Genomic DNA, 115,343 nt, shown 5'->3' on the forward strand with positions numbered 1-115,343 from the left:
CACAAGAATTTTCCGATAGTTCCGGTAGATGAGAAACTCATCAGATTCTACAAAGTTATGCTTGCCAACGGTTCTGCTGCTGTCGATCCTGACTTTTTTTAACTCTGCCAGCGGTTAGACTGCATGCAGCCTTTATAGTTTCAAATAAAACGGGGAAAACTTATGGTAAAGCCAGTGAGTTTTCCCCGTTTTATTTGGACTATTCAGTTTATATTTAAGAAAATTGGTCATAAAGTAATATGGAAATGTGTAAACGAAAAAGTACCAAGTTTTTTAAGTCTCTTTTGGGTAAATTTCTAATCCTGCGAGGTTATTATGTCTCATAAAGACGCAATTGTTTTTCACCCGATTGGGTTTATTCGGTCTCCATTTAAAACTCCTGAGGGGATGCCTATTCAACCCACAGGAGCTAAAGATGTTGAAGGTTACATCGAGTTGTATGGAGCTCTTGAAGAAGGACTTCAGGATTTAGAGGGCTTTTCACATATCATTTTACTTTATCAATTTCATCTGAACAAAGATTTTGAGCTTAAGGTCAAGCCGTTTATGGACACAGAGGAGAGAGGCCTTTTTTCTACACGAGCTCCGTGCAGACCTAATATGATCGGTATGTCTACTGTTGAACTACTTGGAGTTGAGGGTAATATTTTACGGATTAAGGGTGTTGATGTTTTGGATAAAACACCTTTGATTGATATTAAACCTTATGTTGCTATGTTTGATGCCGCTCCTGCAAGCAGATTCGGATGGCTGGAGGAAAATGCACAAAAGTCAGATCTATTAAAATCTGATCAACGCTTTGTAACCAAGAGTTAATTTTTTTTCATTAAATTAAAGGAGGTATCATGTGCTATAATACCTCCTTTTTCTTTTGTTTTGAAATTGACATGTTATTATGGAGCGAATATTCAAGTGAGGGGTGTTTAGATAATGATTATAAAATATGTGGAAATTGATTATGAATAAGAGACTTTACTTTCTTGATAACCTTAGAGGTATCGTAATTTTTATGGTTGTGGTTTTGCATGTTTTTCTTTGCTACATGAAATATGCTCCAAGTTGGTGGTATGTTATTGATCCACGGCAAAGCATGTTTTTTACTTATGGTGTTATTTTGATAGATGTGCCGATCATGCCGATCATGTTTTTTATTGCTGGCTATTTTTCTCTTTCATCTTTGCAAAAACATGGCGTGTATGAATTTTGGGCAGCAAAATTTAGAAGAATTATTATACCATGGGTGCTTGGAGTATTCTTTCTGGCTCCTCCTTCTATGTATATGATCCTTCTTTCAAGAGGAAAGGCTCCTGCCAGCTATATCGAATTTTGGTTTGGTCAGTTCTGGAAGACTATGTTTAGTCAATCTGTTTTTTGGTTTCTGGGGCTTCTTACTCTATGCTATCTGATTTTGACTGTTTCTTATAAATTCATTGGAAGTTTGCAAAATATAAAGAGAGAGGCAAAGAAACCAAGTGTGATGCTTTCTGTTTTATTCATTGCAGTTACTTCCGGTATCTTTTTAGGCATGAATCAGTTTTTTGCCGTCGATAAGTGGGTAACTGATTATTATATTATTATTTTTCAACCTGTGCGAGTTTTTCTTTATTTTCTTTATTTTGGTTTGGGTGTCCTTGCGTGGAAACGTAGATGGTTTGAGACTTCGGGATTTATGCCAAAGATTATTCCGTGGTCAGTTTTATTTTTCGTTTCCGCCATATTCTATCTTAATTTTAAGCTGATGATGGCAGGTAGAGGAGGGGAGTTAGCTATTCAGACTGGAAACGCATTTGGTTTTAATCTTTTTGCTTATTCAGCAATGATGGCTGGCTTGGCTCTGTTTCAGAGACTTCTTAATAGTGATGGATCTTTGTGGAAATCATTTTCGGCAAGTTCTTACGGAATATATATTTTCCACTCAATTGCAGTATATTACGGGGCGTATTATTTGTTAAGAATGGATGCTTCTCCATTTGTAAAAGTTCCGATTCTGTTGTCTGCTTCAATCATAATTTGTTGGGCTTTGACCGTATTACTAAAGAAAAGCAGGATCATATCTAGAATCATTTAAATAAGAAAATCCCCTTGCATAAAATTATTTGTGCAAGGGGATAAAATATAACGTCAGCTAATTTTTTGTATAATATTTTCAAAACGGAATAAATTTCAGACAAAACCAGAAAAGCTTATTTCAAAAAGAATCTATAAATCATGAAAATAATCAAATTAAAAAAGTCCCCGTTTTGGATTTTCAAAACGGGGACTTTTTGTATCTATCTGTAATATAAATTACGTCCGCCTACTGTGAGGAAGGCTTGATGTAGATTTCTACGGATATCGCGTCTATCCCAGATATCTTGGATATGACCTCTGGATAGTGCTTTATTTGCAGAATGGTAATCAGGAGCAATGTCCATTCCTGTGGTTTCTTTGATTACACCCGGACCGGCAAATCCAATCCGTGATGACCGTACAGCATACTGGTAAGGTGAGCAGCCGAGGAAACTTGCAACAGGACCGGCGTACGAGTTGGTATCATAAAGAACGATGTAAAGTCCTCCTGACTCGATGTACCGACGTACTGCGAGAGTTACGCGTGGCATCTGAATCAGTCCATTAACACCTTCCTGAATGCGGATACCGGCCGTACCGTGAACGTATGCAAGAAAAGGATAGCGTTTTTTGCCTGCAAGTTCGAGAGCGCGGACAAATTTTTCGCCTTCGGCAGCACCAACTGATCCTCCGCGAAAGGGAGCAACCAGAGTGGAGCAGATTACTTTGGTATGCTTGATTGAACCTTCATAGGTTATACAGCCACTCTGAAGTCCTGTTTTTGCTTTTGCGGCGTCAAGTCTTTCCTGAAAATTAGGAAAGTTTGTCGGGTTGGCTGCGCAGATTGACTTGTTAAATTCACGCACAGTTCCCCAATCAAATATATTCGCCATATACCAGCGGTAGCCCATTGGAAAATGGTGGCCACATGTAGGACATACTCCGGCAAATTCATCAAAAAGATCACGAGACCATATTTCTAAACAACCGTTTTTATCTGCATTAGGACAGGTAATTTCCCGGTCTTCACTGGCTCTTGGACTTACGTAATGTCTATAGTCAGACGGTGGAATGTCCGGTTCATGATCTTCTGAGAGTTTGGTCAGGGCAAGCTCTACTTCTGACGTACTTTTTGATGCAAGACCGACTTTTCCAATGACCAGATGCTTAAGTTTATCTACTTTGCTGGTAACAACATGCATCTCGTCCTTTGCTTCTTCTGCAAAACTCTGAATTTTACTCTGATACTTCTTGATCAGGTCATAGCGTATTGTGGAGTAGGCAGCTGCCATGGCATCCACTTTAGCCGAGTTAAGTTTTTCAAGGAAAGAACGTTTATCTTCATATGCATGCTGAGCCATGCGGCGATATTTTTTATAGCGTTTCCAAAGGAGTCTGTCCTTAGCATTGGAACTTATAGACCAGCGCACGAAGACGGATTCGTTGGTAATTTCTTTTTTATTACGATTTTTAATAGCTGCGCGGCTAAAAAGACGAAGTCCCTTAACGCTTAATACAACTTCATCTGTGGCACGGATGACTTCTGAACGTACCATTTTGTAAAAATCGAAATGTTCAGGACGTGCTCCAAGAGCCGGTTCATAGATGATACCGTCGATATATCCTGAGCGCAGATTGTCTTCAGCAGTTATCTGCTGTGCTTTTGCACATGTTTCGATAAGTTTACTGGGGGCACGTTCTCCGCCCTTGATACGCCCTTCAATTGCAGCAGCTCCTTCTGGAGATATAACAGAGTAATAACCGTGAGAGAGCATTAGACGCTTATCAGCCATGGCGATTGCTTCTGCACCGCCAGACCCACCTTCAGATATAACAGAGATGATGGGTACATCAAGGCCGCACATTTCGTAGATATTTTCTGCAATCTGCTGTGCTGCTCCGGGATAGTCTTCAACAGGAAATGAACCAGGAGTGAAAACATATGTATGGATGGGGATATTCTCACGGGCGGCAACTTTCATATAGCGCAGGGCATTTGCATTACCCCAGGGCTTAATACATCCGCCGTTACGAAATTCCTGACCATGTCCCTTTTCCTGACCGACAACCATTACAGGCTGATTATGCACTTTTTTGCCAATTCTGCGGGAGATGTAAGCTCGTGCTATAACCATTCCGGGATCTATACTCATGTCATCCTTACCGCCGACAACTGTGTAGTTATCGTATACGTTTTCAAGAATATCTTCGAGACATATTCTTTCGGAATGACGGACTATGCGAACTTTATCCATAGCGGATAAGCCTGCATCAATGTCTTTTTCAAGAACAGCGAGACTCTCTTCGTAGGTGCTGAGTTTATCCCACAGTTCTGCCTGAGTCATATTAATATTACGATCGAGACAGGTATCAAGTTTATGGGCAAATGCAGTAAGGCGTTTATCTTCGGTTTCGCCGAGAACGTCGCGTGCATACTGGACCCGCTTAATCAACCCATCCAGTTTTTTTTCTATATCCATAATATATACTTAGAATTCCAGTAGGTTTGAAGTTTTCTTGTTAAGAAACTTGATGTTTGACTTTAAGGAAATTTCCTTTCTGTCTTTACCTTCCAGAATGAATTCGTCGAGAAATTTTAATCCCCGATCTTTACATTCTTTAAGGTCTTTACCCCAGATGATAGCTAATGCCAGATTGGGGTCAAACTCTGTGGGAATCTGGTAGGGCAGATTTTCAGGGATGTGAGTATGCAATTTTAGCCACTCATGGTTATCCCAATGAAGATTTTCAATTTTTCCAGCCCATGGAGCGAATTTTTCATCGGTGTCTTCTGCAATGATTCGATATTCGATTCCCACACCTTCAAAGGTGATATCATTCTGATTATATCCAAGATCATCACCAAGAGCGAGTCTGATCTGTTCTTTAATCAGGTTTACATTGGAATTACCCTTAATACGGGAGATAGCAGCTGATACGCCGTTCTCAACCTGAATACGGGTGTTAACTTCCATAAGGAAAGGAGCCCCCTTAGGAGTTACAATCCATTCCCAGGTTCCAACGTTATCATAGTTTATTTCACGAGCCATGCTCAGTGAATGTTCAACGATATCATCAAGAACTTTCTTTGCATCAAATGAATATGCAATGCCCTCAGGGAAGAAACCAGGAGCAACTTCGATTCTTTTCTGTCTTCCGGGACTTTGCACAGAGCAGTTACGAGTACCGAAGTGGACGTGTTTTTTACCTGAACGTTCTGAAACGATCTGAACTTCAAGATGATTGAAGTTAAAAATGCGTTGTTCAATCAGAACACCTTCATCGTTGAAGGTTCGCATGGAATAGTTTCTGATTCTGCGGTAAACCTGACGAAATTCCTCAATAGAGTAGACTTCGTCAATGCCCATACCTCCGCCGCCAGCGGAAGCTTTTACAAGAACAACAGGGTTTTTAACGCCTTGTTTTTCTTGAAATTCAAATAGGTTTGCAGCAATTTCTTCTGCTTCCAGCTCATCATATATAGCTCTGTCTGAGCCTGGAATTGTAGGAACATTCAGCTTTCTAGCTAAACGCTTCGTGTTAATTTTGTCACCAAGGTCTTGAATTACCCGCCAGGACGGCCCGATAAAAGTCATGGGCCTGTCTCTTTCTGTTACACGTCTGGCAAAACGAAAATTTTCAGAGAAAAAGCCGTAGCCAGGATGAACTGCTGTACACAATGTTTCATCCGCAACAGAAAGGATATCACCAGCATCAATATAAGATCTGATTTTATAAATTGCTTCCTTGCCGCCAAGCTCTTCTGCAAGAGTGACATGTCCGGAATCTTTGTCCTCAGCCGTGTATACACTGACAAAATCAAGGCCGAGATCTTTACATGCATGCATGATGCGCACAGCTATCTCGCCTCTGTTGGCAATAAGTACTTTATCTGTTTTTGGATTCAAAATGACTCTCCTGAGTCTTTCAAGTTTGGTTCATATATTATATAATTTTACAAAACTGGAATTTTAAAAATACGCAATCTTTTTAAGCCAAATAAGGAGCCTGTCAAGCTAAATAAAATTAACGTTTACGAAGGTATAATTAAATTTAATGTGGATTGAAGCCAGAAAGTCAATCCTAACAGGTCCTTGTACTGTATATTATGTTTAGAGATTACCCCGATACAGATTTTTATTCCGCCAGAATGCATTTCAGTCTGCTCTGATAAAACAAACACGGGTATTTCGTCAAATTTTTGTAGGTCTCAACCCTGTATTTATTTATCAAAAAAAACAAAAAAAACCGCACCTTATATAAGGTGCGGGATTAGCAGCATAAACATTAAAATTTAAATTAGACCAAAACTGATCATGTCTATAAAATCTTCATCGTCCTGTGAAGTCCCGTTTGTGCTTGCACGGGCTTTCTTGGTCTGGTCAACTATTTGTTCAACCGAAACAACATGCTGGCCTTCAGGAAGTCGCAGAGTTGCCATAAAATCTTCGGTTTCAAGCATTTTTTCTGGAGTCAGCTTATCTTGATATACGGACATGCGCGTATAGATTGTTATCTGCTCCAAAGCTTGTTGGGATTTACCCATTTCCTTATACGCTCGTGCTAATTTGCGGTGAGCCAAGCGCTTATGGCCTTCCTCAAGCTTGAGCCTTAGCCCTTGATTAATAACATCAACAGCTTTTTGATACTTTCCTTCGCGCAAGTAACAATCACCAAGCATTATATAGCTGGGGCCATATTCAGGATTGGCATCGATTGCTTTTTCAAAATAAACAGATGCCGCCTGATCACAGTTGAGCATGAAAGCAACTGTACCTGTCTGATGGAGGCCTGCTGCCTCATCTTTTGTTCCGCATCCGGTAAGTAGACCAGCTAATAACAGGGTTGTCCCAAATAGAGCTGTTTTTTTACTGAAACGGGCAAATGAACGGTTCTTCATAATATAAAGAGTTGTTCCTATTCTCCTGATAAAGGAGGTTTGAGTTATGCTTTACATCGTTTCATGCCTTAAAGTTTCGAATTGGGCAAGTCTCCGTTGAATGATAATTCAATTTATACTTCTTCCCTATTTAGCATTACTAATAAATACGATATTTTAAAAATTAAGTTCAAATCTACTTAATTTGAGGCAGGTCATCCCAGCAGGTGGTATAGTCTGGAGATCTATATTTGCTGTTCATTTGCCAAGGTTGCTTTATGCCTTCTGATGCATAGCTCAAAGTTTTTTTTCCAAATCGTGCGTTTGCTGTATCTAAGAGCTTCATAAGTATATCTTTTTTTTTATTTTCAGCTTCACTATTCATTTCAAGCAGATTGACCTGTCTGTTAAATTTGTTGCTGAGTTCCAGCAGGACCACTCCTGTTTTTTTAAATCTATACTCTTTTTTATAAATAGAGCGAATTCCTTTTAAGGCTGCCGCGATTAAATCAGGGGTATAGTCTGTCGCTACCGTAAACATGTTTGTCGCTGAATTTGAATATTGTGGAAGATTATTATGACGGTTGGTGGTTAAATAGACCATCACACCCGAAGTCAATGAGTTTTGCGCACGCAATTTTTCTCCTGCGCGTGTAACATAAGCTGCAACAGATTCCTCAAGATCTGCCAGACTGGAGACTGGGTGACCAAATGACCGTGAACACGATATTGTTTTTTTGTCTGGCGGGGTGCTTTCAAGGTTGAAGCATGGAATTCCTCGCAGTTCTAACGCTGTATGCAGTCCGGTTATTGACATATTTTTTTTAATCCACAGGTCGGGAAGATCTTTAAAAATATGGGCGTTGGTGACGCCTCTGGCTATCAGTCTTTTCCCATGCCTGCGGCCTATTCCCCAAACATCCGTGATTGCAATTCTGTCCAGTAAACGGTCTACATTGATCCCTTTGCATAAGCTGAACACTCCGTTGGTTCGAGGTTCTTTTTTAGCAAAACGATTAGCGGCTTTAGCCAATGTTTTTGTCGGCCCGAATCCAACTGAAACAGGAATTCCTGTCCATTTGAATACTGTATTTCGGATAGTATGTCCGATTATTTGCAGTTCGCTTATCTGGTGTGGTGGTAATTCTAAAAAAGATTCATCAATAGAATAGATCTCCATTTCCGGGGTCATGGTACATAAAGTATTGGCTACCCGCTGAGACATATCTCCATATAATGAATAATTTGACGAGAAAACTGTAACATTGTGATTTTCGAAAAATGTTTTGTATTTAAAAGCTGGAGCCCCCATAGGAACTCCGACTTTTTTTGCTTCTTGAGAACGGGAAATGACGCAACCATCATTGTTAGAAAGTACAACGACTGGACAACGGCGTAGAGAGGGACGAAAAAGGCGTTCACAGGACACATAGAAATTATTGCAGTCCACTAGGGCAAAAATTCTCATGTTCAAGCCTTATGAATGATATAGGTTACTACTCCCCAAACTTCAAAAGAAGTTTCTTCTGTTATTTCAAGTAAAGGGTAATCTGGATTCTCCGGTGCAAGGTAGATACCTCTATCTTTCAGCTTCAGGCGTTTAACTGTTAATTCTCCGTCTAGCACGGCTATAACAATTGAATTGTGAAGAGCATCAAGCGAACGGTCTACGATAAGTATATCACCGGATGTAATGTTTGCATCGCGCATAGAATCTCCATATGCACGGACAAAGAAAGTCGCAGCGGGATGTTTTATAAGGTGATCATTTAGATCCATTTTTTTATCAATATAGTCGTCGGCCGGTGAGGGGAATCCTGCCGAGACTCCTGATAAAAAAAATGGAATTTCAGTAATGTTAATTATTTCCGGTTGAAAAATGTCTACGCAATCGTGGGTCATAAATTCTTCTTTTTAGTCGGTTAATACGTATATCAATTATTAACTAAAAAACAGAAAAGTCAATCTTAGATAAACATTAACTCTAAAAAAGAATAAATGTGTAGTCTTATACTGGGGATATTTTACGAAAAGAGATTAGTGAGAAAATGAAAATAAAAAATTTCCAGTGTGATCAGAATGTTTACAAACAGCATGATCACACTGGAAATTCAGCAGAAAGTATAATTTATAAGCCTAGTGATGCAAGAAGGTCATCGACATCGCCCTGATCAGATTTTTCAGTAGGGCCTTTCAATTCACTCATTTTGTATTCTGTTTCCTGGTCGAGCTGCTCAAGTGATTTTTCAGGAGCTTCTTTGCGAGCTTTAATTTTCAGGCCGGTCGACATATAGAGGTCAAGAACGATTTTCTCAACACTTTTGATTGTATCAATAATTATTTTGATACGTTGTCCGGTTAAGTCTTGAAAAGATAGCGTGGTCATGATGGTCATGAGGTCTTCACCTAGGGTGCTGTTTATCTCACTCAATTTTTCACGCTGCTCTTTTTTAACACCACCTGATTCAAAGGCTTTGATAATGTTGACAAGTGCGAATTGAGTTTCCTGCAACTTCTCAACAATATCCATGATATCCTGAGTTGCTTTTTCAGTTGTCCGCATTATCGCATCAAGTTGGTCTGAAGCTTCGTTGAATAATTCGTCTGGGTTGGCATCCACAGGAATCTCAACAGGAGCGCCTGAAGGGCCTTTTTTAGCTTTAGAAACTTGTTGATATATGTCGCGAAGTCCATTTTGCAGATCTATATTGATACGGCGGTAAAATTCACCTTCCAAAAGTGTTTGAGACATGCTTTTGGATATTTCCTTCTGGACAGCATCTGCGATGCTTTCTTTAAGGCTCGTGGCTAAGTCTTCAGAAACTTTTTCCATCATTTCCCGCACTATCTGATCATCATGAATCACTGCGCACTCCTTCGCGTTAACTTTCTATCTTTAGTTTTAAAAAGCTAACTCAGCTTGTCAGCTCTAATACGTTCACGTTGTTCACTGAATACAAATTGAATTATAGATTCAAGGTCATTTTCTCTGATATTCTCAAATTTCATGACCCATGTTCCTTCTTTTTTTCCCGGTTTAACTGTTCCTTTGGCGCCAGCAAGGCGCAGGGGAATTTGTTCTATTTCCATAACAGACTCCATAATACATGGACAGTCTATTCTAGTTTCGGTTTTAAAAACCATCCCATTTCCTGAAATTTCTAGTATTTCAAGATTAATAGGGAAGTCGTCTGTTAGACTGCTTTTGCTCTGCAGTCCGAGCAGCTGATCCAGTTTTCGGTCCAGCTCAATCATATAAACCTTAAGCCATTCGGGTACTTTTGAATCGTCGAGGTCATCAGCAGGGTGTTTGTGCATGCCACTGAAGCCGCGAAAAAGAGGCTGGTCATTAATAGCTTTGCAAAATCGACCATGCCCTTTTATGCGTGTATGCACACTGGCATAATGTTCCTTGCTTCGTTCCACTGTAATTCCTTAGTATTTAATCCTGAGGGTCGACTTCCATTGCCCGCACAGGACAGACTTTAGTACACATACCGCAAGCTGTACATTTTTCTAAATCAAAAATAACCAGACGGTTATTCTGATCAATAGAAAGTGCACCAGTTGGACACATTGAAAGACACATACCGCAATGCATACAGGAATTTTCATCCCGAGCAATTTTTTGGGCAACAGGAATCAGTCGGATTCCATTTTCTTTGAGGTAGTTGATTCCTTTGTGGTAATCTTCCTCAAACCCATTTATCTCCAGGGTCATGCTGCCTTCTAAGCGCGGATTTATATCAGCTTTGAGAATGTTGAAGCTGAGATTGTAAAGCTTCCCTAAATTGCAGATTACCGGGCGACCGGATACTGTTGAAGGAAAGGACAAGTGAATAATTTTGTTAAAGTTTTTGCTATCTGTCATCGTATTTATCCGGTTATAAATTATTTAAGATTCTTAAGGATTGTTTTTGCTCGTTTAGCTTCGGCTGAATCAGGAGCTTTCTTGATAAGGTCTTCAAGAATGTATTTACCTGATTTAGATTTACCAAGTTTTGTAAGACATATTCCTTGCTTTAACATGGCGGATCTATATTTGTTGCTTTTGGAGTGCTTGGCAATGACAACCTGATACTTAAGTGCTGCATTGGCATAGTCTCCTAACTGATAGTAGCATTCACCTTCCCAGAAAATGGCATTGGGTACAAGCTTATGTTTTGGAAAAGTTTTACTGAATTCATTCCAGTCACGAATGGCATTTTTATACTCTTTCGTATTAAATTCTCCTAACGCCTTGTCATACAAAGCCTTAGCTGAATCAGCAGGCTTGGATTTTTGGGGTTCAGGGGCTACGACAGCCGCTATACCACCGGCAGCGACAGTTGAACTTGTTGCAGGTACAACTTCTTGGGGCGGGGTTGGAGTCAGCTTAATCTGACCTAAATCGATAGCAAGTTGGCTTTCAATCGCCAGTCGCATTGTTTGAAGTTTCTGAGAAATATCTTCAATAGACATAGTGCTGTTACCACTAAGCATGGAGACTTGTTCTGTCATGGAGTTGAAAGCTCCCTGCAATTTAGCAACCTGCATTTTCAGGGCACTTACTTCAGCATACATATTTGCCTGCTGAGTTTGCATGGGAGAGCTTGAAGTTTTTATTTCATTATGCAGTGCGGTATCTTCGGCACTTAACTGTGTTTGAAGGTTATCAATTTTTTTATTTAACTGGCCCCTGCTTTGACGCACTTCCATACGCAGAGAATCCATATCAGATGTAGTGACACAACCGTTCAAACCTGTTGCTAAAGGAAAAGCAATGAGGGTGGCAATAATTGTTTTTTTTAGATTATTCGACATCGTATTTTTTTCCTCTCTTTCTACCGAGAATAAAATAAGCCAGGCAGCCTAAAAATGGTATAAAAATTGTCAGCTGAATCCAGCCCACTTTTTCCATATTTGATGGGAATTCCCTATTAAAAGCATCCCATATTGCGAAAAGGGTCAGAGCTGCAAAAAGGCCAACACTGCCCAGAATGATCATCCATGTTTCCATGGGCAGAGTGGGAATATTTCCGAAGATCATTAAGTGCTCCTTTTTTTATTTACGGATAACAGGTAAATACCAATTGAAAAAAAGACAAGTGTTATAAATTGAGTAGTACTTATCGGACCAAATGAGCCTCGGTAATCCGCTCTGAAAAATTCAATAATAAATCTGAAAAGAGAAAACAATACCAGAAATAATCCTGTTATTTTACCGTCATTTTTTAAGTACTTTTTGGCTTGGAGTAAAATAACAAATGTAATAATTCCTGCCAGACTATGATATATTTGTGTTGGATGCAGAGGATAGAATAAAGGGGCTACTGAATCTGTGTTTCTGAAAGTGACCGCCCAAGGAAGGTCAGTATGTTTGCCATAGCAGCACCCTGCAGAAAAACAGCCGATTCTTCCAATGGCCTGACCAAGAGCAATTGCCGGAGCAAAGCAGTCAAGCCATGGCATAATATCTTGCTTTTTGGACTTTAAAAATAAAAGCCCTCCAAGTGAACCGAAAATAAATGCTCCTGAAAAAACAAAACCGCCTTGCCAAATATAAAATATTTCAATGATATTATTGACAAATTGTTGCGGATATAAACCGACATAAAGAGCTCTGGCTCCTAATATTCCGCAAATAATGGCAATTATTCCGGTTATTGGGGCCAAAGAGTACGGTAGATCTTTATATCTGGCCTCACGCATAGCCCATCCCATTGCCAGCAGACATCCAGCAGTGAGGTAAACGCTATAGCTATAAATATTTATGGAGCCGAGAGTAAATAGGACAGGATTCATTTATTTATTCCTGTACATTGAAATGATCATAAAAAATGCACCAACGCAAATTGCTATATCAGCCACGTTAAATGCCGGCCAGTGATAAGAGCCAAAATAAAAATCTAGAAAATCAGTTACTTCACCATAAACTATTCTATCAATTAAGTTTCCTAATGCACCGCCTAAGATACAGCCTAGGCCTATAACTTGGAACCTGTCATTATCTTTTACTGATTTTAACAGGAAGGATATGGCACCAAGCGCAACAATGGTGACTGCAATAAAAAATGAGCGTTGCCATGAAATATCACCGCGGTTAAGAAAACCGAAGGCAGCTCCTTTATTGATCACATGAACAAGATTAAAGAATCCGGGAATGATCGTATCAGAAGCCCACAAAACCATTTTTTCACGTATTGCTATTTTTGTGAGCTGGTCTAGTATCAGCGTTACAACAGTGATTAATCCGGCGATAGTATATCTCTTCATTACAGACCTTTTTGCAAATATGCCCCCGTCCTCATGAGTGAAGGCGGGGGCATTTAATTTCATTGATAGATTAATAAGCTGGACTTACTAAGCGGACAGAACCGCTGCACAACGTGGGCAGAGTTCAGGATGATCAGTATTCGTCCCCAGAGTGTCATATCTCCAGCAACGGCTGCATTTTTCACCTTCAGATTTTTCAACCTTAATACAAAGCCCTTCAAGCTCTTCAGGTTTGACTGCATCGTCTCCTGCTTCTGCAAGAGGTTTGACTTCAACACCTGAAACAATGAAGTACTCGCGCATTTCAACTGGTTCAAGAGCTTTGAGGATCTCATCGTTAGCAAAAAGAGTTATTTTGGTATCAAGAGAGTGACCAATAACCTTTTCACGGCGTAGAGGTTCAATTGCTTTTGTAACTTCGTTACGTACGTCTACGAGAAGTTCCCATGTTTTGCGCTCTTCATTACTGATGGCAGGATCAAGAAGATGAGGGCGAATAGCAAATACAGTATCTACACCACCTTTCATTTCTTCCGGTAAATGCGAAAATGCTTCTTCGGCAGTGAAAGAAAGGATAGGCGCCATATCTTTAAGCAACATCAGCATAGTCTGCCACAGAACTGTCTGTGCTGAACGGCGTTCAAGGCTTTTTTCACCCGAAACATACAGTCTGTCTTTGATTATATCAAGATAGAATGAGGATAGTTCAGTAGTACAGAGGTTATGCAAGGTGTGGTAAACTTTATGGAATTCAAAGTTTGTGTATGCCTTCTGAATAACTTCATGCTGTCTTTTGACCAGGTCCAGTGCAAAATGATCGATAGGGAGCATTTCACTTACTGCTACGGCATCAGTTTCTGGGTTAAAACCGTTAAGGTTGCCGAGAATATAACGGCAGGTGTTGCGTACTCTGCGATAAGTATCAACCATACGATTCAGAATTTCATCAGAGATGCGCACATCTTCCTGATAGTTAACTGCCGAAACCCACATGCGTAAAATTTCAGCACCGTGCTGGTCGATGATTTCCTGCGGAGCTAAAACATTACCGATAGATTTGGACATCTTGCGTCCGTTTTTATCAACTACGTACCCATGAGTAAGAACAGTCTTGTAAGGAGGTACATCACGATTACCTACCGATACAAGTAAAGAACTGTGAAACCAGCCTCTATGCTGATCAGAACCTTCAAGATAAAGATCAGCTGGGAATCTATGTTCTGGGCGTTTTTCCACAACGGCAGCAAAGCTGGTGCCGGAGTCAAACCAGACATCAAGAATGTCATCTTCTTTAGCCCAGTGATTGCCTCCGCATTTGGGGCATTTAAGTCCTTCAGGAGCAAGCTCTTCAACTGATTTTTCAAACCAGTAGTCACAACCTGTTTCGTGTTTTTCAAATTCGTCTACAACTGAGAAAACCCAGTCAGAGTCATTAAAAACTTCATCACAATCCTGACATATCAGGGCAATGATGGGTACTCCCCAGTTACGCTGACGGGAAATACACCAGTCCGGTCTATTTTCCACCATGCTGTAAATACGGTTTTCACCCCATGCCGGCAGCCATTCTACATCATCGCGGATGGCTTTAAGTGCTTTTTTGCGAAGATCGTTTTCTTCCATGGAGATAAACCACTGTGTGGTTGCACGGAAGATCACGGGTTTTTTACAACGCCAGCAATGCGGGTAGGAATGGGAGATTTTTTCCTGACCAAGCAAATTTCCTATTTCTTCCAGTTTTTCAATAACCTTGGGATTAGCTTCCCAGACGTTCAGCCCTGCGAAAAATTCTACATCTTTCAAGAAAACGCCATCGTTATTCATTGGAGAGTAAACTTCAAGGCCGTAGCGGAGGCCTGTTTCAAAGTCTTCACGCCCATGACCTGGGGCAGTATGGACGCAGCCAGTACCACTGTCGAGAGTTACGTAATCTGCCAGAACAATGGGAGATTCTCTGTCATATATTGGATGTTTGGCTTTTGCACCTTCAAGCTTTGCGCCTTCAACCGTTGCAAGAACATTCCACTTATCCCAGCCGAAACTTTCAGCACAGACAGGCAGCAGTCTTTCAGCCAGAATGTAGAAGTCACCGTTAACTTCAGTGATGCAATATTCAAATTCAGGATGAACAGCTACGGCCATATTGTCAGGAATGGTCCATGGTGTGGTAGTCCAGATGCATACGAAAGTGCGGGACAGGTCCACTTTTGAAGCTGCTTCAGCAGGAAGTGCTTTCAGAAGTTTTTCATCATTAAGTGGGAAGCGCACATAAATAGAAGGAGAAGTATGATCTTCGTATTCAACTTCTGCTTCAGCAAGAGCTGTACGGCAGTCACAGCACCAGTGAATCGGTTTTTTACCACGTACGACAGAACCATTTTCCATGAAACGTCCAAGCTCACGAGCTGTGGCTGCTTCATATTCAGGCTTCATGGTCAGATATGGGTCTTCCCAGTTACCCATGACACCGAGTCTTTTAAATTCTTTACGCTGAATATTAACAAATTTTGCAGCATACTCACGGCACAGTCTACGGATAACTGTCGTAGGGACTTCTTTTTTCTTCTTTTTAAGTTCCTGTGCAACCTTATGCTCAATAGGGAGGCCGTGACAGTCCCATCCGGGAACATATTCGGCTTTCTGCCCTTGCAGGTTACGTGACTTAACGATGATATCTTTGAGCACCTTATTCATGGCGGTACCCATGTGAATGTGTCCGTTTGCATATGGAGGGCCGTCATGCAGAACATATTGCTCGGCTTCAGCATTTGCTTCGACCATCTTGCCGTAAGCGTCGATTTCCTCCCAGCGTTTGAGCATTTCAGGCTCGCGCTGTTTGAGGTTTGCCTTCATGGGAAATTTTGTTTTTGGCAGACAAAGAGTCTCTTTATAATCGCTCATCGCTCGAAAAGTCCTCCGGAACTCTCTAGGGTACTTTTTATGATTATTGATAGTGGATGTTTAGAGCAGAATTTTCTGAAAATATTTTTCCAAACATAACAGGGATATAAAAGAGTTGTTTATCCCTGCAACAATTCAGGTGAAATTCTAAAACAGTCCGTATGGCGTATTGGTGAAAAATAAAAACGCTCAAAAATGAGCGGGATCATATTTAAACAAGGATCGATGGAAGTCAACCCGAAGTATTCTTGTATCTTATAAGGAGATGAGTCCTTCAATGGTTGCAGCTTTTTCGTATATGGTCACAATTTCATCTGAAGATTCCGCCATGATGTTGACTGTTACGCTGGTATATTTGCCTGTTTTTGAGTCTTTTTCAGAATGAGGTATACCATCAAGCATTGATTTGAGCTCGGTAAGAGCTGTGCCGGGAACAATAAATTTAAAGGTATATTCACATGGCCACTCATGATGTTCATCCAGTGTGGTTTTGAAGCTTTCCATTGATTTTGACATACTTAACTCCATATATAAAAATATTTCTACTTAGATCTCTCGTGAGAGCATAGTTAATACTTAATGTGCAAAAAGCAAAGTTTTCTATATTGAGAGCAAAACTGTCTGTCAATGGTGTGAAAAAAAGATTGATTCTCAACCTAAAGGATTATTAAGGGTGGCCGATATGGAACATAGGTAGCCTCACTATTGTAGGAATTGTTAAAAGGACTTATAGAATGAAAAAAAGAACTATACATGCCACAAATTTTAGGAAAGTCTTAGAATTATTCCGTAACAATCGTGAACAGGATGCTGAAAAACTGTTAAAGATTATACAGGAAGAGTATTTGGAACTGTATAATGAGAACAAGGAACTTCGTTCTCAGATAAAAGAGGTTGCAGATATACTTGACCTTGCATCATGTATGGAGTTTGACGGGCAGAAGTATTGGATTGATGAGGATACAGAAAAGTCAGGTCCGTATTGTCAGGTTTGTTATGATAGAGATGGCGTTCTAATCAGGTTGCAGGAAAAGGAAAAGCATTGGGAATGTTATTCGTGTCAGAATTTGTTTGTTAAGATGCCTACTGGTAATGTTATTCATAAGAGCAGTCTTAAAAAAGAACCCAAACCACCTTTGCAGCTGTTTAAATAAATTATTTAAAAATTTCTTTCAGTCCTTAATCACCGAAGGGACCTTGATCTTTTTTAGATCAAGGTCCCTTCACCCTTTTCAGTACTTTTTCATTTAGTTAACTTTAAAGTTTTACAAAATGTAACAGTAATGTGGTAGAAGACCTTGCGGCTTTTAAGTATGGCTCCCCAATGTCTTTTAAGTTTGTTTTCCGTTCTTAAATCAATGGAGTAGTGTCAATGCTATTAAATGAACGCCACATGCAGTTTTTAAAACATGTGAAAAGTTATGGTGGAATAAAAAGATTTCATGGCCTGCTTCCCAAGCGTGAAGCTATATTTTACGAAACGGAACTGGTAAATGAATTAATTGACATGGGATTGGTAGAAGAAGGCAGCATCTGTACCTCATGTGGAAATAACATGGAAGGCTATAGGATTTCCCGTCGGGCTGAAAAGGAGTTTGAGCGAAAAGGGATTGATATCAAGGATAATGATTGGGATAAATTTTGCTGTGTTGATGTTGAGATGAATGAATATCTTGATAAAGAGCATATCAGGGCTTTAATGGATATTTATTATTTATCAAGAGTTTCTGTTTTTGGTGGAATAGCTCCTAAAAATATTCTTTATGATTGTTATACGGTAGATGTTTTAGGAGTGCTTCTGGATGTAGGGTTTATTTATAAAATTTCCTTGAAAGGTCCGACCATCCGGTACGAAAGTGGATTTGTTTTATCAGATAAAGCCTCGCTCATGCTTCAACAGGTCGGCTATGTAAAATAGCTTGCTTAACAATAATCATCAGTTAGACTACTTTTTTTTAAAGTGGTCTTTTTTTTGTGTTTATTTTATATAATTATAAATCTCTCTAACAATATAAGAGGCATCTTTTACAATTAATTTATAATATTTCCTTTCTGTTGGATTTAGGAATCGCTTTGAGTTAGTCTACAAGAAAAAACTATTTAATATTGTGAGGTCTTGATAATGGCAGATAAATTTTTATGTATACATGGTCATTTTTACCAACCTCCTCGTGAAGATCCATGGCTGGATATGATCTTTCCTGAAGGCAGTGCTGCTCCCGCAAGACATTGGAATGAAAGAATCTGTAAAGAGAGTTACGGACCTTTGGCATGGGCTCGGCGTATGGGAAGTGATGGCGTTTTTGACATAATTAATTGCTATGAGTGGATGAGTTTTAATGTAGGCCCAACTTTATTTCGTTGGATAGAACGCTCGGAGCCTGAACTCTATGCCAGATTATTGGAGGCCGATTCCCGAAGTTTGAAACGTTTAGGGCATGGTAATGCCATTGCTCAGATTTATCATCATGTGATTATGCCTCTTGCATCAGAGCTTGATAAACAGATTGAGGTGGCATGGGCTGTTGCTGATTTTGAGTCAAGGTTTATGCGTAAACCTGAAGGAATGTGGCTTTCAGAAACAGCCTGTGACACTGCTTCACTGGAAGCTCTTGCAGCTGAAGGAATTCTTTACACTTTGCTTGCTCCCAGACAGGCAGAGGCTGTTGCTGATATTGGTTCCGATAATTGGAATAATGTTGATGAATATTCTATCAATATTAAAGAGCCTTATCTTGTCGAACTTCCTTCGGGTAAAAGTATTTCAGTCTTTTTCTATGATGGCGGATTATCACAGTCTGTCGCTTTTGAAGGGTTACTGCGTAACGGTGGCGATTTCTGGAATAAACTATCGAGTGCTTCTGCAGAAGGACTGCTTTCTATTGGTACAGATGGCGAAACTTATGGACATCACTTTAAATTTGGAGAGATGGCTTTGGCCTATGTCCTTGAGCAGGGTATAGCTGCAAGGGATGGGGTAACCCTGACAAATTATGGCGCATATCTGAAGCAGAATCCACCAATGCGTAAAGTCAAGATACATGAAAATTCATCTTGGAGCTGCTGTCATGGCATTGAGCGATGGAGGAGTGATTGTGGCTGCTGCACTGGCGATCACCCTGATTGGAATCAGCAGTGGAGAAAGCCTTTGCGTGAAGGATTAGACAACGTAAAAGGCCTGATGGATAGACATTATTTTAATCTTGGTTCCAATATTTTTAAAGATGCACAAAAAACATTGCTTGATTATGGTTCTGTACTTAGCGGGCAAGTCTCCGAAATTGATTTCTTCAAGAAACACTTTAAGGTTTCAGGAGAGTCGATGGAGGCTGATTTAGGATGGAAGCTCCTTTCCATGCAGAAGTGGGCGCTATCTTCCTTTGCCAGCTGTGGATGGTTTTTCGATGATCTAGCACGGCTTGAGCCTTTAAATGATATGTCGTTTGCTCTTCGTGCTATGGAAATTGCGAAAGACACTGGTCTAATTGGGCTTGAAGAGAAGTTTATATCAATTATTTCTGAAGCTTATTCTAATGAAGAACGTTATGGATCTGGTTCTGATCTTTGGAATAGTTCAGTAAAACCACAGAGTGAAACTCCGGGTAGCTTGATAGCGCAGGCTATTGTCAGGCTTTATGTTGAGGGAGCATTTCCAGTATCTGGAGAATTCGGAAAAGTAGAATGGCCCGGGGCATCAGTTACACTCGAAGCAGGGGACACTTCAGTAATCATGGCTAAAGGTTCGGCTGAAATTAAATGGACCCTTGAGTCAGAGATTAAAAAATTTGATTGGAAGTGGAAGAAAGGTGATCGGGTTATTTCTGGAGAATTGGAAGTTTTTGACACTTCTTCTGATTATCGGGAGTCCGTCGATTTTGTAGATATTTCATGGAAGAAAAAACAATCATTATCTCTTGCTTGGGTGGATAGGATTGCCAGAGAATCATGGGATATAAAAATTAAATCATCTGGATGTGGTCCATCTCTTTTTGGTAAATATGAAGATTATCAGACATCTCAGACATGGGCAGGAAAGTGGAAAGAGTTGTGGGATGGCATGGTATGGAATTATTTATTTTCTGAAGATGATGTCAGTGATGATTTTATTGATTTCCTTAAAGAAACGGGAAGTGAACACCCTGACATAAGTTTTTTTATTGAACAGATATCAAATACTCTTAGTGATATGCTGCAAAATAAAACTTCATCATGGGGTAAAATTTGTTTTATAATTAAAAAAGCAGAAATTATAAATCTACCTATAGATATCTGGAAGCTTCAGAATGTCTATTGGGCTAAGGTTCAGGAAGGATATAGTGATCTGGAATTAAGTCGCGTGCTCGGGTTTGACTTGTAAATATAAAGCTAAGCCAAAAAGGAGCGGCCCGCTGAATTAATATTCAACGGGCCGTATTTATATTACGAACTCAGCTGTTGATGAGTGATCAGAATTGGTAGACAGCTCCTGATCCCATAGGTAGAACTTCGCATGATAAACGATTTTTGAGGAACTCATATCCATCATCCCCGGTACAATGTCCCGGAGAAACCATCTCAGGGCTGAATTCTTCGATTATTTTAGCTGTATTTTCAAATTCCTTCCCATCTGAATGAAAAAGATGCAGACCACCAATGATTGCATGAACAGAGTCAAGACCTGTCAAATCTCTCAAGTGATATAAGGAGTTACCCAAACCACTGTGACAGCAACCTAAAATAACAATTGGTCCTGCTTTGCTCATGAGCAGTAGAAAAGCATCATCAGGAACATGGTCTGTTTTCGTAAGATCTTGATCAGTGTAAAGTCCTTCGGTTGCTTCAAAAAAGCCTTCACGCCTAGGAATTTCGGTGATCATATAAAGTCCATCATCAAGCTCAACATAGTCACGGACTATGATCGTTCCGGGATATTCACATGGAAATGATATATCTTGTGCTGAACCGTCATCCTCTTTTGCATATCTTTTAGTTGCAAAATCAGGATGAGCATAGACAGGCCCCATGAAACCGGCTTTCATAAGATCGTCCATACCACCTGTATGATCCCAATGTCCGTGACTTAGAGCCATAGCCTTAGCTTTTTCAGGCTGTATCCCCATCTCTTTTGCATTTTTTAGAAAAAGTGATGTGTCAGCACAGTCCAGCAGCCAAAGCTTGTCCTGAGGCAATTCAATACTAATTGAGAGCCCCCATTCTTTGCCTAAAGTTTCTCGTTGTGAATGGTTATCGCAAAGAACTGAAACTTTACAGACATCGGTCAATGGCTGATTTAGCGTGAGATTGGCCATTTTTGTGGGTCATCCTTGAATAATTTGTAATTAATTGAGTCAACCAGGGCCTGCCAACTTGCTTCGATAATATTATTACTTACTCCCATGGTCGTCCACTGATTTTTACCGTCAGTTGATTCGATGAGAAGGCGTACATTAGAACTGGTTCCGGCTGCCTGACGAACGGCTCCAGATAAAACCCTTACTTTAAAGTCCTGAAGACGTACATTGCGTAAAGAAGGGTAAAAAGGTTCGAGTGCCTTACGTAAAGCCTTATCAAGAGCGTTAACAGGACCGTCACCTGAAGCGGCGGTGTGGTTTTCCTCCCCATGAACTTTTACGATCACAGTTGCCTCGGAAAATGGCTCTTTATCTTCTTTGCGTTTAGCATCAACTACAAAAAAGTTAATAAATTCAAAATAACGTTTAGACCAGCCCATGGCTTTGAAAAAAAGCAACTCAAAAGAGGCTTCTGCCGCTGAATATTCAAATCCGATGGTTTCACGTTCCTTAATGGTCGCAAGTATGGTCTGAACGGCAGGATCATTTTTATCTAGATCATAGCCGTACTGCTTAGCCTTGTAGAGTACATTGCTTTTTCCTGAGAGATCAGAAAGCAGAACACGGCGGTCATTACCAACAAGTAAGGGGTCAACATGTTCGTAGCTGGTAGAATCTTTGAGCACTGCACTAACATGTATTCCACCTTTATGGGCAAACGCTGCCTGCCCGACAAAAGGTTGTCTCAGGAACGGCCGTAGATTGGCAATCTCTGTAATATAGGTTGATGTGCTTTTCAGTTTTATCAGTTTTTTCTTGCCTATAGTTTCGTAACCGAGCTTTAGCTCAAGATTGGGAATGATGGAGCAAAGGTTCGCGTTGCCGCATCTTTCGCCATAACCATTCATTGTTCCTTGAATCTGGACTGCACCGTTTGCTACAGCTGCAAGTGAGTTTGCAACAGCAAGTTCACAGTCATTATGAGCGTGTATCCCTATCTGACAACCTGGAATTCGGTCCAGAACGGTCTTACAGGCTTCAGCAACAAAATCCGGCATGGAACCGCCGTTTGTATCACATAAGACCAGAACATCTGCTCCAGCTTCGTGGGCGGCTTTAAGGCAGGAAATAGAGAACTCCGGATTTGCTTTAAATCCGTCGAAAAAGTGTTCCGCATCAAAAAACAGTTCTTCTACATGAGAACGCAAGTAGCTTATACTGTTACTTATGAGTTCAATATTTCTTTCAAGCGTTACGCCTAGAGCATTGGTAGCGTGGAAATCCCATGTTTTGCCGAAAATAGAAATGACTTTAGCTCCGGATTCTATCAGAGCAGCCAAATTAGGATCTTCTTCGGCTTTAAGGCGATTCATATGTGTTGAGCCAAATGCCGAAATTTTACAGTTTTGCAGCTGATAATTGCTGATTTCCTGAAAAAATTCTTTATCAGTGGCATTTGATCCTGGCCATCCTCCTTCCACGTAATGAACACCTAGTTCATCAAGCTTGCAGGTGATGCGAATTTTATCCTGTACGCTTAAGTTTATTTCTTCAGATTGGGTCCCATCGCGCAGTGTGGTATCATATATTTTAATTTTTTTCATTGTTACAGCATGTTTTCTTCGGACCTGTTTTTATCAAGCCCGAACGTGTTATGGAGCGTTCTTATGGCAAGTTCAGTATATTTTTCTTCAATCAGACAGGTAATTTTAATTTCAGAAGTGCTGATCATCAGGATGTTGATATTTTCATCACGCAGGGCTTGAAAAGCACGGGAAGCAACACCTGAGTGATTGCGCATTCCGACACCGATTACGGAAACTTTGCATACATTCTGATCGTAGAGCACTTCTTGAGCACCAAGTGATTCTTTAATGCTGTCAAGGATTTTCAAAGTTTGATTAAGATCTGCACGGGGAATTGTGAAAGTCATATCAGTTCGTCCGTCACGACTGGGGTTCTGGACAATCATATCTACCAGAACTCCTGCTTCCGCAAGCGGGGTGAAAAGAGTCGCAGATACACCCGGTACGTCCTGCACTTTTGCAAGGGTTACGCGTGCCTGATCTTTATCATATGCAATACCGGAAACAAGTACTGATTCCATGTTTTTATCCTCCTGTGTGACATATGTTCCTATCTCGTCGCTAAAAGTAGAGCGGACATGAACTTTTACATTGTATTTTTTAGCAAACTCAACTGAACGAATCTGAAGTACTTTTGCGCCCATGCTGGCCATTTCAAGCATCTCATCATAGGAGACAGTATCAAGCTTGCGGGCTTGTGAGCAGATATTGGGGTCAGTTGTGAATACACCCGGAACATCAGTGAAAATTTCACAAACATCGGCGCTAATAGCTGCAGCAATAGCAACTGCAGAAGTATCTGAACCTCCACGGCCAAGCGTGGTGATTCGTTTTCCTGCATCACATCCTTGAAAACCGGCAACGACCAGAATGTCATTTTCTTCCAGCAGTTCCATCATTTTTTCATTGTCTATATCAAGAATTCGCGCACGTGAATGAGCTGAGTTTGTTTTAATTGGAATTTGGAAGCCAAGCAATGACCGGGCTTTTATTCCACGATCTTTGAGCAGCATGGAAAAAAGAGCTATTGATACTTGTTCGCCAGTTGAAACCAGAGAGTCCATTTCTGCAAGATCCGGAGTGTCAGACCACTCATTTGCAAGATCAATCAGGCGGTTTGTTTCGCCGGACATAGCTGAAAGGACTACAATAACTTTGTTGCCTTTTGAATAAGGCACCATGACTTTTTCCAGTACTTGCTTCATGCATTCGAGGTTCCGGACCGAGGTTCCACCGAATTTCTGTACTACGATGTTCATTTGAACATTATCTCCTTACCACAATAGTTCAACGGATGTTATTGGAATGACTTGAGAAGTGAGGCAAGCTCTTCATAGAGGGAGGTCGTTGAACCATGCAGGGTCAATTCTATTGTTCTGCCGGATGCGGCAGGTTTCCAAGTGAAGAGCAGTGCATTATCAGGCCAGAATTCAGGTCTGAGATACTGAATCCACTCGACAACTGTCAAAGTTTTTTTATTGTTTAGCTGATCAAAAAAATCGTCATCTGGTGTTTGCCCTTCTAATCTGTACAGGTCAAAATGATTAACCTGAGGTTTTGTTGGGTAAATATTAAGAATATTGAAACTTGGACTGCTTACTTCTGCGTTTTGCGCACCAGGAAGAGATTCTACCAATGCTCGAACAAAAGTTGTTTTTCCTGCTCCAAGGTCTCCATTCATAAAAATCGGAGGTAAATCTTTACGATTTAAAAAAAACAAAGCCAAAGTGGAGCCGAGTTTTAATGTCGCCTCCACATTTGGCAGATTAATCATCAATCTTTTGGTGGTCATTTTGTCTTCGTTAATATCTTTAATACATCTTCTTTACCGACAACTCCGATGAGTTTTCCATTCTCAACAACAGGCAGAGTATAAAGCTTGCGCTCTACCATTAAGTCGGCAATTTTCTCGATGCTTGTTTCAGGAGTTATAGTAACCGGATTTTTTGTCATTGCCTGCGCTACTTTTGTTGCAGCAATTTTATTAACTTCTTTTTCAAGATCATCGCTTGATGAAAAAGAAATAAAGCCATCCAGAATTGTGAAAAAAGAAGGCATGGAAATAGATTTTTGCTGCGCTACCAGATCGCTCTGACAGATAACTCCAACAAGTTTAGAGTTCTTGTCAACTACGGGAACTCCGTTCAGGTGTTTATCAAGCAGGAGTTTGGCAGCAGTTGTCACATCGCTCTCGGGTTCAAGTGTAAGAGCACCGGATGTCATGATGTCTTTGGCTTTAAGCATAATTCCTCCTTGAGTACTAGTGGTAATATGTCAGCAATTTCAGTTGCAATATTTCCGCGATAGGGAAATTTTTTACTCAGATACAGTCCAGCCAGTGCATGCCAGTATACTCCCATACACGCACTTTGCATAGGAGGAATTCTTTTTGCAAGTAAAGCTCCTATAACTCCTGCAAGGATATCTCCGGACCCTGCTGCAGCAAGGTTCGGGGCAGAAATAGGAGAGATTGCAGTGCTTCCGTCCGGACAGCCTATAACAGTTCCTGCTCCTTTGAGAATGAGAAAAATATTTTTTGAAACGGAATATCTTCTTGCTATTTCAACCCTATCTGATTCTACTTCCTGAATTGATTTCTTTATCAACCTGCTCATTTCTCCAGGATGCGGGGTGAAAATGGAATTCTGAGCGATCGACTGCATAAGGTGTGATCGGGAAGCCAGCGCATAAAGAGCATCAGCATCATACACAGCTGGGGGATGACCATTTTTTACGACTGCTTCTACCAGATCAAGAGCTCCTTGATCTCGTCCCAGTCCAGGACCTATGACTAAAGAATCGTATTCCTTAATTTTGGAAAGCAACTCTATAATCATCTGATCATTCCAATGATCACCGGAGCCAAGCCCCATAGTCATTAGTTCTGGCTTTCCTGATTTTACTTCCGAAGCTAAACCGTCCGGGCAGGCCATGGTAACCAAACCAGCTCCGGATCGCAGTGCAGATATACCTGCAAGGTGGAGAGCTCCGGTAAGTCCCTTAGATGCCCCCACCAGCAAAACATGACCGGAAGTTCCTTTGTGCATTACAGGATTTAGTCTCGAAAGCGGTGTCAGAACATTTTTTTTGATAATATGATTAGTTGCAGGGTAGGCATGTTTTACAACTCCCGGTATTCCAATAGGAGTGACGATAAGATTTCCTGTGTATTTGGCAGCCGACGGTACGGCCAGACCTAGTTTTGCTTCTTCAAAAGTTACGGTCGTGTCTGCTTCTACAGCTATAGGTTGTGGTTTACCTGTGAGTCCATTTAATCCTGAAGGAATATCAACTGAAAAAACATAACCTACAGCAGAGTTAATTTTTTCAACAATTGCTTTAGCAAAAGGTCTCAATTCTCCCTCAAATCCAGTCCCAAGAAGAGCATCGACAATAATATCACTAGGTGGCAGTGCAATATTTTCTGTTGCCTTGAAATACTTAAGCTCAATACCAAGTTTTGATGCAATCTTAAGGTGGTACGCAGCATCTCCCTTATATTTATTTTTGGGAACAGTATGAAGCACCATCACTTCGGCAGCTAAGTCAGCTAACAGTCTAGCCATTACAAAGCCGTCTCCTCCGTTATTACCAGAGCCTGCAATGATCAGAATTTTTTTACCTGAGACCGCTCCATATTCTGAGACTAGTGACTTTACGGCCTCGTGACCTGCGTTCTCCATAAGAATTTCGCCTCGAATACCTATTTCATTAATGGTGATACGATCCCATTCAGACATTTCCAGCGGAGTGGGTAATGGAGAAAACATAAGATGCTCCTTGTAGGAGTTAGTGTGTTAAACACATTTTAACTAAGTTGTAGATACAATTGGTTATTTTTCTAAAATAACAACAGCTGCTGCGGTGTCACGGCCATGAGTTATGGAAAGATGAATGCTTTGCACACCCATTTCACTACTGCGCGCTAAAGCCTTACCTCGAAAAATAAGCTCGGGGGCACCTGAATTTAATCTGGAAATCTGGATACATTGGAAAGTTATTCCTTCAGCAAAACCTGTTCCCAGTGCTTTTACAGCAGCTTCTTTTGCTGCAAAGCGTGCAGAAACGTAAGGTACAGGATTTTTATCTGGAACAAGTTGCATCTCTTCTTCTGTAAGAATTTTTTTTATAAAGCGCTCACCAAATTTTTCCAGCGAGCGCTTTATGCGGTCGAGTTCAGTAATATCAATTCCAAGACCAATAATCATAATTTAGTTCACAAAAGTTCTGATGAGTTTAAGCATGTCACGTACAGCACGGTCAATCCCGAGATAGATAGCGCGAGCCATAATGGAATGACCAATAGAGTATTCACAAATACCGGGAACCTCAGCAAAATCAAGAATATTGGTGTAATTCAAGCCGTGTCCGAGATTCACTTTAAGTCCAAGGTCCTGACACAATTTAATGCCGTCAATTATTCTAGATAACTCATTTTTTTGATCAATGCGTGTCTTTGCATCTGCAAAATGCCCAGTATGAATTTCAACATATTCAGCACCGATAGCTTTAGAAGCTTTAATCTGGTCTGGGTCTGCATCTATAAAAAATGAAGATCCAATGCCTTGCTCGTGAAGAGGGGCCAGATATTCAATAAGTCTTTTTTCCTGACCGATACAGTTTAAACCGCCTTCAGTGGTGAGTTCTTCACGTTTTTCTGGTACGAGGCATACTGTGGCAGGTTTTATACGCAGCGCAATCTGTTGCATTTCTTCTGTTGCCGCCATTTCAAAATGAAAATCAGTTTGAATAGTCTGGCTGATGAGATTTATATCTCGGTCTTGTACATGTCTGCGGTCTTCGCGTAGATGCATTATGATTCCTGCTGCGCCAGCAAGTTCACACATAGCTGCGGCAGTTACTGGATCTGGTTCAATGCCAAGGCGTGCTTGGCGGATAGTGGCAACGTGGTCTACATTGACGCATAAGACTGGCATATTTATATCCTCCGATAACTTATGTCATGATTTTTTGCCGTTTTTTGAATAAAATATTAGTGGTGTATTTACTTGTTACGGCTTGGTAGACTTACAATATAATTAATGTTCATGGTTGGCAACCGTCATCTCTTTGTAACCCCTGAATAGTTGACAATAAAATAGTATTGGAGTTATCGGCTCAGTAACTAAGCAAATGAGATTGGCAAATAGAAATTGCCGTCAAATTATAAATGAAATTAATCATCGAGAGAATTACTAATGAATATTTGTATAGTAGGGACCGGCTATGTAGGCTTGGTCAGTGCAGCTTGTTTTGCTGAGATGGGTAACCATGTCTGGTGTGTGGATAATAATCCTAATGTAGTAGAGACCCTTAAACAGGGTAAAATTCATATTTTTGAGCCAGGGCTTGAAGATTTAGTTAAACGTAATTTTGAGGATGAAAGACTCTTTTTTACCACTGATCTTAAAGAAGGACTTGATAAGGCAAAATTTGTTTTTATTACTGTTGGAACTCCTTGTAGTTCTGACGGTAGTTGTGATTTGCGCTATGTTGAAACTGTTGCCCGTGAAATAGGTCAGGGAATGACTACCCCCAAGATTGTTGTTGATAAATCTACGGTTCCTGTTGGAACTGCGGATAAAGTTCGTGCAATAATTAATCAGGAACTGGATAAAAGAGGCCTCAAAATTGAATTTGATGTCGCATCTAATCCTGAGTTTTTGAAAGAAGGTGATGCCGTCAGTGATTTTATGAAACCTGACCGTGTTGTTGTCGGAACTGAAAGCGAGGGCACACGTAAAGCTTTTGAAACTTTGTACGCTCCTTATGCGCGCAGCAGAGAAAAACTTATTTTTATGGGTACCCGCAGTGCTGAAATGACCAAGTATGCGGCAAATTGTATGCTTGCTACCAAAATTTCGTTTATCAATGAAATCTCCGGTATTTGTGAAAAAGTAGGCGCTAACGTTAGGGAAGTAAGAATGGGTATCGGTTCTGATCATAGAATCGGATATTATTTTATCTATCCCGGCGTAGGTTACGGGGGATCATGTTTTCCTAAGGATGTGAAAGCCTTGATCAATACGGCGAAAGAAGTTGGTGCTAATCCTGAACTGGTGAAAGCTGTAGACTCGGTAAACAATCGTCAGAAAAAAGTTTTGGCTAGCAAAGTACTCGATTACTTTGACCCTCAGGGAGGAGTTAAAGGTAAAACTCTTGCTTTGTGGGGACTTGCATTTAAAGCTAATACTGATGATATGCGTGAATCGTCAGCTCTTTCAATTATTTCAGAACTGACTGCTGCTGGTATGAAAATTAGAGCTTTTGATCCTGTTGCTCATGAAAAAGCAGCTGAAATTCTACGTGATAATGATCTGGTGGAGATTGTTCATAATCAATATGATGTTCTGGAAGGAGCTGATGCGCTAGCTGTTGTTACTGATTGGAATCAGTTCAGAAACCCTGATTTTGAAACAATAAAAAAATCTTTGGTAGCGCCGCTTATTTTTGATGGCAGAAATCTCTATGACCCGATATCAATGGGAGAGAATGGTTTTGCATACTTCTGCATAGGCCGCAGACCTGTAGGTAAATAATAAAAAAATAAGGCCCGCTTAAAGCGGGCCTTATTTTTAGGGGTCTAAAGTTTTCATAGATGATCGAAGTTGCAGTTCCTGCAAAATCAATCTTTCATATTCTGGACTGTACTGAATATTTTCCTGAATATCTTGATCTAACATTTTGGCAAGAAATTGAGTTTCTTCCCAAAAATCTAGAAGTTCTTCGTTTGCTAGAGATTTAATCTGGTCTTCTAATGTTACATTTTCTGTAGGGGAAAACTGAGCCATGCGAGTTCATACCCTCCTGAATCTTCGCCTTTCATTAAGCACGTATTTGCTATACAATATTTCTAATAGTCATTTCCTGTCTAGTAGTCAATTTTTCAAAAAATAAAATAATTGAAGATTTGTCTTATAATTTGATGATTATCTTGCAAATATTTCAGATCAATAATAATATACTTTTTAATACAAATATATTTCTTTATTATTAATTAAATACTGGGTAAATACGGCTTGATATATTATAAAAGCAACCAATAGGGGGCAATTTATGGAAGAAGGTAAGAAAATAACACTAGATGCTGAACTTATTCAGCTAGTTACCTTCAGTATCGGGGAGGAGGAGTTTGGTGTAGATATCCTTAAGGTACAGGAAATCATAAGAACTATGGAAATCACCAAAGTTCCTAGAGCTCCTATATTTGTTGAGGGTGTCATCAACCTTCGCGGTAAGGTTATCCCCATTATCGATCTTAGAAGTAAATTTGGTCTGCAGACTATAGAACACGATCAGAATACACGTATCATTGTTATTGAAATTAATGATATGATTGTCGGATTTGTTGTTGACTCTGTTTCTGAGGTATTAAGAATACCAGCTTCTACAGTAGAACCACCGCCGGCTGTTGTATCAGGGCTTGAATCTGAATATATAAGTGGAGTTGGCAAGCTTGAAGATAGGTTGCTTATTCTGCTTGATCTTAACAGACTTCTGTCTAGTGATGAACAGGAACAACTGGCTCAAGTATAGTTAGAAGTTTTATCTTTTTATAAAGTATTTATCAAACTCTAGCTTTTTGAATGTCTTAAATTCAAACTCTTTTTTGTACTTTGGGCAGTATATGTTGGTTGAAGCCGATATTTGCTGGACATCAGTGTACATTATCTGCAAGAAAAAGTCGTTCTCTGGTTTTCATCAGGGGACGACTTTACTTTTTATCTATTTTCGGAGTTAAATTGTCTTTACCTTCCCAATTTACTGCTTTTGCCAATGGCAGCGGTGAAAATATACGTGTTTTCAAAAGTGGTCATGGCACTCAAGCGTTTTCTGCACATAATCTTCACTCTCGTGGACAATCTGTTATTATGGTTGCTCCGGGAGCCCGTGAATACTCAGAACTGAAATCTTTACTTACTCTTTTCAGTCGTAATAACGGGCAGGAAAAGGGTAAAATTATTCCAGCATGGGAGCGAGACTGGGTCTTTTTACCTCCTTACCTGTGTAAAACTCCAAGTGCATCAGAATGGGCTGAACGGTGGACTGCGCTTCACGCATTAACCAGGGGAAGCAAACAGTCTGTTTTAATGACCGCAGACAACCTGCTTCCTAAATGGCCTTCACCCACGGTACTAGAGAACAATTATATTGTTCTTTCTAAAGGTGAAGAAATGGACCCAGAACTGCTTATGGAGCAGGTCGTTACATGGGGATATTCCAGAACGAAACTGGTTTCCGGTTATGGCGAAATGGCCATGCGTGGTGATATTTTGGATATTTATGCTCCGGGATATGATTTACCTGTCAGACTAGAATTTTTTGGAGATATCATTGAGGAAATTAGGGTTTTTGACCCAGCTTCACAACGATCCAAAGCTGATCTTGATGAGGTGACTCTTCTTCCTGTTGCTCCTGCAATGCTCAATGAAGGATATCTTGAAAGCGCAGCACTGTTGTGGGAGCAGCTGAAGAAAACCGGAGAAATATCAATAGAAGGTTATAGGCAACTAATTGAACGAACAGAGAATATCGACGGTATGATCTGGCCTGGTCTTTTTTATCCTGAAGCTGTCGATCTAAAATCTTTTTTTCCTCTAAAATCAATTTACATACTTTCATCTGCGTCGAATTTACGTTCAAAATTACAGGATCAGGGGTATGGGTGGAAAAAATTTCTCCATGATCAATCTGCTCATAATGGATGTAAGTGGCCTGTTAATACTGTGTGCTGGAACGAAGAAAAAGCACGCTCTACGTGGCGTGATGAGCGCCAAATTGTTTTTGAAGATCTAGTTATAGGTAGAGAAAAAGATGGAATAGATCTTTCGGAGAGGGCCATTTCTTCATTCTCAGATATCTTTTGGAAACCTGAACAGATGAAGCGTCCGTGGGCAGCACTTGTTGCAGCGCTTAAAGAATGGAGTTCAGAGCGGTTTCAGACTGTTTTAAGCTTTCGAACAGAGAGGTCCCGCAAAAAATTTCTATCTCTTCTTGAACAAGAACAACTTACTATTTCAACTGAATATTCTCCTTTAAATAGAGGAATATATGCTCTTGTTTCTCCCCTTAAGCTAGGGATGGAACTTGAGTGGAATCAGACTATGATTCTTGGTGAAGAAGTTCTTCAGCCTGAAACAACCCGTGGCACACGCAGTCGGGACAAAGCTTTTGAAGGAATGACCAGTTACGAAGATCTTTTGCTTGAAGATCTACTGGTACATCGCGATTACGGACTTTCCCGTTTCGGTGGGTTGCATCATATGAATGTAGGAGATGTGTCAAATGATTATCTCCTTTTATATTTTGACAAAGAAGATAAGTTATATGTCCCTGTTGACCGCTTAAATCTTGTTCAGAAATATAAAGGCCCTGAAGGAACTTGTCCTTTATTAGATAAACTTGGTGGATCGCGTTGGTCTAAGACTCGGGAAAAGGCCCGTAAGGCCATTGAGAAAATTGCCGGAGAGCTTGTGGAAATGTATGCCTATCGCAAAATTGCGAAAGGATATGCATACGGGCCTCTCGATGAAATGTATTGGGAGTTTGAAAGTACTTTCGGTTTTGAGGAAACTCCTGATCAGGAAAAAGCCATTCAAGATGTTTTCAGAGATATGGAAAGTTCTGAGCCTATGGACAGGCTTGTATGCGGAGATGTTGGCTTCGGTAAAACCGAAGTGGCTCTACGAGCTGCTTTCAGAGCAGTTCTGGACGGTAAACAGGTTATTTTACTTTGTCCCACAACTGTTCTTGCAGAACAGCATTATCAGACATTTGTACAGCGTATGGAAGGGTTCGCTGTCTCGGTTGGAATGCTTAGCAGGTTTGTGCCTAAAACCAGACAGAAAAGAGTTGCAGAGCAACTTGCTGCAGGTGAACTTGACATCTTGATAGGGACACATCGGGTTCTTTCAAAAGACATTGAAGCACCGAATCTCGGTCTGCTTATTCTCGATGAAGAGCAACGCTTTGGAGTGCGTCATAAAGAACGTATCAAAGAGATGCGTAAAAACATTGATGCCCTTACTTTAACAGCTACTCCTATCCCAAGAACTTTACAGTTGTCACTTTCCGGAGTGCGCAGCCTCAGTACAATTGAAACTCCTCCAGTAGATCGCAAACCTGTTGAAACAGCCATCATCGAGCGTGATGAAGGTATGCTGGCTTCAGTGGTCAAAAGAGAGCTTGAACGAGGCGGACAGATTTTCTGGGTGCATAACCGAGTGCAAGGGCTTGAAAGAGTAGTAGATTTTGTTAAAAAGCTTGCTCCTGATGCGCAAATTGGAATGGCGCACGGGCAGATGTCTGAGAAAAGTCTGGAAGAGACTATACATAAATTCTGGCACAAAGAACTCGATATACTCGTTGCTACAGCTATTATTGAATCTGGACTTGATTTTCCTAATGCGAATACATTGATTGTTGATCAGGCTCAGATGTTTGGACTTGGGCAGCTATATCAGTTGCGGGGAAGAGTCGGACGCAGTACCCGGCAGGCCTATGCATATTTTGTTGTTTCTTCGCTTGATTCACTTTCAGAGAAAGCAAAGAGAAGAATGCAGATTATTTTGCAGCTTGATTATCTTGGTGCCGGCTTTAAGGTCGCTATGGAAGATTTACGATTGCGTGGAGCTGGTAATATTCTGGGCGAAGTACAGTCAGGACAGATGGCCAAAGTAGGACTTGATCTGTTTCTTGAAATGCTTGATGAAGAAGTTCGCCGTATCAAAGGCGACGAATCAAGTGCTGTAACTGATCCAGAAATGAATTTTGTGTTTAAAGCTCATTTGCCGGAAGATTTCGTTCCTGATGCCCGTGAAAGACTCCGTTATTACCGGGCATTGTCCTCTGCAGATACTGAAGCTAAAATTGAAGAGCTTGGAGCAGAAATTAAAGATCGTTTTGGACATTTTCCAGAGGAAGTTGAGAATTTTATATCAGTCCTTTATCTGAAAAGAACCTTAGCGCGTCTGGGCGTAAATCGTGCAGACCTTTTTCCGACGAGAGTTATTTTGACGTGGGCAGAAAAAAATAATCCGGTTGATCCTGCAAAGCTTATTGGTTTTGTTGCTGAGCAGGGTGATAAGGCTAAACTAAAACCGCCGGCGAGTTTGGAAGTTCGTTTTGATCAGGAAAAGGGTATTTCCAAAGGTTTGGATGAAATTTGCAAGAAACTTGAACCATTAGTTTAAGTTTTACTATTCATGCAATAACATGTGGAATTTATATGAAAAAATTATTATTAGCGCTTTTACTAGGTTCATTGATACTGACTGGTTGCAAGAATGAAAGTGAAGACCCTGGAGTTATTGCACGAGTTAATGGAAAGCCAATATATTTGAGCCAACTTGATTACAAATATGACCTTATGCATGAGGGAAACATCGGATTTGTTCCGTCCGTCAATCAGGTTAGAGAAGAATATGGGCAGATTCTTGGTGATATCATAGTGCAGGAGCTGGTTTCACAAGAACTCAAAAATAGAGGTATTCCCGTTACCGACGAAGAAATGAAAAAAGCTGAAGATGATGTCAGGGCAGATTATCCTGATGATGCTTTTGAACAGATTTTAATAGAAGAATATATTGATATCAACGCATGGCGCTCACAACTTAAATATCAGCTGGCCATGGATAAGTTTTATCAGCAAATTCTACGTCCTGAGATTAAAATTGATTATAAGAAAGCTGAGGATTATTACAGAACTCATCTTTCAGATTTTTATATGCCAGCAGGATATAAATTTATTATGGTTAAAGGGCTCAGTAAAGATTTGGTACTGAAAGGGGTTGAATTATACAGGGCCGGTTTAAAGCCTGCGGATATTGCTCAGAAGCTCCGCAAAGTTTCTGTAAGAGATGTCTGGATAAGAAATGGACAGATTCCTACTACGTGGGAACCTTTTGTTAAAGATCTTCAAATAGGTGAATCTACTTCTGTTATCAATCAGGGAAAAGAAGTCCTCTGCCTAATTCTTAAAGAAAAAAAAGCAGCAACACTACTTACTCCTTTACAGGCTTATCCTGCCGTTGAAAAAGTTCTACTCGAGAAAATGCTTAAGAACCAATTTGAGCTTTGGCTGACGAATAAAATGAAAATGTCGAAAATTAAAATTAGTAAAGAATTACTTCCTGCATCAAATAAAGAGACGGATGTTTCTGAGCAGGAAACTAATGAAAAGTAGTCAGGTGAACTTCATTATTAGCTGTCTTGCATAGTTGAGGGAAAGAGTTTAGTTAGGCAGAGGAATTATTAAAGCTTTGAGCTTTTTAGTTTATATATTGTTTAGATTAAGTTCCATTTTATCGGAATTTTATTTTAGGGAGATTTTCAATTGAAGCGTATTTTTGCAGGAATTTTGGTCGCTTTGGCCTGTTTTTCAACAACTTTAGCCTCCGCAGAGGAAAAAGTTGTTGATGGCATTGTTGCCGTTGTTAACGGTGACATTGTGACTATGTATGAATTAAACGCCAAAATGGCTCCGATCATGCAAAGATTTAAAGGGAAAGAACTTTCTGCTGCAGAAGCTGAACAGATTAATAAAATTCGTTCTCAAATTTTAAACCGCCTTATTGATGAAATGATCATTGATCAGGAAGCTAAAAGACTTAAGATTAATATTTCTGATCAGGATATAGATAATGAAGTTAAGCGTATCAAAGAGGTTAGTAAGCTCAATGACGAAGAATTTGAGCGTCAGCTTGCTCTACAAAAAACAACTTTGAAACAGTTCAAAGAGAATTTAGGAAAGGATATCCGTAAGCATAGACTGCTTTCATATAAAGTTCAGAATAAGGTAGTTGTTACTGATGAAGAGATTCAAACTGCCTGGAACAGCACTCGTACTGCTGAAGATGAAACAGCAAAAAGTGTTCATCTAAAATTGATACTTTTTGCTGAAAATGTGTCTGCTGAAAATATACGGGAACAGATCGTATCCGGTAAAACAACTTTTGAAGAAGCTGCTGATAAATATACTATCGGTCCCGGAGGGGGGAGCGGTGGTGATCTTGGTGTTCTTGAATGGGATGATCTTGCTAAAACCTGGCATGATGCGCTTGATGGGCTTAAGCCCGGTGAAATAAGTACTCCTTTTGACGTACAGACCTCAAAAGCGTTGCTCAAGCTCGATTCATATGCCAATGCAGAAAAGGGTTCATTCGAAGACAGCAAGGATGAAATTTATGAAAAGCTTTACCGCCAAAAGCAAGATAGTGTTTTTGAAGATTATATGAAAAAGCTTAAAGAAAAAGCTGTTATTGAGATTAAATAATTCGGGGAGAACTGTAGCGGAGCATCAGGCTGGGATTATTTCTGCCTGTTTTTCATCGACATCTCCGGGAGTATATTTCCGGACTTTACATCATGATCTATTAAAGAGGGTCGTATGGATTTGAAAGAGCTTGGTTCCCGACTGAGGGCGGAAAGAGAACGGCAGGGGTTTACTATAGAGCAAATTATGGAACTCACTAAAGTTAGCCGTGTGAATATTACTGCTATTGAAAGTGGTAACCATAAAGAATTCCCTCATCAGGTATATGCGAAAGGTTTTATTAAAAATTATGCTAAAAATCTTGGACTTGATGCCGAAGAAATTGGTGAAGAATTTACAAAAATTATAACTGAGTCTCCATATGATGAAGATGTACTTGCATCCGAGAGGGCAACGCACAGTGAATACTCTGCGCCCAGAAAAGGAGGATCATTAGGAACTATTGTTTTAGTTTTTGTTTTGGCAGTTCTTGTTGGTGGTTTAGTCTATTATCTCCATGATAATTCAAAGACTGAACTTGGGCAAAATGGACAGACTGGAGCTGCTTCAGTAGAAGACGTTGTCAAGGATACTTCAGTTGTTGCACAGTCTGAAAAGTCTGAGGTCAAAGAAGATACTGCTCAGAAAAGTCAGCCGGCATTGGAGGTTGATAAAGGTGGAAAGGTTATAGAAACTTCAATTGAAGAAGACAAAACCGCAGAAGTGGCAGAGCAAAATGCTAAGGTTGCTGCCTCTGATTTAGAAACTGCCCCTGTTGCTCCTGCTTTGAAAAATGTTGTAGTGATTACTGCAAAGCCCGGTGAAACCTGCTGGCTGGAAGCCATTACTGATGGTAACAATAAAGAGTATATAGTTCAGGAAGGAGAGTCCTTGTCTTTACCATACAAAAATAATTTAAAAATAAAGCTGGGTAATTCCGGCGGTGTTAAAATTCTTTCTGATGGTAAACCTGTTGAATTCAGTTCATCTAAGGGTAAAGTTAAAAACTTGGAATTTCCTGCTTCAAGTTAAGCATCTCATGTTCAGCTAATGGAACTTAATGAACGGGTTGTAATACTTAAGACAGGAAGATTTAAGGAGAATGATCTCTGGGTAAAATTTCTTTCAAGCTCCAGAGGTGTTCAGAATGCCTTTGCTTTTGGCGGCAGCAGAAGTCGGCGAAGATTTGGTGGATGCTTAGAGCCGTTTTCACAGGTCCTTTTTAAAACAGGAACAAATAAAACAGGAACCTATCAGGTCTTGCAAGAGGGGAGTCTTGTTAAAGCATACCCCGGTATACGTTCTGATTTACGCAAGATCGGATTGGCTGCAAATTGTTTGAAATTTGTTGAATCTGCAATAATAGGCAGTGAAAATAGCCGTAGAGTTTTTGAGTTGCTCATTGAAACACTTGATGTGATTGAAGACTTTGATCCTGATGATTTTTTTCCATTATTCTTTAGAGCTAAGGTCGCATTTGAGCAAGGATACAGTCCGGACTTTACAATTTGCTCACAATGCGGCAAACCTCTGTTCAGTTCACGTCCTGTTGTATTTGATATAGAAAAAGGTCGTATCAGCTGTGTTGACTGTGCTGATGTTAGAAAGGGGGAGTCTGTGAGTGTCGGAACTATTCGAACTCTTGCCTGGATTCAGGATACAGGGCCTTCAAATTGGGCATCGCTTACAGTTCCTGTTGAAATTCGTCAGGAATGTTTTTCCATCATGGACAGGTTTATGGCCTATCATTTGGGGCTGGTCTGGGAAGGAAACAGTTACAGGAAAGTATAAATTTTGCTCTGCCTGCTGCAGGCAGAGGTTGTTACGCAGATTTATTTCACGCTGAAGTCAGTTTTTTTATCTGAATGTAGTCTGGACTTTTTCTGCATTAATTTGTTTATAAGTTAGGCGTTTATTGTTTTTCTCGCGGTGAGCGAAAACGATAAGCGAATCGATAGAAAATTTCGATTTTTTCTAGACACGAGGAATTTTAATGAATTTTCAAGATGTTATTCTCAAACTACAAGACTTCTGGTCTGATTATGGATGTTGTATTGTCCAGCCTCTTGATATTGAAGTAGGTGCTGGAACATTCAATCCTTCAACCTTTTTTCGTGTAATCGGTCCTGAGCCGTGGAAAACTGCTTATGTTGAACCTTCCCGCCGTCCTACGGATGGACGTTACGGTGAAAATCCCAACCGTTTGCAGCACTATTTTCAGTTTCAGGTTATCCTGAAACCATCTCCTGATGATGTTCAGGACATATATCTTAAAAGCCTTGAAGCGCTCGGCCTGAATGCGGCTGAACATGATATCCGCTTTGTGGAAGATGACTGGGAATCTCCGACCCTCGGTGCGTGGGGACTTGGCTGGGAAGTATGGCTTAATGGAATGGAAGTCACTCAGTTTACATATTTTCAACAGGTTGGTGGTATTGATCTTAAGCCCGTTTCCGTTGAAATAACTTACGGTCTTGAACGCATCAGTATGTATTTGCAGGGTGTTGAGTCTGTTTACGATCTTAAATGGAATGACAAGGTTACTTACGGTCAGATATACCACCAGAATGAAGTAGAGCAGTCCAAATATAATTTTGAGCTCAGTGATGCCAATATGCTTTTAGACCTGTTTGACAAGTATGAAGCAGAGAGCAAAAGGTTGTGCGAAGAAGGACTTCCCCGTCCCGCATATGATTATTGTCTTAAATGTTCTCATACATTTAATTTGCTCGATGCCCGTGGAGCAATATCCATTACTGAGCGCGCATCATACATCGGCAGAGTTCGTAATCTCGCTTCCAGTGCTGCTAAATTGTATGCACAAGAACGTGTGGATATGAATTACCCCATGCTTGAAAACGATTAAAAAAACGGAAACTAAAATGGCCGATTTTATTCTCGAAATTGGAATTGAAGAGATGCCCGCTCGCTTTGTTCCGCGTCTTGGCATCGACATTAAAGATATATTCAGCGAATTGCTTGAAGAAAACATGATTGATTGTGAAAGTGTTGAAGCTTTTGCAACACCGCGTAGACTAACTCTTTTTGTTAAAGAAATGTCAGCTATGCAGCGTCAGATTGTGGAGGAAGTCTCCGGACCTCCTGCCAGAATTGCATACGATGCAGATGGTAATCCTACGAAAGCTCTTGAAGGTTTTGCTAAATCTCAAGGTATTGCGATCGAAGATATTTACACTCTTGAAACAGACAAAGGTGATTACCTGGCAGCAAAGAAAACAGTTGGCGGTGGTAAAACTATTGCTATTCTACCTGAGCTTTGCACAACTGCTATAAAAAAACTTTCTTTTCCCAAGAGAATGAAGTGGGGTAATCTTGACTTCGCTTTTGGACGTCCTCTGCGCTGGATGCTTTGTCTTTTCGGGGCAGATGTTGTTGATTTTGAATTAGCAGGACTTACTTCTGGACGTAAGACTTTTGGTCATCGTGTAATGGGAGCCGGTCCATGGGATGTTGCAACAGCTGCTGATTACTTTTCTGTGATCAAAGAAAAATGTTCAGTTGTCATTTCTCCTGATGAACGCGGTGAATTTGTTCGCAGCGAAGGCGACAAACTTGCTTCTGAACTGAACGGTTCAGTTGTCTGGAAAGAGTCATTGCTCCAAGAAGTAAGCAATCTGGTTGAATTACCGATGCCTATTATTGGAAATTTTGACGAATCTTTTCTAGAACTCCCCAAAGAAGTTCTGCTTACAAGCATGGAAAGCCATCAAAAATGTTTTGGTATTCAGAAGGATGATGGAGAACTTCTTCCTCATTTTCTCTGTACACTGAACCTTATTCCCAAAGACATGGATCTGGTCCGTAAGGGATGGGAAAAAGTTCTTAAAGCAAGGCTTGAAGACGGTCGTTTCTTTTGGAAAAAAGATCTCGATACAGATTTCAGCGTATGGCTTGAAAAACTTGAACATGTAGTGTTCCTTGGACCTCTTGGTTCCATGGGTGATAAATCTCGCAGACTTGAAAGACTTGCAGCTCTTATTGCAGGTAAAATAGATGCGTCATTACAGACTGAAATGGCTCGAGCAGGCCGCATTGCTAAAGCTGATCTAGTTTCTGAAATGGTTAATGAATTTGACAAACTTCAGGGCATGATGGGCGGAATATATGCTTCCAAACGCGGTGAAGATGAAGTAGTCTGTAAGGCTCTCTACGAACAGTACCTGCCTGCCGGAGCGGAAAGCCCGGTTCCGTCCACTATCGGTGGAGCAATTATTTCTATGACTGATAAAGCTGACACACTGGTCGGCTGTTTCGGTCTTAACAAAATCCCCACTGGCGCAAACGATACCTACGCGCTTAGGCGCGCCGCTCTAGGTATCGTGCGCATGATTATAGAATTCGGTTTTAGAGTTGATATAGTTGAAATCATGGACATGGCTTACGATGGCTATGCCAAAAACATCAAATGGAAACTTGAAAAAACTGAAGTGATTGAGAAGCTTGGTGATTTTATCTCCAGCAGACTCCGTGCTTATTTTACCGGTCAAGGCTATGAAACAAGAGTTGTTGATGCTGCTTTAGGTGCCGGTTTCAGAGATGTAACAGCTCTCAAAGCTCGGGTTGAAGCTCTGGCTAAATTTGCCGAGACTGACGGTTTTGAACAGTCTGTGCTGACTTTTAAACGCGCAGCTAACATTATTAAAAAGCAAGATAGTGAAAGAGAAGCGACACTTACTGGCGGGTTTGAAATAGATCGGCTGGTTGAGAAGCAGGAAATTGAGCTTGCAACTAAGCTTGACGAAACTGCTGACCGTTTTGAAGAACTGTGGGAAAATGACGAGTTTGGTAAACTGTTCGCAATCCTCGGCGAACTCAGACCCGTTGTTGATGCTTTCTTTGATAATGTTATGGTTAATTGCGAAGATAAAGGCCTTCGTTTTAACCGTCTTAACCTGCTGCAGGCGCTTGTTGACCGTCTCAGTAGACTGGCTGATTTTGGCGCTCTCCAAGTCTAGGTCAGAAGCCTTTTTTTGGCAGATTAAGTTAATGCTGTCTTTTTGTGTTTTTATCATGAAAAAAATGGTATTTAACTTGACAGTTGCAGGTGTTTTTAGTTAAAGACACTCTTCGTTTGCACGTAATCCTGTGTAAGCAGGTTAAAAAATAGAAATTTAATTTAAGGAGAAATACCTTGGCGAATCATAAATCCGCACTCAAAAGACACCGTCAGAGCCTTGCTCGTAATGAGCGTAACAACATGGTACGTACCCGTATCAAAAACGTTGTAAAAGAAGTTCGTTCTGCTGTTGAAGCTAACGATACTGAACTTGCATCATCTGCTCTCCGTAAGGCAACTGCTGTTCTTGATAAGGCAGCTACTAAAAAGGTAATCCACGCTCGCACAGCAGCTCGCAGGATTTCCCGCCTTCACGCAGCCGTTAATAAAATGGCTTAGTGTCTTAGATTTATTTTACAAGACATTTCAGCCCGTTGCATTTTTTGCAGCGGGCTTTTCGTGTTTATTTTTTTTCTTTATTTTTTGAATGTGATTATAGTTGTTCATTCTTCAATGTTTTTTTATTTATGGATGGTGATGTTTGAGAGCAACATTGTGCTTTATGATTCTTCATTTACAAACTTTTCTAGTTAGTTGATATATTTTATTAACAGAGTATAGAGCTATTTGATGAATATTATCATCAGACAGTGGTAATGTTGCTGTAATTCAGCTATCAGGTTATAAGCAAATACTGATTTCAACTGTATTTTTTATACTTTAAATATTGGGTGTAATTCTTACAAGGAGTAGTTTTTGAGAGTTATAATAGTAGGAGCCGGAGAGGTTGGGTTTAATGTAGCCAGACGTCTTTCCGGAGAAAATAAAGATGTTGTTGTGATCGACAAGGATCCGAAAGCTCTTAGTAAGGTCTCAGATTCACTTGATGTTCAGACTATTCAGGGGTCAGGTTCAAGTCCGGAAATATTGGAGAAAGCAGGGGTAGAAGAAGCTGATATTTTTCTTGCAGTTACAGATAAGGATGAGATCAATCTTTTAGCAACTTTTTTTGCTAACCGTATGGCTCCGAAAGTTATTAAACTCGCTCGTATTAGAAATGAAGATTATACTAAATATTCAGAGATGTTCACTAAGGGTGATCTACGGATAGATACTGTAATTAACCCTGACGAAGAGGTTGTTGAGTCTATTTTGCGGGTTATGAGTATTCCAGGTGCGGTTGAAATTAATGATTTTGTAGGTGGTAAAGTTCGTTTGATCGGTGTTAAATTGCCAGATCAAAGTCCTTTGGTCGGGGTAGCTCTAATGAATGTCAGAGAACACTTAGGTGATGTTGATGTTGTTATTGCTGCTTTAGTGCGCGATGACAGGCTGATTATTCCCGGAGGTCTGGATACAATCGAGCAAGGGGATATCGTTTATTTTACCTGCATCCGTGACCATCAGGATATGTTGTTGCAGCGAGCAGGTATTCTTTCTGATCCAATACGTAAGGTTATGATTGTTGGTGGTGGTAATGTAGGCTTTTTATTAGCCCAGGCATTGGATAATAAAAACTATCACACCCGCTTGCTCGATCATGATGCCGAAAGGTGTAGTGTGCTTTCTGAGTTACTGGACAGAGTGATCGTTCTCCATGGTGATGGTACAGATCAAGATCTGCTTAGAGAGGAGAATGTCGGTGATCTAGATATGGTTATTGCTGTTACCGGTGAGGAGGAGATGAATATCCTTTCCTGTCTACTGGCAAAGAATCTTGGAACTCGTAAAACTATTACCCGGATTAATAACTTTGCATATATTCCACTCATTCAGCCTATAGGTATTGATCATCTGGTATGTCCAAGACTCTCTGCTATTAATTCTATTTTGCATTTTGTCAGGCAGGGGAAGGTTATTTCTGCTGTTTCAATTAAGGGAGAAGAAGCAGAAGCTCTTGAAGCCATTGCTCAGGAAAAATCAGGTATTGTAGGTAAGCCTATTATGGATCTGGATCTGCCTAAAGGGACTTTGATACTATGCTTTCAGCGCGGCGAAGAAGTTATTATTCCTACCGGGTTGACTATTATTGAACCAAACGATCGTTTACTGATTATTTCTACTCATAAGAATATCCCTAAGATTGAAAAGGCCCTTACCACCAAGTTGGAGTTGTATTAATGCGTTGGCAAGTTGTTCTGAATATTATTGGAGCACTGACTCTGTGTGTAGGGCTGACAATGTTTTTTCCTCTAGCATTCTCACTTTATTATCAGGATGCAGGGATATTACCTCTTGTAAAATCACTGATAGTTACGTCAATTTGCGGGCTGGTTCTGTTTTTTGTTTTCAAAGGAAAAGATGAAAATAGGGGACTCAGTCACCGTGAAGGTATGGCTATTGTTGCTCTGGGCTGGGTCTCTGCCGGATTTTTTGGAAGCCTGCCATTTTATTTCGGGGATGTTTTTGTAAATTTTGTGGATTGTTTTTTTGAATCTCTTTCAGGTTTCACCACCACTGGCGCATCGGTGATGATGGATATTGAAAAAAATGCCAAAGGTATTCTTTTCTGGCGTAGCCTTACTCACTGGCTGGGGGGGATGGGAATTATTGTTTTGTCTCTTGCAATCCTTCCTTTTCTTGGAGTGGGGGGAATGCAGTTGTATAAAGCTGAAGTTCCAGGTCCTGTTCCAGATAAGCTTAAACCTCGCATTAAAGATACAGCACTGGTTCTCTGGAAAGTTTACCTGCTTTTTTCTGCCATTGAAGCAGTTTTGTTGATGTTTGGCGGAATGGATTTTTTTGATTCACTTTGTCATACTTTCGGAACACTTGCTACGGGTGGATTTTCTACCAAAAATACATCTGTAGCATATTTTCAGAGTGCGTATATTGATTACGTCATTACAGCATTTATGATTGTTGCAGCGATTAATTTCAGCCTGCATTATCAAATGATTAAAGGTCGTCCGCTTCTTTTATGGCGAGATCCTGAGTTCAGATTTTTCGGTATAATTACGCTGGTAGTTACTGCGATAATAACTGCCTCTGTTTATTCGGCTACTAATTATGATTCTTTTGCTGACTCTTTCCGGTATACATCATTTCAGGTTGCATCCATTATGAGTACTACTGGTTTTGCTACCGCAGATTATGAAATATGGCCTGCTGTTGCGCAAGGTCTGCTTTTGCTCTGTATGTTTCTTGGCGGCTGCGCTGGATCAACAAGCGGAGGGATGAAACATCTACGTATTATGCTCCTGCTGAAACAGGCTTATCAGGAAGTTTTTAGAATTATTCATCCGAGGTCTGTAAATAGGGTTAAACTAGGCAAGACAGTCGTTAAGGCTGAGACAATGAACGATATCCTGGGATTTTGTGTTCTTTGGCTGGTACTTTTTGTTGTTTGCGGACTGATTGTAGCCGCGACCGGTGTTGATGTTGTTTCTTCTTTTGCCGCTTCACTTGCATGTATAGGGAATATAGGCCCTGGTATAGGAAGCGTCGGACCAACTGAAAATTATGCTCATATACCTGAACTTGGGAAGTGGGCTTTAATATTTGCAATGTTGTTGGGAAGGCTTGAAATTTATACTGTGGTAGTGCTTTGTGTGCCTGAATTCTGGCGCAAATAAGAATAATATAAATAGTTACTTAACAGTCCGTTCAAAATATTTTGAGCGGACTTTTTTATATAGTAAAGCCTTTTTCTTTCATTGCATTAGCATTAATGAAGGCCGCCATTCCTGTTTTCATTTTACGGAATTTCTGTTTGGCATAAAAATTTTCTTTTCCGGGAGCTGCGTATAATATTACGTTACAACCGGATAGCTTTTCCATTAGGGCATCCATGAGTGTCTTTCCAAGGCCCATTCCTTGATATTCAGGGATTACAGCCACGTCATAGATGGCCGCTTGATATGCTCCGTCACTGAGTGCTCTGCCAAATCCGATCAGCTGGTTGTCAGTGTATATGAATACCGTAACATAACTGTTTTCAAATGCTTTTTGATGAGTATCATTATCGAAATATGCCATTCCTACATCTTTCAAAGTTTTTGTTACAACCTGCCAGTTAATATCTGTGCAATCGTATTTGATCTGAATATCCATAAATCAGTACTCCATAGATAATTTTAAAATAAATGGGGAGGCTTTAAAAAGCCTCCCCATAAAGAGTCTTTTGTAAATGGTTTAATCTATACGATAATGACATCCGATGCTTTTTTTATTTCGCAGGGCTGCAATAGTTACTATCATAGCTGATTGGCAACCATGGAATAAATCAATAATTGGTCTGCTTATAGGAGTTTCTTTGTAAAATGATCTTAGATTCCTGTTAAGGTTTTGAAGATCATTAATTGCTCTATTCAGTCGTGCCGTTGATCTGGTTATACCAACGTAGTTCCACATTACACTGCGGATAAATGTCCAGTCCTGTGCAATCAGAGCTGGGTCTTCATTGGCATTTGTTCCGGGGCTTTCCCAATCTGGGATAGCATTCAATACTTTTTTGCTGATAGCTGATTTTTTGGATGCTCTTAAGCCGATATCTTCACCGGCTGTGTATCCCCATAGCATACCTTCAAGCAAAGAAGTACTTGCAAGACGGTTTCCACCATGAACTCCTGTACATGAACATTCTCCGACAGCATATAGTCCATCAAGAGTTGTTTTACCCTTTTCATCCACAAGAATACCGCCGCAAAAATAATGAGCAGCCGGTACAACCGGAATCGGTTGTTTGGTTATATCCAATCCGGTTTCAAGACACCTTCCGTAAATAGTAGGAAATCTAGTAGTTAGATTGTGTTTAACATGATTAGCTGCATCAAGATACACGCACTCTTCTTCTGTTTTAAGCATTTCTTCAAGTATGGAGCGGGTCACAATATCACGCGGTGCTAGATCTGCACGAGGATCGTAACGATGCATGAATGCTTCACCTGAAGAATTTATCAATTTTGCTCCTTCGCCGCGGACTGCTTCTGAAATCAGAAATCTACGCGTAGCGCGGGAGCGAGTCCCCTGATAGAAAGCTGTCGGATGGAACTGAACCATTTCAGCATTAATCACTCTTGCTTTAGCGCGGTTAGCCATTGCAACACCTGACCCTATTGATCCGGTAGTATTGGTGGTATGCAGGTAAACCTGACCAAGCCCTCCAGTTGCAAGGACAGTGTGATCAGCCAGAAGAGTTTCAACAACATCTTTGGATTCATTATAAACATATGCACCAAGACATCTATTGCTCAAAGTATACATAAACTCTGTACCCATGGCATGGTGATGATTGGTGAGTAAATCAATTGCTGTACGGCTGCTGCAGACGTTTATGTATGGATGCTCAGCAACGCTCTTGCTAAGAATTTCCATAATTGACTGTCCTGTGTGGTCTGCACAGTAAAGAATACGCGGGACAGCGTGTCCTCCTTCACGGGTCAGACTGTATTCTCCGTCATCTTCTTTATGAAAAGGGACCGGATATTTTTCAAGCAGTAACTTTTTTAAAATATCCGGACCGTTTTTAGATATAGCACGCACAGCTCTTTTGTTGTTGTAATTCCAACCTGCTGTGTAGATGTCCTTTTCCAGTAATTTAGGAGAATCACCTGTCCCGGTATACACAATCCCGCCTTGAGCGAGTCGTGTGTTTCCTGTAAAAAGATCTTCTCCCTGTGTTAACAGCGTAACTTCTATACCTTTTTCTGCTATCGTCAGAGCTGATATACATCCGGCGATTCCTGATCCGATTACTAAAACTTCTGTTTTCATTCGGTTTTCTTGCATGCCAATATATCTCATAACTTACGGCAGCCTTTTCAGGTTCCGGCTAAAGATTTAACTAAACTTAAGCACAGACTTGGAGCATTCTTTCGAGAGCTGTTTTTGCATGCGCTCTAATTTCATCGGAGACATCTTCATACTCAGAGGTGTCTAGATTTATCAGGAGATCTGCAAGATTTTTTTCATTAATTTTAGCCATATTACTACAGATACTGATTCCAAGAGGGATAATATTTTTTTCAGGGAACATATTTTTCAATCTGTTAACCAGATTGGTTTCAGTTCCGATAACAATAGTAGCTCCCTCAGGAGATTCATTAACGTACTTGATCAGATATGACGTAGACCCGTCACCGTCAGCAGCATGTACTAATTCCGGCGGGCATTCTGGGTGAACAATGATTTTACAGCCGGGATATTCTTTGCGAAATTTTTCAATCTGAGAAAGTTTAAATCTCTGATGAATAGCGCACAGTCCGGGCCAGATGAGTAAATCTTTATCCACTGTTTTCTGAGTATCAATCTTTTCACCTTTACCACGGATATCAAGGAGTATTCGTTTTTCATCAGGAATACCAATTTTGTCCGCAGTGTTTAGAGCAAGATTTTTATCAGGCAGAAAGAGTACTCCGTCGCCTTGCTTTAATGCCCATTTGAGCATCTTTTCAGCATTGGCTGATGTGCAGACAGAGCCTCCATGTTTACCGCATACAGTTTTCACTGCAGCAGGGGTATTTACATAAGCTAGCGGAATTATTTTTCTTCCGGTCTCATTAAGTATTTTGGTTAGGACTTTATCAACCAGCCATGCCGGTGCCATATTTGCCATTACGCAACCTGCGCTGGCATCCGGGATATATACTTTTTGATTATCCCTGCGCACGATAGCTGCTGATTCGGCCATGAAATGAACACCGCAGAATACAATATATTCTGCTTCAAGTTTCTCAATCTGACGGGCAAGTTCAAGTGAATCGCCTTTAAGATCAGTATGCCTGATGATTTCATCAGACTGGTAATGGTGTCCTAAAATTGCCAGCCTCTTACCGTATTTTCTTTTTTGCTCAGCAATAATATCTGAATACATCTATTGTATTACCTACATTGATATAATCTTCATGCTCATATCAGAGTATTTAGCAGAATGAGTGATTCTTCCCACTGAAATGTAGTCCGGACCAGCTTCTGCAAGTCCAGCAATTGTTTCAAGGGTCACATTTCCACTGATTTCTGTTTCAATTTCATCAGGAATGGTTGCAATTGCAGCTTTAGCTTCTTCAAAAGTCATATTGTCGAGCATAATGCGCTCAACTTTACAAGCAATAGCTTCGTTGACTTCTTCCTGGTTACGGCATTCAACTTCAATAGGAGGGCATTCTTCGTATTTTGCACGAAGTTTGTCGACCGCTGAAGTAATAGAGCCTGCACGATCGATGTGATTGTCCTTAAGCATAAGCATTTCCACAAGATTGAGTCTGTGGTTTTGCGCTCCGCCTACAAGTACAGCATATTTTTCAGGATAACGCAGTCCGGGAAGGGTTTTACGAGTATCCAGAAGAATGGTTTCGCTGTGATCAAGAGCATCAACGTACTTACGTGTTTCTGTAGCAATACCGGACATGTGAGCAATGAAGTTGAGGATTACCCGTTCCGCTTTAAGGAGCAGGGCTGCAGGCCCTTGAATAGCGGCAATGAGCGTTCCAGTGGAGATTTTTTCACCTTCATCTACATTTAAATGCACCTGACACTTATTTTCCTGATCTGCAAATTCAAGAATCAAGTTAATTAACGGCAAACCGGCTACAACAGTATCTTCTTTAGCAATGATTTGAGCTGTAGCAATATCTTCAGGTTCAAACAGGCCCAGAGAGGTCAAATCAGGACCGTCTTCGCTTAAAGCTATTCTTATAGTGGCTAGAAGGAACATTTTCGCTTCTGCCTGAAAAAAATCATTAAATGTGTTTTTAGTCATATTAATCCTGTTAAGATTTTGTAACATTAAGTTTGAGGTCATGTTACGAATTTCCGTATCCCGTTTTATCAAGTAATACAAGGACTGAGAAGGATTTCACAAAATGTTTTTTACAATATATCCTAGTCATAAATTTTGACCTTTCGGGCTATTTAAGATAGTTGGTTCGCCATGAGTAAGGCAAAAGGAATACCCGAACCACTTAGAGAGTGGCAAGAGAGTGGACAAGGACTACCTGGTGAAGTTGACCAACTAGTCCTTGAGGCCTTGCACCCTGCGGATACTGCTGACCATATTGAAGAACTCGGCCTTGAAGAGCAGGTTAAGTTTATCAAACAGCTACCAATCCGTGATGCAGCTGACTCCATTGCAGAAATGGCGAAATACGACCAGCGAGATCTTATTGAGCGACTCAATGTGGGAATTGCTGCAAGAATTCTTGAATATATGTCGCCGGATGATGCGACTGATATTCTTGAAGATCTTGATGACGATTTAAGGGAAACTCTTCTTAGGCAGATCAAAGCGGAAGACCGAGAAGAAATTTCTACACTTCTGACCTTTGATCCTGAAACAGCCGGTGGTGTTATGACCACTGAAGTTGCCATTGTACGTGACAATATGACTGTTGATCAGGCCATAGCCACGATTCGTAAGGAAGTGGAAGATAAAAGTATTCCATACTATGCCTATGTTGTGAATCGTCGCAATCACCTGGTTGGTGCGGTTTCAATGCGAGATCTACTAATTTCACGTCCTGGAAAGACTCTGTCCGAGCTGACAGATAACCAGCATCTTATCTCTGTTACATATAATGTGGATAAAGAAGAAGTTGCCCGTCTTATTGCACACTATAATTTTCTTGCCATGCCTGTTACTGATTTTGATCATCGTTTTATCGGTGTAGTCACTGTTGATGACGTTATTGATATTATGAATGAAGAAGCCAGTGAAGATATGCAGTCTATGGTTGGTGCGGGTACTGATGAAACAGTTGATTCCCCATGGAAATATTCTGTAAGAAAAAGACTTCCATGGCTGGTCATAAATGTTGCTAACTCGGCTATTTCAGCATGGGTTGTTCATCTTTTTGAAGGTAATATCGCTAAAATGGCCATACTCGCTGTTTTAATGCCTATTGTTGCTAATCAGGCCGGTAATACAGGTCAGCAGGCGCTTGCGGTTATGATTCGTCAGTTCGCAACTGAAAAATTTGATCGTAAAAAATCTTGGGAAGCGGTTTTACGTGAATTTAAAATAGGTCTTGCAAATGGAATATGCATAGCACTTCTCGTTCTGCTTTCAGTTTTTATGCTGACGAATAATTCTGTCCTCGCCATTGTTATGTCTGGAGCTCTTTTTATTGATATGGTGCTGGGAGCCGTAGTAGGGGGAGCAATTCCTATTATTTTGAAAGAATTTGGACGAGATCCGGCACAGGCATCATCTATTTTTCTGACAACTATAACTGATAGTTTCGGTTTCTTGTCACTGCTTGGGCTTGCCGGTATATTTTTGTTGTAGTTTATAGTCAAAACTGGCGTGAATTTTTACGGCGCATAGTGATAGGACTGATCGAAAATAAAAATATTATCCTTAAAAATATTCAGTTATTGTTTTGAATAATTTAAAAACTTAAATTTTGGTAAAATATAAACGGATAGCCACTGCAAAACATTTTCCAGTGGCTATCCGTTTATTTTGTAAAGAGTTTAAACTTTGTAATGTTTAAGAATTAATTTCAGTAGGATTTCCTATCTCAAGTTCTATGACTTTACAATCCGGAGCAAGATCAGCGCAGTTTTTAATAAATGATTCCGCGTTCTGCTCAAGTATTGGAAAGGTTCCATAGTGCATGGGGATCACTTTTTTGCATTGCAGCATTTTGCAGGCATAGGCTGCATCTTTTGAATCCATAGTAAACCATCCACCGGTTGGCAGCACGGCTACATCGATGTCATGAAGTTTACCGAAAAGTTCCATGCTGGAAAAAAGTCCGGTATCACCTGCGAAATAGACGCAAAAATCATCCGGATAGGTTATTATGAATCCTGCGGGTGCTCCTGATGCAGAGGAATGCATTGCTTGCACCATTTTTACTTTAATACCGGACACTTCTATTGTTCCACCGATGTTCATACCTATGATTTTATCACCGCTGACACCTTGAGAAATCATGTCATTTATAAAATCAAAGATACAGACCAGTTCCGCTCCTGTGGCATTGCATATTTCCGCAGCCTGACCAACGTGATCGCCATGATCGTGAGTGACTAACACTGCGTCCGCTTTCTTAACAGTATCCCATGAGGCACATGCTTTGGGGTTTCCTTCGAAGAAGGGGTCAAGAAGAATAGTTTTATCATCGGACTGAATAGTGAAATTAGAATGTCCATTCCACGTAAATAGGTGTTTCATAATTTACCTCTGTGAATCTTCGCACCAGCGTTTATAAAGGTTATGAGTAATATTAAGTTGTTCCAGAATTCTTCCGGCCATGTGAGATGCAAGTTCGTCAATACTTTTGGGAGCGTGGTAGTAACCCGGTGAAGCGGGCATTACTGTTGCTCCGGCAAGAGTGACAGTTTCCATATTTCTTATATGAATCAGGTTAAATGGTGTTTCTCGGATAACGAGTATTAATTTTCGACGTTCCTTGAGACAGACATCTGCTGCCCGATGAATAAGATTTGAACCTAATCCTTGTGAAATTGCCGCAAGTGATGCCATAGAACACGGGCAGACAATCATGCCGTCATGCTTCCATGATCCGCTTGCGGGTGGCGCAGCAATATTATCTTGTTCATAAATAAAATCTGCATGTTCAGTCAGATCTTCAACTTTGAACTGTGTTTCAAGTTTCATGACTTTCAAAGCTGCACTTGAAAGGATAAGATGAAGTTCAATATCATCCATTTTACCCAAATAATGAGCTAATTTTTGTGCGTAGATAGTGCCGCTAGCTCCTGTTACAGCTAGAACAATTCTTTTTTTATTCATAAAATAGTAAACTTCCAATTAAAATTCTGATTCTAAAACATTTAAATAAGTACAACAGCATCGAAATGTTGACAATAGTTGCTGCAATACTTGGAAAAATTATCATAAATATAATGTTGTGCTTTAAATTTCTTGAGTTTTAAGGCTTGTTATGAGAGTAGAAGCACAACTTTATCTTCATTCCTTGAATATTTCCTATCATAAAAAAAAATCACGGAGAAAACTATGGTCACTTTAGGTACTGCAGGTACTTCTTCTGCTCGCAAGATGATGCTTCTTGGCGGCGGTGAACTTGGCAAAGAAGTTGTAATTGAAGCTCAGCGCCTTGGTGTTGAGGTCATTGTTGTAGACAGATATGAGAATACCCCAGCCATGCAGGTGGCTCATCGTAGTTATGTCATTTCCATGCTGGATGCGAACGCTCTTCGAAGCGTGGTTGAAGCTGAGAAGCCAGATTTTATAGTACCTGAAATTGAAGCGATTGCTACAGAAACTCTTCTTGATCTCGAAAAGGAAGGTTTTACCGTCATTCCTACAGCTCGAGCCACTCGTTTAACTATGGACCGTGAAGGTATCCGTAGACTTGCCGCAGAGGAAGTTGGTTTGAAAACTTCTCCTTATAAATTTGCCGACACTAAGGAAGAGTATCTTGCAGCTGTTAAAGAAATAGGTATCCCCTGTGTGATCAAGCCTGTTATGAGTTCCTCAGGCAAAGGGCAGAGCACTGTTAAGAGCGAAGCTGACATTGATTATGCCTGGGAGTATTCTCAGTCCGGCGGTAGAACAGGTGAAGGTCGCATCATCGTAGAAAAATTTGTAAAATTTGACTATGAAATCACATTGCTTACAGTTCGCCATATTGGAGGAACATCCTATTGTGCCCCAATCGGCCATAGGCAGGAGGATGGTGATTACCGTGAATCATGGCAGCCACAACCTATGACCGCACCAGCGCTGGCTAAAGCTCAGGATTATGCGTTGCGCATAACTGATGCTCTTGGAGGAAGAGGACTTTTTGGAGTTGAGCTTTTTATCAAAGGTGAAGAAATATTTTTCAGTGAAGTCTCACCTCGTCCTCATGATACGGGACTGGTTACCGTTATTTCTCAGGATCTCAGCGAATTTGCATTACATGTAAGAGCTATTCTAGGTCTTCCTGTTCCGGCAATTCGTCAGTATGGGCCTGCTGCATCCAGTGTTATTCTTTCAAGTGGAAAATCAACATCTCCTGCTTTTGTTAATGTAGACAAAGCCCTTGAAGAAAATGACACTAAAGTTCTTATCTTTGGTAAAGGGGAGTGTGATGGTGTGCGTCGACTTGGTGTTGCTCTGGCTCTTGGCTCTGATGTAGAAAATGCTAAATCTCGTGCTATCAGAGTTTCATCTGCTGTAAAAATTGAATATTAGTAATTAGTTTATAGATTTTAATTCTTAGCCTCCTCTTGGACTTATCCAGTTCAAGAGGAGGCTTTTTTGTTAAAGTAGTTCTTTAAGTAATTGATTGCGCTTTTCGTTGACATAATGGTTAAAGATGAGCATTTATATTGTTCTTACAACGGAATGAGGAAATTTAGCCATATAATTGGTTGGTTTTAGGGAAATGGTGCTTCTTTTTTAAATTTTAAAGAATAATTTATTGAGGGCATTCACCTAAATCTATCTCAAACTATATGCATAACTTCTTATATAAGGATATATACCTATGAAACAGGAAGAGAATGGTCTTGCATTGGCTCCATTGGGGTTGTTTTTAGTTATTTTTATCGGAACGGGAACCTTCCTTACAATGGATGGAACCAGTATGGCTTTTTATCAACTATCTGCAACTGTTGCCATTTTACCTGCAATCGCATGGGCTGTATGGATGGGTCGCGGTAAGATTGCTGATAAAATAAATATTTTCCTACGTGGTGCAGGAGAGCCGGGAATCATTACCATGTGTATGATTTACCTTCTTGCCGGTGGTTTTGCATCCGTTGCTAAATCTATAGGTGGTGTTGAGTCTACGGTTAACCTAGGATTATCTATTGTTCCTGCATCCATGGTTCTTCCCGGACTGTTTGTTATTGCTGCGTTTATCGCAACGGCTATGGGTACATCTATGGGTACAATTGCCGCAATCGCGCCTATTGCTGTTGGCGTTGCAGGCAAAACAGATATTTCTTCAGCGGTGCTTATGGGGGCAGTTGTCGGCGGTGCAATGTTCGGTGACAACCTTTCCATGATTTCTGATACCACGATTGCAGCAACCAGAACTCAGGGCTGCCAGATGAGTGATAAGTTTAAAATGAACTTTCTTATCGCATTACCTGCAGCGATTCTAACAGTTATTATTCTATATTTTGTTGGAGAGGGCGGTCAGGTTGTACAAAATGGCGGTTACAGTCTGCTTAAGGTTCTACCATACATCACTATTCTTGTAATGGCTGTAATGGGGATAAATGTATTTGTCGTACTTGGTGCCGGTATTATTTTCACAGGTGCTGTCGGCCTTGCTTCTATGGAAGCATTCAGTCTGCTCAAATTCTCGCAGGATATTTATTCAGGTTTTACTGGCATGCAGGAAATATTAGTTCTGTCACTGCTTGTAGGCGGCCTTGGTGAGTTAATAAAATATCATGGTGGTATCGCATACATCATCAAGTTTATTGGTAGACTTACTCGTGGTACAAAATCAAGCAAGGCTGGAGAATTCAGTATAAGTGCTCTTGCTGTTTTATCTGACCTGTGTACTGCAAACAACACTGTTGCCATTATCCTTACCGGTGGCATGGCGAAAGAAATAGCTGAAAGTCACAATGTTGATCCTCGTCGCAGTGCAAGTCTTCTTGATATCTTTTCCTGTATAGTACAGGGAGTCATCCCTTACGGAGCACAAGTGCTTCTCGCTGGTTCTATATCAAAGCTTTCCCCTTTGGAAATCATTGGTAATATGCACTATTGCTTTATTCTTGCTATTGTCGCTGTTTTGAGCATTATGACCGGTTTTCCACGTGGTAAAAAATCGTAGAAAGTTTTATTACTTTTTGATTTAAGTTTTTTAAATTACGCTTTAAGTCGTGATACTAAATCCGGTTTATTGTAATTAAAACAGCTTATTAAATTTGAAAATTATTTAATACATGAATGGGCAGGCTCTGATAGATACCTTCAGATCCTGCCCATTTAAATTTGATAATAGCTCTATCTTTTTCAAGTAATGCTTGATGATGGCATAAGAAATAGCCCCGTTGTCTATGACAGCAGGGCTATTTCTTATTAGACTGTGTAACTTAGGTTACTTTATTCCTTCGGGGTGACATGCTGAATTAACACATCCGGTCATTTCTTTGTCTTTACCGAATTCTTTTACGTGACAGGAAACGCATGAAGGCCGTTTCGGGTTGTTACGTTTATAATGCATTGCCTTAAAGTATGATTTGTAGCCTTTAACAGGAACAGGCTCAAAGTTATTATGGCAAGTCGAACAACTGGTTGGTTTACCGGTTTTTTTAATGTTATGATGACAATCAACACATTCGTAGTCCTCGTGACTGGAATGATTGAAAACAACGCCAAGATTTCTTTTACTGTTGCCCTTGATATAATTGATGAGTAATCCATCATCGGGGGCAGTGTATTTTTCCTGCGCATTGGCTGCCATAGATATGATTGTGATGCCCATACATAACAGGCACATGATCAATAATTTTTTCATTTTATCTCTCCTTGTGTCTGTTTATGCTTTATTTTTCTGGCCAAGAGCGGCAGTAAGGAAGCTGCGTCTTGAGCTCTTGGGGGCAGTCGCCTTATTAGCCATAATAGTCTTGCGCTGCTGAGCTGATGCCACGAGTGTTTCGTGATAGTTTTCAGGCTCAGATTCACAGAGGTAAATCACACGCACATCCTCGGGATCGGCGAGGTAAGCGTCCGGTTTAGTCTTCTGTACTTCTGCAAGACGTCTTTTAGCCATTTTGAGCATATCTTCACGGTCACCGAAGTTCATAGTTCCGGTCGGGCAGCTTTGAACACATGCGGGGAGCATGCCCATTTCAATGCGGTCCAGACACATATCACATTTGCTCCAAAGTCCGGTTTCAGCATCCTGACGAGGCACATTATAAGGACACATTTCCCAACTTTCCAGCTTACCTTTACGGATAATTGCTTTGTCAGTCATTACAACTGCGCCGGTTTTAGGGTCCTGTACAACGGAACCGGGAGTATACATATTGGCAATGTATTTACACGGTGGCTCAAGGCAGTGTCTACACTGTTCAGGGAAGAAGAGCCATTTGAGTTTGCCGTTTTCATCGTGTGCCTCATTGAAACGCACGAGACGGATGGTTTTTGATGACAGATCCTGGGGATTCTGATGTGAACCAACATTACGGGTCTGTTCTGCCGGCAGCTTTTTCCACTGCTTACAGGCTACCTGACAACCGCGACAAGCGGTACAAAGGGTGAGGTCTACAAAGAAGCTTTTACCAGACATTACTTATCACCCTCCTTCCACTTGCGAACGTTCACCATAAAGGCTTTGTATTCCGGAATACCAGTGTTGGGGTCGCCAACGTTTGGAGTTACTATGTTTGCTGAATCACCACCGTTAACCGGAGTTACCCATCCATAATGCCATGGCATGCCGACCATATGAATATCAGTTCCGTTAATATTGTACGGCTTGATACGTTCGGTAACCATTGCAATAGCCCAGAGTGATCCACGTACGCTTTCAACAGTAACTTTTTCACCGTTTTCAATACCGCGCAGCTTAGCCAATTCAGGACTGATTTCTACGAACATCTGCGGTTCTGCTTCAACAAGCCATGACTGCCAACGAGTCATAGAACCGGTCTGCCAGTGTTCGGTAATACGGTATGTTGTGCCGACAAAAGGATAACGCGGATTACAGACAGCCTTTTCTTCACCAATGATCTGCACAGCTGTGGGGTTATGCAGTGTCTTGGAGAATGGGTGGTCTGATACAGGACATTCCAGTGGCTCATAGTATTCAGGCAATGGACCGTCTGCACGCCCGGGCCCGAAGAGCTGACCGAATCCGTTCTTACGCATAATGAATGGATGTTTTGTTCCGGGCTTCCAGCCACCGTCAGGAACATCACCAATCCATTTGGACCCATTCCATTTGATAACCGCTTTCTTTGGATTCCAAGGATTACCTTTTTGGTCAACAGATGCCCTGTTGTAAAGGATGCGACGGTTGACAGGCCAGCACCATGTCCAGTTAGGGAAAAGGCCTATGTTTGCCTGTTCCTTGGTCTGACTCGAATCATGACGTTCGGACTTATTGCCTTCATCAGTTACAGAGTTACAGTACAGCCAGTTACCGGAGGTAGTGGAACCGTCTGCCTGCAAGTATGCGAAACTGGGAACCTGCTGTCCTTTCTTGAACTTTTTGCCCTTGACCTCGACATCACGGGTAAACCAGCCGTTACAGAGTTTGGCTGTTTTCTGGGCACTGAACTGATAGTGACCGTGCTCATTCTGTTCACACATGTTGTTGAAGCTGAGATGAGTAATAGGCTCAGGATAGACACCACCTTCTTTTTCATAAAGAGCAGCAAGTTCTTCCCATATTTCATGGAAGTAGTGCCCATCAGTCTTAACATCACCAAATGTTTCAGGACCTTTGTAACGCCATTGCATCCAGCGACCTGAGTTTGAAACAGAACCTTCTTTTTCAATTGAAGACGCACAGGGGATGAAAAAGGTTTCGGTTTTGACTTTTTTAGGATCCATATCAGGACCTTTCCAGAAGTCACTTGTTTCACACTGGAAGAGGTTAACGTTAACCATCCAGTCTAATTTACTCAGAGCTTTACGGGTCTTATTTGCATCAGAACTGGAGCAGGCAGGGTTCATGCCCCAGACTAAGCCACCTGTGAATTTGCCGCGATACATACGATCAATGAGTGGAATCCAAGAATATACGCTGGCCTTGTGATTATCGAGGCGAGGCAGGTACTGATAACCCTGATCCGGGGTATCTTCAGAGTACATGGCCTTGATAAGGCTTGCAGAATATTTTGGATAATGCTGCCACCAGTTCGCACTTTCCGGATCGCTGCTTTTTGGAGTGTACGTATTATTGTACTGTTCCAGAGTGTCCTGTCCAGCAAGCGGTGTTTTCAGATAACCGGGTAAAATGTGATAGAGCAGGGCATAATCAGTGGAGCCCTGAACATTACATTCACCACGAAGTGCATTAACGCCGCCACCGGCAACTCCGATATTACCAAGCATAAGCTGGATCATTGCCATGGCGCGGATATTCTGTACACCAACCGTGTGCTGGGTCCAACCCATGGCGTACATAATAGTTCCGGCTTTATCCGGTTTTCCTGTGGCAGTGTATGTTTTATAAAGCATATCCAGATCATTAACTGATACGCCTGAGATGGAGGATACTTTTTCAGGAGTATATCTGGAGAAATGCCTTTTCATCACCTGAAAAACACAGTTATGATCCTTCAGGGATTTGTCCTGCTTTGGAATACCTTTTTTATCCAGTTCAAAAGCCCACTTGGATTTATCGTAAGAATTTGTCTTGCTGTCGAATCCGGCAAACAAGCCGTTATCGAAGCTATAATTTTTATTTACGATGAAAGAAGCGTTGGTGTAATCCACCATGTACTTCTCAAAGTAACGCTTATTTTTGATGATATAGTTGATCATACCGCCGAGTACAGCGATATCAGTGCCTGAACGCAGAGCTACGTATGCGTCAGATCTTGCGGAAGTACGAGTAAAGCGGGGGTCAACATGGATAATTTTTCCACCGCGTTTTTGTGCTTTTACTGCCCATTTAAAAGAAATGGGATGGTTTTCGGCAGCATTACTGCCCATTATCAAAATACAATCACTGTTCTGAAGATCATTCCAGTGGTTGGTCATCGCACCGCGTCCGAACGACTCTACCAGAGCCGCAACAGTTGCGCTGTGTCAGATACGTGCCTGATGCTCTACGTACACCAGGCCTAAAGCTCTCATGAAACTGTGCATGGCATAACATTCTTCGTTATCCAGCGCGGCGGAACCAAGAGAAGCAATCCCCATAGTACGGTTTACAACCTGACCTTTGGCATTCTTCTTCTCGAAACTTTCATCTCGTGATTTTTTGATAAGCTGGGCAATACGTTTTTTGCAGAAGTCCCAGTCTTTTTCTTCCCATTGATCAGCATATGGTGCTCTATACAGAAATTTGCCAGGCCGTTTCGGGTTCTCTGTCATCTGGATAGTTGCAGCACCTTTTGCGCAAAGAGCTCCTTCATTAATCGGATGGTCAGGATTACCCTCGACGTTTACAGCCCTTTTGGTTTCAACATCAGTATTAACCAGAAGCCCGCAACCGACTGAACAGAATGCACATACGGATGTAGTTTGTTTTGTCCATTTAGGACTGAGCTGTCTAGCACGTTCCTCGGCTGTGTTCGCAAAAGCCTTTCCAAGGCCTCCGAACGCAGGAACGGCGGCAATACCTGCCGCAGCTACAGTCGTCATTTTCACAAAATCTCTACGATTAATTCTCATCATCGCTCCTAAAATTTTGTTTGTGTTATCTTCCACGAATTTCACGCCCAAGGGTTAAAAGGAGTTCATAACCGGAAAATCCGGTAAAAGCTGTGTCGACAAAAATATCATTTAAGCGGCATTCACATACAGGTTTCTCACTAAACCTGATCTGCATTTTACCAGCCGCGTCAGCACAAGCTTTTAATGAAATCCCAAGACCGCTAAAGGGCAGTTGTAAAAAAGCGTCCCCAACTTCTTTTCCGGAAATTTCCATGGGTTACCAGATCTATAAAAAAGTTAACGTGTACCCCAATCAGCCTTTGACAATGACGAAAATGAATAATCATTTATATTAATCAGGATAGAAATAATTTTAGCCGTCCTGATTCTTGAGAAGATTATTTCATTTTCTTAAATACAAACTATATATGAAAACTGGAAATTGAAAAAAAGAATTGCTTGTTGAACGAATGACACAACTTTATTTATGTCTAAAAAGAAATAATACAGAGTTGCTTTTTAAGTTATTGTTTTTTTTGGCTTTTTAATAAAAAAGAAACAAAGAGATATTAGTTTTGAATTTAATGGAGAGATAAATGATAAAATATTCAATAGAGTCTGGAGGCTATTAAGTATTCGAAATATTGTATTTAATTTAAACTATGAGGAAGCTGTTAATAAGCATTAATCGCTATTATAGCTTTTTAGACATAATACTATGAGATTAATAGAATTAAAACAGCTCTTCTCAATATGAGAAGAGCTGTGCTTTATTATTTTAGCTACTTAGTAGCTATGACCGCAAATTCATTACTACCGGTTTGGTACAAAGTTCCAGCTACATCAGACAGCAGTTCAATAGTATGGAATCCAGCTTCATTAAATTCACGTATAAGTTCAGCTGGATCGAAGTATTGAAGCCAATTGTATACTTCTTTTGTACCCATGCTTTCAACTATAGTATATTTATCAAGCCCAACTTTTTCCTGTTCATATTTAAATGAATTTAAAAATCCATGATATTTATCAGCGGACCAAAATCCATTCATAAGATTGACTTCGTAAACAGAGCGTTCACTGAGATTTTCAAAAGCGCTAAGTGAGAAAGCATCAAGGAGTACCTGACCACCAGGCACAAGTAGGGAATAGAATTTATTCAGCATGGTTTTACGCTGATCTGGGCTTAAGGCACAAATATCACACATGATCATGGTGATGAGGTCGAAGTTCTTTTGAGAACTATATTTCAAGTAATCCTGATTAATATAATCAATGCTTAAATTGACACTCTTCGCAATTTTCTTAGCATAAGACAATGAATTACTTGAAAAATCAATACCAGTCACTGCTGCTCCTGCTTTTGCGAAAGCAGTTGTATATAAGCCGGGGCCACAGCCAAAATCAGCAACTATTTTACTAGTTGACAATTCAAAATTATTAATAATCCATGCTTGAGATTTAGCGATAAAATCGGCGTTACGAGACGCAGAATCAATGTCAGGATTTAAGTGAAAACTAAGCATTTGCTTAGATATATGATCATCAGTCCAAAGGTCTGATGCAGAACAGATTTCAAAAGGAAGGGGACGGGAATGAATTTCTTCCAGTACTTTAAACATAACAAAACCTTAATATCCTTAATTAGAATATCATGTGAATAGGTTGAATTTACTGACTTTTAAATTCAGTAAAACAACGCAAGAGCCAATAGGTCTTTATATTGATTAAAGCTGGTTCATGAAGAAAACAGTTAGGGGAAGCACAAATAAAAGTCAACGAATATAGTATTCTCAGAGATGTAGACATACAGAGGCGCACTTAGTCAAAAAGGCTCCTTAATGGTCGAATACGTTTTCGTTTCATATTATCGGCAGGAATCGTTTGAAGAAAATTTATAATTTTATTAGCTGGAGCTATTTTTTTTATAGTTTGAAGTACTTTTTCCTGCTCTTCAAAACTCAAAACACCAAGTAAAACAACAGTATTTTGCACAACTTTAAGGGAAAATTTTGATGAAGGATAATCTGGCTCAAGTATCCCTTTAAGTTTTAATTCGAGATTTGAAATTTCTCCTTTTATATCTTGTTTTATAGGTAGGTAATAACTGAGTCCACTAAAGTCCGGCATTTTTTTAACGTTCTCAATGAGTACATTTCTTTGCACATCACTTTTGACAGTCCCCACTAAAAATGCATGTTTCAAATAAACATAGGGACTTACACTTAATAAACTGGACGGGGAATTTATAGAAAGTGATTTGCGTAGTTTAAGGCTTAGTCTAGTGTCCTGGGTTTGCGTCAAGTATGAACGCTCATCCTGAGTAGCCTTGAAAATTCTACCATAAGGCATGAATCCAGCATGAGCAGGGCCAATTGTAGTATAGATTAGACAAGCGAGTAGAATTAAGGGCAAAATTATTTTCATTTGAGAAAACCTAAATTGCTATAATTATATTGAAAAGATCTCTGAAATAAGCCCTCTTTATCGAACAATAAAGAGGGCTTATTGTTTTCGTTGATTGGTAATATTAATCGAGCTTTTTACGAGCAGTACCTTCGGTATAGAAAGGTAATTCAGTTTTTTTAGCTTCAAGCTCTTTTTTGCCGGTGTTGATAATAAAAGCTTCAGCTTCAGCAACGTCATTGGCTACATAGGCCAAAGCGATGGAATAGCCTAGGCTTGGTGAGAAAGAACCACTGGTTACAACGCCGACTTCTTTACCGTCTAAAATAACCTTGTCACCATGACGTGCAGCGCGGCGTCCTTCAATGCTCAATGGAATAAGAAGTTCTTTTCCATCTGTATATGCATCTGCGGGAAGCAGAAATCCGTAACCACCTTCACGGGGATTGTGTTCAGTATCAAGATCATGTCCGTAAAGAGGGTAACCAAGTTCAAGGCGCAGAGTGTCGCGAGCACCAAGGCCGATAGGTTCAACTCTTTCATCGGCAACAATTTTTTCCCATAAAGACTGTGCCTTGTCAGCAGGCAGATAAAATTCATATCCGAGTTCACCTGTGTACCCTGTACGGCTGACAATAAGTTTATAACCGTCAAATTCTGTTTCTTCAAAGTTGAAATACTTAAGATGTTTGAAGTCACGACCGAAAACACTCTCAAGGACATCTAAAGCTAAAGGGCCCTGAAGGTCAATTTTAGCTGTTTCGTAGGAAATATTATCGAAATCTATTCCTTCTGGAAGACGGGAATTAATCCAGTTAAAATCTCCTTCTTCACAGGCTCCGTTTACAACGAGCATGTATGAATCTTCAGCAAGGCAGTATATGATCAAATCATCGAGCACTCCGCCTTTATCATTAGGCAGAAAACCGTAGCGGCATTTACCCGGAGCCAGAGTATCCAGATTTTGAGTCACCAGCTTGTTAAGTGCGTCCTTTGCTCCTTTACCGGAAAGCTTGAACTCACCCATATGGCTGATATCAAAAACACCTGCTTTTTCACGGGTATGTTTATGCTCAATAATTATTCCTTTATACTGAACAGGCATTTCAAATCCTGCAAAAGGAACCAGTTTTGCTCCATTTTCACGGTGCCACTCAGTAAGTGGGGTAGTACGCAGTGCTGACATTTTTTCTCCTATATGAGGCGAGGGGAAATTCTTGAAAAAGATACCCTCATATTTTTTTAAACCAATCCGCTAATACTGGCCCCTTCTTCATAAAGGGAGCGGCTTTTACGGATAGATCTGAATTCGTCCATAATAACAACCAGTCGGCCGTATAGTTTTTTTACTTTGAGTCCGTAATTTGTAAGATCTTCATCTGGTTTTGAAACATAATTTCGTCTTAAATATGAATCATTTAAAACTCTGTCACCGATATTAAGTGTCGTTTCAACCAGTTTGTCAAAGTAGTTAACAATTTCAAATTTAAGATCATTCAGAATCTCTGTCATTGTTTTAAGCATTTCAAGATATGAAATTGTTTTACCCCGATACTTCCTTTCTTTGAGGTCTTCAAGAGTTTTGAGCTTTCTAGCCTGCTGAATAAAACTGTATTTTGACCAGACCTCCTGATACAAATCAGAAAGTTCATTGAACGGCTCATAATTATCAGGGGCAAGAAGGTAGCTGTCCAGAACTTTGACCACACTGGAGTAGAATTCATCAGAGTAACCAATGATACGCCGCTGATGTTTAGAAAGCCATGCAAATAAAAATTTTAATCTCTTTTCGTGGGTATCAGTATCCTGAATCAGTTCATTGCGTTTATATACAATGTCCCCATTATATTCACCACGTACAATATCGTTGAGCAGAATAGTCATGCTCGAAGCATCTTTAATTACATTAAAATTATAAGAGCATTCCCCTGTAATAGGGTGAATGATTTCTTGCTTGTAGACGGACAAAGCGCGGTCTTCACGAACGTTTTCCATATTAAATTTATGCTGGCGATATTTAACTTTAAGGATAACGACACGTTTTTTTTCATCAACAAAAAAACCGCCTTTTTTGAGCCCGGCTATAGCTTCTTTGTTATCACGGCTGACTTGCACAAGAGCAATTTTTTCTACTCTTGGATAGTTCTTTGCCTTACGGTGTGAAAAAAGAGATGTAATTGTGCGGTCAGATTGCCCCAGAACACGTACCATAAATTTTTCACCCATCCTGAAAAGGCGGCGGGCAAAGAGAGCTGAAGATGTACGGCGTTCAGAAACAATTGGAAAACCGTGCAATTCCATAAGAAAAGTATAAACAAAAAGACGATTATACTCGTAAAGCAGATTATCTCCGGGCTTGAATTTTCCAATCTTGATACCAAACCTTTTTAACTCTGTATCAAGATCTGACGGAAAAGATCCAAAAATACCGGAGAGGTAAAATTTACCGCTATTATCCTGTGCCATAACATGGGCACGTTCAATTTCGAGCAGATGCGGCAATGTTTTGCCATAGTTTTCAATGGATGAAATATCTAGATTGCCATACTCGCTTTTAAAATTTTCATGTGATCTTTTGGGAAGTCTGCTTTCAAAAGTTTCAACATTAGTTCGCAAAATGGAATCAATAAGAGGACACGCTTTGTCTGTTGTTGAATCATCAAGCAAAGTTGGGCTGTGCAGAATATCAAACTGAAAGATTTCCTGAAAAAAATTAAGAGGCCGTTCCAGCGCGACCATACTGAAACCGGGAAGTTGCTTATATTCATATAAATCAACTTCAAAAGATGGGAGTAACTCTCTGGAGTCTACAAGAGGGTACTGATTTTTCTGCTCAAAATAAGGACGCAAAAGGCAATTTTTTATATGCACATGGTCAAGGTAAAGTCTTAGGCCGTCAAGAGATTTGAGGTCATAGATTTCGCCATTTAAATCTGCGTTAAGGTTTTCACCTGTATACTTTGAAAAAGCGTCCTGCCACATATATTAATCCTGCATGCCGGTGTAGGATTCTAAACGTACTTGTTTATTAACTCACACAAAAAACTACTTAACAATTCATCTATATTATATGATATGGTTATCTTGAACCGTAAATAATTACAATATAAATTTTCTAGAAATTTTATAGAATATTAATCTTTTCATATAAAAAAGACTCTTAAACCAGAAAAAAAGCAAGGCCGACTTAACAATTAAAATCTACGTATATATTTTATCTATAATATAAAATTGATTCTGCTTAAAATTTAAAAATAACGTTTCTCAAAACCACAATATGTTGACCGACATGCGTCTTTCAAATAAGACTGAAACGGATTTCATTTTTTGAAAATTGAACTCCTTTAGCTTAAATAGAAATAAGGAAAATAATATATGAGTAAAACAATATGTGAACGTCAGGAAGGTGGTAATGACAACTGTCCCTGCACGTACTCCAAGTGTTCAAGGCATGGCAACTGCTGCCAATGTATTGCTTATCATCGCGGAAAAGATCAACTCCCTGCTTGCTATTTCACTGCTGATCAGGAAAAGACCTACAATCGTAACATAGATTATTTTATTGAGTGCAGGACGAAGTAAAAAATGCCCCGAAATGAAATATTAATTAACATATTAAGTATTGTCTGTAATGTGTTTGAAGCTCATACGGTTGTTCTGTATCTGCCAGATGGACTGCATGGATATGCGCTCTCCACTTATTTCAGTCTTGGCGATGATGTTTCACCTACAGGAAGTCCTTTAAAGAAAAAGAGTCTTGCCGGCATTGTTATAGGGAAAAATGAGCCGCTTTTTATTAATAATATGGATAGAAAAGGCTCTACGACTCTTGGGTATTATGAATCTCGTGAAGAAGATAAAGTTAAGGCTTTTATGGGAACTCCTCTTGATCAGTCTCTTGGAGCAATTTGCCTTGACAGCAAACGGACATATTCGTTCAGTACTAAGGATCTGAAAATTCTTTCACAGTTCGGCAAGATGATCACTTCTATGCTTTCATGTATTCGTTCTGCTGATGCAGACGGCAAGAAAAATGATTATTTTATGACCCTGAAGCTCCTTCATGATTTGAGAAAACGTCAACCTAAGTGGAATTCTTTTTTGGATAATCTGCTGGGTATGACATCAGGAACAAGCGGTTTTTCGCATACATTTTTAACTGTGATTGATCAGCGCGGAACTTCTTTTTATGTAGAAGGAGAAAATAAACCTATTCTTCATAAAAGAGATTCAAAAACAATTGCGTTTCCCCTTGGAAGTGGGCTGGTAGGATGGGTGTACAAGAATAATGATCCTATTTTCATTGATGAAAACAGTACGGGACAGGCATCATCAAGCCTTCTTGGAGCAAGTGCTGCAACCAAAGATTTTATGAGTATTATTTGCCTTCCTCTTATTTTTCAGCGTAAGACAAGAGGGGTATTGGTTCTTGCTAATGAGAATCCGATGCTAATTGATGAGGACTTAAAGGACTTTTTATTTATGGTGTCAGAATACCTGACACAGTTTCTTGAAAATCTCTTTTTAAAAAGCAGACTAGCTGAAGCACGGACTGCATTGCAAAAAGTGAGTCCTGCTAAAACTAATCCGGTATTGATAAATGACAATTAACCGCTTCACACAAGAGGTTTAATTATATGATATGGGCTAAATTAATGAGTTTTCTAGGCAAGGATCTTGCCATGGATCTCGGTACAGCCAACACTTTGCTTTATACCCCCAAAGATGGAATTATTCTTAATGAACCTTCAGTCGTTGCGCTGGATGCTCGCGATGATTCGGTTATTGCAGTTGGGAAAGAAGCTAAAGAGTATTTGGGTAGAACCCCTGATAAGATTAAGGCTATCCGCCCTATGAAAGATGGGGTTATAGCTGATTTTGAAGTTACTAAAAAAATGATTTCTTTTTTTATTAAAAAAGTTATCAGCGGTAGAAATTTAGTTAAACCTAAAATTATTATTTGTGTTCCAACTGGAATTACACAGGTTGAAAAGCGAGCAGTGATTGAATCCGGACAGCAGGCCGGAGCTCGTGAGGTCAGGCTGATTGAAGAACCTATGGCAGCTGCTATCGGTGCTGGGTTAAATATTCATGAGCCTGAAGGAAATATGGTGGTTGATATTGGTGGAGGTACTACTGAAGTTGCGGTAATAACCCTTTCGTCTATTGCTCATAGCCAGTCTGTGCGTGTAGCCGGAGATGAAATGAATACTGCAATAATGCGTTACGTTCAGGATGAATTTAAGCTTTTAATCGGTGAAAATACCGCTGAAAGGGCTAAGATTCAAATCGGATCAGCTATAGAGTTACCAGAAAAATTGACCATGACTATTTCCGGTCGAAACCTTGTTGACGGCAAACCTAAAGCAATTGAAATTAATGACTCTCACATCCGTGAAGCTATTGCTGATCCTGTTGCAGCTATTGTAAATTCAGTCCGTATTGCTCTTGAAAGAACTCAGCCTGAGCTTGTAGCAGATATCGCAAGTAATGGCTTGCTTCTTGCCGGTGGTGGAGCTCTTCTTAAAGGTCTTGATGTTCTTATTAACAGAGAAAGCTCTCTTAAAGTTATCATTGATGATGATCCTCTTACAACCGTTGTTCGAGGTACAGGATTAAGTCTTCAAAAAGATAAGGGTTTTGATAAGGTATACATTAATTAAGATGAAAAATTTGTTAACAAAAGCGACCGCAATCGTCACAGAAGCTGGTAAAATAATAAAAGAAAATTCACATAAGCCTAAAGATATTCAGCACAAAGGGCGTATCGATCTCGTTACTGAAACAGATTTAGCTGTAGAACAATTTCTTAAAGAAGAACTTTCAAAAATATTACCAGATTCATCTTTTCTTGCAGAAGAGACTTCCGGAGATGCTGATCTTGTTAATCGAACATGGATTATTGATCCTTTAGACGGAACTACAAATTTTGCACACGGGCTGCCAATGGTGGCAACATCTGTAGCCCTATGGGAAAATGATCAGGTTGTTCTTGGAATTGTAAACTTGCCTATTCTTAATGAAGTTTTTACTGCACTCAGAGGCGAAGGTGCGTTTATGAATGGGCAGCCGATTCACGTTTCTGATTGTGATAAACTGGAAAATTCTCTCATTGCTACTGGGTTTCCTTATGCGATTGAAGAACATACAGAATTTATTTTATCTGCTTTGGGTAAGGTTTTATTACAAACGCAGGGCGTTCGTCGTCCCGGAGCTGCTGCTCTTGATTTAGCTTATCTGGCTTGCGGTCGATATGATGGATATTACGAGAACAGTCTTAAGCCATGGGATACTGCTGCTGGCTGGCTTTTAGTGGAGGAGGCAGGTGGTACGGTAACAGAATATGGCAAAGGTAATTACGATCTATTTTCAAAAAATATTCTGGCTACCAATGGTAGAATGCACGACTTACTTGGTAATATTCTTATAGATGCAGTTAATTCTATTTAACGAATAAAACGTTCTCATCATGTAAAAAGACAAGTGTGGGAGTAAGAAGTTCCCGGTATTCTTTTATAAGCCATTCAAGTTCACTGTCAGTATAAAAATATCCTGATTCAACTGCATCAGGATTGGGTGAAGGTACAGTGTTTGTTTTCTCAAGTGCATAGACAGTTATAAATTCATATCCAGTTTCAGAAGATGCCTGAATTTTTCGAATAAGCTGTAAGTGTCCACTTTTTATGCCTAATTCAAATTCGAGTTGTCGTAATGCGGCTGACTCGCATGATTCTCCGGCAAAAACATGCCCACTGGCAGAAATGCTCCAACGCCCCGCGTATAGTTTTTTGGCTGCATTTCTTTTTTGTAAATAAAGCTTTCCCTCACTATCATATATTAATATGACCACTGAGCGATGGCGAAGTGATTGCCGATGGACTTCAGCTTGTGGCATAGTACCGATAGGGCGGTTCTCTTTATCCACCACTTCAATGTTGTTAATATTTTTTTTCATTTTTATTCAATCAGTCGAGTTTTATATAATTGCTGTTCTTTCAATTCGCAAAAATTGCGTGTAAAAGAATTAAGTTGACCTTGGCTGTTAACTTCGCCTTCTACCCATGTTTACTGGAAGATACTCTAATTATGAAATGCATAGAAGTCACCCTTGGTGATGACAAAATATTTGAACTGGGCTGCGAGTTTATTTCTCAGCTCAGGGAACTTGAATCATCCTGTTTTGAATACCATTGGAGTGAAGAGCAGTTCCGGCTGGGGCTTGAAAAGAAAGCTTTTTATGTACTTGGATATGTTGAAAATGGTTTTCTTGTCGGGTACCTGGCTTATTCATTGGTATTGAAGGAAATGGAGGTTCTGAATCTGGGAGTACACCCGGATTTCAGGCGAAGGGGTATTGGAAGGGCGCTTATGCTGAATCTTATGCATAAGTGTCGGCAAATGGAGATTAAAAGAGGATTGCTGGATGTGAAGGAAACAAATCATCCTGCTATCAGTCTTTATGAAAGTCTGGGCTTCAAAAAAGTCGGGGTCAGAAAAAAATATTACCCCGATACCAGGGAAGATGCCCACCTTTACGATTTGGATTTTGACGGCTTTTAAACACTAAACAGCTAAAAAAACGGAGTGATTATGCGCTTCATTGACCAACTTGACATTGCAGGTAAAAAACTGCTGATGAGAGTTGATTTCAACGTCCCACTGGACGGTGAAACTATTACCGACGATAACCGCATTAAAGCCGCAGTGCCCACCATCCGCTATGCTCTTGAGCAGGGCGCCGCAATTATCGTAATGGCACACCTTGGTAAGCCTAAAGGAAAAAGGGTTGAAGAATTAAGTCTTAAACCTGTTGCCAAACGTCTTGGTGAATACCTCGACATGGAAGTAACTCTTGCTCCAGATTGTATCGGAGCCGAAGTAGAAAAGATGGCTGCCGGACTTAAGGCAGGTCAAGTGATGATGCTTGAAAACTTGCGTTTTCATGCAGAAGAACAGGCAAAAACTGTTGAAGAAAGAGGTGACTTCGGTGCGAAGCTCGCCGCTCTGGCAGATATATATGTTAATGATGCCTTTGGCGTTGCTCACAGACCTAACGCATCGGTTGTTGATGTTCCTTACGCAGCAAAACAGTGTTGCGCAGGATTTCTGCTTAAACTTGAGTGGGAATATCTTGGCGAAGCTTTAAAGAATCCTAAAAGACCTTACATTGCTGTGTCTGGAGGAGCTAAAGTTTCCAGTAAACTCGGTATACTCAACAACCTTATCGGTAAAGTAGATCATTTTATTATCGGTGGCGCTATGGCCAACACCTTCCTGCTTGCTCAAGGAAAAGATGTTGGTAAATCTCTTGTAGAGGCAAGCCTTGTAGATACTGCTAAAAAAATAATTACTAAAGCAGAAGGATCAGGCACAACACTGCACCTGCCTGTAGATTTTATCTGGGGCAAAGATATTGAGAATGCCGGTGGAATCTGTGATGCAGACAATGTCCCCACAGATGGTATGTTGCTTGATATTGGCCCAGTAAGCGCTCAGAAATTCTGTGACGTCATCAAAGAAGCAAAGACTATAGTATGGAACGGTCCTATGGGGCTTTTTGAGCAACCTGCTTTTGCTGAAGGATCTTTGAAAGTTTGTAAAGCAATGGCTGACTCTGACGGCACCACAATTGTTGGCGGCGGTGATACTGATGCTGTTGTACATCAGGCCGGACTGGCTGATAAGTTCAGTTTTATTTCTACTGGTGGTGGATCTTTTCTCGAATTTCTCGAAGGCAAAGAACTTCCTGCATTTAAAGCTTTGAAGGAGAATATAGACAAATGAAAAAATTAATGGCTGCTAACTGGAAAATGTATAAAAACAGAGCAGAAGCAAAAGCTACTGCTGAAGATTTAATTAATAGAATTGCCGGCAAACTTCCTGAAGATCGTGAAGTTGTCATTGCTGCACCTTATACAGCACTTGAATCAGTAGGTGCTGCTCTTGCCGGACAAGCAAGATGTTCGCTTAGTGCTGAAAATCTCTATCCTGCTGAAGAAGGTGCGTACACCGGTGAAATTTCACCGGCGATGCTTAAAGACGTGGGGTGTACTTACGCTCTTGCTGGACACTCTGAACGCAGATCTATTATCGGCGAAACAAGTGAGTTTGTTGGTGAAAAAGTTGCTTTCGGTCTTAAAAACGGTCTTGCCATGATTTTATGCATTGGTGAAACCATTGAGCAAAGAAAAGCCGGAGAAGTGCAGAAGGTTATTGACGAGCAGCTAGAGGCTGGCTTAAAAGATGTTCCTGCTGACTTTGCTCCAGAATCAGTTGTTATTGCCTATGAACCTGTATGGGCAATCGGGACTGGTGAAGTTGCAGGAGAAGACGAAATAATCGAAGCGCATGGATTTGTTAGAAAAAAACTAAAAAATATTTTTCCTGAAAAATTCAATGAAATGCGCATCTTATACGGTGGGAGTGTCAAGCCTGGCAATTGTGCTCAGATAATTGCGCTTGACAATGTAGACGGTGTATTGGTAGGAGGCGCGAGCTTGGACGGCGAAAGTTTCAGTCAGATTGCGCTGGCCTAAAAATCACGCCTTAATCCTGGTGAAAAAAAAAGGAAAAAAAAGCTTTGCAAACGCTCGTAATTACTGTACACATTATCGCCTGCGTCTTTCTGATCATCTTCGTTCTTTTACAGAGCGGTAAGGAAGATATGGGCGTAATCTTCGGCGGAGGAAGTGGTTCTGTTTTCGGTAGCACCGGAGCAGGTGGAGTTCTTGCTAAGATCACAGCATTTCTTGCAGCGGTCTTTTTGGTAACTTCTCTCAGCTACAATGTTCTTTCCGGTAATAAAATTGCAGATGATTCTGTGATGCTGGAAGGCGATACTATTATCACTCCCGAAGTTGAAAAGCCTGCGGTTACTTTTGAAGAGCCTGTTGTTGCTCCTAAAAAGGAAGAAACAAAAGCAGTCGCTCCAGAGAAAAAAGAAACCAAATAGGTTTTTAAAAAAGCTTTAAAGACTTTTATTAAGTTCTTTAAAATATAGCTCATATTTCAGAGCCGAGGTGGTGGAATTGGTAGACACGCTGTCTTGAGGGGGCAGTGGAAGAAATTCCGTGGGGGTTCGAGTCCCCCCCTCGGCACCATCTGAAAAAGAAGGTGCTTTCGAAAGAATAAACCTAAATATTATGAGCAATTATTTGCAAAAAACACTTGCAAATTAGTTTAAATATCGCTAGTTAATTCCTCAGCGAAACGATCTTTAAACAAGATACCTCAGCCGAGGTGGTGGAACTGGTAGACACGCTGTCTTGAGGGGGCAGTGGAAGAGATTCCGTGGGGGTTCGAATCCCCCCCTCGGCACCATGCAACTTAGAAAAGGTTGAAGCGAAAGCTTCAACCTTTTTTGTTTTTCTATAAAGTAAGAGAATATGATTTAGGTTTGCGTATACGTTAGAAGTATTGTTATTTATACTACATAAAAGTATAACTCTTAAACAGCGCCTACAATCAAGTTTTACTATAATTATGGAGGCTTGGTAGTAAAATTTATTTCTGCGTTCTAAAGCATTGTTTTGAGATAAATATTGCTATTTCGTTCTTTAGAGTCATGAAATGTCAATTCTCAAGATCTTCAGATGAAATTGTAACTAAAGAGATTTCTAGACGAAGCAGGGCGGTTGTTGTCATTGAAAATAACCGCGAGTTGGTCGAAAGTGTAGAAGATGCTGAAATATCCTGTATAGAAATTGATGCTACTGAAGATGATTTTTGACGTTTGCCGCTCTTGGGAATGCTAAAACGTTTATTACCTCTTCTTTCAGGTGAAACTGTCTATGTGATCTTTATTGCCAGTCAGTTAATTTCAAAATTGAATATCATTACCCACAGTAATAACTAAATCAGTATCTTCCGTTTATAATTTGCAGATAGTAACCAAGTTTCATGATTCCCCCCACTTTTGGGGCACGTATGGCTGGTCGTTGCTGACTCCACTTATGATAAAGTTAATCAATAATGAAAAGTGCTCTCTAATGAGTTTTCTTGACGCTTGATTTTATTAATAAAAATAGTCTAAATTTTATTTTGAATTATTTTAAAAAACATCTTGCCAACACGCGCGAAGCTCTGTAGAAACTTCTTCAACGAGACGTTCTCAGGAACGAAACGTTCACCTCATGCCGAGGTGGTGGAACTGGTAGACACGCTGTCTTGAGGGGGCAGTGGAAGAGATTCCGTGGGGGTTCGAATCCCCCCCTCGGCACCATGAAACTTAGAAAGGGTTAAAGTAAAAGCTTTAACCCTTTTTTTGCGCTTACTATATATATTAGCTTATATTTTATATGGTTTTATAGTTGTTGATCAATATAAAATAGTTTTATATGTATAAAGAATGTTTTTTAGAATATAAAACATATTTACGTGTATAAACATAGGCTATGAAATGATTAATATTCTTACTTGCTTAATGCTTACTCTCCTCATATCAATTCCGATGCGCGTGAATGCTGAGCAATTTCAATACTTGCGACCTAAAGATGGTGATTCATTTTCTGTTATGTTACGCGGACTTGATATAGATGTACGACTCATATCTGTGGATTGTCCTGAGTATAAACAGGAGTATGGACAAGAGGCCCGTGTATTTACAGATCATTGGCTTCGCAAAGGTAAAGCCTATATTGAATATGATAACCGAACACAGGATAGATATAAACGTGTGTTGGGTTATGTCTGGCGAAAAAATGAAATGCTAAATTATGAACTTGTTCGACGTGGATACTGCATAGCTGCATACTATCCTGAGACAAATATGTACTACTCTGAAATAAAGCAGGGAGAAGAGTTGGCTAAACAAGAACAGCTAGGTATTTGGAAAAAAGGGGGATTAAAAATGACTCCAGCAGAATTCAGAAAACAAAGACGACTAAGGCATACTACTGCGAGATAATAACTAATTAAAAATAGCCGCCAATAATCAGGGCGGCTATTTTTAATAGGATTTAAATTCAATTATTTTTAGCAGCTAAGTATTTTACATATTTTCTATCTGTATTATTGATATGATTAATAATCCAATCTTGTAAAAAAGAATCAACGCTATCGGGGAAAATGTATCTTTTATCTCTGTTAAGCTCCATCACTTCCCGAGTTATCCTTCTATGTTCCTTCATATGAATTTCAATATCAGGATATTCTCGTTTTTGCATGAATGCCTCTTCTCGGGCAAAATGACTGGTAGTATATTCAAGTAATCTATCAAATAATCGAGAAATAGCTTCATGTCCCTGGCCTTCCTGTAAAGCTGTTTGGAAATCTTCAGCATATCTCACCAACACTCTATGCTCAGCATCTATTGATGGAATTCCTAATAGTAAATCATTAGACCATTTAATTTTACTTTGTAATTTACATGCGGGATCAGAGTTTCGAACCAGCATTAGAACTGAATCACCATGTACAATTTTGAGTTCTCCATTTGGATTTTCAATATCGGTACCATCTTGGCGATGCAATACTAAAGCATTTAATGCTTGAGTCCGTTGTATTGCGTCCGAGACCTTGAGAGGATTCTCATCATAGTGCGGAAATATCCTAAGACTATAGCCCATAACCTCATGCACAGCATCTACCTTATCATTTTTGTCAGATACTCCGGCATGCCGTGCGAGGATATGTGCAATCTGTTCACCTCCAAGTGAAAGAGGGTAAACTACCGTATTGGCTCCAGCTCGCAACATACGATATTCAATGGCAGGATCTGAACCTCTTGCCACAACAAATATATCTGAATTCAGCTCACGGGCAGCAAGGGATATATTAATGTTGGTAGCATCGTCATTAATACATAAAACAATAAAGTTTGATCTGCGAATTCCTGCTGAAAGTAAAACTCCGTCAACAGCAGGATCTCCGTGCAGAATCAGGTATCCGCGTTGCTCAGCTTCAGCAAGTTTCTCTTCATCTATATCAATGACGACAAAATCAAGTCCTAATTCAAAAAGCTTGAGAGAAATAGCTCGACCAATATTTCCATAACCGCATACAATTGTATGTTTTTTTAATTTATTTATTTTGTCATTCATCTTTCTTTTCTCATATAAATTTTTAATACCAGATTGTACTATTACTTTGGTTATCTGTGTTAAGAAAACAGCTGCCAGTCCAAGTCCTGCAAATATAAGCAGTATTGTAAAAAATCGCCCGTTCGAAGATAAATCATGTATTTCACCGAATCCTATTGTTGTTATGGTTATGACGGTCATGTATAATGCATCAAGGACCGTCCATCCTTTTTCCAACAGGAGATAGCCTCCGGTACCGCTAATCAAAACCATAAGAAAAGCTACAATTAACTGAATATTTTGTTTTGTACTTGATTTCATAGAAAATAAGATTTTTAAAGGTATATTATTTTAAAAGTAAGTAATGTTTATAAAAAATGCATCAACGTATCAATGTGTCGCTGTAAATTAATAAAAATATCATGGTACATGATTTTAATATCTATAGATATTGCTTAACTATTTTGTTATTCATCTACATGTATTCCTAATTTTATAAATTACAATCCTGCGGGGTAACTCATGCTTCATAATGTCAAAAAAAAGAAAAAAAATACTGATGACCGCAAAAATTTTATACTGCCTGTTTATGGATCAAGAGATTTGGAAAATCCAATTCCGAAATATTCACTTCCAGAGCAGAGCATTGATCCCAGACATGCGTACGCGCTGGTCAAAGATGAACTAATGCTGGACGGTAATTCTCGTTTAAATCTAGCTACTTTTGTCACAACATGGATGGAGGATGAAGCGCGTCAGCTTATGACTGATACTTTTGATAAAAATATGATTGATAAAGATGAGTATCCGCAAACAGCAGAACTGGAAGAACGCTGTGTACACATTTTGTCCGACCTTTACAATGCACCAGATGATGATCAAGCTTGCGGCTGTTCAACTACGGGGTCGAGTGAAGCTGCAATGCTTTGTGGTATGGCTCTGAAATGGAGATGGCGTGACCGCATGAAAGCTAAAGGAAAAACTGCTGATAAACCCAACTTGATAATAAGTAGCAGTGTTCAGGTTTGCTGGGAAAAATTTTGCCGATATTGGGAAGTAGAGCCACGCCTTATCCCTGTATCAGATGGTTGCTACAGTATGAAGACTGAGGATGTAATTAAAGCATGCGATGAAAATACAATTGGGGTTGTGGCTATTCTCGGAACTACACATACTGGAGAATTTGAACCTGTCAAAGAATACAATGATGCTTTGGAAAAATTGAATGCTGAAACAGGTTATGAAATTTCATTGCACGTTGATGCGGCAAGTGGAGGATTTATTGCCCCGTTCCTGACTCCAGATTTAAAATGGGATTTTCGTCTGCCACTGGTAAAGTCTATAAACGTATCTGGTCATAAGTTTGGACTTGTTTACCCTGGAGTAGGCTGGGCTATCTGGCGCAGTACCGAAGAACTTCCGGAGGATTTAGTTTTCAGGGTAAATTACCTTGGTGGAGAAATGCCAACTTTTGCCCTTAATTTTTCACGTCCAGGCAATCAGATTGTTGCTCAATATTATAATTTCATTCGCCTTGGCCGTGATGGTTACAGGCGAATAATGCAATCATGTATGGATACAGCTGAGTTTATTAAAGGTTCACTTGAAGAAACAGGTGTCTTTCAAAGTTTAATTTCTGACCTTAAAATGCCTTTGATTACTTTTCGTATTCGAAGAGATATCAAAGTTGAATTTGATGTATTCAAAATTTCAGAAATGTTACGTCACAGAGGCTGGCTGGTTCCCGCCTATACTATGCCAGAAAATTGTGAAAATGACTCTGTTCTAAGAATTGTGGTTAAAGAAGGCATGAGCATGGATTTAGCTCATTTACTAATGGAAGATATAAAAAGAATTCTTGAAAAATTTAAAGATGAACCTGAAAAATCAAAGAGTACCAAATCCACAATGAAACAATGTTAGGTTTATTTATTCATAGACATCTATAAATAGTGACAATAAGGTTCAATTTGTCTACTTGACCACATTTTTTTCAAAGGAGATTGATAATGGGTGATATTAAAAAAAGCGTCGATTATATTTTTCATGGGCTTGATGCTCTTGATATATTGCTTTGTTCCAAAGAAGCTGAAAACCTAGATGTGCGAAATATTGTAGGATTACTGCATCCAATTTTAGATGATGCTAAAAAAAGGGCACAGACTGAAATTTCAGCCAGATGCAATAGTAAAGAGGAATAAACAGATAAAGGTCAAAATAGATGAAGCTTAAAAAAATTATTCAAGATGAGTTAGATTCTTTTGTAGATCTTTATAAACATCTTCACGCTAATCCGGAACTATCCAACCAAGAAGAAAAAACTTCAAAAATTATTGCTGACCAGCTAGAAAGTTATGGAATCCTGGTTAGCCGTAATTTTGGAGGATATGGTGTTGTCGGACTTTTAGAGAATGGGGTCGGTCCTACTGTTATGATTCGTACAGATATGGATGCACTTCCTATAACTGAAGAGTCCGGGGCTGATTATGCAAGCTGCATTAGAACTTTAGATCTTTCAGGAAATCAAACTGGAGTTATGCACGCCTGTGGCCATGACATGCATATGACCGCATTTCTTGGTGTTGCGAAAGTCCTTTCTACATTGAAAGATAAATGGTCAGGCAGAATAATTTTCGTAGGTCAACCAGCTGAAGAAGATATGTCCGGAGCTAGACAGATGATAAGCCACGGACTTTTTAAGAAGTTCGGGCGTCCTGATTTTTGTCTGGCAACACATGTCGCACCGACTATTGAATCTGGAAAAATTGCAGTGTGCTCAGGTCCTATTATGGCTGGAACATTTCAGCTTAAAATAATTGCACAGGGAGTAGGGGGGCATGGAGCTTTTCCGCAAGAAAGTCGCGATCCTATTGTTCTTGCAGCACGCATCATTAATTCTTTGCAGACAATTGTAAGTAGAGAATTCAATCCCCTTAATCCTGCCGTCGTTACAGTAGGATCTATTCATGGTGGGATTCGCGCTAATATTATACCGGATAAAGTTGTCATGGAGGTCACGACCAGATTCGCTGATTCTGAAGGACGCAATAAAATATTTGAATCCATCGAACGAATCTGCCGATATGAAGCTCTTGCTATGAATATTCCTGAAAATTTACTGCCAATAATTGAATTTGATGAAAAAAATGAAGTGCCGGCGACAATCAATGATTCTTTACTGGCTGAAACTGTAAAAAAAGCTGTTTGTTCAGAACTTGGTTCTCAAAATTTTGTCGAAACCGAAATGGCGATGGGCAGCGAAGATTTTGCAATATACAGGACCGCTTTACCTGAAGAAATACCAAGCTGCCTATTTTTTACAGGAGCAACAAGTATAAGCGATATGGAAAAACTTGTGACTCAAGGGATTAATCCACCAAGTCTGCACAATTGCAAATTCTTACCCCCACCTGAGTCGACTATATTGGCAGCAACGACAACTATGACTGCTACGGCAATCCAACTTCTTTCTAAATAAAAAATCCCGCCATAATAATATGGCGGGATTTTTTGACAGATAATATGTTTTTTCTAGAATGGAAATACAACGTCCTTGCCTGCTCCAGCTTTAGCCATTTTATTATCAATGGCATCCAGCCTTGATTTGGCAGCTTCTTTCTGAGCTTTCCGATCCGCTTGTTTGATTACACTTTTAAGAAAACGTTTAGCTGTTTCGAATTGTCCTTTATGCTCATATATCATCGAAGCACGATACATGGCTGTAGTAGCCCAAATATTTTGTTTAGGGAATTTCCATGCAAGTTCGAGATAATGCTTAAGAGCTTTTTCTTTATCACCCATGGCATGTTCACCTTCGGCAATCCAAAATAAGATCTCAGCCTTGAGTTCATTATTTAATGAATCTCTTCCTTTCCATATTCTCTCAAGTATCGCTTGAGCTTTTTTGAGTTCGCCTTTTTGCTGAATAAGCAGGGCAAGTTTTAGTTCTTTTTCCGCAGGAAGAGTTCCACCTAAACTGATTATTTCATTATAAGCTTTTGTAGCCTTAGCATCATTACCAACGGCAAGATCATATTCAACCGCTGAAACAAGCCACTTAAGTTTAATCTCAGAACCAAATTTTTCCTGATTTACTCTCTTTAAATAAAAAGCAGAAAGTTTATAGTTTCTATTTTTAGCTGCTTTTTCAGCTAAATATATCAAACTTTCAGCACCTAGTTTTGAATTTGGAAAAAGGAATGCACTTCTTCTGGCAATATCCTCAGACATATTTTTCTGGCTTTCAGAAGATAATTCCGAATAAACAAGAAGCCTGTCCAATGGATTTAAATTAATTTTCTGATTTAACTTGGAACCAGAGCATGATTCCCAGAAAGGAGTATTAATTTCGGGAAAATATTTAATTCCAGCAGCCTCACACAATCCAGAAATAATATATAAATGATCATTGTTGCCATAATCGCTGTTATTCAAAACTTTCGAAAATGACGGTTTAAAGAGTATGGCTGCAGCAACTCTAAGGCTCATAGGCAAAGAGTTCTGATCAAGCCTCTTCCAGGATTTTTCAGCCAGGACTTTATCTCCGCTGAGAATTGCAAATGCCAGACGGTAATTTTGAAGAGCATTTACAAGGTCAGTAGAAAGAAGCAGTGACCCTGTTTCTCTATCAATTGTTTCAAGAGCTTCTTCAGGTTTCATTTCAACCAGTTTTGAGCGAAACACATTCCATGCAGTTGATGAAGGAGCTGCAAGCTGCCAAAGAGTAGGGGAGTTGATAACAGGCTCAAGTACTCCTGCTTCGAAGAAAGCTAAAGGATGTACAAGATTTTCCTTGCTTAATTCACCTGTTGATTCAGGGTAATTACCAGACTCCATATAATTATTGATAGATGTCCAGAAACTACGGACTGTTGAATTACTAATCGCTTCAAGTCTCCCGGAGGACTTTTTCCATTCTCCAAGACTAGAAGCTGCAAGTGATTGCGCTATTGCCATACGATCATCTGTGGTGATTAGAGTTGAGTTATTTTCAATAGGAAAGCGATCTTGATTTTGCTCAAGAACAACAAGATCATTCTTGCTGTGAACTATAAAATATGTTTTAGGCCAGGCCTTTTCAGCTTGAGTAAAAGATTGATCAAGCATTATCTTGCGAGCTTCACGAGCTGAATCAGAAGTTACAAAGTATCCCCAATACATAGAACGACAGACATCAAACCAGACTCTTTTAAGGTTAGTTTCATTCCTGAGTTTATTAACCATATTTTCTTGATCCATAAGGCGGGCAGCCTGACTAAACCAGATAACTGCCTTTACAGGAAAGCCAAGCGCTCTTTGAGTCTGTCCGCCAAGCCATAATCTACTGATTTCCTGCTCTTTGTTGTCAAAAGCCGGAGTACCTTGCAAGGCAGTAAGGCAAGCTTCATAACGACCCAAATTAAAGGCTGTTTGAGCTCGTTTTAATATCAATTCAGGGGACTCATCACTATTGGAATAATTCTTTTCTAGAATATCCCAAGCACCATATTTTTCAAGCCAGTCCTCATAAGATTCAGACGATTTTTTATCAGCTGCATAAACATTCGAATTCATAGCTGCAAAGGTAATTGCTATAAGCAGTAATAAAAACATGAAATACTTTTTTATATCCAAGTTCATTTTCTTTTCATCCTTTAATCAGAGTTTAAATCCATATTTAAAGTTCTATTCAGAGCAATAAAGAAAAGCCTCGCAAGAGGCAAATTTATAGCAACTATTATTTAGAAAAATAAGTCGATGTGAAATTTAAGGTAAAAAACACTTTGAGTGGCATAAATATTATAGCAGTACATAACATCATAATACAGATAATTCATATTATCCTAATATTTAACATTTTAATTTATTTAAACTTATCGATCAAAAACATTTATAGTTGGTTTGAGAGTGAAAAATCCGTTTTTATTTCGGTAAAGTTTACATAATTTACATTATGAGACAAAAATATAAAGTCAATTAATACAGTATTATACTTTGATGTCGTACTGTATTATCTAAATTTTGATTATATTTGCAGCAAAGACAATGCGATCGACCTTATTTTATAAATATTGTCTTCAGCCTAATGACTCATATCGTGATATTATCCGTGTTCTTTTATAAGTTCACCAGACATGCTTTCCTGTTTGCCTGATAACTATTTACTCATCTTTTAAATTTAAAATGCTTAGAAGCCGTTTATGATATTTCCAATTGTTCAAAAGAAAAGCCTTGTAGCAAATTAGTGCTACAAGGCTTTAAAAAATCTCTATACAGAATCTTTACGATTATTTATCTAGCTGCCCAATAAGATCTTGATGAGATATAAAAATTGCATCAGGCCCAGATTCTATCAGTTGATCTGAATAGTCTATAATTATTTCAGTTTGGAACTCATACTTATTTATGAGTGATATTGTTTCTGCTATGTTTTCCGTTTTATTTTCAGAAAAATTGTTGCCAGTTATGCCGATAAAATCTGCACCAGCCCGAGCTGAAATCAGAGCCTGTGTAAGGCTTTCAATCCCACACATACAAATTGAAACGTCATTTGAACTTAAAATTGAGCATGCCTTTATACTTTCAAGGCCTACTTTAAGTTTTAGAACAACATTAGGGGCAATTTCTATAATACGTCTTGAGTTGCTAAGTATCTGTTCACATGATCTTCCACAAACTGAAATAAAAACAGGACCACGCACTGTTTGAGATATTAAGGTTTTATCATTATCAGTTGCAATACAGGGTTCATCCTCTGTCTCTGAAATTAAATTTACTCCATTGATTAAATTGTACTCAACCGTATTTTTAACTTCAAAAAGTGAGCATGATTTAAGATAAATTTTCAAACAGTACTCCCCTGCTCTAATTTTCAAGAAAAGCCATTCTGAACTTTTGTCAAAAAGTCCTTTAAAACTCAGGCTAATCGTTTGTTTCAGATTCTATACGTTTGATATATTTATCTCGACATTCGAATGAACAGAAACACTCCACCTTTTCACCGTTTCTGACTCTGATATCTCCATCCTTCCTTACATAAGTACCACAGATTGGGTCCTTAACCATTTCACCAGCTTTAATTTTTTTCTCTTGCTGTTTTTCGTTACCTTTTTGCTTCTTTTGAAGATCGCCCGAGAAAAGTTTCCACATAACAAAGCCAGCAATTGCTATAATAATAAATTTTAACATTTTCACCTCTTGAAGATATTTTTTAAAATATCACCTATTTGTTCAGAATATAAATACTAACAAATTTTCAGACTATTCATATTCCTAACAGCAATAACTAAACAGTAGTTTATATCAATTAATTGGCGCGGGTTATAAATAAGTTTTTTAAACCAGTTCATAAAGAATAAGTTCTATAGTTTAACCTTCAAATTTGAAAAAAACAGACCGCACTGTATCAGTACGGTCTGTTAGTTAATCTTGATATATTTTATCGCCTTCAACGCGATAATTAATTTCTTTCAAGGCATCGGAAATAGATGTTCCGTCAGGAAACACCAGATCCGGTTCTATTTCAGCTAAGGGGTGGAGCACAAATGCTCTATCCTTAGCTCGTGGATGTGGTACTGTTAAGTAATCGTCTCCTTCTAAAACCTCGTCTCCGAAAAGAATAAGGTCAAGATCTATAGTCCTGGGGCCGTTCTTTACTCCACGAACCCGGTCCATTTGCCCTTCCACAGCTTGAAGTGTGGATAGAAAGCCATGCGGAGCCCAAAGTTCAGGGTCGACCGCAAACATGACTACTTGATTAGCAAACCATTCCTGTTCTTTGAGTCCTTGTGGTTCAGTCTGATATGTTTCAGACCACACCTGAGGATCAATTCCTTCATATTTTTCCAGTCTTGCAACTGCCTGGTTCAAATTATCTTCAGTATCGCCGATGTTTGATCCTAAGCTGACAAAGACCTTTATAGTTGGGAAATCCGTGATACTGCCTCCTTGAGTCTATCGGTATCCACCGTCAGTGAAATTCTGAAATACCCTTCTCCGGATTCGCCGAAGCCATTTCCGGGGGTAACGACAACGCCGGTTTCCTTGAGGAGCTTGGAAACGAACTCGGAAGAGGTATAACCCTTTGGAGTTTTAGCCCATACAAAGATGGATGCTTCAGGCACCTTACAGGAAATGTTTATTTTCTCCAGAGCCTCTATAACGTAATCTCTGCGTTCTTTGTAGATTTTACGGAATTCTTTAACATAAGGCTCGCCTTCTTTTAGTGCAACAATTCCAGCTTCCTGTACAGCCTGAAAAATACCTGAATCGACATTTTCTTTTATTTTTCCAAGACCTGCGACGAGTGAGGCATTACCCACAGCCATTCCACAACGCCATCCTGTCATATTATAAGTCTTGGATAAAGAATGAAACTCAATGGCTACATCTTTAGCGCCGGGAGTTTCAAGAATGGAAAGAGGTTTTTTGTTTTCGTCATAATAAACTTCAGTATAAGCCGCATCAGAAACAACAATAACGTTATGTTTTTTAGCTTTCGCAATGAGTTCTTCATAAAACTCTGGTGTAGCAACAGCGGAGGTTGGATTATTAGGATAGTTAACAAAAATAACTTTAGCTTTATCCCATTTTGCATCGTCAATTAAAGATAAATCAGGCAGAAAATCGTTTTCTTCAAGAAGGGGAACAAATTCTACTTCGCCGCCTGCGAAATTGCTGGCTACAGGGTAAACAGGATAGTTTGGAGATGCTACAAGTACGAGGTCTCCGGGGTTAACAAATGCAAGAGGAAAGTGAGCAATACCTTCTTTGGACCCAATTAAGGAAACAACTTCAGTTTTAGCATCAAGCTCAACATTAAATCTTTCTTTATACCAGTCAGCAACAGCCTGACGGAATGTGAGAAGACCTACATACGAAGGGTACTGATGGTTAACAGGATTCTGCGCAGCTTTATAAAGAGCTTCAATAATGAATTCAGGAGTAGGAAGGTCAGGGTCGCCAATACCGAGACTGATAATATCTACACCTTGAGCAGCAACCTCTGCTTTAAGTTTATCTATCTGTGCAAAAAGGTATGGTGGAAGGGTCGCAAGCCTGTCAGCAAGTTTAAATTCTGGCATTTGGATATACTCCTGTCGTTTTTTTTGGTTAATTTACTTTTGATTCTGTTTAATTGGGCTTGTTTGCTCTGTCAATCAGCTTGAGCAGTTGCAGTCATACGTGTAAAGAAAATCATATGACTGAGAACGAGAACAAAACATCCAGTAAAAATCAATGGGTTGACCGCTACCTTGAGCATCTGCTCATTGAGCGTGGACTTTCAGAGAACAGTCTGAACGGATATTTAAGTGATCTGGAATCATTTCAAATCTTTCTGAAAGAAAGATCCGCGAAGATAGAGAACACCACAAGTCAGACCTTACTGCTTTACCTCACATTTTTGAGGTCAAAAGCATTGAAATCAACCTCTCTTGCTAGGCATCTTTCATCTTTACGGGGATTTTTTGGTTTCTGTACGGCACGAGGTTTTATTAAAGATAACCCTGCAATGTTGTTAGAAAACCCTAAACTCCCCAGAAAAATTCCTGAATTCCTTTCACCGGAAGAAGTCAGCCGTATACTTTCACTCCCCTGTCTTACTGAAAAATTAGGTTTCAGAGACCGGACAATGCTTGAATTGTTGTATGCAGCAGGAATGAGAGTATCCGAATTAGTTGATCTAAAAATAGAGGATTTTGACCCTCAGACCGGAATACTCGTCATTTTCGGTAAAGGTTCTAAAGAACGGCTGGTACCGATTCACTATGTGGCGCAAAATTTCTTAAACCAATACATTAAAGATTGGCGTCCTGCATTTAATCCCAAGGTTAAGAATGTTTTCTTAAACAGATCCGGGAAGGGATTGACCAGGCAGGGGGTCTGGAAAATGATTAAAAAATTTACACTTGAAGCAGGTATAAAAAGGTCAATATCCCCGCACACTTTTAGGCATTCATTTGCCACCCACTTGCTGGATGGCGGTGCTGATTTACGAACTGTTCAACTGCTTCTTGGTCATTCGGACATTAATGCTACTGAAATATACACACATATTCAAGCTGGAAGATTAGTCCAACTTCATAAACGTTTTCACCCCCGCTCTTTAATGTGAGATTTTAATAATGTCAAAAAATGAACCACTCATAAAAGCAGAAACAATAATTACCGGCCATGTAAATGCAGATTTTGATTGTTTAGCTGCCATTGTTGCTGCCGGCAAACTATATCCGGATGCAATTTTAATTTTCCCAGGAAGTCAGGAAAAAAATTTACGCAATTTTTATATGGAGAGTGCAACATATTTTTTTAATTTTAAACATTTAAAAGATATTGATAAAGATTCAGTTAAACTCCTTGTTGTTGTGGATACTTCCAGAAAAAAGAGAATTGTCCATGTGAGTTCCATTTTGGATAATCATGATTTGCGCATCCATATTTATGATCACCATATGCAATCTGAGTGCGACCTGAATCCTGAATTTATTATAAAAAAGCCTTGGGGTTCAAGCGTTGCAATCATTTCTCATGAAATTATAAAAAAGGGAATTGAAATTAATCAGGAAGAAGCCACTATTTTGGGCCTCGGGCTATATGAAGATACAGGCTCATTTCATTTTAATTCAACTACTGAACATGACTTTGAAGCAGGGAAATGGCTGCTCAAAAACGGCATGGAACTGGATGTAATCACTGACCTTCTCAATAGAGATTTAAACGCACAGCAGATAACTCTGCTAGGCAGACTTTTAGAGGGAGCTTCAACGCACTCTATTAATGATCTTGAAATTGTTATTTCAGAAGTCAGCACTCCCGATTACGTAGGTGATTTTTCTGTTCTTGTTCATAAATTTATGGATATTGAGAATATAAAGGTACTTTTTGCTCTTGGAAGAATGAATGATCGGATTCATCTGGTTGCCCGTTCACGTACACCGGATATTGATGTAGGAGCAATCTGCACAAATTTTGGAGGTGGCGGTCATGTTTACGCAGCGTCTGCTACTATTAAAGACCGTACACTTGCCGAAGTCCGTGATGAACTTTTCACCCTGCTCTACTCTCAGGTTACCCCGCGTCTTAGTGTTGAAAATATTATGTCCAAACCTCCCGTGGCCATTCCGCGAAATATGACCATTAAGAAAGCCGTTGAGCGCATGACGCAATACAGCTTAAAAGGTGTGCCTGTTGTCGATAATATGGAAAATATGAGAGCTGTTGGAATTCTTGAACAAAAAACAGCTGACAAAGCCCTTTCCCATAATTTAGGTGATTTTGAAGTTGAAATTTATATGCAGCGCCCGTTTTCATCTATCAAGACTGATTCCGGCATGCATAGAGTCATGGAAATTGTATTAGGACAAAAACAACGGCTGGTACCTGTTTTAGATAATGATAAGGTTGTAGCCGTTGTAACCAGAACAGATCTTGTCAATATGCTGGTCGAAGATCCAGCTCGTATTCCGGAATCATTATTTCCTGAGAAAAAGCAAGAACGCAATATAAGAAATATTCTACGTAACCGTTTGCCCAACAATCTTTTGAGCATCCTAGAAATTGCCGGAGAAATGGCTGCTGAAATCGGAACCGAAGCATATGTTGTAGGCGGATTTGTTCGTGATGTCCTGCTTACCAAAACCAACTTTGATCTTGATCTTGTAGTAGAAAGTGACGGGATAGAATTTGCAAAAAAATTAGCAAAGAAATTAGATGGCAGGGCTAAATATCATCGTAAATTTAAAACAGCTGTAGTTATTCTACCTGATGGACAGCGTGTAGATGTGGCCACTGCCCGTCTCGAATATTATGAATATCCTGCTGCCCTGCCAACGGTTGAACTGTCATCTATTAAAATGGATCTTTATCGCCGTGATTTTACCATCAACGCTCTGGCTGTACACATCAACCCTTCAGGTTTTGGCAAACTTGTAGACTTTTTCGGTTCTCAGCGAGACCTCAAAGATAAAACAATCAGAGTTCTTCATGCGCTTAGCTTTGTTGAAGACCCCACCAGAATTATGCGTGCAATTCGTTTTGAGCAACGTTTTGATTTTAAAATCGGAGGCCAAACATATAGCCTTATCAAAAACGCTTTGAAACTTAACCTTATTAATAAGCTTTCAGGTTATAGGCTTATGCATGAGCTCAAACTTATTCTCGGTGAAAAAACCAGTTTGGCCAGTATTGAACGTATGAATGAGCTTGGGGTTCTTGAAGCAATTCATCCGCTGCTTGTGTTAAATTCATCAAGGACTCAAGTTCTTTCTGAACTGGAAAAAATTCATAACTGGTATAGCCTTCTTTATCTTGAACCGGCGATTGAAACGTGGAAAACATATTTTCTAGGAATGTGCATGGGGATTTCAAAAGCAAAAATGGAGCAAATATATGATCGCTTCAATTTTTCACCAAGTGAACGTCGGGAATTTGTACACCTACGAGATACAATTTTCTGGGCAGCTGGACATATTATGAAAATCAAGCAAGAGCTTAAACCAAGCGAAATATATAAAACTTTGCATCCTGTCCCTCTTGAGGGAGTTCTTTTCATCATGGCGCGAACCAAACGCGAAATGATTAAAAAATATATTTCACAATACCTTACAACACTTAGATTACAAAAAATTGAAGTTACAGGTGACGATATTAAAGATTTGGGATTAGAACCCGGACCTAGATATTCCAAACTGTTAAATCAGGTTAAGCTTGCGTTTCTTGATGGAGAAATCAAAGGAAAAGATGAGCAGATTGAATTTTTAAGATCCAAGATAAGTGGGCACTTAAAATGATTACTGAATATATAGTTCCCCCAGTTCTCTTTTATAGATTACATCAAACTGATTTAAAACAGGGTTTTCCTTGCTCTTAGACTGTAACCCGTGTAGAACATGCACACTTTTAAAGTATTCTGAAAAGTTGTGCGAATTTGACTGCTTGCCAATTAATAAGCTTGATTATCATATTAGTTGTTGAAAATTAGCTATTATTTAATTAGTTGGAATTAAGATTGACTAAGGCATAAAATTTACACAGATATCTAGTCTAATATTACATATAAATAGATATCTTCACTGCTTTAAGAAGATATTGTAAAGGTAATTTTCATTATGGATGTATTATGGGCACCGTGGCGCATGGATTATATCCTTGGGCCCAAGCCGGATGAATGTGTTTTTTGCATACCTGAAAATACTGATGAGGATGAGGAAAGGCTTATTTTATACAGAGCAGAACATTGCTTTGTAATCATGAATAAATTTCCTTACAATAACTGCCATTTAATGGTAACCCCATACAGGCATGTAAGTAAACTCACTGATCTTACAGAAGCTGAAGCTTCAGAGGTCATGAAGTATATAACCATTAGCTGCGATATTCTTGAAAAGGCATGTAATCCACAAGGAATCAATGTCGGTTTGAATATAGGGGAAGCAGCTGGAGCTGGGATTGCCGCTCATCTCCATTTCCAACTCGTTCCACGGTGGAACGGGGATGCATCATTCATGGCAGTGTTCGGAGAAACTAACGTAATCCCTGATCACTTGTCTGCAACTTACAAAAGGCTCAAGCCGTTATTTGACAGCATTATCGCTAAGTAACACTAAGGAGGGTTTCATGCGTTACTTTAAGGTTTTGGCTCTGGTTATCCTTTTTTTCCTTTCTATGGTATTTTTTGTTCAGAATACTCCTGAACTTTCCAAGGAAGTAGTACTGTCAATTCAATTATTGCAGTTAAAGTTTACAAGCCAGTCTCTGCCGTATTATTTGTTGATCCTGACTGCATTTGCAGCAGGTGCTCTCCTGTGTCTTCTTTATTTCATGGGTGATAAAATTCGTCTTTCCGGTCAGCTGCGTACATGCCGCACCAGAATGGCTAATCTCGAACAAGAAGTTAATTCTCTTCGCAATATGCCCCTTGATGAGGGGAATTATCCCTCCACAGCTGAAACTGCTGAAGAAAAAAATGAAGATCAGGCTTAGCCACGCATGAATACGGAGTATACGTGTCTATTTTAAGCGTATTCAAAAAGAAAAAGACGGTGTCCGATAATCGGGCACCGTCTTATTCGTCCTGCAATGGTCGAGAAAATTCAGGTCTTGCAGATACTCGTGCCGCCATTGATGAACTCAGTAAAGTTGTCAAAGACATACCTGAAGCTGTTGAAATTTATTTAGCTCTGGGAAATCTTTACCGTTCTCAAGGAGAAATTGAGCGTGCGGCTCAAATTAGAAACAGCCTTATTGTTCGTCCTGGTCTGGCGCCGGAAACAAAAGCCCGTGCTCTTTATGAACTTGGCCGTGATTTCAACCGTGGCGGTTTTCTGGACCGTGCCGTTAATGCATTGGAGAAAGCCCATGAAATAGTCGGTGACTCTCCTGAAATACTTACAGAACTGGCTGAGATATCTGCCAGTAGCCGTGAATTTGAAAACGCAGTCTTTTATTATTCCAAACTGGGACAACCTGTTCAGGAAGCGCACTACATGTCTCGCTTAGCTGAAGATGATTTCAACGCGGGCGAAGAAGCCAGGGCAAATCGTACGCTCAAAAAAGCTCTTAAAATTTCTCCTTACTCTGTCGAGTCTTGGCTTTTGGTTCTCACCAGACTGAAAAAAGAAGGCTCGCTAGATAAATTTACTAAAAAATTTCATACAGCTCTTTCACAGGTCCCTGTTAATTTACGGTTTGTCATTATTGAAGGACTGCTTGCTGAATCTCTGGTGTTCGGAGATACTCCTATTAATAAAGGCGAACCGGACATCGAGCGTAACCAGCCGTTTTATGAGGTCATGATTGACGAAATAGATAAATCTGACCCTGATGTGATTATGTATTATTACGGAGCAAGGTTACTACAACTTTGTTCTAAACAGGATGATGCAAGTGTCTGGCTTGAAAAGACTTTGATGCTGAATCAAAACTTCTGGCTTGCAAGACTTGAATTATTCAATCTAGCGCAGGGGCAGCAGCAATTAACTGCCTCCTTCAAAAACCAGCTAGATTTTTTTGTCAACATTGCAAGGAAAGTACAAAGATTCACCTGTTCCAGTTGCGGACTCAAGCGGGATAGAATATTTTTTATTTGTCCTAGGTGTCGCAGTTGGCATTCCATAACGTTCCGAAAAGAACTGAACCAGTAATCCCCATAATTTATCGTGAGCAAACAAAAACTCACCCCCATGTTCGAGCAGTACTTTCAGATTAAGGAAGATTATCCTGACTCTTTACTTTTTTTCCGCATGGGGGATTTTTATGAACTTTTCTATGAAGATGCCGAAGTTGCTGCACGTGAATTGCAGATAGCTCTAACCTGTCGCAACCCGAATTCAGATGTTAAAACACCAATGTGCGGTGTTCCGCATCATGCTGCCAAATCTTATATTTCGCAACTTATTGATAAAGGTTATACCGTTACCCTTTGTGATCAGGTTGAAGACCCAAAGCAAGCCAAAGGATTGGTTAAACGAGCTGTGACCCGTGTTTTTACTCCGGGTACGGTCGTGGATGATGACACTCTTGCGGCCAAATCCAACAACTTTCTTGCCGCATTGATCTGGGATGAAGCCAAATCCGCCGGAGGATTGTCATGGATGGATTTTTCCACCGGTCAGTGGAGCGGAATACAAAGTAAGAATGAGACTGATTTGTGGCAATGGGCTCTAAAAATCAACCCTCGTGAACTTATTTTACCGCAGGGTAAAGCTGTACCAGCCCAATATAGTGAAATAGATGCGCGTATCACCCCTGCTCCATCGGCTGGATATTTTAATTTCAAATCAGCTTGTGATAATCTGCTTGAAGCTCAAAATGTAGCAGATCTTGAATCACTTGATCTTGAAGATAAAGTTCAACTGACTCAGGCTTGCGGTGCAATGCTTTCATATCTACGCCAGACCCAGCTACAGGAATTTAACCATCTTGGAGAATTCAAACCGCTGAATCTTTCCAAGTTCATGATTCTGGATGAAGTCACAGAAAGAAACCTTGAATTATTCAAAAGGCTGGACGGGAAGAAAGGTAAAGGAACCCTTCTTGCGGTATTGGATAAAACGATAACACCAATGGGTGGACGCCTTCTTGCCCTTCGGTTGAAGCAGCCATGGCGTGATCTATCACCTATTGAGTATAATCAGCGTGCGGTTACTTTTTTTTACGATGATGATTCATTACGCTCCAGAGTGCGTGATCTGCTTGATACGGTGTATGACCTTGAACGTCTTTCGACCCGTGTAGTGCTTGGAAGAGCTACTCCCAAAGATTTTATCAGTCTGCGTGAAAGTCTGAAAACCCTCCCGCCTGTGCAGGAGATTCTTCTTACTGCAGCCCGCAGGACAGATGAAGAAAGTCTGGCTATAGCCCCTGCTCTTCGTACCATTATTTCAAAATGGGATAATATGGAGGATGTAGGAGAACTGCTTGAAAAAGCGCTTGTTGATAATCCTCCACCGGTTATAACTGAAGGCGGACTTTTTAAAGTTGGATATCACCCTGAACTTGATGAATTTATTGAATTAACAGAACATGGAGAGTCAACTCTTGCTGATCTTTTACAGCAGGAAAAAGAAAATAATGACCTTCCTAAACTGAAACTGGGGTTCAATAAAGTTTTTGGATACTATTTCGAAATTTCCAAAGCCTACAAAGGACAGGTCCCGGATTATTTTGAACGCCGTCAAACTCTGGTAAACAGCGAAAGATATGTAACTCCACAGCTGAAAGAGCTCGAAGAAAAACTTATTTCCGCCTCTGATAAACGTAAAACTCTTGAGTACAACCTTTTTCAAAAAATCCGTGAGGAAGTGGCTAAAAACCGCAGCAGGTTCATGTTTATGGCAGATGCTGTAGCCGCAATTGATTTTTGGCAGGGACTTGCCGAAGCTGCCCGAGTTAATCGCTGGGTCTGCCCTGAAATTCACGCAGGAATGGAAGTTATTATTGAAGAAGGAAGACATCCTGTTGTGGAAGCTGTTCAAGGATCAGCAAATTATATCCCTAACAGTCTGACTATTGATGAAAAAAGGCGTATCCTGCTCATTACCGGACCTAACATGGCCGGTAAATCAACAGTTTTGCGTCAAATTGCAATTATGGGCATTATGGCCCAGATAGGCTCTTATATTCCGGCTTACAAAGGTCGTATAGGTCTTATTGATCGCGTTTTTTCACGAGTTGGAGCATCTGATAACCTTGCTCAGGGGCAGTCTACTTTCATGGTTGAAATGATGGAGACTGCTCGAATTTTACGGCAGGCTTCAAAGCGAAGTCTTGTTATTCTCGATGAAATAGGACGCGGGACCAGTACCTTCGACGGTCTGGCATTAGCATGGGCTGTGGTTGAAGAACTCTCTCGTCGTGCCCGAGGCGGTATCAGGACTCTTTTTGCAACTCACTATCATGAACTGACTTCACTTGAGGGAGTCATTGACGGTCTCCGTAATTTTAATATTGCGGTACGCGAATGGAAAGGAGATATTCTTTTTTTACGCCGTCTTGTTCCCGGACCTGCGGATAAGAGTTACGGTATTGAAGTAGCAAAACTTGCAGGAGTCCCGAAGCCTGTTGTAGTAAGAGCCAGAGAAATACTTGCAAATCTTGAAGAAAAATCAGATGATAGCAGCGGTTATGCTTCGTCCCGTAGAGACTCCGTTCAATCAATTCTGCCGGGAATGCTTTGTACCGGAACGGAAAATAAAGAGAATATTCCTCCGGAAGATCATGCTGTTATAAAAGAATTGCGTGACCTTGACGTAAATGGACTTTCCCCCATAGAAGCCCTTACTCTGCTGAATCAGTGGAAAAAATCACTGGGAGATAATTAATGAAATTTCATGCCCTAAAACAAAATGTAATACTAGCAATCATGGCGATCGTCCTTCTTTCAACCGCTGGGTGCGGCGTTAAATTATGGCCTGCACCTCAAAAAAGTGAAGATTTATATTCTTTTGCCTCTGTTGAGGGACGTAGAGTCGGTGAATGTCTTAAAGTTGTAGTAAAGGTTGACGGCGCATATAAAAATGTGGACAATCTGAGCCTACAGTTTCAAGCTGACGGTTCCGGACCTGGAGAAGGATGTCCTACATGCCCATTCTTTCCGGCAATCAGAAAAGATTTTGTGCCCGGTTCTGAAGGTGTCCAATCTGACGGCCCCACATTTGTATTCAGCCAATGTGGCCTTGATCCCGCTAAAAGCTATCGTTGGAGAGTTGTCGGACGCAATGTCTATGACTCACTCGGAGTAGTAATCTCTGACGTATACACAGCTGCACCCTAATCTAGTAAATGGAGTCCTTCCACCATGCATCATTTTGAGTATAAAAATAACGAACTTCATGCTGAAAATATCAGTATCAAAGAACTTGCTGCCGAATACGGAACCCCTCTTTATGTTTATTCAGCTGCAACCTTGCGCAGACATTTTGAAGCGTTTGATTCTGCTTTCTCAGGTCTTGAACATATGACCTGCTATTCTGTAAAAGCAAACTCCAACCTTAGTGTACTGAAACTTCTTGCCGAGCAGGGAGCTGGAATGGATATTGTCTCCGGCGGAGAACTTTATCGGGCACTTAAAGCCGGCGTACCTGCAAATAAAATCGTTTTTTCCGGTGTGGGTAAAAAAGCATACGAAATTGCAGAAGCTCTTAAAGCCGATATCCTGATGTTCAATGTTGAATCTGTTGGAGAGTTGCACAGGATTAATGAAGTTGCTGCGTCAATGAATAAGATTGCACGGATCAGCTTCCGTATTAATCCCAACGTTGACCCCAAGACCCATCCTTACATCTCTACTGGAATGAAGAAGAATAAATTCGGTCTTGATATGGAAACAGCTAAAAAGGCTTATAAAACAGCTAAAGAGCTTGCAAGTATAACTCCGATCGGTATGGATTGCCATATCGGTTCTCAGCTGACCACCATCGAGCCTTTTCTTGAAGCTCTTGAGAAACTCCTTTCTTTCCGTGATGAACTTGGAGAAATGGGAATTACTATCGAACACCTCGACCTTGGTGGCGGACTCGGAATCACTTATGATGAAGAACAGCCTCCTCATCCTAAAGAATTCGGTGAAGCTCTTTGTAAGGCGCTTGAAGGTAAAAAACTTAAAGTTATACTTGAACCGGGCAGGGTAATCGCCGGTAATGCAGGTATTTTAGTCAGTGAAGTGATATACACTAAAAAGACACCGACCAAAGACTTTCTCATTGTAGACGCCGGGATGAACGATCTTATCCGTCCCTCATTATACCAATCCTACCACAACATTTCTGAAGTGATAAAAAATGAACGTCCTGAAGTGGATTATGACGTTGTAGGTCCTATTTGTGAATCAGGCGACTTTCTTGCGAAAGATCGTCACTTGCCAGAAATGTTGCAGGGTGAACTTATTGCAGTCTACTCTGCCGGTGCTTACGGATTTACTATGTCTTCAAACTACAACTCACGCTTAAGAGCTGCTGAGATTATTGTTGATGGCGATGACGTAATAGTTGCTCGCAGAAGAGAAACATACGAAGATCTGCTTAATCTCGAAGCTTAATATTAATTTAAGATTATTTGGCGGGCTGGAATATTTTCCGGCCCGCTTTTTTTAACCTGTGAGAAATTATGTCCCGCCTTAATTCATTCTACATACCTTCAGAACAGTGGATAGCCCCTTTTTCCTTAGAAGGTGGCGAAGCAAAACACTTAGGAAAAGTATTAAGAACCCGTGTAGGTGATACTGTTAGACTTTTCGATGGAAAAGGCCGTGACGGTCTTTTTTCTGTTTCTGAAATAAGCAGAAACAAAGTTCAGCTTGAACTGTTGGAAGAAACAGTCCATGAAGATTCTAGAGCTTTAACTCTTGCTATAGGCTGGAATAAGTCTAGTAGGAGGAGTTGGGTTCTTGAAAAGGCTGTTGAACTTGAAGCCCATGGATTAATATTTTTTCAAAGCGAATTCAGTCAGGGAAAAGTTCCAGCCGAAGTGAAGGATTCATGGCATGATAAACTGGTTGCCGCAGCCAAACAATGCGGTAATCCATGGCTTCCGGAATTAGAAACAGTCAGCGGGACAATCGAAAATTTTCTGAAAGCATCTGCCAAGTATACTAATAAGCTCATTCTCTGGGAAAAAGCAGATGGTGAGTCTTTGATCGATACGGACTTATTTGCAAAGGAATCTACAATTGCTGTGATCGGTCCTGAGGGCGGTTTCAGTGCTCGTGAAGCCGAATTATTTATTGCTGAAGGATTTCAGCCGTGCAGCTTAGGCAACAGTATCTTACGTTGGGAAACAGCTGCTCTACTCTGTCTTGGCACTGCTTATCTTGAAAAACAAAAAAAGGTCTAAATCTCGGAGTATATTTAAGTGAAGCTAGAATTGACAGATAATCAGCCGCTTGCCGATCGCATCCGCCCTAAAACAATAGATGAATTTGTCGGTCAAAGCCATATCCGAGAGCGTGTTGAAGCCTTTGAAAGGTCTAAACGATTGCCCAGTCTTCTATTATTCGGCCCCCCTGGCTGCGGTAAATCAACTCTTGCTCTTTTACTGGCAAAATCAACCGGCCGTCACTTTATACGCATCAGTGCTCCAGAGGCTGGCATTGCCAGTCTACGCAAACAGCTTGCTGGTATGGATATTCTAATTCTTGACGAATTACACAGATTTTCAAAGGCTCAGCAGGATTTTTTCCTGCCTATTCTTGAGTCCGGTAAAATAACTTTACTGGCCACAACAACTGAGAATCCATCTTTCAGTGTCACAAGGCAGCTCCTTTCTAGACTTCATGTATTACGACTCAGAGCCCTTGGTAAAGTTGATTTACTGGCTATATGCAAACACGCCTGTGAAGAACTTGAAATGGAATTGAGTGCAGAAAGTCTCAGTCTCATCACTTCAATGGCTGGTGGTGATGGCCGAAGCTTGCTTAATTTATTAGAATACACTTCTCAGCTTTCCCCTGAAAAACGTGAAGCAGATAAGCTCCGGACAATTTTACCGGAAACAGTTATTCGCGGTGATCGGGATGGAGATTCTCATTATGAACTTGCTTCTGCTCTGATAAAATCCATAAGAGGAAGTGATCCTGATGCAGCACTTTACTACCTCGGCTGTCTCATTGAGAGTGGTGAAGATCCAAAGTATATCACCCGTAGATTAATAATTTCAGCTGGTGAAGATATTGGTCTTGCTGATCCATATGCCATGACTCTTGCAGTTTCCTGTCAGCAGGCGGTAGAATTTATAGGTATGCCGGAAGGGTTTATTCCTTTGTCGGAAACAACGGTATATTTGGCACTGGCTCCAAAAAGCAACAGTACTTATGCTGCATATCACACAGTAAAACAGGAAATACGGCAAAATGGAATGCATCCTGTTCCGCTTCATTTGAGAAATGCAACAACCAATCTGCAAAAAGAATGGGGATATGGACATAATTACAAATATCCGCATTCCTTCCCTAAAGGATATGTGGATCAGGAATATCTACCACCTGAAATCTCTGACCGTAAATTTTATCATTCTAAAGACCAGGGCGAAGAGCCGCGTCTGAACGCCTGGTTGCACGGTCAAAAAAGAACAGCACGTCCCAGAATAGATCCGTCCTTATCTAAGGGATTGAAAAAATAAAAGTTCAGCATAGTTTTTTCTTAAATATTGCCTCTCCCTGATCCAGAGTATATAGTTTTAAATAAACACTCTGGATCAGGAGTAAAAATGACATCTTTCAATACAATAATTATTCAAAACATAGTCGAAAGTCTTAATGTTGGATTAATGGTAATATCCCATGAAGGCAAAATTATTTTTTTAAATAAGGCTGCCGGAGCAATACTTGATCTAGATTGTGAGCAACATCTAGGGTTTGGCTGGGGTGAACTTTTCATAACAGACGAAAAATCAAATGCTCAATTTAATCAGGTCATATTAGATGTCATTTCTCAGCAAAAAGTAGGTCTTAAGCATATAGCCTCCTACACATTGAAAGACAGCACGTGTCCCAAAAAATTATCCATAACATCTTCTTACCTCACTGAAGATGATGCAACGCTAGGGATGGTGTTCCTGTTTGAAGATATTACCGAGATTTTTAATGCAGAAGAGCGTGAAAAGAAAATTCTGTCACGAAATGCTGCGTTGCAAAAAGAACGAATTGAAGGACTTGATTCTCTGTCACAGGCTGTTGCTCATCAAGTTTTAAACCCAGTCACAGTAATTGGCGGCATGGCAAATATCATTTCGCGCAAGCTGCCTGAAGGTGATCCTCTTATACATGATGTTCAGGTCATTTCAGAAGAAGCCTTAAAGCTGGAAGGACTTGTTGCGGCAGTACATAGCTACTGTGATATTCCAAAACCAATTCCAGTAGTTGTTTCAGCTAAAGCCCTTTTTGAAGAAGCGAATAAAAGTGCCAATGAAATTCTGGACCGTATTGGGGAGTGTATTGAAATGAAACTTGACTGCACTGTAGATAAAATTACCGTGGGCAAGAAATTATTTCACACGGCGATAGTAGAACTTTTACTAAATGCAAGCAATTTTACTATGGAAAAGATCACAGATGTCAGTGTGAAAGTAAGTAGAAGTGAAAATATAATCACTATTAAAATAGCTGATCACGGTATGGGAATTGAAAAACATTTATTGCCACATGTTTTAGACCCTTTTTTTTCAACAAAAGCAAAAGGCGTTGGAATGGGATTATCACGTGTTAAAAAGATTGTCTTTGAACATCAGGGAACACTACAGATTGAAAGCCCCGGTTCTGGAAAAGGTACAACTGTAACCATAGAGCTTCCTTGTCCTGACTTATCCTGCTGCAGCAAAAAGAATTCAGATTAGTCGAAAAAAGTATTGAATAATTCTTTAATCTGATAGTCGTAATCAGTCACAATCTGTGTAAGTCTTTCTGCATCAACGCCAAGTTGTTCCCAAACGCCCACTTCAACCCCAGGAAGAACATACATTCCACCTTCAGCAATACCGACAGAAAGAGCTAAATTATCAGCAAGTTGAATAATTCCCGCTTCTTTACTCTTTACACTTTTTTTGGGCGAATGGTGTGAACTTATAATATCAATAAGATTTTGAGGGAAATTCCATTTTTCAAACATTAATTTAGCAACATCAGTATGATTAAATCCAAGAACCATGTCTTCAGCTTCACATAGCGGTACAAAATTTTCTCTGGCATAAATCATTGCCTGTACAGCGCTGCATGGCATTTTCTTAAAAAGAATTAATCGTCCAACATCATGAAGCAGTCCGGCAGTAAACATTTCCTCCGGCACGACTCCTTGAACCTGTTCAGCGATAATTTTACTGAAAACCCCACATGTTAATGAGTGTATCCAGAAAGAGCGCATGTCAATAAGTTCTGGAGGAATATCTCTGAAATAACCAACAGTAGATAATCCTAAAGCCAAGGTGCAAAGCTCGCTACCACCGACCATAGCAACAGCGCGTACAAGCGAACTTATCTCCGAGGGAAAACCATAAAGTGGACTGTTTACAAGTTTAAGTAATTGAGCGGATAATCCGACATCAAGTCCCACTACATCAGCAATGTGCTGCGCAGATGATTGAGTATCTGCAACAGCTTCTTTTACTTTGAAAAATATGTCTGGAAAAGAGGCCAATTTAAGCTCAGCATCCACGACATCTTCTACGGAGCCTTCATCCCTGTAAAAAAGATCATGCATATCCTCAAAACCGGTAACAGTCTGCTCTTCAGCAGTAGGAAGACGCCACCCTTCCATTAACTTTACAGCTGTCTTATATACTGCAATATCAAACATTTGAATCATCGCAGGATGATCATGGTCAACATACATAAAGTAATCGCGTACATAAATAAAAGCACGATCAATGCTCTCTTCATCCGGCTCTATTTTTTCAGAAGTAAGAATCTTGATATCTTCAATACCCTGTCGTTTAAAAACTGCAATGTTGCTACTAGTAAGAACCGATCCTGCAGGGAGTAGCATCCGGCCGGACTGCTCAAGATTAGTAGCTAAAATCATGCCTGGCTTGACATCATCTATGTTGACACTTTGCATAACGAACCTCTCTGTATATTAGACCGTAACTTATATCTTTCTGTACGAGATCGTTCCAACATGCTGTTTAGCTTTAAAACCATCAGTTATTAAATGTAAAGATTCAGAATGACCAACATATAAATGACCTTCTTTTACCAGATTATTATAAAATCCGGTTAAAACTTTTTTCTTCATCTCTTTATCAAAGTAAATAATAACATTTCGGCAGAAAACAACATGCGATTTTGGTACCAAATTTACAGAACGATCTTGATTAAGGTTTATTTTACCAAAAGTCACAAGACGCTTTATTTCTGGTTTAATTTCAAATATTTCATTGTCTTTTTCAACAAAATATTTAGAAATAAACTCTTCAGGAGTCGTTCTTAGAGAATACTTTGTATAGATTCCCTTTTTTGCCATTTCAAGAACATTATTTGAAATATCATTAGCTGTAATCCGTATACGCCATTTAGACAAATCATTCTTAAGCATTTCGTGAATAATAATGCTTAATGTGTATGGTTCCTCTCCTGACGAACATCCGGCAGACCATATTTTAATTTCTCTCCTGCCTGTTTTATTCCCTAGATCAATTAATTCTCTAAGTGTATAATCTCTGAATGCTTTCAGCTGAGGGTTATCTCGAAAAAAACTTGTTTCATTAGTAGTAATAAGCTCTGTAAGCAGATTAAACTCTTCTATTTTGCCTTTTGGATCATATTTTAGAAAATTGATATAATCAGTATAACTATTTATTTGAAGTTCAGAAAGGCGAGGAGCAAATCTATTTTCCACTAAAAATTTACGGTTGTCCTGTAAAAAAATACCTGACAAATCATATATGATGTCTCTAAGCTGGCTAAACTCCTTTGGGGTTATTTTAATACTCCCACTAAAACCCCGATCGGAAAATAGTTTTGACATATAATAAACTCTCAAATTTTAAAAATAGAGATCACAAAATTTTTATTTCTTAACTACTGAATCTGTTTATTAATTTTTTTGTAATATAATCTAAATATATTTACAATAAGTCTAAGAGATAAAGTCAAAGTTAATATTACTTATTATAAGTTTTCTTCCACTCATCTAAGAACAATACCGCTGTATCAAGAGTTGTCAATTCACCATGCTGAGCCCTTACGGCTGTAACCAGATCTTCAAAACCGACTGTGGCAGGCAGCCCTAATTTTTCTATCAGCATCATAATCTCTTTTTTAAGTTCCTCAGGGAAGTCCTGACCAAAAATATTATCCGTATTTCTTTCTTTGGGCCACTCTGAAAAAGATTGTTCTGCATAATCAATCAAAGTTTGCATACGGGAAGTATAAGTATGCTCTTTTAACACTCTTTTACGAGCCTTTTCAGCATAGTTTTTTCGCTCTTGAGGTCGGGAAAGATAAAAATTAATTTTTTCATCAAGGTCTTCAAGGCTGTCAAAAAAAGCAAGCTCCCCTTCAGCAAAGGCTTCAGTCATTAAAGAACGCTTATCTACAAGTTGAAAAGCACCGCATGCTGCAAGTTCAAATGTGCGTGGGTTAATAAAATCTCCTCCACTGATTAATTCATCTGCCTGAATTGATGAGTGAAGATTCAGGTTGATTTTTGAGCCATTAAAAATCTTAACACATTCCTCGGATGTTACTCTGCGCCCGCCAAGTTGCAGGTATGGCTCAAGAACATGATCTCCTTCCCACTCCGATCCCCATATTTTGAGATTATGATGTATCAACTTACGAAATGCCATACGCCGATTAGGATATCCTGCTCCCATGAATGAGACATCTCCGCCATATTTGCGCATATCCATGGGAGTCAACTCTACCGGCTTATGAAAATCAGGATGGGCTGCAAGAGGTAGGTATAGAACATTATTTACTCCAATCTGGTTTAATTCAGAAAAAAAAGGTTCTTTTTGAATAACCGCAAAAATATCGTAAAAAGGAGCAAAACTCTGCCAATAGGTAAACAGCCTGAAGTCTTCAACAAACCACATTGCTGTTTTCACATTATCCCGGCGAAGACGCTTTAATGCTTGATGTGTCAAAGGGGCCTGAGCCATCGCAAGGACCAGATCAGGCTCAAATGTTTCTGCTTTTGCCAACACAGCTTGTGACAATACCTGTAGAAAACTGTTTTGCAGATATTGATATCGATCAGAAGTAACTTTTAAATCGTCAAGAGCATTGTAGGCATCATAAAAAGCAGGAGCCTCGAACGTTTCAACAATATGCCCCATCTCCTGAAGAGCAGATACACAAAAACGCCCCACAGGCAATGATCCTCCATACAAAGGAAGAACAACCAGAATTCTCAGCACCTTATCTTTATTCATATAATTACCTTTCAATTTAAGCAGTTATCCAGTCTTTTTCTTTATAAAATTTTTCTGCGATATCGGAAAAAGGACCATATTCCCCTATATCGAGCAGTCCTAAATGGCAGGCAATAAATTTTCGTAATCTGCTGCGACGTTCTCCAGTTCCATCTTTGCCGGCTTTTAAGAGAAAATTTGTACCCAGAAAATCACAGTCAGATTCAAAAACTGTAAGACCTGCCGGCAGATATTTTACATTGCGAGTGGCAACAAAACGAATTGTCCCTGAGTCTTTAAATGAATTTAAGCATTTTAAATGATTATAACAAGGCTGTGATTCAATGCATGGAGAACACTCAATATCAGCCTGAATAATCGTATGCCCTACTCCGTAAGGACCTGTTTCAGTACACCATGCAGATGAAAGAAAAAATCCCAGAACAGGAACACCAAGATGAGCGGCAAGATGCATCGTTCCTGTATCCGGTGTGATTACCAGATCAAGAGAAGAAATAGTGTCTGCAAGCTCCGCCCAATCAGTTTTACCGGTAAGATTTACTGTATCTGCTGCAACACTTGGAGGAAATTCTGTGAGCAGCTTACGGCTCAATTCAAGCTCGGCCTGACTCCCCAGTAAAAATATCTTTTTACATTTATTAGTGGAACGGGCAGACATGACAAGAGGAGCAAGGACATCATAAGGAAGTGAACGTCGTGTCTCACGTCCGGCAAGAACAATTCCGACACCGCCTCCTTTTGGAGCTGCTTTCGGATTTACTTCAGAAGCCGGAAGCATATCAGGGCTGAGCGCAGACCAGTAATCAACTAAATTGATGTTATTTCTGCGTTCAGAGGCTAATCTAAAGGCTAAATCAAACCATCTGGATTTTACAGGTTGCCCGTTAACAATTTTATGACCTTTCACTTTTGCTGAATCAAAGAGTGTGGAAAGAGCATAATTCATGGGCGAAAAATTCAAATTGTATATTTCAGAAAAATTGATACTTTTAAGAGTATTAAAGATATCATAATTTGTACTAAGGACTGAATTAAAACCAGAGTCATTAATTCCTGTCCCATGAGCAACTATCGAATGTACAACCACTTCAGGATATAGAATTGATGCCAAAGATTTTAATGATTTATCAACGCACAGATGTACTTCCAGACTGCGTTTTTGCAGGGTTAAGACCAAACGCTTGGTCTGGACAAGATCACCGAATCTTGTCAACTGGACAACTAAAGCTTTATTCATAAATATCCCTTTATAGCAATAAGTTGGGGAATCAAACTATATCTTTTTATCAGCGTTTTGTCATTTTACAATCCGCACACACTTTTGTTATGCAGGACTTCTATGATTTACTACCCTATTTTTCTAAAAGTTAAAAATCACAAGTGTCTGCTGGTTGGTGCCGGAGATGTCGGATTACGCAAACTTAAATCTTTGCTTGAATGTGACCCTGCTGAAGTTCTTGTTCTTGATACATCAGAACCAAATGCTGAGATTATTAAAATCTGTCAGGATAAACGGGTAAACTTTGTAAAAAGAGCTTTTACACCGGAGGATTTGACTGATAGGTTCATGGTCTTGGCTTGCACCAGTAATAAGGATGTAAACAAGTTAATTTCTGACCTTTGCAAAAAACAAAATATTCTATGTAATATAGCTGATTTACCAGAAAAAAGTAGTTTTATTCTACCCTCGGTTATTAGACAGGGAGATCTTACTCTGGCAGTTTCTACAGGAGGCTGTTCACCTGCTTTTACTAAGAAAGTACGCCGAGAACTGCAAAATGTTTTCGGTCCGCATTATGCTGCGTTTATTACTTTAATGGGAAAAATCAGACCCTTGGTTCTTGACCTTGGCATGGAAACAAGCCACAACACCGCTTTGTTCAGAGAACTTGTTGCTTCGAACATTTTAGATGAACTTGAAGCTGGAAACATTGACCGGGTAGAAGAATTACTGACTCAAATATTGCCGGATGAACTTCTTCCATGCATACCGGAGCTGATTAATGACCTTATTTGAAGTTTTTCAATGTATTATAATCACCTGTTATTTAACAGGTATGACCTTATTTTTTGTGGGCACTATTAAAAATAATCCTGTGCTCGGAAAATTGGGTAATTTTGCAGCCATTGGCGGTTTTGCTCTTCATACCCTTGATTTAATACTTGCAGTATCTCTTTATCGCGGAACTATTTTCAGTGATGGTTATTTCTATTTCAGCCTGCTCGGCTGGAGTTTTATTCTGGTTTACTTTGGACTCTGGTGGAAATTACGCAGTACTTTCTTTGCTCTGACAGCATCTCCGCTGGCATTGCTACTCTTTATTATTTCCCTTGCATCGCAAAGTCTTAAAGTTAATCTTCCGGCGCATCTTGCGGGGTTATTTGTGGGACTGCACATAGGAACCATTTTCGTCAGTATTGCTCTTATGGCAATGGCAGCAGGAGCCGGAGTTGCTTTTATTTATTTGAACAACAAAATTAAAACCAAGGCTAATCTTTCTGCCATGGGCAAAGAAATGCCTTCGCTTAATACATTCGACAATGTGAACCATTGGTCGATTCTTATCGGGTTTCCCCTGTATACACTGGGTCTTGCCGCTGGATTTCTCTGGGCAAGAAGCACTTTTACCAGAATGTTTTCATGGGATCCCAAAGAAATTGTTACGTTAGTAGTCTGGTTTTTGTTTGCGTTCCTCTTTCATCAGCGCATGGTTATGGGCTGGAGAGGAAAAAAACCGGCAATTCTGGTGATCATTGTTTTTATTATCACCATGATCTCTTTGTGGGGCATTAACTTTTTTATTCCTACTCACCATAGCTTTAAAGTCTAATTTATATGGACCATAATATTTATCTTATCGGCCTTAACCACCGCTCTGCGGGAGTGGATATTCGTGAGCGTTATGCCTTAACAAATGTAGAGGAGTTCGAAGATGGACTTCTTGAAATAGGTATGAACGAAGTCATGGCTCTTTCCACATGCAACAGGGTTGAGATTCTTGTTGTCTGTTCCCCTGAAAAATCTGAAGAAGATGTCTTCAGATACTGGGCGCAAAGATGTTGCGGTTCGGTGAGTGAGCTTGAACCAAACACTTATTGTCATAAAAATCTCAATGCGGTTAAGCACCTGTTTCGTGTAGCATGCAGTCTTGATTCAATGATTGTTGGTGAACCTCAAATTCTGGGACAACTCAAAGATTCCTATCGTAAAGCTGTTGATGCCGGAGCTGCCAGAGTCATAATCAACCGAATGCTGCATAAGGCTTTTTTTGTTGCCAAAAGAGTGCGTACAGAAACGTCTATAGCTTCAAGTGCCGTTTCCATAAGCTATGCAGCTGTAGAACTGGCTAAAAAGATTTTTGGTGACCTTCGTGGACAGCGGGCTATGTTGATCGGAGCTGGAGAAATGGCTGAACTGGCCGCAACCCACTTACTGAACAGTGGTGTTGAGAAAATTGCCGTTGCCAACAGGACATTTTCCCGTGCTCAAGAGCTTGCTAAAGCAATGGGCGGGGAAGCAATTCCCTTTGAAAATCTCTACGATCACCTGGACGAGACTGATATTATTATCAGTTCTACCGGGGCGCCACACGCTGTGATCAAAGCGCGTGATATGAAGAAGGTGATTAAAAAGAGAAAATTCAGACCCATGTTTTTTATCGATATTGCGGTTCCACGTGATATTGATCCAGATGTTAATGGACTTGATAACGTATATTTATACGACATTGACGATCTTAATGATGTTGTTGAGGAAAACCGCTCTCAGCGTGAAGATGAAGCTGTTAAAGCAGACTCTATTGTCGAGTTTGAAACCCTCTCCTTTGGTAACTGGATTAATTCTCTTGATCTCCAGCCCACCATTGTGGACCTTTTCAACCGCAGCGAAAGTGTGGCTCAGAAAGAACTCGCCAAGACCCTTAAAAGGTTAGGCGATGTTGATGCTAAAACTCACAAGGCTCTTGAAACCATGGCTATGTCCATAGGTAAGAAGCTCCTTCATGAACCTGTTGTCTTTTTGAAACGCCGGACAGAAGAAGAAGGCAATGCCGATCGTTTTGTAGATCTTGCCAGACGCATGTTCAACCTTGATAATGATACAATTCCTCCTGATGCTCACTGTAGCAGGAAGAAAATGAGTAACCCGGAAGACTAAAGGATTTTAAGCAGATGAGAAATTACCTACTTGAAGATATTTATGAAGAAGATTTAGCTAAGATTGTTGATGCTCTTAAAGAGCTTGAATTAGCTGGTCCGATCGAGGATATTTTTTACCTTCCCCTTCCGAAAAATCTTCTTCAGGATGTTCAGAAAGAACATTTGCCGGAATGTGGTCCTTATTTCATGGCTCTTGAAGTAATGGAAGGCAGCATAAAGATTGAATTACTTGTACGCGCTCAGAGTAAAATACGCTGTGAATGTGTCAGTTATGCTACCCCTGAACAGCGTAACCATATGCTGGATTACATTGATAAATTTATTGGCGATCTGGGTATTCATCTATAATTTTTATGTGTACAGAGTCACTTCCAGCTTCAATTCAGGAACTCGGGCCTAAAGAAGCCCGGCTTTGTCTTGAAATAGAAAAATTCGGGAATCTAAAATCTGGTACAAATTTTGCCAAAATGTCAATGCTTGTGGGAGTTTCCGGTGGTATTGACTCAACCGCTTTATTGATAATAGCAACCCTGCTCGCTCGTAAATCCGGTGGCAGGGTTTTTTGTGCTCATGTTGACCACGGTCTACGCAAAGAATCAACTACAGACAGGAAGTTTGTTGAAAATCTTTGCAAAAGGCTGGGGATTCCCTGTGAATCTCATAAGGCGAATATAGCAAGCTATGCTAAAATAAATTCGATGGGACTTGAAGAAGCCGGTCGCATTGTGCGCTATGATTTCTTCAAGCAATGCTTAAAGAAATTTGATGCTGACCTTTTACTTCTTGCACACCATGTTGATGATCTTAGTGAAGATGTAATCATGAGACTGTTACGCGGTGCAGGCTGGCCGGCTCTTGGCGGTATGGATGCTTATGATCCAGCGCGCAAATTATTGCGTCCTCTTCTTTCAACACGAAAGAATAAACTTGAGAGCTTCCTGAGATCTATTAATTGTTCGTGGTGTGAAGACCAATCAAATTTATCAGATCAATATACACGCAATCGGGTACGCAATAATCTTATTCCATTACTGCTTGAAGAGAATCCCAATTTAGGGGCTGGACTGTTACGGCTCAAGCAGCAGGCTGATCTGGATGCTGATTTCTGGAGAGATCAACTCGCTAATTTTTTTGAGTACGTAGAGAACACTTCTGACGGTTCTTTTTTTGTCCCTTGTTCTATTTTGAACAAATCACATAAAGCGTTAAGAGTCCGTATTTACAAACAGTTGTTGGATTTACTTGGATCAGGACATGCTTTATCAGACTCAATTTTACAGCTTGATCAAGGTTTCTTAAGCCAAAAGTCGGGTTCAACCTACCAATTTCCTGGAAATAAGGTCGTTAAGATTTCAAAAAAAGGACTCTTATTCAAAGTAATAAAGACCATTGACAGGGAAAGCGGCAAGGTTTAGAACTTTGTGAAATTTGTTACTAATTCTTTAGGAGGACAACAATGAATATTCTTATTTTTGGACCTAACGGTAGTGGTAAAGGAACTCAGGGCGCTCTTGCTAAGAAAAAATTCAACCTCGATCATATTGAATCCGGTGCTATTTTCCGTAAGCACATCGGTGGTGGTACCGAGCTCGGAATGAAAGCTAAAGAATACATCGACAAGGGTGAACTCGTTCCTGACGATATCACTATTCCTATGGTTCTTGACGTTCTCCAGTCTTCCGATGAAAACGGCTGGCTGCTTGACGGTTTCCCACGTTCTATCGTTCAGGCTCAGAAACTTTGGGAAGCTCTTGAAAAAGACGGCGTAAAACTTGATTACGTTATCGAAATTCTTCTTCCTCGCGAAGTTGCTAAAAACCGTATTATGGGTCGCCGCCTCTGTGAAAACGATCCTAACCATCCAAACAACAAATTCATCGACGCTATCAAACCTGATGGAGACAAATGTCGCGTATGTGGCGGAGCTCTCACCGAGCGTGCAGATGATCAGGATGCAGAAGCAATCAACAAACGTCATGACATCTACTACGATGACAAGACCGGTACTGTTGCAGCAGCATATTTTTATAAAGATCTCGCTCCTAAAGCTGGTTTTAAATATATCGAACTCAATGGTGAAGGTTCTATTGATTCCATCAAAGAAACCCTCATGGCTCAGCTCGTTTAGTTTTAATTTGATTATAAAAATCCCCGCAATCTCTGACTGCGGGGATTTTTTTTGATCTTTATCAGACTAAAATAATTCTACAAAATAGCTATTGAAAAGATTATAAAAAAATATTTCAGACGCCAATCTCTATTGTATAACTAGCGTGATATTTGCCAAAGAATAGACACGTCGTTACAAACTGTAAACTTAAAGTATTTTGTTGATATCTGAAAGGTCGCTAAGTTTTCCTACAGTCAGCAATGTATCACCAGCTTCAATAACTTCATTGGGACCGGGATTAAAAACCATTTCGCCTGAACCTTTACGAATGGCAATAATAATTAAGTTAAAACGAGGTCTTATTTTAGATTCAATGAGATCTTTCCCCACCAGTTCAGAATCGGCCGTTATAAAAAGCTCTTCCATCTGCAAATCAAGCTTGCCGCGCATAGCAATATCAATAAAGTTAGTCACAGTAGGCCTAAGTACCGACTGAGCCATACGCAGCCCCCCAATAGTGTGGGGAAGTACAACCCGGTTAGCCCCGGCAAATTCTAAGCGGGAAATACTGATGTGGTTATTACCACGGGCGATAATATTCAGCTTTGCATTTGACTGACGAGCAATAAGCGTCACATAGACATTGGCAGCTTCATCTGAAAGAGAGGTAATAAGTGTTTTAGCATTACCAAGTCCGGCAAGCTTCAAAACATCATCATTAGTGGCATCTCCTTCTACACATGAAATTCCGGCAGCTTCCATACTCTCGACCAGCTCACGGTTGTTTTCAATGACAACAACCTCCCACCCTTCGTCTATAATCTCTTTGGTTACAATCTCACCGATTCGCCCGTAACCACATACAATAATATGATTTCTAAGTTTTCCGATTGTTTTTTGCATTCTGCGTCTCCCAAGAATTGCCTGCAACCGCCCTTCCACCAGCAACTGGGAAAAAGCACCAATCAAATATGCAAAACCACCAACTCCACCAAGGATTAGCAAAGAGGTCAAAATCCGGCCATTGTTTGATAATGGTAAAACCTCCATAAATCCAACGGTAGAGAGGGTAATCACTACCATGTAGAAACTGTTTAAAAAATTCCACCCCTCAATCCACATATATCCGATAATACCACCGATAAAGACCAGCAGCATATAAATAAAACCGGCAATCAGCCCCCAGAACATACCGAAAGTTCTTCTGAGGCTGAGCATTGTTGAAAATATGGTTTTGGATTTCATTTAAATCAGTCCACTTAATTAATGTCCATGCTCAACTAGCCGAGACTTATTATTTTATTACGTAAAACTTGAATTTTATCTCGAAGTTCAGCTGCCTTCTCAAATTCAAGTTCAGCAGCATATTTGCGCATTTCTTTTTCCATTTTACGGGCCTGCTTTTCCATTTTTGCGGGATCAAGACCATACTGGGCAGCTTCCTCGGCAGCTATCTTAAGTTCACTCCCTGACCACGTATCAGAGTACAGTGTTCCAAGCATATTATCCAGTGATTTACTGATAGTTTTCGGAATGATTCCATGCTGTTCGTTGTACCCATTCTGTTTTTCACGACGTCTTGATGTTTCATCCATTGCAGTGCGCATAGATCTGGTAATATTATCCGCATAGAGGAAAACACGACCTTCTGAATTTCGTGCAGCACGACCAAAAGTCTGAATGAGTGATCGGGTTGATCTCAAAAAACCTTCTTTGTCCGCATCTAAAATCGCGACAAGAGAAACTTCTGGAATATCAAGACCTTCCCGCAAAAGGTTAATCCCTACCAAAGCTGTAAACTCGCCGGCACGTAATGATTGAATGATCGCCATTCGTTCCATGGTATCGATATCAGAATGCAGATATTTTGCTTCAACACCCATCTGATTAAAATATTCAGTCAGATCTTCGGACATACGTTTGGTAAGTGTTGTGATTAAAACTCGCTCACCCTTTTTCTCACGCTCTTTGCACTCAGCAAGTAAATCATCCATCTGTCCTTTGACTGGACGCACTTCAACAATAGGATCAAGAAGGCCGGTTGGACGGATAATCTGCTCAACAACCAACCCTTGTGCCCGCTCCATTTCCCACGGTCCAGGAGTTGCTGAGACATAAACAGTCTGCCCTATTATATCTAAAAATTCATCAAAGCATAACGGTCTGTTATCAAGAGCAGAAGGCAACCTGAAACCGAAATTAACCAGAGTTGTTTTGCGTGAGCGGTCACCATTATACATAGCGCCAACCTGAGGAACAGCTATGTGTGATTCATCCATAAAAAGTAAAAAATCATCTGGAAAATAATGAATCAGTGTTGCTGGAGGATCACCTTCTTTACGTCCATCAAGGTGACGGGAATAGTTTTCAATACCGTTACAATACCCAATCTCTTCAATCATTTCGAGGTCATACATTGTGCGCTGTTCAATGCGCTGTGCCTCAAGTAACTTGTTGTCTTTCTTGTATTTAATCAGTGTATCGGTCAACTCTTCACGGATGTCTTCACGTGCCCTTTCGAGATTGTCCTTGTCAGAAACAAAGTGGCTGGCAGGATAAATAACGGTTTTACGTCTGCGCCCGGTAACTTCACCTGTTAATGGATCAGTTTCTAAGATCGAGTCTATCTCATCTCCGAAAAATTCAATCCTGAGAGCCTGTTCACGACTATATGCAGGAATAATCTCTATAACATCCCCGCGTACCCGAAAAGTTCCACGATGAAAATCATAGTCATTGCGCTCATATTGAACTTCTATAAGCCTATCCATGAGTTTTTCCATGGACATTTCCTGACCTTCCTCAACCGGAATAATCATGCGCGCATAAAACTCAGGCGAACCCAAACCGTAAATACAGGAAACAGAAGCAACAATAAGTACATCGCGTCTGGTTAAAAGAGCGTGCGTTGCCGAGTGTCTAAGTTTATCTATATCATCATTGATTGATGAATCTTTTTCAATATATGTATCGGAATGCGGCAGATACGCTTCCGGCTGGTAATAATCATAATAACTGACAAAATATTCAACTGCATTATGAGGGAACAATGCCTTGAATTCATTGAAAAGCTGAGCAGCTAAAGTCTTGTTCGGCGCCATTACCAGTGTCGGACGATTTAATTCTTGAATAACATTGGCCATTGCAAAAGTTTTACCTGTACCAGTTGCACCGAGTAAAACCTGATCCTGCACACCTTGTTGTAAATTTTCCACCAGTTGCCTCACAGCTTCCGGCTGGTCACCTTTTAAAGTGTAGTCGCTGACGAGTTCAAATTTAGCTGACATTCTTACTTTTCCCGACTTGTGCTGTTAAATTAAAATAGTTATGTTAGATTGATATGCCGATTGGCAACATTAAAACATTCATTTTGCGAGGTAGCAATGATTCCTATAATCCAAATAGAAAACGGTGAGATTCCGGTCAAAAGAGGCTATGCCGTATCAATGGTCATTCGCAGCTTTAAAGGCCGCCGTGATGTAGAAGTGCATCTCTTCAGACCTGAGTGGAATAGTGAAGATGAAGATGAGATTTCATGGGATACCAACCTGTTTGGTAGTCCTGCAACACTAGGCTCTATTCCTGATGAGAAAAAAGATCGTAAAATAATTCTTGAATCATTCACTAAGGAAGAACGCGATCAGATTGTGGATTATCTTAAGGATCATTATTCTTCAAGACTTGAATCTATCTTCTCAACCCCGATGGAATTCCCTGTACCGACTGGGTTGCCTCCCTTATGCTCTATCACCGAAGGAAAGGATATCGGACTGATCCGGTTTGAGAAAGTCCCCCATTTCAATTTGCCTTTTGCTCTGCGAGGACTTTACAATCTCGGCGCACATCGTCCGCTTGTTGAAACTCGCGATGGTGATAATAACTAAATTCTGAATTGCTATCTGTTTTTAAATACAAAGAATATCATTTCTAAACAGTTCAATAAGCTATGTAATAAAAGATGACTCAGCAAGAGTCATCTTTTATTACATTAACTGCAACCTAGCAAATTTGTGATCTGCTCATACTCTCCGGGCATGAATTGCCAAACTCCGCGCAAGGCTGAATAATTTAAAGCTTCATCAAGCTTTTCAAGAAATAGTTCCCGTGACATTTCTTCTGCCCCTAAAGATTTTAGATGGCCAGTAGGCTGCTGGCAGTCGATAAAATGAAATTCACGATTTTTTAAATATTGTACAAGGTATGAAAAACCTACTTTTGATGCATCAGGTTCAATAAAAAACATGGACTCTCCAGAAAAAACCTTCCCCAGAGAAATTCCATAAAGTCCTCCAGAGAGCTTCCCTGATTCATTCCAGACCTCGACGCTATGAGCAAAACCAAGCTTATGTAATTTTACATAGGCATCAATCATTTCAGGAACAATCCATGTACCGGCTTGTCCCGGCCTGAATTTCATAGCACAGTTCCTGATGACTTGTTCAAAGTCAGTATCAAAAGTCACTCTATATTTTTTATTACGTATTTTACGCTTAACACGGCGTGACACATGAAGTTTATCAAAAGACATCACCAATCTAGGATCAAGTGACCACCACAAAATTGGCGAGTTCTCGTCATACCATGGAAATATTCCTGAAGCGTATGCCGAAAGTAACCTTTCAGGGCTTAAATCTCCACCAACAGCAAGCAGTCCATCAGGCTCTGCTTCATCTGGATCCGGGAAAATAGGATCTTCTATTAATCTATAAACAACCATAAAATTCCTTTTCTATTCAAGACGATATCTAATAATAAACGTTTACCGGAATTACGCAATAGCAACTCAAAGTTTTAATTAGATGATTTCAATATTTATTAAATTATTAATCATTAAAACCGCAAAAAGCAGCTTTATTAATATTTAACAAAAGTCTGAGATTTTTTATATTAAAACATTTATTTTAATGATGCGATTCTCATTAGCAATTGGAATATTTAAGCTTTTTTTGAATAAAAATATTTGAGAACTTAAACATCGTATCAGGGCGGTAATTGTGAGAAGAAATGTCAGATAAGCAATACAGCTTCTTATCAAAAAGAAGGACTCCAAAGCGGAGTCCTTCTAATGATTAAAATAAACAGTTTATAATTTTAGTGCTTGAATTTAAAACTCAATACATCTTCATCTTTATCTTTTTTAGTAGAAACATTGACAGTACCACCTTTAACAAGCTTTCCAAACAATATTTCATCTGCAATTTCATCTTTAATAGATGTCTGAATGAGCCTAGCCATCGGACGAGCTCCATAAGCAGGATCATGTCCTTTTTCAGCCAGCCATCTTTTTGATTTCTTATCTATCTCGATAGTCACTTTATTATCAAGGAGTTGGTTGTTGAGCTCTTTAATAAATTTTTCAACAATCAGTTCCATGATATCTATTTCAAGTGAATTAAAAGGTACGATTGCATCAAGTCTGTTACGGAACTCAGGACTGAAAATCTTTTCAACAGCCTTTATTCCTCGATCTTTATTATCACCGCCCTTAACGCTGGAACCAAAACCTATTCCCCCCTTAGTCATCTCACGTGCACCGGCATTGGAGGTCATGAGCAGCACAGTGTGGCGAAAATCAGCTTTACGGCCATTGTTATCGGTGAGCGTAGCGTAGTCCATTACCTGAAGCAGTATATTAAATACATCAGGATGAGCTTTCTCTATTTCATCAAAAAGAATAATACAATGAGGGTTCTTGCGGACACCTTCGGTCAGCAATCCGCCCTGATCAAACCCGACATATCCGGGAGGCGCTCCTATCAAACGGGCAACTGCATGTTTCTCCATATATTCACTCATATCAAAACGAATAAAATGGACACCCATTGTCGAAGCAAGCTGACGCGCAAGTTCTGTTTTACCAACACCAGTAGGTCCTGTAAGCAAAAATGATCCGGTAGGACGCCCGACCTGCTTCATTCCCGCTCTGGAACGCAATATCGCTTTCGTAATTGTATCGACAGCCTTATCCTGTCCGAAAACAACAGACTTAAGATTTACATCAAGTTCCTGAAGACGGGTACGGTCTGACATCGTAATTCGGCGTGTAGGAATACGGGCCATTTTAGAAATGACTTTTTCCACATCACTTACCAGAATACGATCTCCCTTACGTTTTCGCTGACTGAGTCCGTAAAAAGCACCGGCTTCATCGATTACGTCAATAGCCTTGTCCGGCAGAAAACGTTCATTGATATGCCTGGCTGAAAGTTCCGCAGCAGCTTTTATTGCTGAAGGAGAATAAACCACATGATGATGTTCTTCATAGTACGGCTTAAGTCCCTTAAGAATCTCAATAGTTTCATCTACAGATGGTTCTGAAAGATCTATTTTTTGAAATCTACGGGAAAGAGCACGATCCTTTTCAAAATGATTCTTATACTCTTCATAAGTTGTTGCGCCTATGCAGCGAACTTCTCCTGATGCCAGAAAAGGCTTGAGGATATTCGATGCATCCATTGAACCGCCGCTTACAGCTCCGGCTCCGACGATAGTATGAATTTCATCAACAAAAAGCACCGCATTTTTATGATGCTTAAGCTGGGCTAAAACTCCTTTAAGACGTGATTCAAAATCACCGCGATATTTAGTTCCTGCTAAAAGAGCGCCCATATCAAGTGCAAAAACATCTGTATTTTCAAATACAGATGGGACATTTCCTTTTGCAATGGCACGTGCTAGTCCTTCAGCCATAGCTGTTTTACCCACACCGGGATCTCCTACAAAAATAGGATTATTTTTGCGTCTGCGGGAAAGCACCTGTAGGGTTCGTTCTATTTCAATATCACGCCCGATGAGTGGATCAATCCTTCCATCACGCGCTTTTTGTGTAAGATTGGTAGTAAACTCTTCTAGGGGAGACGGCTTACCGTCCTTTGTCTCGCCAGGTTGTCCTGCTGGGCCGGGACCACCGGGAACAGAGGTTCCGGTTTTAGGATTAGGACTGATATCAAGACCTTCAGACCAATCATTCTCGCTCATTGCATGTGAAATATATTCTAAAATATCAAGACGTGAAATATCATGTGTCTTAAGAAAATAGACTGCGTACGAGTCTTCTTCTTCAAACATTGCAGCGACTACATCACCGATCTCAACAACGTCTTTTCCTGCGGCTTTCTTCTGCCAGATAGCTCTCTGCAGGACACGTCTTACCCCCATAGTCTGGATAACTTCTGTATCAACACCACTGGGGAGAGGTTCAAGGTTTTCGTCAAAAAAACGTTCAAGCTGACTTCTGAGCTTCACCAGTTCAGCACCGCATCCGGAAAGAATATCTGCACCAACTTCTTCCTGAACGATTGCGTAAAGTAAATGCTCAAGAGTTAGAAACTCGTGATTTCTGAGCCTGACTTCGTTAACCGCAGAAGTCAGTGCTTGTTCTAATGCTTTACTCAGCATACTAGACCTCTTCGATTGTGCATTTCAGCGGAAAGCCTGCCTGCTGTGCAAGCTGTCTGACCATTTCAACGCGTGTTTCAGCAACTTCTGCTGTATAAACTCCACAAACCCCTACTCCATCATTATGAACTTTGAGCATGATTTCTGTGGATTCCTCTTCTGTTTTTCTGAAAACCTGCATAAGTATGGCTATCACGAATTCCATGGATGTGTAGTCATCATTGTGCAGCAGCACCCGATATTTGCGAGGCTCCTTGAGTTCATCTTTAAACAGTACATCTGATTCAAATTCTTCTATATATTCGGGCATATTTTTTTAATCGTTTTTAAAAATTATCTTTTCTACTATGTTTAACAATAAGAACAATTCCCCCACCTGTCGAGGAAGAATTGTTTATTTTTATTTTTTTCACACTTTAATCTGTATTAAAATAAATATAATTAAAGTAATCCTTTAACTTCTTCTGCTGAAAATATGAAATTTTCATCCTG

General features: G+C 40.0%; 106 protein-coding genes and 3 tRNA genes (2 of these 109 running past the window's edge). 55 read left to right on the plus strand and 54 right to left on the minus strand.

Going from position 1 to position 115,343, the window contains the following annotated elements:
• From H589_RS0114130 to H589_RS0114145, 3 genes are all read left to right on the plus strand, one after another.
• On the plus strand, nt 1-102 hold the 3' end of the coding sequence (locus tag H589_RS0114130; protein WP_027722632.1) for a hypothetical protein. The gene continues 141 nt to the left of window position 1, outside the view; only the last 102 of its 243 coding nucleotides appear in the window; its start codon lies beyond the left edge, outside the window; its stop codon occupies nt 100-102.
• 213 nt (nt 103-315) lie between these two features.
• Nucleotides 316-816, plus strand: a complete 501-nt coding sequence (gene tsaA, locus H589_RS0114140; RefSeq protein ID WP_035076085.1) for a tRNA (N6-threonylcarbamoyladenosine(37)-N6)-methyltransferase TrmO — start codon at nt 316-318, stop codon at nt 814-816.
• Between the two features lie 142 nt (nt 817-958).
• Nucleotides 959-2,068 carry an acyltransferase family protein gene (locus tag H589_RS0114145; protein WP_027722634.1) on the plus strand — a complete coding sequence of 370 codons (1,110 nt, stop codon included), beginning with the start codon at nt 959-961 and terminating at the stop codon, nt 2,066-2,068.
• Nucleotides 2,069-2,270: 202 nt separating this feature from the next.
• On the opposite strand, the gene H589_RS0114150 is transcribed toward H589_RS0114145, so the two are convergent.
• From H589_RS0114150 to H589_RS0114215, 14 genes are all read right to left on the minus strand, one after another.
• Entirely contained in the window at nt 2,271-4,529 is a 2,259-nt protein-coding gene (locus H589_RS0114150) for a carboxyl transferase domain-containing protein (RefSeq protein WP_027722635.1), read from the minus strand.
• A gap of 9 nt (nt 4,530-4,538) precedes the next feature.
• The gene (locus H589_RS0114155; RefSeq protein ID WP_027722636.1) at nt 4,539-5,957 is read right to left on the minus strand and encodes a biotin carboxylase N-terminal domain-containing protein; all 1,419 of its coding nucleotides are present in this window, start codon (nt 5,955-5,957) and stop codon (nt 4,539-4,541) included.
• A gap of 386 nt (nt 5,958-6,343) precedes the next feature.
• Nucleotides 6,344-6,949, minus strand: coding sequence for a tetratricopeptide repeat protein (locus H589_RS0114160; protein ID WP_027722637.1), 606 nt, complete (start codon nt 6,947-6,949; stop codon nt 6,344-6,346).
• Between the two features lie 175 nt (nt 6,950-7,124).
• Nucleotides 7,125-8,396 (minus strand): Y-family DNA polymerase, encoded by a 1,272-nt coding sequence (locus tag H589_RS0114165; RefSeq protein WP_027722638.1) that lies wholly within the window; start codon nt 8,394-8,396, stop codon nt 7,125-7,127.
• A gap of 2 nt (nt 8,397-8,398) precedes the next feature.
• The gene (locus tag H589_RS0114170) at nt 8,399-8,830 is read right to left on the minus strand and encodes a LexA family protein (RefSeq protein WP_035076090.1); all 432 of its coding nucleotides are present in this window, start codon (nt 8,828-8,830) and stop codon (nt 8,399-8,401) included.
• Between the two features lie 226 nt (nt 8,831-9,056).
• A complete protein-coding gene (locus H589_RS0114175) occupies nt 9,057-9,794 on the minus strand; it encodes a protein phosphatase CheZ (RefSeq protein WP_027722640.1) in 738 nt (245 codons plus the stop codon).
• A gap of 44 nt (nt 9,795-9,838) precedes the next feature.
• On the minus strand, nt 9,839-10,354 hold the full coding sequence (locus H589_RS0114180) for a PilZ domain-containing protein (protein ID WP_027722641.1): 516 nt from the start codon (nt 10,352-10,354) through the stop codon (nt 9,839-9,841).
• Nucleotides 10,355-10,370: 16 nt separating this feature from the next.
• On the minus strand, nt 10,371-10,799 hold the full coding sequence (locus H589_RS0114185) for a 4Fe-4S binding protein (RefSeq protein ID WP_027722642.1): 429 nt from the start codon (nt 10,797-10,799) through the stop codon (nt 10,371-10,373).
• A 20-nt stretch (nt 10,800-10,819) separates the two neighbouring features.
• Nucleotides 10,820-11,731: a tol-pal system protein YbgF gene (gene ybgF / locus H589_RS0114190; protein WP_027722643.1), complete on the minus strand. Its 912-nt coding sequence runs from the start codon at nt 11,729-11,731 to the stop codon at nt 10,820-10,822.
• Nucleotides 11,721-11,957 carry a PLD nuclease N-terminal domain-containing protein gene (locus H589_RS0114195; RefSeq protein ID WP_027722644.1) on the minus strand — a complete coding sequence of 79 codons (237 nt, stop codon included), beginning with the start codon at nt 11,955-11,957 and terminating at the stop codon, nt 11,721-11,723. The genes ybgF and H589_RS0114195 overlap by 11 nt, the downstream gene beginning before the upstream one ends.
• Nucleotides 11,957-12,712 carry a prolipoprotein diacylglyceryl transferase gene (lgt, locus tag H589_RS0114200; protein WP_027722645.1) on the minus strand — a complete coding sequence of 252 codons (756 nt, stop codon included), beginning with the start codon at nt 12,710-12,712 and terminating at the stop codon, nt 11,957-11,959. Before lgt ends, H589_RS0114195 begins: the two co-directional genes overlap by 1 nt.
• Nucleotides 12,713-13,183, minus strand: coding sequence for a signal peptidase II (lspA, locus tag H589_RS0114205; protein WP_027722646.1), 471 nt, complete (start codon nt 13,181-13,183; stop codon nt 12,713-12,715). It lies immediately after the preceding gene.
• A gap of 87 nt (nt 13,184-13,270) precedes the next feature.
• Complete coding sequence (gene ileS / locus H589_RS0114210) at nt 13,271-16,084, minus strand: isoleucine--tRNA ligase (RefSeq protein WP_027722647.1); 2,814 nt, start codon at nt 16,082-16,084, stop codon at nt 13,271-13,273.
• A 255-nt stretch (nt 16,085-16,339) separates the two neighbouring features.
• Nucleotides 16,340-16,600 (minus strand): DUF493 domain-containing protein, encoded by a 261-nt coding sequence (locus H589_RS0114215; protein WP_027722648.1) that lies wholly within the window; start codon nt 16,598-16,600, stop codon nt 16,340-16,342.
• 218 nt (nt 16,601-16,818) lie between these two features.
• Here H589_RS0114215 and H589_RS0114220 point away from each other — a divergent pair, with 218 nt between their 5' ends.
• From H589_RS0114220 to H589_RS0114230, 3 genes are all read left to right on the plus strand, one after another.
• Nucleotides 16,819-17,238, plus strand: coding sequence for a hypothetical protein (locus H589_RS0114220; protein WP_027722649.1), 420 nt, complete (start codon nt 16,819-16,821; stop codon nt 17,236-17,238).
• Between the two features lie 218 nt (nt 17,239-17,456).
• The gene (locus tag H589_RS0114225; RefSeq protein WP_027722650.1) at nt 17,457-18,002 is read left to right on the plus strand and encodes a hypothetical protein; all 546 of its coding nucleotides are present in this window, start codon (nt 17,457-17,459) and stop codon (nt 18,000-18,002) included.
• A gap of 204 nt (nt 18,003-18,206) precedes the next feature.
• Nucleotides 18,207-20,441 carry a DUF3536 domain-containing protein gene (locus H589_RS0114230; RefSeq protein ID WP_027722651.1) on the plus strand — a complete coding sequence of 745 codons (2,235 nt, stop codon included), beginning with the start codon at nt 18,207-18,209 and terminating at the stop codon, nt 20,439-20,441.
• Between the two features lie 88 nt (nt 20,442-20,529).
• Here the strand turns inward: H589_RS0114230 and H589_RS0114235 are convergent, their stop codons facing one another.
• The 8 genes from H589_RS0114235 to H589_RS0114270 all read right to left on the minus strand — a co-directional run bounded on the left by H589_RS0114235 (nt 20,530) and on the right by H589_RS0114270 (nt 27,877).
• Nucleotides 20,530-21,372 (minus strand): MBL fold metallo-hydrolase, encoded by an 843-nt coding sequence (locus tag H589_RS0114235; protein ID WP_027722652.1) that lies wholly within the window; start codon nt 21,370-21,372, stop codon nt 20,530-20,532.
• Nucleotides 21,354-22,958 (minus strand): citramalate synthase, encoded by a 1,605-nt coding sequence (gene cimA / locus H589_RS0114240; RefSeq protein WP_027722653.1) that lies wholly within the window; start codon nt 22,956-22,958, stop codon nt 21,354-21,356. Before cimA ends, H589_RS0114235 begins: the two co-directional genes overlap by 19 nt.
• A gap of 2 nt (nt 22,959-22,960) precedes the next feature.
• Nucleotides 22,961-24,199 carry an aspartate kinase gene (locus tag H589_RS0114245; RefSeq protein WP_027722654.1) on the minus strand — a complete coding sequence of 413 codons (1,239 nt, stop codon included), beginning with the start codon at nt 24,197-24,199 and terminating at the stop codon, nt 22,961-22,963.
• Between the two features lie 38 nt (nt 24,200-24,237).
• A complete protein-coding gene (tsaE, locus tag H589_RS0114250; RefSeq protein ID WP_027722655.1) occupies nt 24,238-24,732 on the minus strand; it encodes a tRNA (adenosine(37)-N6)-threonylcarbamoyltransferase complex ATPase subunit type 1 TsaE in 495 nt (164 codons plus the stop codon).
• Nucleotides 24,729-25,184 (minus strand): CBS domain-containing protein, encoded by a 456-nt coding sequence (locus H589_RS0114255; protein ID WP_027722656.1) that lies wholly within the window; start codon nt 25,182-25,184, stop codon nt 24,729-24,731. Before H589_RS0114255 ends, tsaE begins: the two co-directional genes overlap by 4 nt.
• Nucleotides 25,160-26,710, minus strand: coding sequence for a bifunctional ADP-dependent NAD(P)H-hydrate dehydratase/NAD(P)H-hydrate epimerase (locus H589_RS0114260; protein WP_027722657.1), 1,551 nt, complete (start codon nt 26,708-26,710; stop codon nt 25,160-25,162). Before H589_RS0114260 ends, H589_RS0114255 begins: the two co-directional genes overlap by 25 nt.
• Before the next feature lie 63 nt (nt 26,711-26,773).
• Nucleotides 26,774-27,148, minus strand: a complete 375-nt coding sequence (locus H589_RS0114265) for a holo-[acyl-carrier-protein] synthase (protein ID WP_027722658.1) — start codon at nt 27,146-27,148, stop codon at nt 26,774-26,776.
• Between the two features lie 3 nt (nt 27,149-27,151).
• Nucleotides 27,152-27,877 (minus strand): pyridoxine 5'-phosphate synthase, encoded by a 726-nt coding sequence (locus H589_RS0114270; RefSeq protein ID WP_027722659.1) that lies wholly within the window; start codon nt 27,875-27,877, stop codon nt 27,152-27,154.
• A 261-nt stretch (nt 27,878-28,138) separates the two neighbouring features.
• Here H589_RS0114270 and H589_RS0114275 point away from each other — a divergent pair, with 261 nt between their 5' ends.
• The gene (locus tag H589_RS0114275) at nt 28,139-29,479 is read left to right on the plus strand and encodes a UDP-glucose dehydrogenase family protein (protein WP_027722660.1); all 1,341 of its coding nucleotides are present in this window, start codon (nt 28,139-28,141) and stop codon (nt 29,477-29,479) included.
• 36 nt (nt 29,480-29,515) lie between these two features.
• Here the strand turns inward: H589_RS0114275 and H589_RS0114280 are convergent, their stop codons facing one another.
• Nucleotides 29,516-29,731, minus strand: coding sequence for a hypothetical protein (locus tag H589_RS0114280; RefSeq protein ID WP_027722661.1), 216 nt, complete (start codon nt 29,729-29,731; stop codon nt 29,516-29,518).
• 265 nt (nt 29,732-29,996) lie between these two features.
• Here H589_RS0114280 and H589_RS0114285 point away from each other — a divergent pair, with 265 nt between their 5' ends.
• From H589_RS0114285 to H589_RS0114335, 11 genes are all read left to right on the plus strand, one after another.
• Nucleotides 29,997-30,476 carry a chemotaxis protein CheW gene (locus H589_RS0114285; RefSeq protein ID WP_027722662.1) on the plus strand — a complete coding sequence of 160 codons (480 nt, stop codon included), beginning with the start codon at nt 29,997-29,999 and terminating at the stop codon, nt 30,474-30,476.
• 206 nt (nt 30,477-30,682) lie between these two features.
• The gene (gene mfd, locus H589_RS0114290) at nt 30,683-34,132 is read left to right on the plus strand and encodes a transcription-repair coupling factor (RefSeq protein ID WP_027722663.1); all 3,450 of its coding nucleotides are present in this window, start codon (nt 30,683-30,685) and stop codon (nt 34,130-34,132) included.
• Between the two features lie 35 nt (nt 34,133-34,167).
• Entirely contained in the window at nt 34,168-35,124 is a 957-nt protein-coding gene (locus tag H589_RS0114295) for a SurA N-terminal domain-containing protein (RefSeq protein ID WP_027722664.1), read from the plus strand.
• A gap of 150 nt (nt 35,125-35,274) precedes the next feature.
• Nucleotides 35,275-36,213 (plus strand): SurA N-terminal domain-containing protein, encoded by a 939-nt coding sequence (locus H589_RS0114300; RefSeq protein ID WP_027722665.1) that lies wholly within the window; start codon nt 35,275-35,277, stop codon nt 36,211-36,213.
• Nucleotides 36,214-36,327: 114 nt separating this feature from the next.
• A complete protein-coding gene (locus tag H589_RS0114305; RefSeq protein ID WP_027722666.1) occupies nt 36,328-37,224 on the plus strand; it encodes a helix-turn-helix domain-containing protein in 897 nt (298 codons plus the stop codon).
• An 18-nt stretch (nt 37,225-37,242) separates the two neighbouring features.
• Nucleotides 37,243-37,983, plus strand: a complete 741-nt coding sequence (gene recO, locus H589_RS0114310; protein WP_027722667.1) for a DNA repair protein RecO — start codon at nt 37,243-37,245, stop codon at nt 37,981-37,983.
• A gap of 202 nt (nt 37,984-38,185) precedes the next feature.
• On the plus strand, nt 38,186-39,058 hold the full coding sequence (gene glyQ, locus H589_RS0114315; protein WP_027722668.1) for a glycine--tRNA ligase subunit alpha: 873 nt from the start codon (nt 38,186-38,188) through the stop codon (nt 39,056-39,058).
• 16 nt (nt 39,059-39,074) lie between these two features.
• Nucleotides 39,075-41,168, plus strand: a complete 2,094-nt coding sequence (glyS, locus tag H589_RS0114320) for a glycine--tRNA ligase subunit beta (RefSeq protein WP_027722669.1) — start codon at nt 39,075-39,077, stop codon at nt 41,166-41,168.
• 176 nt (nt 41,169-41,344) lie between these two features.
• The gene (rpsT, locus tag H589_RS0114325; RefSeq protein ID WP_027722670.1) at nt 41,345-41,608 is read left to right on the plus strand and encodes a 30S ribosomal protein S20; all 264 of its coding nucleotides are present in this window, start codon (nt 41,345-41,347) and stop codon (nt 41,606-41,608) included.
• Between the two features lie 357 nt (nt 41,609-41,965).
• Nucleotides 41,966-43,330: a Trk system potassium transporter TrkA gene (trkA, locus tag H589_RS0114330; protein WP_027722671.1), complete on the plus strand. Its 1,365-nt coding sequence runs from the start codon at nt 41,966-41,968 to the stop codon at nt 43,328-43,330.
• Nucleotides 43,330-44,784: a TrkH family potassium uptake protein gene (locus H589_RS0114335; RefSeq protein WP_027722672.1), complete on the plus strand. Its 1,455-nt coding sequence runs from the start codon at nt 43,330-43,332 to the stop codon at nt 44,782-44,784. The genes trkA and H589_RS0114335 overlap by 1 nt, the downstream gene beginning before the upstream one ends.
• Nucleotides 44,785-44,839: 55 nt before the next feature.
• Here the strand turns inward: H589_RS0114335 and H589_RS0114340 are convergent, their stop codons facing one another.
• The 4 genes from H589_RS0114340 to nadC form a co-directional block, all read right to left on the minus strand.
• Nucleotides 44,840-45,262: a GNAT family N-acetyltransferase gene (locus H589_RS0114340; protein WP_027722673.1), complete on the minus strand. Its 423-nt coding sequence runs from the start codon at nt 45,260-45,262 to the stop codon at nt 44,840-44,842.
• An 81-nt stretch (nt 45,263-45,343) separates the two neighbouring features.
• Entirely contained in the window at nt 45,344-46,924 is a 1,581-nt protein-coding gene (nadB, locus tag H589_RS0114345; RefSeq protein ID WP_245577160.1) for an L-aspartate oxidase, read from the minus strand.
• Between the two features lie 76 nt (nt 46,925-47,000).
• Nucleotides 47,001-48,023: a quinolinate synthase NadA gene (gene nadA / locus H589_RS0114350; RefSeq protein ID WP_027722675.1), complete on the minus strand. Its 1,023-nt coding sequence runs from the start codon at nt 48,021-48,023 to the stop codon at nt 47,001-47,003.
• A gap of 12 nt (nt 48,024-48,035) precedes the next feature.
• Nucleotides 48,036-48,908, minus strand: coding sequence for a carboxylating nicotinate-nucleotide diphosphorylase (gene nadC, locus H589_RS0114355; protein WP_027722676.1), 873 nt, complete (start codon nt 48,906-48,908; stop codon nt 48,036-48,038).
• Between the two features lie 171 nt (nt 48,909-49,079).
• Here nadC and mgtE point away from each other — a divergent pair, with 171 nt between their 5' ends.
• Nucleotides 49,080-50,432, plus strand: coding sequence for a magnesium transporter (mgtE, locus tag H589_RS0114360; protein ID WP_027722677.1), 1,353 nt, complete (start codon nt 49,080-49,082; stop codon nt 50,430-50,432).
• Nucleotides 50,433-50,636: 204 nt separating this feature from the next.
• On the opposite strand, the gene H589_RS0114365 is transcribed toward mgtE, so the two are convergent.
• Both H589_RS0114365 and H589_RS0114370 read right to left on the minus strand, forming a co-directional pair.
• A complete protein-coding gene (locus H589_RS0114365; RefSeq protein WP_027722678.1) occupies nt 50,637-51,326 on the minus strand; it encodes a metal-dependent hydrolase in 690 nt (229 codons plus the stop codon).
• A gap of 3 nt (nt 51,327-51,329) precedes the next feature.
• Nucleotides 51,330-51,908, minus strand: a complete 579-nt coding sequence (locus H589_RS0114370) for a UbiX family flavin prenyltransferase (RefSeq protein ID WP_027722679.1) — start codon at nt 51,906-51,908, stop codon at nt 51,330-51,332.
• A 225-nt stretch (nt 51,909-52,133) separates the two neighbouring features.
• On the opposite strand from H589_RS0114370, the gene purT reads away from it, so the two are divergent.
• Both purT and H589_RS0114380 read left to right on the plus strand, forming a co-directional pair.
• Nucleotides 52,134-53,315: a formate-dependent phosphoribosylglycinamide formyltransferase gene (gene purT / locus H589_RS0114375; RefSeq protein ID WP_027722680.1), complete on the plus strand. Its 1,182-nt coding sequence runs from the start codon at nt 52,134-52,136 to the stop codon at nt 53,313-53,315.
• A 295-nt stretch (nt 53,316-53,610) separates the two neighbouring features.
• Nucleotides 53,611-54,918 carry a Na+/H+ antiporter NhaC family protein gene (locus H589_RS0114380; RefSeq protein WP_027722681.1) on the plus strand — a complete coding sequence of 436 codons (1,308 nt, stop codon included), beginning with the start codon at nt 53,611-53,613 and terminating at the stop codon, nt 54,916-54,918.
• Between the two features lie 267 nt (nt 54,919-55,185).
• Here H589_RS0114380 and H589_RS0114385 read toward each other — a convergent pair whose 3' ends face one another.
• From H589_RS0114385 to H589_RS0114425, 8 genes are all read right to left on the minus strand, one after another.
• Entirely contained in the window at nt 55,186-55,605 is a 420-nt protein-coding gene (locus H589_RS0114385; protein ID WP_027722682.1) for a cytochrome c3 family protein, read from the minus strand.
• 21 nt (nt 55,606-55,626) lie between these two features.
• Entirely contained in the window at nt 55,627-56,382 is a 756-nt protein-coding gene (locus H589_RS0114390) for a 4Fe-4S dicluster domain-containing protein (protein ID WP_027722683.1), read from the minus strand.
• A complete protein-coding gene (gene fdnG, locus H589_RS0114395; protein WP_084147008.1) occupies nt 56,382-59,441 on the minus strand; it encodes a formate dehydrogenase-N subunit alpha in 3,060 nt (1,019 codons plus the stop codon). Before fdnG ends, H589_RS0114390 begins: the two co-directional genes overlap by 1 nt.
• 25 nt (nt 59,442-59,466) lie before the next feature.
• Nucleotides 59,467-59,697, minus strand: a complete 231-nt coding sequence (locus H589_RS0114405) for a hypothetical protein (RefSeq protein ID WP_027722686.1) — start codon at nt 59,695-59,697, stop codon at nt 59,467-59,469.
• 508 nt (nt 59,698-60,205) lie between these two features.
• Nucleotides 60,206-61,042 carry a class I SAM-dependent methyltransferase gene (locus H589_RS0114410; RefSeq protein WP_027722687.1) on the minus strand — a complete coding sequence of 279 codons (837 nt, stop codon included), beginning with the start codon at nt 61,040-61,042 and terminating at the stop codon, nt 60,206-60,208.
• 199 nt (nt 61,043-61,241) lie between these two features.
• On the minus strand, nt 61,242-61,847 hold the full coding sequence (locus H589_RS0114415) for a BON domain-containing protein (RefSeq protein WP_027722688.1): 606 nt from the start codon (nt 61,845-61,847) through the stop codon (nt 61,242-61,244).
• A 103-nt stretch (nt 61,848-61,950) separates the two neighbouring features.
• Nucleotides 61,951-63,012 carry a glycine cleavage system aminomethyltransferase GcvT gene (gcvT, locus tag H589_RS0114420; RefSeq protein WP_027722689.1) on the minus strand — a complete coding sequence of 354 codons (1,062 nt, stop codon included), beginning with the start codon at nt 63,010-63,012 and terminating at the stop codon, nt 61,951-61,953.
• A gap of 56 nt (nt 63,013-63,068) precedes the next feature.
• Nucleotides 63,069-64,808, minus strand: a complete 1,740-nt coding sequence (locus H589_RS0114425; RefSeq protein ID WP_027722690.1) for a hypothetical protein — start codon at nt 64,806-64,808, stop codon at nt 63,069-63,071.
• 393 nt (nt 64,809-65,201) lie between these two features.
• Between H589_RS0114425 and H589_RS20680 the strand changes: the two genes are divergently transcribed.
• Genes H589_RS20680 through H589_RS0114445 form a run of 4 tightly spaced genes read left to right on the plus strand, consistent with a single transcriptional unit; the run spans nt 65,202 to nt 68,276 of the window.
• Entirely contained in the window at nt 65,202-65,408 is a 207-nt protein-coding gene (locus H589_RS20680; RefSeq protein ID WP_084147010.1) for a DUF6485 family protein, read from the plus strand.
• Between the two features lie 3 nt (nt 65,409-65,411).
• Nucleotides 65,412-66,437 (plus strand): GAF domain-containing protein, encoded by a 1,026-nt coding sequence (locus H589_RS0114435; protein WP_027722691.1) that lies wholly within the window; start codon nt 65,412-65,414, stop codon nt 66,435-66,437.
• 26 nt (nt 66,438-66,463) lie between these two features.
• Nucleotides 66,464-67,489 (plus strand): rod shape-determining protein, encoded by a 1,026-nt coding sequence (gene mreB, locus H589_RS0114440; protein WP_027722692.1) that lies wholly within the window; start codon nt 66,464-66,466, stop codon nt 67,487-67,489.
• 1 nt (nt 67,490) lies between these two features.
• Nucleotides 67,491-68,276: an inositol monophosphatase family protein gene (locus tag H589_RS0114445; RefSeq protein ID WP_027722693.1), complete on the plus strand. Its 786-nt coding sequence runs from the start codon at nt 67,491-67,493 to the stop codon at nt 68,274-68,276.
• On the opposite strand, the gene H589_RS0114450 is transcribed toward H589_RS0114445, so the two are convergent.
• Nucleotides 68,269-68,781: an NUDIX hydrolase gene (locus tag H589_RS0114450; RefSeq protein ID WP_027722694.1), complete on the minus strand. Its 513-nt coding sequence runs from the start codon at nt 68,779-68,781 to the stop codon at nt 68,269-68,271. The two genes, H589_RS0114445 and H589_RS0114450, sit on opposite strands and share 8 nt — an antisense overlap.
• Nucleotides 68,782-68,912: 131 nt before the next feature.
• On the opposite strand from H589_RS0114450, the gene rimI reads away from it, so the two are divergent.
• The 9 genes from rimI to H589_RS20480 all read left to right on the plus strand — a co-directional run bounded on the left by rimI (nt 68,913) and on the right by H589_RS20480 (nt 73,731).
• Nucleotides 68,913-69,386: a ribosomal protein S18-alanine N-acetyltransferase gene (gene rimI, locus H589_RS0114455; RefSeq protein ID WP_027722695.1), complete on the plus strand. Its 474-nt coding sequence runs from the start codon at nt 68,913-68,915 to the stop codon at nt 69,384-69,386.
• A 30-nt stretch (nt 69,387-69,416) separates the two neighbouring features.
• Nucleotides 69,417-70,610 (plus strand): phosphoglycerate kinase, encoded by a 1,194-nt coding sequence (locus tag H589_RS0114460; RefSeq protein ID WP_027722696.1) that lies wholly within the window; start codon nt 69,417-69,419, stop codon nt 70,608-70,610.
• Nucleotides 70,607-71,362: a triose-phosphate isomerase gene (gene tpiA, locus H589_RS0114465; protein ID WP_027722697.1), complete on the plus strand. Its 756-nt coding sequence runs from the start codon at nt 70,607-70,609 to the stop codon at nt 71,360-71,362. Before H589_RS0114460 ends, tpiA begins: the two co-directional genes overlap by 4 nt.
• A 44-nt stretch (nt 71,363-71,406) precedes the next feature.
• Complete coding sequence (secG, locus tag H589_RS0114470) at nt 71,407-71,778, plus strand: preprotein translocase subunit SecG (RefSeq protein ID WP_027722698.1); 372 nt, start codon at nt 71,407-71,409, stop codon at nt 71,776-71,778.
• A gap of 61 nt (nt 71,779-71,839) precedes the next feature.
• Nucleotides 71,840-71,926 (plus strand) — tRNA-Leu (locus H589_RS0114475).
• A gap of 133 nt (nt 71,927-72,059) precedes the next feature.
• Nucleotides 72,060-72,146 (plus strand) — tRNA-Leu (locus tag H589_RS0114480).
• 244 nt (nt 72,147-72,390) lie between these two features.
• Nucleotides 72,391-72,555, plus strand: a complete 165-nt coding sequence (locus H589_RS20810; RefSeq protein ID WP_156891736.1) for a hypothetical protein — start codon at nt 72,391-72,393, stop codon at nt 72,553-72,555.
• A 405-nt stretch (nt 72,556-72,960) separates the two neighbouring features.
• Nucleotides 72,961-73,047, plus strand: a tRNA-Leu gene (locus tag H589_RS0114490).
• A 177-nt stretch (nt 73,048-73,224) separates the two neighbouring features.
• Nucleotides 73,225-73,731, plus strand: coding sequence for a thermonuclease family protein (locus H589_RS20480; protein WP_051249754.1), 507 nt, complete (start codon nt 73,225-73,227; stop codon nt 73,729-73,731).
• A 58-nt stretch (nt 73,732-73,789) separates the two neighbouring features.
• Here H589_RS20480 and H589_RS0114500 read toward each other — a convergent pair whose 3' ends face one another.
• Nucleotides 73,790-75,166, minus strand: a complete 1,377-nt coding sequence (locus H589_RS0114500) for a bacteriohemerythrin (RefSeq protein ID WP_027722699.1) — start codon at nt 75,164-75,166, stop codon at nt 73,790-73,792.
• Between the two features lie 201 nt (nt 75,167-75,367).
• Here H589_RS0114500 and gad point away from each other — a divergent pair, with 201 nt between their 5' ends.
• The 3 genes from gad (at nt 75,368) to H589_RS19830 (ending at nt 78,323) form a co-directional block, all read left to right on the plus strand.
• Nucleotides 75,368-76,768 carry a glutamate decarboxylase gene (gad, locus tag H589_RS0114505; protein WP_027722700.1) on the plus strand — a complete coding sequence of 467 codons (1,401 nt, stop codon included), beginning with the start codon at nt 75,368-75,370 and terminating at the stop codon, nt 76,766-76,768.
• 86 nt (nt 76,769-76,854) lie between these two features.
• Nucleotides 76,855-77,046, plus strand: coding sequence for a hypothetical protein (locus H589_RS0114510; protein ID WP_027722701.1), 192 nt, complete (start codon nt 76,855-76,857; stop codon nt 77,044-77,046).
• 20 nt (nt 77,047-77,066) lie between these two features.
• Entirely contained in the window at nt 77,067-78,323 is a 1,257-nt protein-coding gene (locus H589_RS19830; RefSeq protein WP_051249755.1) for a M20 metallopeptidase family protein, read from the plus strand.
• A gap of 53 nt (nt 78,324-78,376) precedes the next feature.
• On the opposite strand, the gene H589_RS0114520 is transcribed toward H589_RS19830, so the two are convergent.
• From H589_RS0114520 to H589_RS0114540, 5 genes are all read right to left on the minus strand, one after another.
• A complete protein-coding gene (locus H589_RS0114520) occupies nt 78,377-80,464 on the minus strand; it encodes a tetratricopeptide repeat protein (protein WP_027722702.1) in 2,088 nt (695 codons plus the stop codon).
• Nucleotides 80,465-81,111: 647 nt separating this feature from the next.
• Nucleotides 81,112-81,672: a transaldolase family protein gene (locus tag H589_RS0114525; RefSeq protein ID WP_027722703.1), complete on the minus strand. Its 561-nt coding sequence runs from the start codon at nt 81,670-81,672 to the stop codon at nt 81,112-81,114.
• Nucleotides 81,673-81,745: 73 nt separating this feature from the next.
• Complete coding sequence (locus tag H589_RS0114530; protein WP_027722704.1) at nt 81,746-82,012, minus strand: transcriptional regulator; 267 nt, start codon at nt 82,010-82,012, stop codon at nt 81,746-81,748.
• A 234-nt stretch (nt 82,013-82,246) separates the two neighbouring features.
• Nucleotides 82,247-82,762 (minus strand): 2-amino-4-hydroxy-6-hydroxymethyldihydropteridine diphosphokinase, encoded by a 516-nt coding sequence (folK, locus tag H589_RS0114535; RefSeq protein WP_342664915.1) that lies wholly within the window; start codon nt 82,760-82,762, stop codon nt 82,247-82,249.
• Nucleotides 82,741-83,907, minus strand: coding sequence for an LL-diaminopimelate aminotransferase (locus H589_RS0114540; RefSeq protein ID WP_027722706.1), 1,167 nt, complete (start codon nt 83,905-83,907; stop codon nt 82,741-82,743). The genes folK and H589_RS0114540 overlap by 22 nt, the downstream gene beginning before the upstream one ends.
• Before the next feature lie 116 nt (nt 83,908-84,023).
• Here H589_RS0114540 and xerD point away from each other — a divergent pair, with 116 nt between their 5' ends.
• From xerD to H589_RS0114595, 11 genes are all read left to right on the plus strand, one after another.
• Nucleotides 84,024-84,938, plus strand: coding sequence for a site-specific tyrosine recombinase XerD (gene xerD, locus H589_RS0114545; protein ID WP_027722707.1), 915 nt, complete (start codon nt 84,024-84,026; stop codon nt 84,936-84,938).
• A gap of 10 nt (nt 84,939-84,948) precedes the next feature.
• Nucleotides 84,949-87,612, plus strand: a complete 2,664-nt coding sequence (locus H589_RS19835) for a CBS domain-containing protein (RefSeq protein WP_035076121.1) — start codon at nt 84,949-84,951, stop codon at nt 87,610-87,612.
• A 318-nt stretch (nt 87,613-87,930) separates the two neighbouring features.
• Complete coding sequence (locus H589_RS0114555) at nt 87,931-88,422, plus strand: HIT family protein (protein ID WP_027722708.1); 492 nt, start codon at nt 87,931-87,933, stop codon at nt 88,420-88,422.
• Nucleotides 88,423-88,438: 16 nt separating this feature from the next.
• Nucleotides 88,439-88,804, plus strand: a complete 366-nt coding sequence (locus tag H589_RS0114560) for a LapA family protein (RefSeq protein WP_027722709.1) — start codon at nt 88,439-88,441, stop codon at nt 88,802-88,804.
• 23 nt (nt 88,805-88,827) lie between these two features.
• Nucleotides 88,828-89,964 carry a tetratricopeptide repeat protein gene (locus tag H589_RS0114565; protein ID WP_027722710.1) on the plus strand — a complete coding sequence of 379 codons (1,137 nt, stop codon included), beginning with the start codon at nt 88,828-88,830 and terminating at the stop codon, nt 89,962-89,964.
• A 39-nt stretch (nt 89,965-90,003) separates the two neighbouring features.
• Nucleotides 90,004-92,643, plus strand: coding sequence for a DNA mismatch repair protein MutS (gene mutS, locus H589_RS0114570; protein WP_035076125.1), 2,640 nt, complete (start codon nt 90,004-90,006; stop codon nt 92,641-92,643).
• Complete coding sequence (locus tag H589_RS0114575) at nt 92,643-93,095, plus strand: hypothetical protein (RefSeq protein WP_027722712.1); 453 nt, start codon at nt 92,643-92,645, stop codon at nt 93,093-93,095. The genes mutS and H589_RS0114575 overlap by 1 nt, the downstream gene beginning before the upstream one ends.
• 24 nt (nt 93,096-93,119) lie before the next feature.
• Nucleotides 93,120-94,358: a diaminopimelate decarboxylase gene (gene lysA / locus H589_RS0114580; RefSeq protein WP_027722713.1), complete on the plus strand. Its 1,239-nt coding sequence runs from the start codon at nt 93,120-93,122 to the stop codon at nt 94,356-94,358.
• A 68-nt stretch (nt 94,359-94,426) separates the two neighbouring features.
• Nucleotides 94,427-95,152, plus strand: coding sequence for a 16S rRNA (uracil(1498)-N(3))-methyltransferase (locus H589_RS0114585; RefSeq protein WP_027722714.1), 726 nt, complete (start codon nt 94,427-94,429; stop codon nt 95,150-95,152).
• Between the two features lie 18 nt (nt 95,153-95,170).
• Nucleotides 95,171-96,436 (plus strand): replication-associated recombination protein A, encoded by a 1,266-nt coding sequence (locus H589_RS0114590; protein WP_027722715.1) that lies wholly within the window; start codon nt 95,171-95,173, stop codon nt 96,434-96,436.
• 87 nt (nt 96,437-96,523) lie between these two features.
• Nucleotides 96,524-97,648, plus strand: a complete 1,125-nt coding sequence (locus H589_RS0114595; RefSeq protein ID WP_027722716.1) for a sensor histidine kinase — start codon at nt 96,524-96,526, stop codon at nt 97,646-97,648.
• Here H589_RS0114595 and H589_RS0114600 read toward each other — a convergent pair.
• The 4 genes from H589_RS0114600 to H589_RS0114615 form a co-directional block, all read right to left on the minus strand.
• Nucleotides 97,645-98,865, minus strand: coding sequence for an HDOD domain-containing protein (locus H589_RS0114600; RefSeq protein ID WP_027722717.1), 1,221 nt, complete (start codon nt 98,863-98,865; stop codon nt 97,645-97,647). The two genes, H589_RS0114595 and H589_RS0114600, sit on opposite strands and share 4 nt — an antisense overlap.
• Nucleotides 98,866-98,895: 30 nt before the next feature.
• Nucleotides 98,896-99,774, minus strand: a complete 879-nt coding sequence (locus H589_RS0114605) for a CheR family methyltransferase (RefSeq protein ID WP_027722718.1) — start codon at nt 99,772-99,774, stop codon at nt 98,896-98,898.
• A gap of 136 nt (nt 99,775-99,910) precedes the next feature.
• Nucleotides 99,911-101,185, minus strand: coding sequence for a CgeB family protein (locus H589_RS0114610; protein WP_027722719.1), 1,275 nt, complete (start codon nt 101,183-101,185; stop codon nt 99,911-99,913).
• A gap of 16 nt (nt 101,186-101,201) precedes the next feature.
• Entirely contained in the window at nt 101,202-102,422 is a 1,221-nt protein-coding gene (locus H589_RS0114615; RefSeq protein WP_027722720.1) for a glycosyltransferase family 9 protein, read from the minus strand.
• A 102-nt stretch (nt 102,423-102,524) separates the two neighbouring features.
• On the opposite strand from H589_RS0114615, the gene H589_RS0114620 reads away from it, so the two are divergent.
• The 6 genes from H589_RS0114620 to H589_RS0114645 are packed head-to-tail and all read left to right on the plus strand — an operon-like array spanning nt 102,525 to nt 107,471.
• Complete coding sequence (locus H589_RS0114620; RefSeq protein WP_027722721.1) at nt 102,525-103,202, plus strand: precorrin-2 dehydrogenase/sirohydrochlorin ferrochelatase family protein; 678 nt, start codon at nt 102,525-102,527, stop codon at nt 103,200-103,202.
• Nucleotides 103,189-104,016 (plus strand): cytochrome c biogenesis protein CcsA, encoded by an 828-nt coding sequence (ccsA, locus tag H589_RS0114625; protein ID WP_027722722.1) that lies wholly within the window; start codon nt 103,189-103,191, stop codon nt 104,014-104,016. The genes H589_RS0114620 and ccsA overlap by 14 nt, the downstream gene beginning before the upstream one ends.
• A 5-nt stretch (nt 104,017-104,021) precedes the next feature.
• Nucleotides 104,022-105,341, plus strand: coding sequence for a glutamyl-tRNA reductase (gene hemA, locus H589_RS0114630; protein ID WP_027722723.1), 1,320 nt, complete (start codon nt 104,022-104,024; stop codon nt 105,339-105,341).
• Nucleotides 105,342-105,355: 14 nt separating this feature from the next.
• Entirely contained in the window at nt 105,356-105,691 is a 336-nt protein-coding gene (locus tag H589_RS0114635) for a hypothetical protein (RefSeq protein ID WP_027722724.1), read from the plus strand.
• A 5-nt stretch (nt 105,692-105,696) separates the two neighbouring features.
• Entirely contained in the window at nt 105,697-106,758 is a 1,062-nt protein-coding gene (tilS, locus tag H589_RS0114640) for a tRNA lysidine(34) synthetase TilS (RefSeq protein WP_027722725.1), read from the plus strand.
• A gap of 41 nt (nt 106,759-106,799) precedes the next feature.
• Entirely contained in the window at nt 106,800-107,471 is a 672-nt protein-coding gene (locus H589_RS0114645) for an adenylate kinase (protein WP_027722726.1), read from the plus strand.
• Between the two features lie 189 nt (nt 107,472-107,660).
• On the opposite strand, the gene H589_RS0114650 is transcribed toward H589_RS0114645, so the two are convergent.
• Both H589_RS0114650 and uvrB read right to left on the minus strand, forming a co-directional pair.
• Nucleotides 107,661-108,698, minus strand: a complete 1,038-nt coding sequence (locus H589_RS0114650; protein WP_027722727.1) for a potassium channel family protein — start codon at nt 108,696-108,698, stop codon at nt 107,661-107,663.
• A gap of 35 nt (nt 108,699-108,733) precedes the next feature.
• The gene (uvrB, locus tag H589_RS0114655) at nt 108,734-110,740 is read right to left on the minus strand and encodes an excinuclease ABC subunit UvrB (protein WP_027722728.1); all 2,007 of its coding nucleotides are present in this window, start codon (nt 110,738-110,740) and stop codon (nt 108,734-108,736) included.
• A gap of 96 nt (nt 110,741-110,836) precedes the next feature.
• Between uvrB and H589_RS0114660 the strand changes: the two genes are divergently transcribed.
• Nucleotides 110,837-111,337: a hypothetical protein gene (locus H589_RS0114660; RefSeq protein ID WP_027722729.1), complete on the plus strand. Its 501-nt coding sequence runs from the start codon at nt 110,837-110,839 to the stop codon at nt 111,335-111,337.
• 104 nt (nt 111,338-111,441) lie between these two features.
• On the opposite strand, the gene aat is transcribed toward H589_RS0114660, so the two are convergent.
• The 4 genes from aat to H589_RS0114680 all read right to left on the minus strand — a co-directional run.
• Nucleotides 111,442-112,170 (minus strand): leucyl/phenylalanyl-tRNA--protein transferase, encoded by a 729-nt coding sequence (aat, locus tag H589_RS0114665; protein WP_027722730.1) that lies wholly within the window; start codon nt 112,168-112,170, stop codon nt 111,442-111,444.
• Between the two features lie 374 nt (nt 112,171-112,544).
• Complete coding sequence (gene clpA, locus H589_RS0114670) at nt 112,545-114,851, minus strand: ATP-dependent Clp protease ATP-binding subunit ClpA (protein WP_027722731.1); 2,307 nt, start codon at nt 114,849-114,851, stop codon at nt 112,545-112,547.
• A 1-nt stretch (nt 114,852) separates the two neighbouring features.
• Nucleotides 114,853-115,161: an ATP-dependent Clp protease adapter ClpS gene (gene clpS, locus H589_RS0114675; RefSeq protein ID WP_027722732.1), complete on the minus strand. Its 309-nt coding sequence runs from the start codon at nt 115,159-115,161 to the stop codon at nt 114,853-114,855.
• A 131-nt stretch (nt 115,162-115,292) separates the two neighbouring features.
• Nucleotides 115,293-115,343: the final stretch of a class IV adenylate cyclase gene (locus H589_RS0114680; RefSeq protein ID WP_027722733.1), read on the minus strand. Its footprint extends 525 nt past the window's final position; only the last 51 of its 576 coding nucleotides appear in the window; the start codon falls outside the window, past its right edge; its stop codon occupies nt 115,293-115,295.

It is taken from the genome of Maridesulfovibrio zosterae DSM 11974 (assembly GCF_000425265.1).
Taxonomy (GTDB): domain Bacteria; phylum Desulfobacterota; class Desulfovibrionia; order Desulfovibrionales; family Desulfovibrionaceae; genus Maridesulfovibrio; species Maridesulfovibrio zosterae.

What these genes read in the sequence shown, in the direction of transcription:
- H589_RS0114165 (WP_027722638.1), bottom strand. Translation starts at nt 8,396, where the DNA reads ATGAGAATTTTTGCCCTAGTGGACTGCAATAATTTCTATGTGTCCTGT.
- nadC (WP_027722676.1), bottom strand. Translation starts at nt 48,908, where the DNA reads ATGACTAAAAACACATTTAATGATTTTTTTCAGGCAGAAGCGAAAATG.
- purT (WP_027722680.1), top strand. Translation starts at nt 52,134, where the DNA reads ATGGTCACTTTAGGTACTGCAGGTACTTCTTCTGCTCGCAAGATGATG.
- H589_RS0114595 (WP_027722716.1), top strand. Translation starts at nt 96,524, where the DNA reads ATGACATCTTTCAATACAATAATTATTCAAAACATAGTCGAAAGTCTT.
- H589_RS0114540 (WP_027722706.1), bottom strand. Translation starts at nt 83,907, where the DNA reads ATGCCAGAATTTAAACTTGCTGACAGGCTTGCGACCCTTCCACCATAC.
- H589_RS0114295 (WP_027722664.1), top strand. Translation starts at nt 34,168, where the DNA reads ATGAAAAAATTATTATTAGCGCTTTTACTAGGTTCATTGATACTGACT.
- H589_RS0114510 (WP_027722701.1), top strand. Translation starts at nt 76,855, where the DNA reads ATGGGTGATATTAAAAAAAGCGTCGATTATATTTTTCATGGGCTTGAT.
- H589_RS0114340 (WP_027722673.1), bottom strand. Translation starts at nt 45,262, where the DNA reads ATGGATATTCAGATCAAATACGATTGCACAGATATTAACTGGCAGGTT.
- H589_RS0114610 (WP_027722719.1), bottom strand. Translation starts at nt 101,185, where the DNA reads ATGAATAAAGATAAGGTGCTGAGAATTCTGGTTGTTCTTCCTTTGTAT.
- H589_RS0114380 (WP_027722681.1), top strand. Translation starts at nt 53,611, where the DNA reads ATGAAACAGGAAGAGAATGGTCTTGCATTGGCTCCATTGGGGTTGTTT.
- H589_RS0114560 (WP_027722709.1), top strand. Translation starts at nt 88,439, where the DNA reads ATGCGTTACTTTAAGGTTTTGGCTCTGGTTATCCTTTTTTTCCTTTCT.
- H589_RS0114370 (WP_027722679.1), bottom strand. Translation starts at nt 51,908, where the DNA reads ATGAATAAAAAAAGAATTGTTCTAGCTGTAACAGGAGCTAGCGGCACT.
- H589_RS0114385 (WP_027722682.1), bottom strand. Translation starts at nt 55,605, where the DNA reads ATGAAAAAATTATTGATCATGTGCCTGTTATGTATGGGCATCACAATC.
- clpS (WP_027722732.1), bottom strand. Translation starts at nt 115,161, where the DNA reads ATGCCCGAATATATAGAAGAATTTGAATCAGATGTACTGTTTAAAGAT.
- H589_RS0114265 (WP_027722658.1), bottom strand. Translation starts at nt 27,148, where the DNA reads ATGATTATTGGTCTTGGAATTGATATTACTGAACTCGACCGCATAAAG.
- H589_RS0114445 (WP_027722693.1), top strand. Translation starts at nt 67,491, where the DNA reads ATGAAAAATTTGTTAACAAAAGCGACCGCAATCGTCACAGAAGCTGGT.
- H589_RS0114145 (WP_027722634.1), top strand. Translation starts at nt 959, where the DNA reads ATGAATAAGAGACTTTACTTTCTTGATAACCTTAGAGGTATCGTAATT.
- H589_RS0114425 (WP_027722690.1), bottom strand. Translation starts at nt 64,808, where the DNA reads ATGTGGCAGGACGCTTTTTCAAAGTATACAGGTGAAAACCTTAACGCA.
- H589_RS0114160 (WP_027722637.1), bottom strand. Translation starts at nt 6,949, where the DNA reads ATGAAGAACCGTTCATTTGCCCGTTTCAGTAAAAAAACAGCTCTATTT.
- H589_RS0114215 (WP_027722648.1), bottom strand. Translation starts at nt 16,600, where the DNA reads ATGTCAAAATCAATGGAAAGCTTCAAAACCACACTGGATGAACATCAT.
- tilS (WP_027722725.1), top strand. Translation starts at nt 105,697, where the DNA reads ATGTGTACAGAGTCACTTCCAGCTTCAATTCAGGAACTCGGGCCTAAA.
- mreB (WP_027722692.1), top strand. Translation starts at nt 66,464, where the DNA reads ATGATATGGGCTAAATTAATGAGTTTTCTAGGCAAGGATCTTGCCATG.
- H589_RS0114530 (WP_027722704.1), bottom strand. Translation starts at nt 82,012, where the DNA reads ATGTTAAAATTTATTATTATAGCAATTGCTGGCTTTGTTATGTGGAAA.
- ileS (WP_027722647.1), bottom strand. Translation starts at nt 16,084, where the DNA reads ATGAGCGATTATAAAGAGACTCTTTGTCTGCCAAAAACAAAATTTCCC.
- gad (WP_027722700.1), top strand. Translation starts at nt 75,368, where the DNA reads ATGCTTCATAATGTCAAAAAAAAGAAAAAAAATACTGATGACCGCAAA.
- hemA (WP_027722723.1), top strand. Translation starts at nt 104,022, where the DNA reads ATGGACCATAATATTTATCTTATCGGCCTTAACCACCGCTCTGCGGGA.
- lgt (WP_027722645.1), bottom strand. Translation starts at nt 12,712, where the DNA reads ATGAATCCTGTCCTATTTACTCTCGGCTCCATAAATATTTATAGCTAT.
- ccsA (WP_027722722.1), top strand. Translation starts at nt 103,189, where the DNA reads ATGACCTTATTTGAAGTTTTTCAATGTATTATAATCACCTGTTATTTA.
- H589_RS0114415 (WP_027722688.1), bottom strand. Translation starts at nt 61,847, where the DNA reads ATGAAAATAATTTTGCCCTTAATTCTACTCGCTTGTCTAATCTATACT.
- H589_RS0114335 (WP_027722672.1), top strand. Translation starts at nt 43,330, where the DNA reads ATGCGTTGGCAAGTTGTTCTGAATATTATTGGAGCACTGACTCTGTGT.
- H589_RS0114605 (WP_027722718.1), bottom strand. Translation starts at nt 99,774, where the DNA reads ATGTCAAAACTATTTTCCGATCGGGGTTTTAGTGGGAGTATTAAAATA.
- H589_RS0114365 (WP_027722678.1), bottom strand. Translation starts at nt 51,326, where the DNA reads ATGAAACACCTATTTACGTGGAATGGACATTCTAATTTCACTATTCAG.
- H589_RS0114255 (WP_027722656.1), bottom strand. Translation starts at nt 25,184, where the DNA reads ATGCTTAAAGCCAAAGACATCATGACATCCGGTGCTCTTACACTTGAA.
- H589_RS0114390 (WP_027722683.1), bottom strand. Translation starts at nt 56,382, where the DNA reads ATGTCTGGTAAAAGCTTCTTTGTAGACCTCACCCTTTGTACCGCTTGT.
- glyS (WP_027722669.1), top strand. Translation starts at nt 39,075, where the DNA reads ATGGCCGATTTTATTCTCGAAATTGGAATTGAAGAGATGCCCGCTCGC.
- lspA (WP_027722646.1), bottom strand. Translation starts at nt 13,183, where the DNA reads ATGAAGAGATATACTATCGCCGGATTAATCACTGTTGTAACGCTGATA.
- H589_RS0114620 (WP_027722721.1), top strand. Translation starts at nt 102,525, where the DNA reads ATGATTTACTACCCTATTTTTCTAAAAGTTAAAAATCACAAGTGTCTG.
- rimI (WP_027722695.1), top strand. Translation starts at nt 68,913, where the DNA reads ATGAAATGCATAGAAGTCACCCTTGGTGATGACAAAATATTTGAACTG.
- H589_RS0114615 (WP_027722720.1), bottom strand. Translation starts at nt 102,422, where the DNA reads ATGAATAAAGCTTTAGTTGTCCAGTTGACAAGATTCGGTGATCTTGTC.
- tpiA (WP_027722697.1), top strand. Translation starts at nt 70,607, where the DNA reads ATGAAAAAATTAATGGCTGCTAACTGGAAAATGTATAAAAACAGAGCA.
- H589_RS0114275 (WP_027722660.1), top strand. Translation starts at nt 28,139, where the DNA reads ATGAATATTTGTATAGTAGGGACCGGCTATGTAGGCTTGGTCAGTGCA.
- H589_RS0114575 (WP_027722712.1), top strand. Translation starts at nt 92,643, where the DNA reads ATGAAATTTCATGCCCTAAAACAAAATGTAATACTAGCAATCATGGCG.
- recO (WP_027722667.1), top strand. Translation starts at nt 37,243, where the DNA reads ATGGAACTTAATGAACGGGTTGTAATACTTAAGACAGGAAGATTTAAG.
- H589_RS0114500 (WP_027722699.1), bottom strand. Translation starts at nt 75,166, where the DNA reads ATGAAATCAAGTACAAAACAAAATATTCAGTTAATTGTAGCTTTTCTT.
- H589_RS0114660 (WP_027722729.1), top strand. Translation starts at nt 110,837, where the DNA reads ATGATTCCTATAATCCAAATAGAAAACGGTGAGATTCCGGTCAAAAGA.
- H589_RS0114650 (WP_027722727.1), bottom strand. Translation starts at nt 108,698, where the DNA reads ATGAAATCCAAAACCATATTTTCAACAATGCTCAGCCTCAGAAGAACT.
- gcvT (WP_027722689.1), bottom strand. Translation starts at nt 63,012, where the DNA reads ATGTCAGCACTGCGTACTACCCCACTTACTGAGTGGCACCGTGAAAAT.
- H589_RS0114450 (WP_027722694.1), bottom strand. Translation starts at nt 68,781, where the DNA reads ATGAAAAAAAATATTAACAACATTGAAGTGGTGGATAAAGAGAACCGC.
- H589_RS0114260 (WP_027722657.1), bottom strand. Translation starts at nt 26,710, where the DNA reads ATGTTTTCTCCATTACCCACTCCGCTGGAAATGTCTGAATGGGATCGT.
- glyQ (WP_027722668.1), top strand. Translation starts at nt 38,186, where the DNA reads ATGAATTTTCAAGATGTTATTCTCAAACTACAAGACTTCTGGTCTGAT.
- H589_RS19835 (WP_035076121.1), top strand. Translation starts at nt 84,949, where the DNA reads ATGTCAAAAAATGAACCACTCATAAAAGCAGAAACAATAATTACCGGC.
- H589_RS0114405 (WP_027722686.1), bottom strand. Translation starts at nt 59,697, where the DNA reads ATGGAAATTTCCGGAAAAGAAGTTGGGGACGCTTTTTTACAACTGCCC.
- mgtE (WP_027722677.1), top strand. Translation starts at nt 49,080, where the DNA reads ATGAGTAAGGCAAAAGGAATACCCGAACCACTTAGAGAGTGGCAAGAG.
- H589_RS0114195 (WP_027722644.1), bottom strand. Translation starts at nt 11,957, where the DNA reads ATGATCTTCGGAAATATTCCCACTCTGCCCATGGAAACATGGATGATC.
- H589_RS0114585 (WP_027722714.1), top strand. Translation starts at nt 94,427, where the DNA reads ATGTCCCGCCTTAATTCATTCTACATACCTTCAGAACAGTGGATAGCC.
- H589_RS0114245 (WP_027722654.1), bottom strand. Translation starts at nt 24,199, where the DNA reads ATGAACATCGTAGTACAGAAATTCGGTGGAACCTCGGTCCGGAACCTC.
- H589_RS0114460 (WP_027722696.1), top strand. Translation starts at nt 69,417, where the DNA reads ATGCGCTTCATTGACCAACTTGACATTGCAGGTAAAAAACTGCTGATG.
- nadA (WP_027722675.1), bottom strand. Translation starts at nt 48,023, where the DNA reads ATGTATTCAGATATTATTGCTGAGCAAAAAAGAAAATACGGTAAGAGG.
- H589_RS0114280 (WP_027722661.1), bottom strand. Translation starts at nt 29,731, where the DNA reads ATGGCTCAGTTTTCCCCTACAGAAAATGTAACATTAGAAGACCAGATT.
- xerD (WP_027722707.1), top strand. Translation starts at nt 84,024, where the DNA reads ATGACTGAGAACGAGAACAAAACATCCAGTAAAAATCAATGGGTTGAC.
- H589_RS0114235 (WP_027722652.1), bottom strand. Translation starts at nt 21,372, where the DNA reads ATGGCCAATCTCACGCTAAATCAGCCATTGACCGATGTCTGTAAAGTT.
- cimA (WP_027722653.1), bottom strand. Translation starts at nt 22,958, where the DNA reads ATGAAAAAAATTAAAATATATGATACCACACTGCGCGATGGGACCCAA.
- ybgF (WP_027722643.1), bottom strand. Translation starts at nt 11,731, where the DNA reads ATGTCGAATAATCTAAAAAAAACAATTATTGCCACCCTCATTGCTTTT.
- H589_RS20810 (WP_156891736.1), top strand. Translation starts at nt 72,391, where the DNA reads ATGAAATGTCAATTCTCAAGATCTTCAGATGAAATTGTAACTAAAGAG.
- H589_RS0114185 (WP_027722642.1), bottom strand. Translation starts at nt 10,799, where the DNA reads ATGACAGATAGCAAAAACTTTAACAAAATTATTCACTTGTCCTTTCCT.
- H589_RS0114285 (WP_027722662.1), top strand. Translation starts at nt 29,997, where the DNA reads ATGGAAGAAGGTAAGAAAATAACACTAGATGCTGAACTTATTCAGCTA.
- H589_RS0114600 (WP_027722717.1), bottom strand. Translation starts at nt 98,865, where the DNA reads ATGCAAAGTGTCAACATAGATGATGTCAAGCCAGGCATGATTTTAGCT.
- H589_RS0114170 (WP_035076090.1), bottom strand. Translation starts at nt 8,830, where the DNA reads ATGACCCACGATTGCGTAGACATTTTTCAACCGGAAATAATTAACATT.
- H589_RS0114555 (WP_027722708.1), top strand. Translation starts at nt 87,931, where the DNA reads ATGGATGTATTATGGGCACCGTGGCGCATGGATTATATCCTTGGGCCC.
- H589_RS0114225 (WP_027722650.1), top strand. Translation starts at nt 17,457, where the DNA reads ATGCTATTAAATGAACGCCACATGCAGTTTTTAAAACATGTGAAAAGT.
- nadB (WP_245577160.1), bottom strand. Translation starts at nt 46,924, where the DNA reads ATGAAAACAGAAGTTTTAGTAATCGGATCAGGAATCGCCGGATGTATA.
- clpA (WP_027722731.1), bottom strand. Translation starts at nt 114,851, where the DNA reads ATGCTGAGTAAAGCATTAGAACAAGCACTGACTTCTGCGGTTAACGAA.
- H589_RS0114645 (WP_027722726.1), top strand. Translation starts at nt 106,800, where the DNA reads ATGAATATTCTTATTTTTGGACCTAACGGTAGTGGTAAAGGAACTCAG.
- H589_RS0114230 (WP_027722651.1), top strand. Translation starts at nt 18,207, where the DNA reads ATGGCAGATAAATTTTTATGTATACATGGTCATTTTTACCAACCTCCT.
- H589_RS0114220 (WP_027722649.1), top strand. Translation starts at nt 16,819, where the DNA reads ATGAAAAAAAGAACTATACATGCCACAAATTTTAGGAAAGTCTTAGAA.
- H589_RS0114520 (WP_027722702.1), bottom strand. Translation starts at nt 80,464, where the DNA reads ATGAACTTGGATATAAAAAAGTATTTCATGTTTTTATTACTGCTTATA.
- H589_RS0114410 (WP_027722687.1), bottom strand. Translation starts at nt 61,042, where the DNA reads ATGTTTAAAGTACTGGAAGAAATTCATTCCCGTCCCCTTCCTTTTGAA.
- H589_RS19830 (WP_051249755.1), top strand. Translation starts at nt 77,067, where the DNA reads ATGAAGCTTAAAAAAATTATTCAAGATGAGTTAGATTCTTTTGTAGAT.
- H589_RS0114635 (WP_027722724.1), top strand. Translation starts at nt 105,356, where the DNA reads ATGAGAAATTACCTACTTGAAGATATTTATGAAGAAGATTTAGCTAAG.
- tsaA (WP_035076085.1), top strand. Translation starts at nt 316, where the DNA reads ATGTCTCATAAAGACGCAATTGTTTTTCACCCGATTGGGTTTATTCGG.
- H589_RS0114270 (WP_027722659.1), bottom strand. Translation starts at nt 27,877, where the DNA reads ATGCCAGTCTTATGCGTCAATGTAGACCACGTTGCCACTATCCGCCAA.
- H589_RS0114305 (WP_027722666.1), top strand. Translation starts at nt 36,328, where the DNA reads ATGGATTTGAAAGAGCTTGGTTCCCGACTGAGGGCGGAAAGAGAACGG.
- H589_RS20680 (WP_084147010.1), top strand. Translation starts at nt 65,202, where the DNA reads ATGAGTAAAACAATATGTGAACGTCAGGAAGGTGGTAATGACAACTGT.
- uvrB (WP_027722728.1), bottom strand. Translation starts at nt 110,740, where the DNA reads ATGTCAGCTAAATTTGAACTCGTCAGCGACTACACTTTAAAAGGTGAC.
- H589_RS20480 (WP_051249754.1), top strand. Translation starts at nt 73,225, where the DNA reads ATGATTAATATTCTTACTTGCTTAATGCTTACTCTCCTCATATCAATT.
- mutS (WP_035076125.1), top strand. Translation starts at nt 90,004, where the DNA reads ATGTTCGAGCAGTACTTTCAGATTAAGGAAGATTATCCTGACTCTTTA.
- aat (WP_027722730.1), bottom strand. Translation starts at nt 112,170, where the DNA reads ATGGTTGTTTATAGATTAATAGAAGATCCTATTTTCCCGGATCCAGAT.
- H589_RS0114435 (WP_027722691.1), top strand. Translation starts at nt 65,412, where the DNA reads ATGCCCCGAAATGAAATATTAATTAACATATTAAGTATTGTCTGTAAT.
- H589_RS0114150 (WP_027722635.1), bottom strand. Translation starts at nt 4,529, where the DNA reads ATGGATATAGAAAAAAAACTGGATGGGTTGATTAAGCGGGTCCAGTAT.
- lysA (WP_027722713.1), top strand. Translation starts at nt 93,120, where the DNA reads ATGCATCATTTTGAGTATAAAAATAACGAACTTCATGCTGAAAATATC.
- tsaE (WP_027722655.1), bottom strand. Translation starts at nt 24,732, where the DNA reads ATGACCACCAAAAGATTGATGATTAATCTGCCAAATGTGGAGGCGACA.